The following is a 115,343-nucleotide window of genomic DNA, read 5'->3' on the forward strand; positions in this document are numbered from 1 at the left end:
CTCGCGGCCAAGCACTGCGGCGAGGATGCCGTCGTTTTTTTCGTCCGCTACGGCGGCGGTGTATACGGCTATCTGAATCGCTGCGCGCATGTGCCGATGGAGCTCGATTGGCTGGAAGGTCAGTTCTTCGAATCGTCGGGCTTATACTTGATGTGCGCGACGCACGGTGCGATCTACGAGCCCGAGACGGGGCGGTGCGTCGGCGGGCCGTGCCGCGGTGCAAGGCTGCGCCGCGTCGCCGTCGAGGAGCGCGAGACGCCCGAGGGCCGCGCCGTCTTCTGGTTGCCGGACGAGGCGCTGGGGCCGGCCTAGCGACCGTGAGCCGGGGCATCCATCGATGCCCCGGCGGACGATATTCGCCGGCGGGCGGGCGCTCCAGTCGCGCTTCATTCAATGACCTTTCATACGCGATTCCATCGACTCAATGTCCGACTATCCGACTCCCGACCCCCGCGACGACGCCGGTTCGCGCTCAGCGCCACGGCCTTCCGCTTCCGCCGGCGGCGAAGCGAACTGGGAGCGGGCGGCGCTCGAGCGCATCGCGCTTGCCGCCATCAAGGAACAGCGCGCCGCGCGCCGCTGGCGCATTTTCTTTCGTTTCGCGTTCCTCATTGTCTTGCTCTTAATCGTCTTCCGCGTTTTCCACGCATCGAGCGACAAGGTGACCGCGGCGGGGCGGCACACTGCGCTCGTGACGCTCGACGGCGAAATCGCACCTGACACGAACGCGAATGCCGACGATATCGACACCGCGTTGCGCCGCGCGTTCGAGGATAGCGACACGGCCGGCATCGTCCTGAAGATCGACAGCCCCGGCGGCAGCCCGGTGCAGGCCAGCATGATCAACGCGGAGATTCGCAGGCTGCGAGCCCGATATCCGTCGAAGCCGCTTTATGTCGTGGTCGGCGATATGTGCGCGTCCGGCGGTTACTACATCGCCGTCGCCGCCGACAAGATCTACGTCAACAAAGCCAGTATCGTCGGGTCGATCGGCGTGCTGATGGACGGCTTCGGCTTCACGGGGCTCATGGACAAGCTCGGGATTCAGCGCCGTTTGCATACGTCGGGCGTGAACAAGGGCTACTACGATCCGTTCTCGCCCGAAACGCCCGCGATGGACGCGCACGCGCAGCAACTGCTCGACGACATCCACCAGCAGTTCATCTCGGCCGTGCGCGAAGGGCGAGGCAAGCGGCTGCACGAGACGCCCGATATCTTCTCGGGACTCTTCTGGACCGGCGAAAAGAGCGTCGAGCTAGGGCTAGCCGACGGCTTCGGCGATACGCGCTACGTCGCGCGCGAAGTGATCAAGGCGCCGCGCATCGTCGACTACACCGTCAAGGAAAGCCTCTCGGACCGGCTCGCCCGCAAGTTCGGCACGGCCGTGGGCAGCGCCGCCGTCAAGTCGCTCGTTTTCGACGGACTCAGGCTGCACTGACCGACCGGCTGGCCGACCGAACGGCCGCTCGTGTGGCAAAAGGCGGCCGGACGGTCCGTCGCCGGACTCGTCGAACTCCGTTTTCAGCTCGCGAGCATCAGGAAAATTGCCGGGCGCTTGTGCAAATCGAGCGCGCCGGCGTTCTTTTTCCAGCCCGAGACGGGCCGGCTCACGATGGTTTCCGTCTCGAGCGTGAGGTCGACCGCGACGGCGACGAGCGTCGACGGCGACAGCGCGGTCAATAGCGCATCGAGCAGCGCGCGATTGCGGTAGGGGGTCTCGATGAAGACCTGCGTCTCCTTGGCTTTGCGCGAGTGCTGTTCGAGTTCGCGGAGCTGCTTAGCACGCTCGGCGGCATCGACGGGCAAATAGCCGTGAAACGCAAAGCGCTGGCCGTCGAGTCCCGACGCCATCAAGGCGAGCAGAATCGAGCTCGGACCGACCAGCGGCACGACCTTCACGCCGCGCTCGTGCGCGCGCCGAACGAGCAGTGCGCCCGGATCGGCCACGGCCGGACAGCCGGCTTCGGAGACGAGCCCGGCATCGGTGCCGGCCAGCACCGGCGCGAGCAGCCCATCGATTTCGGCGGCCGGCGTCTTGACGTTCAATTCGCGAATCTCGATTTCCTGGATCGGTCGCGCCGGGCCGACCCTTTTCAGGAACGCGCGCGTCGATTTCGCGTTTTCGCCGATGAAGTAGGAAAGCGCCGCCGCGCGCGCGAGCACGCTGGCGGGCAGCACGGTGGCGAGCGCATTGGCGTCGCCGTCGCCAAGTGCGTTCGGAATCAGGTAGAGGGTGCCGCTCATTTCATGGATCGCAAAAGTGGGTAGCCCGCGTCCCGGAGCATACGCGTGAGGGCAATCAGCGGAAGGCCGATGAGGGCCGTGGGATCGTCGGAATCGATCGCTTCGAGGAGCGCGATGCCGAGCCCTTCGGCCTTCGCGCTGCCCGCGACATCGTAGGGTGTCTCCGCGCGCAAGTAGGCGTCGAGCTCCGCGTCGGACAGATCGCGAAAGCGCACGCGTGTGACGACATCTTCGGTTCGCGCGATGTCGCGTGCACTGTCGAAGAGGCACAACGCGCTATGGAACTCGACGACGCGCCCGCGCATCGCCTGCAATTGCGCGAGCGCCTTGTCGTGCGTGCCGGGCTTGCCGATCTGGCATCCGTCGAGCGTGGCGACCTGATCGGAGCCGATCACGAGCGTTGGCGTGCCCGGAAGCCGCGACGCACCGGCCTCTCCGCATTCACGCGCGGCGACGGCGCGCGCTTTGGCCTCGGCGAGCCTCAGCGCCGTGGCGGCCGGGGCTTCGCCCGGGTGGGGCGTTTCGTCGACCGAGGGCACGGCGACGTCGAACGCGATGCGCAGCCGTTCGAGCAGCGCGCGGCGATACGGCGAGCTGGAGGCGAGAATCAGGCGCGGCCTCGGATCATCTGCTGAAATCGGCATGAAATATCGGAGTCGTTGGATTTGTGGGTATCGGAACGGTGTGGCCGCGATGGAAACGGCGATGATCGCCCGCTTGCACCGGCTGGTCGGCGGCCTCGCGGCTCATGCCTTAAGTGCTTGACTCAAAACGGTAAAGCAGCTACCCTCTCGGGTTTCTCGCGGTTTGCCGTGGAGTGGAGGCACCCATGAGTCGACATCCGGGCAAGGCTGCCGGTTCCATCGATCCGCACGAGCTCGACATCTTCGAATTTGCGCGCAGTGCGCGCCAGGCGGCGGGTTCGGTGCGGGTCTCGCAGTTGCCGCGCATGTTAAACGAAGTTCCGGCCGAGGCGCCAGAGCGCGACACCGCGTTCACCTGGCAGGCGGAGGGCTCGACGCAGCCCGAGCTGCAGGATGACGGCAGCGAGGCGCAGCAACCTTATTTGCGGCTTGCGGTGCATGGCTTGGCATGGCTCGAGTGCCAGCGGTGCCTCACGCCCTACGAGCAGTCGTTCGATATCGATGCCACCTACCGGCTAGTTGAGACGGATGAGGAGGCCGACGAATACCCGCTCGACGACGATGACCTCGACGTGATCGTAGGCTCGCGCCAGTTCGATCTCATCGATCTGATCGAAGAGGAACTGCTGCTTTCCCTGCCGCTCGTGCCGAAGCACGAGGTCTGTCCGCAGGTGCACGAGAGCCTGAGTTCGGGCGCCGCCGGCCGCGCGGAAGAGGATAACGGCGAGGCGGCCGAGGAAAATGAAAACGGCGAGTCCGGCGAGTCGGGCAAGCCAAATCCGTTCGCGGCGCTGGAAGCGCTCAAGCGCGGCGCGGGCGGAAAAGACGGCGGCGGCAAAAAGCACTGAAAAGCCGCTCGACGAGCAAATGGCAGCGCGACGCGGCACCCCTCGCTTGGCCTTTCGGCCATGGCGTTTCGCCGATCGGGCTGTGTTAGAATCCCGGAAATTTTTAGGAGTTATCATGGCAGTCCAGCAAAACAAGAAGTCGCCGTCGAAGCGCGGCATGCACCGCTCGCACGATTTCCTGACGGGCGCGCCGCTCGCGGTCGAGCCGAGCACGGGCGAAGTGCATCTGCGTCATCACATCAGCCCGAACGGCTATTACCGCGGCAAGAAAGTCGTCAAGACGAAGAACGACTGAAACTGATCGCGTTTTTGCGATGCTTGCCGAGCCCGGCCGTGGCCTGCGCGGCGAGCGGCTTGCCTGGCAGCTTGCTTGGAGGTTCCCGGGCTCCCCGAAGAGAGCGCCCGATCGAGGGGCTCTCTGAGGAAGTACGCTCGGGGTACTCAACGAAAAGGCGGCATTCGATTGCCGCTTTTTTGTGCCTGAAATTCGTCGCGGTTCATGACCACTAAGCTCACGATAGACTGCATGGGAGGCGACCACGGCCCGTCCGTGACGGTTCCCGCGGCAGTCAGCTTCGTACGTTCGCATCCCGATGCGCATCTCGTGCTCGTCGGTCTCGAAGCGCCGATTCGAGCTCAACTGAAAAAAGCGAAGGCGCTCGATCTGCCGGCGCTCAGCGTCGTGCCGGCTTCGGAAGTCGTCGCCATGGACGACCCGGTCGAAGTCGCGCTGCGCAGGAAGAAGGACTCGTCGATGCGCGTGGCGCTCGGCCTCGTCAAGGACGAGTCGGCGCAGGCTTGCATATCCGCGGGCAACACGGGTGCGCTGATGGCCGTCTCGCGCTACGTGCTGAAGACGCTTCCCGGCATCGAGCGCCCCGCGATCGCGTCGGCGCTGCCGAATTCGCGCGGCTATACGATGATGCTCGACCTCGGCGCGAACGTCGATTGCGAGCCGCAGCATCTCGTTCAATTCGCCGAGATGGGGCACGCGCTCGTCTCCGCGCTCGAAGGCAAGGACCGGCCGACGATCGGTTTGCTCAACATCGGCGAAGAAGTCATCAAAGGCAACGAAACGATCAAGCGCGCGGGTGAGCTGTTGCGCGCGAGCACGCTGAACTTTCGCGGCAACGTCGAAGGCAACGACATCTACAAGGGCACGACGGACGTGATCGTCTGCGACGGTTTCGTCGGCAACGTCGCCTTGAAGACGTCGGAGGGTCTCGCGCAGATGCTCTCGGAGATCATCCGCGAAGAGTTCGGGCGCTCGCTGCTCACGAAGCTGATGGCGCTTCTCGCGTTGCCCGTCCTCATGCGCTTCAAGAAGCGCGTCGATCATCGCCAATACAACGGCGCCGCGCTGCTCGGGCTGCGCGGACTCGTCATCAAGAGCCATGGCTCGGCGGACGCGTACGCGTTTGAGTGGGCCATCAAACGCGGGTATGATGCAGTCAAAAATGGCGTCCTCGAGCGCCTCGCGCGGGCGATGGAGGAGAATGCCTATCCGCTCGAGCAGGCCACGCGCGCCTCGGGCGGCGCCGGCTCCGCCAATCCCGCCGGCCGCCCGGCCGAGCCTTACGCCGCGGTATCTTCGAAAGCATAATGGCCCAATCCAAAATCTATTCCCGCGTGCTTGGCACGGGCAGCTGTCTGCCGTCCAACCGCGTCACCAATCAGGAGCTGGCGGATCGTCTTGCCAAGCGCGGTGTGGAAACGAGCGACGAGTGGATCGTTGCGCGCACGGGCATCCACGCCCGCCACTTTGCCGATCCCGACCAGGCGACGAGCGATCTCGCGCTTGTCGCTTCGCAGCGGGCCATCGAGGCCGCCGGCATCGATCCGCAGTCGATCGACCTCATCGTCGTCGCCACGTCGACGCCCGATTTCGTCTTTCCGAGCACGGCCTGCCTGTTGCAGAACAAGCTCGAAATCAAGAACAACGGAGCCGCGTTCGACGTGCAGGCCGTCTGCTCGGGCTTCGCTTACGCAATCGCGACCGTCGACGCGCTCATTCGCAGCGGTCAGCATCGGACGGCGCTCGTGGTCGGCGCCGAGACGTTCTCGCGCATTCTCGACTTCGATGACCGCACGACTTGCGTGCTGTTCGGCGACGGCGCCGGCGCCGTCATCCTGTCGGCTTCCGAGGAGCCGGGCGTGCTCGCGAGCGCGCTGCACGCCGATGGCAGCCATGCGGACATTCTTTGCACGCCGGGGCATGTGAACGGTGGCGTCGTCGCCGGCAGCGCATTCCTTCATATGGATGGGCAGGCCGTCTTCAAGCTCGCCGTCAACGTTCTCGAGAAGGTCGCCGTCGAGGCGCTCGACAAGGCGCATCTGTCGCCCGGCCAGGTCGATTGGCTAATACCGCACCAGGCCAATATCCGTATCATGACGAGCACCTGTCGCAAGCTGGGTCTGCCGACGGAGCGCATGGTCGTGACGGTTGGCGAGCACGGCAATACGTCGGCGGCGTCGATTCCGCTCGCGCTCGATGTCGCCGTGCGCGACGGGCGCATCAAACGCGGTCAGCATGTGCTGATCGAAGGTGTCGGCGGCGGCTTCACGTGGGGAGCGTCCGTCATTCGCTATTGATGATCGGCGCTTGGCGTCGGCTGTCGGGCGGTGCTCTCCGGGCATGCGTGAGCGTACCGCCGCGCGCGGCTTCGCCTGCAGTGGGCGGCCGCGGCACTCGATGCTCGCACCAACTTCCATAAAAGAACTTCTGCAATCGAGGAAGAGATGAAATTCGCGTTCGTATTTCCTGGGCAAGGCTCGCAATCGGTCGGCATGCTGGACGCGTTCGCCGATAATGCGGCCGTGCGTGAAACGCTTCAGGAGGCGTCCGATGCGCTCGGGCAGGATCTCGGCAAGCTGATCGCCGAAGGTCCGGCCGACGAGTTGAACCTCACGACGAACACGCAGCCCGTCATGCTCACCGCGGCGTATGCGCTCTATCGCGCGTGGCGCGCGGCGGGCGGTCCCGCGCCGTCGGTGGTGGCCGGGCACAGCCTCGGCGAATACACGGCGCTCGTCGCGGCCGGCGCGCTTGCTTTTCGCGATGCGCTGCCGCTCGTGCGCTTTCGCGCCCAGGCGATGCAAACGGCGGTTCCGGTCGGTGTCGGCGGCATGGCCGCGATCCTCGGTCTCGACGACGACACGGTGCGCACGGTGTGCGCCGACGCCGCGAGCGAAGGCGCGGGCGTCGTGGAAGCGGTGAACTTCAATGCGCCGTCGCAAGTCGTGATCGCCGGTCACAAGGCGGCCGTCGAAAAGGCCTGCGAGCTCGCGAAGAGCAAGGGCGCCAAGCGCGCGCTGCCGCTGCCGGTCTCGGCGCCGTTTCACTCGTCGCTTCTGAAGCCGGCTTCGGACCGCCTGCGCGAGTACCTGGCGAGCGTCGAGGTGAACGTGCCGCAGATTCCCGTCGTCAACAATGTCGACGTGGCGACGACCATGGAGCCGGCCGCGATCAAGGACGCACTCGTGCGCCAGGCCGCGGGTGCCGTTCGGTGGGTCGAATGCGTGCAGTCGATCGCGAAGAGCGGCGTGACGCACGTGATCGAATGCGGTCCCGGCAAGGTGCTCGCCGGACTCACGAAGCGCATCGACGCGAATCTCGTCGGCGGCGCAATCACGGACCCGGCCTCGCTCGAAGACATGCTGAAGGCCGTCGCGGCCGGGTGAAACCGGCAGGGCTCGCCATCGGCGCCCGGCAATGAAGTCAACGGTAAGCGCAAAAGGGATCAATCGGACGGATCATGGAAAAGGCTCTCGATAAACAGGTCGCCCTCGTGACAGGCGCTTCGCGTGGCATCGGCCGCGCCATCGCGCTCGAGCTCGCGCGCCAAGGCGCGACCGTCATCGGCACCGCGACGAGCGAGGCCGGTGCGCAAAGCATCGGCGAGGCGCTCGCGGCACAGGGCGGAGCGGGTCGCGGCGCGGTGCTCGACGTGAACGACGGCGCTGCCGTCGAAGCCCTCATCGAGAGCACGGTCAAGGAGTTCGGCGCGCTCAACGTGCTCGTCAACAATGCCGGCATCACGCAAGATCAGCTCGCGATGCGGATGAAGGACGACGATTGGGATGCCGTCGTCGATACGAACCTGAAAGCCGTGTTCCGTCTCTCGCGCGCGGTGCTGCGCCCGATGATGAAGGCGCGCGGCGGACGCATCATCAACATCACGTCGGTCGTCGGATCGACGGGCAATCCGGGACAGGTCAATTACGCGGCGGCCAAGGCCGGGGTCGCGGGCATGACGCGTGCGCTGGCACGGGAGATCGGCAGCCGCGGCATCACCGTCAACTGTATCGCGCCCGGGTTCATCGACACCGACATGACGAAGGTGCTGCCCGAGGAGCAGCAGGCGGCGCTCAAGGCGCAGATTCCGCTGGGCCGGCTCGGTTCGCCCGACGACATCGCGCATGCCGTCGCGTTCCTCGCGTCGCCGTTCGCCGGGTATATCACCGGCACGACGCTGCATGTCAACGGCGGCATGTTCATGTCGTAACCGAAATCGGGTAACATCCGCGCCTTGGCGTATTTCCCCCTTTCGGGGAGCGCCGTTGCGACGGGTTTTGCCCTACCTTGCGCGTGCTTTTTCGCAGAACCAAACCTGATAAAATGCGCGCACTTGCATTTTTGAACTTCTTTCCCTCGGAGGGGTAATGGACAACATCGAACAGCGCGTCAAGAAGATCGTCGCGGAACAACTGGGCGTCGCCGAAGCTGAAATCAAAAACGAGGCCTCGTTCGTGAACGATCTCGGTGCGGACTCGCTCGACACCGTCGAACTCGTCATGGCGCTCGAAGATGAGTTCGGCATGGAAATTCCCGACGAAGAGGCCGAAAAGATCACGACGGTTCAACAAGCGATCGATTACGCTCGCGCGAACGTCAAGGCCTGACGCTCGTCGGACCTTTCGCTCGTTTTCGAGCTGGCCACGTCGCGTTCGTCAAGCGCTCGTCAAACGCGCGTCACGCCAATGCCAGGTACGGGCTGATGCTGAATTCATAGCCACGGGGCATGCAGGGCCGTTCCCTGCGGCCGCTGTGGCTTTTGCTTTTGTCATTCTATGGAAAAGAGGTTACCGTGAGCCGTCGTCGTGTTGTCGTTACAGGCTTGGGGCTCGTCTCGCCTGTTGGCAATGATGTTGCCGACGGATGGGCCAATCTGGTGGCCGGGAAGTCCGGCATTGCCAACATCACGAAGTTCGACGCGACGAACTTCTCGACGCGCTTCGCAGGCGAGGTGAAGGGCTTCAACGTCGAGGATTATCTCGAGGCGAAAGAAGCCCGCAAGATGGATACGTTCATCCATTACGGCCTCGCCGCCGGCATTCAGGCGATCAAGGATAGCGGCCTCGAAGTGACGGAAGCGGATGCCGAGCGCATCGGCGTCGTGGTGGGCTCGGGCATCGGCGGCCTGCCGATGATCGAAGCCACGCAAATGGAGCTGCACAACCGTGGCCCGCGGCGGATTTCCCCGTTTTTCGTGCCCGCATCGATCATCAACATGATCTCCGGTCATCTGTCGATGATGTACGGTCTGAAGGGGCCGAATCTCGCGATCGTGACGGCCTGCACGACGGGTCTGCACTGCATCGGCGAAGCGTCGCGGCTCATCGAGTACGGCGATGCCGACGTGATGGTCGCGGGCGGCGCCGAGTCGACGGTCTCGCCGCTCGGCATCGGCGGCTTCGCGGCGGCGCGTGCCCTCTCGCAGCGCAATGACGATCCCGCAACGGCGAGCCGCCCGTGGGACACGGGCCGCGATGGCTTCGTGCTCGGCGAGGGCGCGGGCGTCATGGTGCTCGAGGAGTACGAGCACGCGAAGGCGCGCGGCGCGAAGATCTACGCGGAGATCGCCGGCTATGGCATGAGCGCCGATGCTTACCATATGACGGCGCCGCTCGAGGATGGCGACGGTGCGCGCCGCTGCATGCAGGCGGCGTTGCGCAACGCGGGCATCAATGCCGAAGAGGTGAACTACGTCAACGCGCATGGCACGTCGACGCCGCTCGGCGATCTCGCCGAGACGATCGGCATCAAGCGTGCGCTCGGCGAACAGGCCAAGCGCGTCGTCGTCAATTCGACGAAGTCGATGACGGGCCACCTGCTCGGCGGCTCGGGCGGACTCGAGTCGGTGTTCACGGTGCTCGCCGTCCACCATCAGATGTCGCCACCGACGATCAACATCTTCGAGCAGGATCCCGAATGCGATCTCGACTACTGCGCCAACACGGCGCGGGAAATGAAGATCGACGTCGCGCTGAAGAACTCGTTCGGGTTCGGCGGCACGAACGGGACGCTGGTTTTCAAGCGCATCTGAGTCGCTTGCCTGGCGGACCCGAACGTTTCTGGGCGCAGCGCGTGCCGCAAGGCATCGCGCTGTCGCGCTCGGTTGCTGTTCGGGCGAGTCTCTTCATTTTCACCCTGCTCGCGGCGCTTGCGGTACGGAGCGTCGTCATGCCGCGAGGCGGCGACCTGGCTGCCTTCGCGCTCGCCGCGGCCACCTTCGGGGCCCTCGCGCTTGCCGCGTTGGGCCATGAACGCCGGCAACCCGCGGCGCTTTCACTCGAGGCCGACGGCATCGCGGCCTATGACCGCTCGGGGCGCTTGCTCGTGCGGGGCCGCATCGCCGGCTGCGCCCAATGGGCGAGCCTGCTTCTCGTCATCGCGGTCATGCCGCATGGCGGATCGCGCCTGTCGAGGCTGCTCGTCACGGCCGATGCGCTTCCCGCCGAAGCCTTTCGCGAACTGGCCGTGCGGGCGAGGCATGCGGCGATGTAACGACGGTAACCAACGTTACAGCCCATCCGGCATCAGGCGTTGAAGGGGGCGCTACAATAGCGGTCCGCAACGCGCCCCCCAAAAGTAAACGGACCATCAGGTGAGCGAAAAAGAGATTGACCAGGTACTGGTCGAACGCGTGCAAAAAGGCGACAAAGCCGCGTTCGAGCTCCTGGTCTCCAAGTACCATCGGAAGATCATCCGGCTGATCTCGCGCCTCGTGCGCGACCCGGCGGAGGTCGAGGATGTCGCTCAGGATGCATTCATCAAGGCGTATCGCGCACTGCCGCAGTTTCGCGGCGAGTCGGCGTTCTACACGTGGCTATACCGGATCGCGGTCAATACGGCCAAGAACTATCTCGCCACGCAGAGCCGTCGAGCCCCGACTTCGACCGAAGCCGATGCGGAGGAAGCTGAAACTTTCTCGGACGCCGATCAACTAAGGGATATCAACACGCCCGAGTCGGTGTTGATGAGCAAGCAGATTGCGCAGACGGTCAATGCCGCGATGGCGTTGCTGCCGGAAGAGTTGCGCGTCGCCATTACGCTTCGAGAAATCGAAGGCCTCAGCTACGAGGAAATCGCCGAGATGATGGGGTGCCCGATCGGCACCGTGCGGTCTCGTATTTTTCGCGCGCGCGAGGCAATTGCGGCAAAATTGCGTCCGTTGCTCGATACGCCGGAGGGCAAGCGCTGGTAGCGGCTGCCTAGTGGCGGCTAAGAGTGCGCCCTGCGGGTGCGACGGGCTACGGGCGGTGCTGCACGGGCGCGCGGAGCGGTTTGATTACGGGTGTTTGCAAGAATTGGGGAGCGTCATGGGGTCGGTATCGAAGGTTTCGCAGGGCTCGCGAGGCGAGCGTTTATCCGCCTTTGTAGACGGTGAGTGGTTCGATGGAGCGGAACAAGCCGATGCCGTCCTTTCGGGGTTGAGCGGCGCCGATCGGGCCGCCTGGTCCGACTATCACCTGATCGGTGATGCTTTGCGCTCGGATGATCTGGCGGTTCATCCCGCGGCGAGCAGCGCATTCCTGCGCGGATTCGCCGCGCGGCTCGAAGCCGAGCCGCACGTGCTTGCGCCGGCTGCCTCCGCGGCACCGGCCGCGCGCCGCGACGGCCGCGGCCTCTCGTTCGTCGGCCGGCGGTTCGCGCCGAGTCTCGCGGCTGCCGCGGCCGCGGCCGTGCTGACCTGGATCGTTGTTCCGCAAGTCCAGCATGCCGGCGGGCAGCAGGCGGCGCTGCAAACGGCGGCCGTTCAGGCCCGGCATGATCCGGTGCAAACAGTCGCGATGGCGGGCGGCCGCGATTCGTCGAATGCGGGCGAGCTCAACATCATTCGCGACGCCCGGCTCGACGAGTACCTCGAAGCACACCAGCAGTTCGCTCAGCAACCCGTGGTGCCGGGCTCCGCACCGTTCATCCGCGCGGCGGCGCTGACTTCCCAAGGCCAATAAGCTGATGCCGATATCGGGGGTTAGGCGCATCGCCGCAAAGAGTCGGCTGCCGGTCTGGTTGCTCTTCGTGGCCGCGTTGCTGTCGGTTGCACCGCAGGCTTTCGCGCAGGCGGGCCGCACCGCCGATTCGTCGGTCGAGGCCGCGAACCGGCTCGATCGGATTCCGCGCGCCGCGCAGCAGGAGAACTACGAGGGCGTTTTCGTCTATCAGCGCGGCACGTTCGTTCAATCTTCGCGGATCTCCCATTACGCGGTGCACGGCAGCGAGTACGAAGCGCTCGAAACGCTCGACGGCAAGCCGCGCAAGCTGCTGAGGCACGATGACGACCTCTTCACGTTCGTACCCGAGCGCCATCTTTGCGTCGTCGAGAAGCGGCAGAACCGCGACGCGTTTCCCGCGCTCTTGAGCGAAAGCGGGCGCGACGTCCTTGCCGTCTACGATTCGAAGATGCTGCCTCCCGATCGCGTGGCCGGCATCGACGCGCAGGTGATCGAGCTCGATCCGAAGGATGCCTATCGCTTTTCGTACAAGTTGTGGACCGATTCGAAGACGGGGCTTTTGCTGCGCGCGCAGACGCTGGACGCGAGCGGCCAGGTGCTCGAGCAGATCTCGTTCACCCAGTTGCGGATCGGCGTGCCGGCCCAAAAGGCGCCTATCGCGGCCGGGATTCGTAACACGGCCGGCTGGACGCTCGTCCATCCGCCCGTCGAGCCCGTCGACATGGAAGCCCAGGGCTGGTCGCTGAACCCCGACGTGCCGGGCTTTCGCAAGATTCGCGAGGTGCGGCGGCCCATGGCGGCCCGCGATGCCGGCGATCCGCCGATTCCCGTCGATCAGGCCGTCTTTTCCGACGGGCTCTCCACGGTTTCCGTCTTCGTCGAGCCCACCGAAAAAAACTCACGCAAGGAAGGCGCGGGCGCGAGCGGCGCGACGCACGTGCTCGTCACGCGGCACGGCGATTATTGGATCACCTTGCTTGGCGAGGTTCCTCAAGGCACACTGCAACTATTCGCCGCTGCCATAAAATACAAGGCTGCGAAATAAGCTTTCGATCCCTTTGAGTATTCAGCCGTTCCAGCGCTTCGAGTCCTTTTGCGTCATTCGAAGCGTCGGGCGGCGTGGCGGCAGCCTTTCGGTCAACGTTTCGGTCCAATCCCCCTTATGAATCACTCGGTGCGCAAATTCTTCGCGGCCGCCGCGCTGCTGGCTTGCCTGCCTTTCATGCCCGAGCTCGCCGCCGCGATGCCGGCCGCCAGCCTGCCCGATTTCACCGACCTCGTCGACAAAGTCGGGCCGGCCGTAGTCAACATTCGGACGACGACGCATGTCTCGAGCGGGGGCCCGCAGCGCGCGCTTCCGCCGGGCACGGACGAAGGCGACATGTCGGAGTTCTTCCGGCGCTTTTTCGGCATTCCGCTGCCGCAGGCGCCGAATGGCCAAAACGGCCAGAACGGTCAAAACGGGCAGAACACGCCGCGCGGCGGCCAGAACGACGGTGGCAACGGCGGCAACCCGGACGGGCCCGACAGCGACTCCGAGCAAAATGCCGGGGTCGGTTCCGGCTTCATCGTTTCGCAGGACGGCTACGTGATGACGAACGCACACGTGGTCGACGATGCGGACACGATCTATGTCACGCTGACCGACAAGCGCGAGTTCAAGGCGAAGCTGATCGGCTCGGACGACCGCACCGACGTGGCGATCGTCAAGATCAATGCCTCGAATCTGCCTACGGTCACGATCGGCGATTCGAACAAGGTGCGCGTCGGCGAGTGGGTCGTGGCGATCGGTTCGCCGTTCGGCCTCGACAATACGGTGACGGCCGGCATCGTCAGCGCGAAGGGGCGCGATACGGGCGACTATCTGCCGTTCATCCAGACCGACGTGGCGGTGAACCCGGGTAATTCGGGTGGGCCGCTCATCGACATGCAAGGGCAGGTGATCGGCATCAACTCGCAGATCTATAGCCGCACGGGCGGGTTCATGGGCATTTCGTTCGCGATTCCGATCGACGAAGCCATGCGCGTGGCCGAGCAGCTCAAGGCGACGGGGCGCGTCGTGCGAGGTCGCATCGCTGTCGCGATCGGGCAGGTGACGAAGGACGTCGCCGATTCGCTGGGGCTGCCAAAAGCCGAAGGCGCGCTCGTCAGCAATGTCGAATCGGGCGGCCCGGCCGACAAGGCCGGCGTGCAGCCCGGCGACATCATCCTCAAGTTCAACGGCGCGCCCGTCGATACCGATACCGATCTGCCGCGCATGGTCGGCGACACGAAGCCCGGCACGCGGACGACGGTGACCGTCTGGCGCAAGGGGCAGTCGATGGACTTGCCGATCACCGTCGCCGAGACACCGTCGGAAAAGACGGTGAAGACCGGCGATCATGAAGCGCCGTCGGCGAAACCGCAGCCGCGCAATCCGCTAGGCGTGACGGTCAGCGAGATCCCGGCCGATCAGCGCAAGTCGTTGAAGCTGAAGGGCGGTGTGCAAGTGGAGACGGTCGAGGGGCCCGCCGCGCGCGTCGGTCTGCAAAAGGGCGACATCATTCTGCGCATCGGCGATAACGACATCGGCAGCACGAAGGATTTCCAGCAAGCCGTCGCGCATCTCGACCCGCAGAAGACCGTGGCCGTGCTCGTTCGGCGCGGCGAGAACACGCAGTTCGTGCCGATGCGCCCGCGTGTGGCGATGGCGCAGAAATGACGCAGAACTCGCGCGTGCCGACGCCATCCGCGCCGACGCTCGCGCTTTATAGCCGCGCGTGGTGTCACTTGTGCGAGGAGATGCGGGCCGCGCTCGTCCCGCTGGCCGCCGAGTTCGGAGCGAAGGTCGAGGTGATCGACGTCGATGCCGATCCGGCGCTCGTCGCCCGCTATGACGAACTCGTACCCGTCCTGGTCCTGGACGGCGTCGAGCTTTCCCGTTACAGGCTCGACGCCGAGCGCGTGCGTGCGACGCTCGCGGCTCGGCGCATGGGCGTCTGACGACGGGCCCGTGCGATACCCGCCGCAATGCGCCGTCGAGCCCGTCATTTCGGGTAAAATAGGCCGTTTTTCAGTACTCCCGAGGCGTGCTCCGCAGTTCTCCGAGCGCGCCTTTTTCGCTTCGATCGGCACGGCCTGCCTTACGCACTGAATGAATCATATTCGCAACTTCTCGATCATTGCCCATATCGACCACGGCAAGTCGACGCTCGCCGATCGCATCATTCAGATTTGCGGCGGCCTGTCCGACCGCGAAATGGAATCGCAGGTGCTCGATTCGATGGACCTCGAGCGCGAACGCGGCATTACGATCAAGGCGCAGACCGCGGCGCTCAGCTATCGCGCGCGCGACGGCGAGCTCTACAACCTCAACTTGATCGATACGCCGGGACACGTCGATTTCTCCTACGAGGTAAGCCGCTCGCTGTCGGCTTGCGAAGGCGCGCTGCTCGTCGTCGATGCGAGCCAGGGCGTCGAGGCGCAAACGGTGGCCAATTGCTACACGGCGATCGAGCTCGGCGTCGAAGTCGTGCCCGTGCTCAACAAGATCGACCTTCCCGCGGCCAATCCCGAGAACGCGATCGCCGAGATCGAGGACGTCATCGGTATCGATGCGGCCGATGCGGTACGCTGCAGCGCGAAGACCGGTCTCGGCGTCGAAGACGTGCTCGAGGCGCTGATCGCGAAGGTGCCGCCGCCGAAGGGCGACCCGCAGGCGCCGCTGCAGGCGCTCATCATCGATTCGTGGTTCGATAACTACGTTGGCGTCGTCATGCTCGTGCGCATCGTCAACGGCACGCTGCGGCCGAAAGACAAGATCCGGCTCATGGCGACGGGCGCGCAATACGGCGTCGAGCATATCGGCGTCTTCACGCCGAAATCGAAGAATCTCGACGAGCTTTCGGCCGGACAGGTCGGCTTCATCATCGCGGGGATCAAGGAGCTGACGGCGGCGAAAGTCGGCGATACGGTGACGCTCGCCAATCGGCCCGCCGACGAGCCGCTGCCGGGCTTCAAGGAAGTCAAGCCGCAGGTGTTCGCGGGGCTTTATCCCGTCGAAGCAAACCAATACGACGCGCTGCGCGAGTCGCTCGAGAAGCTCAAGCTCAACGACGCTTCGCTGCAGTACGAGCCCGAAGTTTCGCAAGCGCTCGGCTTCGGCTTCCGCTGCGGGTTCCTCGGGCTCCTGCATATGGAGATCGTGCAGGAGCGGCTCGAACGCGAGTTCGACATGGACCTCATCACGACGGCGCCGACCGTCGTCTACGAGGTCGCGCTGCACGACGGCACCACGATCATGGTCGAGAATCCGGCCAAGATGCCCGATCCGTCGAAGACCGAGGAAATTCGCGAGCCGATCGTGACCGTGAACCTGTACATGCCGCAGGACTACGTCGGCTCGGTCATCACACTTTGCACGCAAAAGCGCGGCTCGCAGATCAACATGCAGTACCACGGCCGCCAGGTGCAGCTCACCTACGAAATCCCGATGGCCGAGATCGTGCTCGACTTCTTCGATCGGCTCAAGTCGGTCTCGCGCGGCTATGCGTCGATGGACTACGAGTTCAAGGAGTACCGCGCGTCGGACGTCGTCAAGGTCGACATGCTGATCAACGGCGACAAGGTCGATGCGTTGTCGGTCATCGTCCACCGCTCGCAATCGCAGTATCGCGGGCGCGAGGTGGCGGCGAAGATGCGCGAGATCATTCCGCGCCAGATGTACGATGTCGCGATTCAGGCGGCCATCGGCGCGCACATCATCGCTCGCGAGAACATCAAGGCGTTGCGTAAGAACGTGCTTGCGAAGTGTTATGGCGGCGACATCACACGCAAGAAGAAGCTGCTGGAAAAGCAAAAAGAAGGCAAGAAGCGAATGAAGCAGGTCGGATCCGTCGAGATTCCGCAGGAGGCTTTCCTCGCAATCTTGCGCGTCGAAGACAAATAACGAAGGACCTGACTACATGAACTTCGCGTTGATTCTTTTCGTGCTCGTCGTTTTGACGGGCTTTGCATGGATCGCGGACAAACTCGTTTTCTTGCCGCAGCGGCGCCAGGCCGCTGAAGCCGCCGTCGTGGAGTTCGATCGGCAGCAGGCGCGCGTCGGCGAGCGCTTTGCCGACGAGAACGCTCCCGTCACACGCGCCCGTCTGCGTGACGAGAAGCTGCGCCAGCCGTGGTGGCTCGAATATACGGCGAGTTTCTTCCCCGTGATTCTCATCGTCTTCCTCGTGCGCTCGTTCGTCGTCGAGCCGTTCAAGATTCCGTCGGGCTCGATGGTGCCGACGCTGCTCGTCGGCGATTTCATCCTCGTCAACAAGTTCGAATACGGGCTTCGGCTGCCGATCACGAATACGAAGGTCACGCAGGGCGAGCCGTTGAAGCGCGGCGACGTCGTCGTGTTTCGTTATCCGAAAGACGAATCGGTCGACTACATCAAGCGCGTGATCGGCTTGCCCGGCGACGTCGTCGCGTACGAAGACAAGAAGCTCACGATCAATGGCAAGCCGGTGCCCGAAACGCCGCTGGCCGATTACTTCGACGAAGAGCGCGTCGGCTATGCGAAGCAGTTCGAGGAAGACCTCGGCGACCGCAAGAACGCCATCCTGAACAATCCCGCCGTGCCGCCCTTCATCATCGGTGCCGAAGACTATCCGTATCGCGACAACTGCTCGTACAACAACCGCGGTGTCGTCTGCAAAGTGCCGCCGGGCAACTATTTCATGATGGGCGATAACCGCGACAACAGCGCCGACAGTCGCTATTGGGGCTTCGTGCCCGATGCGAACATCGTGGGACGCGCGTTCTTCATCTGGATGAACTTCAGCAATCTCAAGCGCATCGGCTCGTTCGAGTGAGCGCCAGGCGCGCGAAGCCGCGTCGGCTCGACGCATCACGCTTTCGTGGTTCGCCAGTCGGGGCCTGAGGCGGCCCCGATCCGCTTTTTTCGCGTCCAAGCCCGCCAAGACGACAGGCGAAAGGCGCGCGTTATACTCTGCACATGCCGCTATCTCCGCTGGAAAGCCGGTTGCGCTACGAATTTCGCAATGCGGAATTGTTGCGCCAGGCCCTCACTCACCGCAGTCACAGTGCCTCGCACAATGAACGGCTCGAATTTTTGGGCGATTCCGTTCTAAATTGCGCGGTGGCGGCCTTATTGTTTCAGCGATTCGGCAAGCTGGACGAGGGCGACCTGTCGCGCGTGCGCGCGAACCTCGTCAAGCAGCAGTCGCTTTACGAGATTGCTCAGGCCCTCAATATTGCGGAAGGGCTCCGCCTCGGGGAGGGCGAACTCCGCAGCGGCGGGTTCAGGCGCCCGTCGATTCTCGCGGACGCCTTCGAGGCGATCCTCGGCGCGATCTTTCTCGACGGCGGTTTCGAGGCCGCCCAGACCGTCATCAAGCGCCTTTACGTGCCGATTCTCGATCACATCGATCCTCGCACGCTCGGCAAGGACTCGAAGACGCTGCTGCAGGAGTACTTGCAAGGCCACAAGATCGCGCTGCCGACCTACACCGTCGTTGCCACGCATGGTGCGGCGCACAATCAACAGTTCGAAGTCGAATGCACGGTGCCGAAGCTCGACGTGAAGGTGTCGGGGTCGGGGGCGAGCCGCCGGGCAGCCGAGCAGGCCGCGGCGAAGAAGGCGCTCGAGGAGGTGATGGCGCTGGCGCCGGCGATGGAAGTCAAAGCGAAGCGTTCGCGCGGCTCGCGCGCGGCGAAGCAGGGTGAGCCCGACATCGTGCCGGGCGTCAAGGGCGTGCAGGCGGCGCTCGATTTGCGCGCGCCGGATCGCGGTAAGGCTGAAAAGGACAAGGGTTCGCGTGGCGAGGCCGAGAAGGCCGCACGCGCGAGCGCGGAAGCGAAAGCAGCGCAGCCCGAGGCCGCGGACCGGGCGGTGCCCGCGCCGCCCCCCGCGATGATTCGGGCCGCTCACATCGAGCATAAGCCGGCGCTGCGGGCCGATGCGCCGGCTGCGAAGGCCGAAGCAGGCGCCAGGCCCGAATCGTCGACGCCGCAAAAGGCCGAAGGCCCCGGCAAGAGCGAAGCAGCGGCAAAGGCGGAGGCCGTGGCCGGCAAGTCCGAATCAGCGCCGGCCCAAAAAGCGGAAGGTGGCGGCAAAGGCGAGGTGACGGCCAAGCCGGAAACCGGAGCGGCAAAGGCGGACCCCGCAACGGCCAAACCGGACCCGGCCTCAGGCAAACCGGACCCAGCGGCAGGCAAACCGGACACCGCGGCGGGCAAACCGGACGCGTCGCCATCGTCGCAACATGAACCTGAAGGCGGCGGCAAGCGCGCCTCGGGCGGCGATGCCGAGCTTGTCTCCGATATCGCGGGCGCGGCCCGGCTGCGTGCAGCTGAACCCGACCATTCTTGAGCGATACGGGCCTTCCCCGCGCGAGAAGCGAAGCGGGCGCCTTTGCTCATACCGGCACTAGAACACCATGAACGCCTCCACTACCTCAGGTTTTCGTTGCGGCACCGTTGCGATCGTCGGCCGCCCGAATGTCGGCAAGTCGACGCTGATGAACGCGCTCGTCGGCCAGAAAATCAGCATCACGTCGCGCAAGGCGCAGACGACACGCCACCGGATCACCGGTATCCATACATTCGACGACGCCCAGTACGTCTTCGTCGATACGCCCGGCTTTCAGACGCAGCATAGCGGCGCGCTGAACCGATCGTTGAACCGTGCCGTGACGTCTACGCTGACGTCGGTCGACGCCGTACTGTTCGTCATCGAAGCAGGCCGGTTCGGTGCCGACGATCAAAAGGTGCTCGACCTGATTCCGCCATCGGCGCCGACGCTGCTCGTCGCCAACAAGCTCGACCGCATCGCCGACAAGACGACGCTCTTTCCTTTCCTCAAGGCCACGAGCGAGCTGCGCGAGTTCAAGGAAATCGTGCCGCTTTCGGCCAAGCAGCACGGCGATATCGAGCGGCTTTTGGCGACGATCAAGCCGTATCTGCCCGAGGGCGACCCGATCTATGGCGAGGACGACCTCACCGATCGCAGCGAGCGCTTTCTCGCCGCCGAGATTCTGCGCGAGAAGGTCTTCCGCTGGACGGGCGACGAGCTGCCCTATACGAGCACCGTGCTCATCGACAAGTTCGAGGAGGAAGGGCGCCTGCGCCGCGTCTTCGCGACGATCCTCGTCGATCGCGACTCGCACAAGGCGATGATCATCGGTCAGAAAGGGGCGAAGCTGAAGCAAATCAGCACGGAGGCGCGCCTCGACATGGAGAAGCTCTTCGGCGGCCCGGTCTACCTGGAGACGTTCGTGAAGGTCAAGAGCGGATGGGCCGACAACGAGGCCGGGCTACGCGCCTATGGATACGAATGACGTCTGCATGACCGTCGAAGGCGGCGAAGGCGGCGAAGGCGGTGACGGCGGCGACAGCCGCGACACCGATCGCGATACGGGACGAGCGGCGCTCACGCCGGCCGAGCCCGAGCCGCGCAAAGGCGCCCGGCGCGCGAACGGCGAGCGGCGCTCGTCCGCTCGCGCATCGGAACATCGCGTCACCGGGCAGCCCGCCTTCGTCCTGCACAGCTATCCGTACCGCGAGACGAGCCTCATCGTCGACATCCTGACGCGCGACCATGGCCGGCTCGCGCTCGTCGCGAAGGGCGCGAAGCGTCCGCATTCGGCATTGCGCGGCGTGCTGCAGACGTTTCAGCCGCTTTCGATTGCGTGGTCGGGCAAGTCGGAGATGCGCACCCTGACGGGAGCCGAGTGGGTCGGGGGCATGCTGCCGCTTTCGGGCGATGCGCTGCTGTGCGGTTTTTACGTCAACGAATTGCTCGTCAAGTTTTGCGCGCGCGAGGATCCGCATCCGCAACTCTTTCATCACTATGTCGTCACGCTCACGCGTCTCGGTCACGACGAGCCGGCCGTGCAGGTGCTGCGTTCGTTCGAGCGCGTGCTGCTGCGCGAGACCGGTTATGCGGTGTCGCTCGATCGCACGGCGGCGCGCAAGGCCGTGATCGCGCAAGGGCGTTACGTGTTCGACCCCGAGCGCGGCGTGCGCGAGGCATCGGACGATTTGCCGCGGCATTGGCCCGTCGTATCGGGCCAGACATTGCTCGATATGGAGAACGACGATTACCATCGTGCGCAGACGGTCGCGCAAAGCAAGACGCTGATGCGCTTTTTGCTCAACATCTATCTGGGCGGCGCGCCGCTTGCGACGCGTCAGATTCTGATCGACTTGCAAAACCTATGAGCTTCTTTCTGACGTCTCCCGAGGTCATCCATCTCGGCGTGAATATCGACCATGTCGCCACCCTGCGCAACGCGCGCGGAACGACCTACCCGGACCCCATCCGCGCCGCGCTCGCCGCCGAAGACGCCGGCGCCGATGCGATCACGCTCCATTTGCGCGAAGACCGCCGCCACATCGTCGATACCGACGTGCGCACGCTGCGGCCGCGGTTGAAGACGCGCATGAACCTCGAATGCGCCGTCACGCAGGAGATGCTCGACATCGCCTGCGACGTGCGTCCGCACGACGTTTGCCTCGTGCCTGAGAAGCGCGCGGAGCTGACGACCGAAGGCGGGCTCGACGTGGCCGGCCGGTTCGAAGCCGTGCGCGCGGCCTGCCGCCAGCTTGCCGATGCGGGCTCGCGCGTATCGCTCTTCATCGATGCCGACGAGGCGCAAATCCGCGCCGCGCACGAGGCCGGCGCGCCCGTCATCGAGCTTCACACGGGCCGCTATGCCGATGCGCACGATGAAAGCGAGCAGCGCGGCGAGTACGAGCGGATCGTACGCGGCGTCGAGCTCGGCCTCTCGCTGGGCTTGAAAGTCAACGCGGGTCACGGGCTTCATTACACGAACGTGCAGCAGATCGCCGCGATCGAAGGCATCGAAGAGCTCAACATCGGCCATGCAATCGTGGCGCAGGCGATCTTCACGGGCTGGGAGAGCGCCGTGCGCGAGATGAAGGCGATCATGGTTGCGGCGCGGCTCGCCGCCATGCACTGAGCCGCGCGTATGGGAATCTACGGCATCGGCACCGACGTCGTTCAGGTGAGCCGCGTCAAGGGCGTCATGGAGCGCACGGACGGGCGCTTCGCCGAGAAGGTGCTCGGCCCCGACGAACTGCGCGTTTATCACGCGCGCCGGGCGCGCTCCGAGGCGCGCGGTCTCGCTTATCTCGCGACGCGTTTTTCGGCGAAGGAGGCGTTTTCGAAGGCGATCGGCCTCGGAATGCACTGGCCGATGACGTGGCGAGCCTTGCAAACACTGAACGAGCCGAGCGGCAAGCCCATGATCGTCGCATCGGGCGAGCTCGCGCAATGGCTGGCCGCGCGCGGCATCCGCGCGCAGGTCACGGTCAGCGACGAGCGCGATTACGCCGTCTCGTTTGTCATCGCCGAGACGGACACCCCCTGGAACAATCTCCCGACGGAGCAATGAAAAACACTTTGGGACCGGTCATGCTCGACGTCGAAGGGACGTCGCTCAACGACAACGACAGGCGGCGCCTGTCGCATCCGCTAACAGGCGGCGTGATTCTCTTCGCGCGCCACTTCGAAAACCGGGCGCAACTGGTGGCGCTGAGTGACGAGATTCGCGATGTGCGAGACGATCTCGTCATCGCCGTCGACCACGAGGGCGGACGCGTGCAGCGCTTTCGCACGGACGGTTTCACGGTATTGCCGGCCATGCGCCGCCTGGGCGAGCTGTGGGACAAGGACGTCCTCTTCGCGACGAAGGTGGCGACGGCGACGGGCTTCATTCTGGCCGCCGAGCTGCGCGCTTGCGGCATCGACATGAGCTTCACGCCCGTGCTCGATCTGGACTACGGGCAATCGCAGGTGATCGGCGACCGCGCGTTTCATCGCGACGCTCGCGTTGTGACGCTGCTGGCGAAGAGCCTCAGCCACGGCCTCGCGCTCGCGGGCATGAGCAACTGCGGCAAGCACTTTCCAGGGCACGGCTTCGCGGCGGCCGATTCGCATGTCGCATTGCCTGTCGACGATCGTCCGCTCGAGGCGATCCTGCGCGAGGACGTGGCGCCTTACGACTGGCTCGGCATGACGCTCGCTTCGATCATTCCCGCCCATGTCATCTACTCGCAGGTCGACGACAAGCCGGCCGGATTTTCACGGATCTGGCTGCAGCGGATCCTGCGCGAACGGCTGCGCTTTACCGGGGCGATCTTCAGCGACGATCTTTCGATGGAGGCCGCGCGCGCGGGCGGTACGCTGACGGAAGCTGCCGCCGCGGCGCTCGAGGCCGGCTGCGACATGGTGCTCATCTGCAATCAGCCGAGCGCCGCCGAGATCGTGCTCGAACAGTTGCGATACACGCCCTCGAAAGAATCGGCGCGGCGCCTTCAGCGCTTGCGCGGCCGCGGCAAGGCGCCGGCTTGGCACAAGCTCGTCGCGCACGCCGACTACGGGGAAGCGCAGGCGCTTTTGCGGCGCGCGTTCGGTTAGCCGGACCTCTGCGCGATCACGACATCTTCATTCGCTGCAGCTTGTTGTAGAGGGTCTTCGGACTGATGCCGAGCAAGGTAGCGGCCCGGTGGCGCGTGCCGCCGACGGCGTCGAGCGTCGCCCGGATCAGCAGATCCTCGACGTCCGACAGCGGCGTGCCCACCGTCACCTGCACGCTGCCGCCGTTCAGGCGCCGGCCGCCGACCGTCGTCGTCTCGTCGGCGCGCAGCGTGTCGACGATCTCGTCGGAGATGTTGTAGGCGCGGCGCACGCGCTCGTGCAGCTCGCGAACGTTGCCGGGCCAGTCGTAGGTCAGGCACTCCCGTATCAGATTCGGGCCGATCCGCTTGTGGACATGGGCGAGGCCGCTCGCATTGACGTCGCGATTGAGGTCGTCGACGAGCGCTTCGGCGAGCAGCACGGCATCGTCGTCGCGCTCGCGCAATGGCGGCAGCGCAATCGACGCGGCGTCGAGCCGCAGCCATAGGTCCTCACGCAACGCGCCGTCCGTCACGGCCTCGCGCGGAGACTTGCGCATCGTCGTCACGATCCGGCAATCGACGCTCACCTGACTCGTTCCGCCGACGCGCATGTAAGTCTGCGAATCGAGCGCCTTCGACAACGCCTCTTGTTGCGCAAGGGGCAGCTCCGCGATCTCGTCGAGCAAGAGCGTGCCGCCGCTCGCCTGCTCGAAAAGGCCCGGCTCGCGCCGCTCCGCGCTTGCCCCCAAACCGGGCTCCTGGCCGAACAGCAGGCTGTCGAGCCCGCGCTCGCCGCTGGGCTCGCGGGCGTAGGTGTGGCAATCGAAGACGACGAACGGACCCTTGCGCCGCCGGCTCATCTCGTGCAGCGTGCGTGCCGCCACTTCCTTGCCCGTGCCGGCCTCGCCGCAGATCAGCACGGCCGTCTCGGTCGGCGCGAGGCGCTCGATCGTGTCGTAGACGTGCTGGATCGCGTCGCTGCGCCCGATCATCGGCCCGAACCGGCCGAGCCGCCGCAGCTTCGTGCGCAGCATCTGCACCTCCTCCGTCAACTCATACGGGCGCGGGATGCGAGCGAGCAGGCTGCGCAGACGCGGTATGTTGACGGGCTTCAGCAGGTAGTCCCAAATGCCGTGGCGCAGACCTTCGATGGCGCTCTCGACGGTCGCATTGCCCGTCATGACGATGACGGGCAGCACACCGTCCGGCTGCGCCGGCAAATGCGAGAGCAGGTCGAGACCGCTGCCGTCGGGCAGGTTCAGATCGATCAGCACGACGTCTGGAATGAAACGGCTCAACGCCGCTCGCGCTTCCGCGAGCGAAATGGCCGTATCGACGGAAAATCCGTCGGCTGCGACGATCGCCGATAAACCGGACAGGCTGTTGGGATCGTCTTCGACAATCAGAGCATGTGGCATGACGGAGGCAAGCATTGAAGACCGGACGGCACCGGAATCGGGGCGCCATGCGCAGTCGGAAATCGTTTCATCGGGAAGCAGCTGAATTGTCTGGCAAGCACGTTTCAGGCCATCACGGTTTTTTCTATCAAAACAAGGTGTTGGGCTCGAATGTCATGGTGTCCTGCAGATCCCGCCGGTCCAAACGGTAAAATTCGACCGGTAAAGTTTTCTTAAACCATACACTACTCGTACGAAAAAAAAAGCGCCCTGAAGGGCGCTCGGATAATTCTCAACTCGCTGGCATGGCGCGGTTCGCTCGCGCGCCCACGGCTCGGCGGTTCGGGCAACCGTGCGCCGTCGTTCGCGCACTTTGCTCCGGTTGCCCGTGGAGGGCGGCGCTGCGCTTAGGCGCGGCTGCGGTATTCGTGCGTACGCGTATCGATTTCGATCTTGTCGCCGATGTTGCAAAAGAGCGGAACCTGAAGCTCGAAGCCCGTGGTGATGCGCGCGGCCTTCAACACCTTGCCCGACGACGTATCGCCCTTCACGGCGGGTTCCGTATAGGTGATTTCGCGCACGAGCGTGGTCGGCAGCTCGACCGAGATCGCCTTGTCGTTGTAGAAGACGACTTCGCAGGGCATGCCGTCTTCGAGATAGTGGAGCGCGTCGCCCATCATCTCTTGCTCGACTTCGAATTGGTTGTAGTCGGCATCCATGAAGACGTACATCGGATCCGCGAAGTACGAGTACGTCACTTCCTTGCGCTCGAGCACGACGACGTCGAATTTGTCGTCCGCCTTGTAGACGGATTCGGTGCCGGCACCCGTCAGCAGATTCTTGAGCTTCATCTTGACGACGGCGGCGTTGCGGCCCGATTTGTTGTATTCGGCTTTCTGCACGACCATCGCGTCGTTGCCGATCATCACGACGTTGCCCGTGCGGAGTTCCTGTGCGGTCTTCATAAAAAACACTGTCCTTGAAAAGCGAATGGGTCTTGCGAACGTACTCGGATCCGTACCCGAAGTGCATCGGAACTGCATCCGAAGTGCGTAGCGAGGGAACGCAAGGCCGTTGCAAATAGATAACCGCTTATTTTAACTGGGTTTTTATGAAACGCGCTAGGTTTTCCGCCAGCTCGCCGAGGGTCGCAAGCTCGTCGGTCCAGGCGGCCGCACGCGCTTGGTAAGCGGCGCGGTGCGACCAGAATTCGCCCCAGTCCACTGTTCCGGCCCCGTTCCAGGCATGCCAGAAGCGCTCCATTGCCGCTCGGGCCGCGGGGGGAAGCGGCGCCGCGTAGTGCGCGAGCGCCGCCGCGAGCTTCGGCAGATGCGCGTCGTCGGCCTGCGGATAGATGTGCCAGACGAACGGGCGGCGCGCCCATTGCGCGCGTACGAACGAGTCCTCGCCTCGAACGAAGTTGAGGTGACTCGCCCAAAGCAGCGCGTCGTACCGCGCTTGAGGAACGAACGCGAGCGCGTGCGCGCGCAAGCTGCCGCGCTCGGCATGCGCGCCCGACCCGGCGCCGCCAGGCGCGGCCGCGAACGACGACAGGCCGAAAAAACGGGCGACTGCGCCCGAGATCCGGCCTTCGGGCACGAGCAGGACGATCGGACCGGCGGCGTCGCGCCATTGCTCGAGCAGGCCGTCGACGACCGGGTTTTCATAGGCGAAGAGCGAGATCACCGTGGCTTCTTCGTCGGGCGGCGCCGCGCCCGTCGCCTGACGCCACCAGGCTTCGCGCGCGCCGGGCGAGCGCTCGAACGCTTCGCGCGCGGCGTCGAGCCCACGCTCTTTCAACACACCGCCCGTCCCCGGCCCCAGGCCGGGGAAGAAAAAGGTCTTCGTGAGCGGGTGACGCGGGTGCGGCGACGGCTTCAGATGGAACTCGGCGACCCAGTCCTCGCCGCTCAAATATTCGAGGTTGATCCAGACGGGTGCGCGTGCGCGCCGCGCCATCGCCGCGATATAGGCGGGCGGCAATTCGCAGGCGAAAGCCTCGATGACGACATCGGGCACGGCGATCGTATCGCCCGCGTGCATCGGCTCGCGCCAGCGTTCGATCGTGACGCCCGCGACCGTCTGGCGATCGCGCTCGATAGCGATGGCGGGCGCGAGCCGCGCGAACGTCCGCAGATCGTCGACGACGAGCCTCACCTGCCAGCCGTGCTCGTCGGCGAGCTCGCGCGCGAGGCGCCACGAGACGCCGACATCGCCGAAATTGTCGATGACGGCGCAGAAGATATCGCAGGCGATCGGGGCAGACATGATGCGGGCGGGCGCAAGCGGCGCGGTTATGCGGCGCTTGTCGCATGCGCAAATGTTCTAAACTGGCGATTCTAAAGCACGCTGCCCCGATGCGACGCCCTTCGGCCGCATTGCGCGGCGCACTGTCCGAATCCGCATGACCGAACCGCAAGATCAAGAGACCGTTTTCGAACCGAAGCGGGTGCTCGCCCAGTTGCCGCATCTGCCGGGCGTGTACCGGTACTACGACAAGCTCGGCGAGGTGCTCTACGTCGGCAAGGCGCGCGACCTCAAAAAGCGCGTGTCGAGCTATTTCACGAAGACGCTGCTGTCGCCGCGCATCGCGATGATGGTGACGCGCATCGCGCGTATCGAGACCACGGTGACGCGCTCCGAGGCCGAGGCGCTGCTGCTCGAGAACAATCTCATCAAAGCGCTCGCGCCGCGCTACAACATCCTGTTTCGCGACGACAAGTCGTACCCGTATCTGAAGCTCACGGGTCACGCGTTTCCGCGCATGGCGTACTATCGCGGCGCCGTCGACAAGAAGAACCAGTACTTCGGCCCGTTTCCGAGCGCGTGGGCGGTGCGCGAGAGCATTCAGATCCTGCAGCGCGTCTTCCAACTGCGTACCTGTGAAGACTCGGTCTTCAACAATCGCACGCGGCCGTGCCTGCTCCATCAGATCGGGCGCTGCACGGCGCCTTGCGTCGGCGCGATCGACGCGGCGGACTACGCGCGCGACGTGGAGAACGCCTCGCGTTTCCTGCTCGGCCGGCAAAACGAGGTCATGAATGAACTCGAAGCGAAGATGCATGCGTTCGCGGCCGAGCTCAAGTTCGAGCAGGCCGCCGCCGTCCGCAATCAGATGAGCTCGCTTGCGACAGTGCTCCATCAGCAGGCGATCGAAGTGGGCGGCGACAGCGACGTCGACATCCTCGCGGTCGTCGCGCTCGGCGGGCGTGTTTGCGTCAATCTGGCGATGGTCCGCGGCGGGCGCCATCTCGGCGACAAGGCCTATTTTCCGGCCCACGCCGACAGCGCGATCGCGGCCGTGGAGGCCGAGCTCGACGAGGACGAGAAGGAAGCGGGCGAGGGTGGGGGCGGGGGCGCCGTCGAGCAGCCGGCGCAGGCGCCCGAGACGGCCGCCGAGGCGATACCCGCACCCGGCATCGAGGCCGAAGTGCTCGATGCCTTCATCGCGCAGCACTATCTCGGCAACCGCATTCCGCCCGTGCTCGTGGTGAGCCATGCGCCGGCGAACCGTGAGCTCGTCGAGCTGCTGGCGGCGGAGGCGGGGCACAAGGTCACGCTCGTGCGGCAGCCGCAGGGACAAAAGCGGGTCTGGCTCGGCATGGCCGAGCAAAACGCGCGGCTCGCGCTCGCGCGGCTCCTCTCCGAGCAAGGGTCTCAGCAGGCGCGTACGCGCGCGCTCGCCGAGACGCTCGGTCTCGAATGCGAGGATCTCGCGCGTCTGCGCATCGAATGCTTCGACATCAGCCATACGATGGGCGAAGCGACGCAGGCGTCGTGCGTCGTTTATCGCGATCACAAGATGCAATCGGGCGAGTATCGTCGCTACAACATCACGGGGATCACGCCCGGCGACGACTATGCCGCGATGCGGCAGGTTCTCACGCGTCGCTACGAGAAGCTCGTCGAAGCGGCGGCCGGCAATGCCGACGACCGCGCCGCGGCGTTGCAGATCGACGCGGCGACCGATCCGGAGCGCGCGGCCGACGCCGCCGCACCAGCCGCAGCGGGCGGTGTGCTGCCCAACATCGTGCTCATCGACGGCGGCAAGGGGCAGGTCGAGATCGCGCGGCAGGTATTCGCCGAGCTCGGCATCGATCAGTCGATCATCGTCGGCGTGGCGAAGGGCGAGGGCCGCAAGGTGGGGCTCGAGACGCTCGTTTTCGCCGACGGTCGATCGTCGCTCGAGCTCGGCAAGGAAAGCGCGGCATTGATGCTCGTCGCGCAGATTCGCGACGAAGCGCACCGGTTCGCGATCACGGGGATGCGCGCGAAGCGCGCGAAGGCACGGCAGACCTCACGGCTCGAGGAGCTCGACGGCGTCGGCGCGAAGCGCCGGCAGCGCCTGCTCGCGCGTTTTGGCGGCTTGCGCGGCGTCGTGGCGGCGAGCGTCGACGAGCTCGCGAGCGTCGAAGGCATCTCGCGCCAGCTCGCCGAGCAGATTTATCGACAGCTGCATTAATGTGTCCGCGCGCCGGGAATTCCTGACCCGGGACGCCGGGATGCGATAATCGCGGCATTTACCGATCCCGCTCAAGCGCACCGCCACTCGCTCATGCCGTTCAATTTCCCGATCTTTCTGACATGGCTGCGGATCGTGTTGATTCCGCTCATCGTAGGCGTGTTCTACATGCCCGATACGGCGATGAGCGAGTTCTATCGCAACGTCGCGGCCTGCGCGATCTTCGTGCTGGCCGCGCTCACCGACTGGTTCGACGGCTATCTCGCGCGCAAGTGGAACCAGACGTCGGCGTTCGGCGCCTTTCTCGATCCCGTCGCCGACAAGCTGATGGTCACCGCGGCGCTGCTCGTCCTCGTCCAGCTCGCGCGGATCGAGGCCGCGATCGCACTGGTCATCATCGGCCGTGAGATCGCGATCTCGGCGCTGCGCGAATGGATGGCGCACATCGGCGCGGCGAAGAGCGTCGCAGTCAATCGGCTCGGCAAGTTCAAAACCGTCTGTCAGATGGTCGCGATCCCGATGCTGCTCTATTACGGCCCGTTGCCGCTGGTGCCCGGCCGGTTCGTCATCGATACGCGAGTCTGGGGGATTTGGCTCATCTACGTCGCCGCGATTCTGACCGTTTGGTCGATGCTTTATTACATGAAGCTGGCCTGGCCGGAGATCCGCCAGCGCGGCCGTGCACTCTAAGCATTCATCGTCAAACCGGCCTGAAGCTCGGAACCCGCTGTACTTTGGGGTGGGTCAGTCGGCCCCCGGCCTGAACGCCGGTTAGGGACCATGGCTCGATCGACCTAGGGTGAACCCTGATGTGGTAATCCCTAGGTTCGAGTACGATCTGAGCCTTCGCGTTCATGGCCCGCTTTTGCCGGATCGCCACGAACGGTTGCCCTTTCCTCCCCTCGTCGCCGTGCCTCGAGCACGCCGGCGCGTTTTTTCCCGAGAGCGTCATGTCGTCCAGCGCATCGCCCGCACCGCACGCCGAATCGAAATTCCTCACGGTCTTTCGCGTGGTGAGCGGCAACTTCCTCGAAATGTATGACTTCATGGTCTATGGCTATTACGCTTCGGCGATCGCCAAGACCTATTTTCCGAACGGCAGCGATTTCGTCTCGCTGATGCTGTCGTTGTCCGTGTTCGGCGCGGGCTTCATGATGCGTCCTCTCGGCGCGCTCGTGCTCGGCGCCTACATCGACCATCACGGCCGCCGCAAGGGTCTCATCCTCACGTTGTCGCTCATGGCGATCGGCACGCTCGCCGTCGCGGCCGTTCCCGGCTATGCGACGATCGGCGCGCTCGCGCCGGTGCTCGTGCTGTGCGGCAGACTGCTGCAGGGCTTCTCGGCCGGCGTCGAACTGGGCGGTGTCTCGGTCTATCTTTCCGAGATCGCAACGAAGGGACACAAAGGGTTTTATTGCTCGTGGCAGTCGGGCAGCCAGCAGGTGGCCGTCGTCTTCGCGGCCCTTCTTGGCGTGTTCCTGAATCGTCTGCTGCCGGCCGATCAGATGTCGGCCTGGGGTTGGCGCGTGCCGTTCCTGCTCGGCTGCCTGATCGTGCCGTTCCTGTTCCTCATCCGGCGCTCGCTGAAGGAGACGGACGAGTTCCTCGCGAAACGGCATCGGCCGTCGATCGGCGAGGTCTTCAAGTCGCTCGTGCAGAACTGGGGCGTCGTGCTGGGCGGCATGGGGCTCGTCATCATGACGACGGTCTCGTTCTATATGATCACCGCCTACACGCCGACCTTCGGTAAGGAGGTCCTGAAGCTCTCGTCGATCGACACGCTCGTCGTCACCGTCTGCATCGGGCTTTCGAACCTCGTCTGGCTGCCGGTCATGGGCGCCGCCTCCGATCGGGTCGGGCGTCGTCCCGTGCTGCTCGTCTTCACGATCCTCACGATCCTGACCGCCTATCCGTCGGTGCATTGGCTCGTGGCCGAACCGTCGTTCGCGCGGCTGCTCGCCGTCGAACTTTGGCTTTCGTTCCTGTACGGCAGCTATAACGGTGCCATGGTCGTCGCGCTCACCGAGGTGATGCCGAGCGACGTTCGCACGGCCGGTTTCTCGCTCGCCTACAGCCTGGCCACGACGATCGGCGGTTTCACGCCCGCCATCTCGACCCTGCTGATTCACGAAACGGGCAACAAGGCCGCGCCGGGGCTCTGGATGGGCCTGGCCGCCGTCTGCGGGCTCATTGCCACGTTTGCGCTCTACCGGTCGCCGGAAGCGCGCAATCAATACAAGATGGTTTGACCGGGTGGGATCGCGAGGGAGCGCGTTCGGCGCTTGATTCCATTTGATGGATTCGACGCCCGCCCGCGCGTCAAGCGCGGCCTGGCGTCTCTTCGAGCAGGCGGGCGGCCGTCCGCACCACTTCATCCCATGCTCCCGGCGCGCGTTGCCTGACGAGCCGCGCGCTCGGGTACCACGGGCTTGCGTCGGCGCCGATCTCCCGCAGCACTTCGCTTTGCGGGGCGAACCACCGCCAATCGGCCGCGAAAGGCAGCATCAGCAACAGCGGTTTGCCGAGCGCGCCTGCCAAGTGCGCGATCGACGTATCGATCGAGACGACGGCATCGAGGCCGTCAACGATCGCAGCCGTATCGGCGAAATCGCGAATCCGGTCGTCGAAACGGTGAATCGACGCCGCGCGCGGATGCGCGTCGAGCGCGCGCCGTTCGTCGTCGCTCAGATGGGGCTGCAGGACGATCCATTCGATATCGGCCAGCGCTAAAAGCGGCTCGAGCGAGGAGAGCGGCATCGAGCGCGTTTCATGCCGCTGGATGCGACCCGACCAGGCGAGCCCTACCTTGCGCTTCGTCGGCCCGCCCGGCAGATTGCGCCATCGATCGCGGTACTCGTTCGGCACGCCGACATAGCGGCTCGCGGCCGGCAACGAGTCGGCCGTCGTGCCGAGCGCGAGCGGCAGACTCAGCAACGGGCAGTGCAAATCCGCGTCGACGCGCGCCTCCCCGCGTTCCACGACATCGACGCGCCAAGCCTCGGCGAGCGGCGCGACGAGCGGCAGCAGTTCGCGCTGCACGGCGAAAACGATACGCTCGACGCGCCCGCGCGCGAGCGGAACGAAGCGCATGAATTGCAGCGTGTCGCCGAAGCCTTGCTCGGCGTCGATCAGCAGTCTGCGATCGGCGATTGGCTCGCCTCGCCAGCGCGGCAGCGTATCGGCCCGCTCGTCGAAAGCACGCGTTCGTTCGCTTTCCCCTGCGCCGGCGTCATCGTGCGCAGCTTGCGCGCGTGCCGCGCGGACGAGATCGAGCCGCGCCTCGTAGTCGCGAAGCCCGCGATCGAAGTCGCCGAGCGCGAGCCGCGTCATGGCGCGATTGAGACGCGCCGAGGCCAGCTCGGGACGCAGCCGCAACGCCTGATCGTAAGCACGCAGCGCCGCCTCGTGCGCGGCTGTCGCATGGTGGGCATTGCCGAGGCTCAGCCAGGCGAGGCACAAATGCGGATCGAGTCCGACCGCGCGCTCGAGCGCGGCAATCGCTTCGGCATGTCGGTCGAGCGCGGCCAGTGCGTTGCCGAGCCCGAGCAGCGCGGGCGGAAACCGCGGATGCAGCGCGAGCGCCGCTTCGAACGCCGCCACGGCTTGCCCATGCCGGCCGATCGCGTCGAGCGTGTTGCCCAAGTTGAAATGCGCCGCCGTAAAGCGGGGCTCGGCGGCGAGGGCCCGCTCGAAATGGACGACGGCTGCTTCGGCGCGCCCGAGCGCGGCGAGCGCCATGCCGAGGTTGTTGTGCGCTCCCGCGTGCCCGGGACGCAGCTCGAGCGAGCGCGTGAACGCGTCGATCGCTTCTTCGTGGCGTCCGATCGCGTGCAACGCGTTGCCGAGGTTGTTCCAGATGGAGGCGTCGTCGGGCGAAAGGCGCAGCGCCCGGCGAAACGCGTCGACGGCGTCTTCATGGCGGCCGATTACCGCGTAAGCATTGGCCAGGTTGTAGTGCGCGAGCGCGAATCCGGGGGCGAGCGTGAGCGCGTTGCGAAAACGCTCGATGGCGCCATCGAGGCGGCCGAGCGCCTTCAGTGCGTTGCCGAGATTGAGCTGCAGGCCCGCATCGTCCGGGCGCAGCTCGACGGCGCGGCCGACGAGATCGGCCGCTTCGGCGTGGCGTCCTTGCTGATGCCTCAATACGCCCAGCAGATGCAGAGCATCGGCGTGAGCGGGGTCGGCGTCGAGCGTGGCGCGATAATCGCGTTCGGCTTCGGCGAGCCGACCGTCGCGGTGAGCCGCAAAGGCGCGGGCGAAAAGTGTATCCATTGGCAATGGCAATCGGCGAAGGCGGCATTTTCCCATACCTGTGCCCCGTTGCCGCTCGGATGCATTGCCGCGAGCCTCCGGCCGGGTCGCGGCCAGCGTACACTAGGCGACGTGTCATGTTCGCCGGAGAAGAAGCATGGCCGCCCCTCTCAACGAGCAGCCGGTGTTGATCGTCGGCGCGGGCCCCACTGGGCTTGCCGCCGCGATGAGCCTTGCGCGCGCGCGCATTCCCGTGCGCTTGATCGATCGAGCGCCGCGGCCGGCGCAACACTCGCGTGCGATCGGCATCCAGGCCCGAACGCTCGAGCTTTTCGAACAGCATCGCGTGGTCGAGCCGTTTCTCGAAGCTGGCCACCGGCTGCGCGCGGCTAATCTCTATTCGAACGGCCATCGGCTCGCGCGGCTCGACTTCGATCCGTTGCAGACGCGCTATCCCTATTTGCTCGCGCTCGATCAGACGGTCACGGAACGCATTCTGACGGACCATCTCGCCACGTTCGGGGTCGCGATCGAGCGCGGCGTCGAGCTCGTCAGTCTGACGCAGGGCGCCTCGCGCGTGGAAGTCGGTCTTCGGCAAGCGGACGGCCGCGAGGAAACGGCGCATGTGACGTATGTGGTTGCGGCCGACGGCGCGCACAGCACCGTGCGGCACCTGCTCGGCCTCAACTTCGCGGGCAAGGCGTTCGAGCAGACGTTCATGCTCGCGGACTTGCATGCGGACTCGGATTTGGCCGATGACGAGTTCCATCTCTTTGCGTCGGGCGACGGGCTCGCGGCGATTTTCCCGCTGGGCGGCGGGCGTCATCGATTCATCGCCGACAATCCGCCGGGCGACCCCGACGGCGCGCCGCCGAGACAGGAAGAGGAAGAAGCGAGCCGTGTGCATGCGAAGGGCATGGCCGTGATGGCGGAGGGCGAAGCGCACGAGGTGGCTGCCGCCACCTCCATCGAAGCGCGCGAGCCGCCGGCGCCGCCCATCGAGCGCTTGCGCGCGGCCGCGCAACGACGCATCCACCGACCGCTCGAATTGTCGGCGCTCGAGTGGTCGTCGTATTTCAGGCTCCACAGCCGAATGGTCGAGAAGCTGCGCGTGCAGCGCGCCTTTCTTGCCGGCGATGCCGCGCATGTTCACAGCCCGGCCGGCGCGCAGGGGATGAATACGGGGATACAGGAGGCGTTCAACCTCGGCTGGAAGCTCGCGCGCGTGCTGTCGGGCCACGCGCCCGAATCGTTGCTCGACACTTACCAGACGGAGCGTCATCCGATCGAACGCGATGTGCTGCGGCAAACGAGCTTCATCACGCAACTGGCCGAAGCCGAGCGCGGCCCGCTCAAGCTGCTGCGCGATCGGGCAATGCCGATGCTCGCCGCGTTCGGTCCGCTGCGCGACGCGGCGCGGCTGATGGTGAGCGAGCTGTCGATTCAGTACCGGCGCAGTCCGCTGACGCTCGAGCGCGTGCTCGACGGCGGCCCGCGTGCGGGCGAGCGGGCGCCCGACGCGCTCGTGCAGGTGATCGACGGGCCGCTCGGGCGCGCGCCGGGCACCGGATACATCTACGATCTGCACGACCCCGCGTGCTACACGCTGTTTTTGCTCGTTGCGTTGCCGATCGATGCAAGGACGCGTGTTGACGCGACGGGCGCGCTTCCGCCCGAAGCGGTCGGCGCCGATGGCGATCTCGAGCGCCTCGCGTCGACGATCGACGGCGCCCTATCGGGCGCCGTGCGGATCTGGCGCGTCACCGACGCGTCGACGGGCGGAGGGCCGTCGTTGACGGAGGCCTACGGGCGCACGCGGCCCGCGTTCTACTTGCTGCGGCCCGACGGGTATCTCTGCGCGCGCGGGCGTCCCGCGTCCGACGCGAGCGCGCTCTTGCGGCATTGCGAGACCTGGTTCGCGGCCGCGCGCAAGCAACGATGATTCATGCCGCCTCGCGCGGTGTCAGTTCGCTGCGCGCTTTCACGAGCGCCTCTTTGACGATCGGCAGCAGCGGGGCGCTGGCAGCCGGATCGTCGAGCATGGCGAGAATCGTGCGCCGCATGCGCGGCTCCCAGAACTTGTGAATATGGTCGGCAATGCCGGCGAGCGCCTCGTCGTGAACGGGCATCGATTCGAAGAACTCGCCGATGCGGTTCGCCATGTCGATCAAATGGTGCTGGTTCATGGCGGTCGTCCTCACTTGCCCACGCTCGCGGCGGCGAGCGCCCGCTCACGTTCGCGCAGCAGCGCGAGCTGCGTCTCGGAAAAGCGCGAGTATTGCTGCTGCCATTCCGACGGCTGCTGTACCGGCAGCACCTGCACGGCCGTCACCTTGTACTCGGGGCAGTTCGTCGCCCAGTCGGAGCTGTCCGTCGTGATGACGTTCGCTCCCGACTCGGGGAAGTGGAACGTCGTGTAGACGACGCCCGGCTGCATGCGTTCCGTCACGAGCGCGCGCAGCACCGTGTAGCCGGCACGCGATTCGATGCCGACCCAGTCCCCCGTCTTGATGCCGCGGTCTTCGGCATCGTGCGGATGAATTTCGAGGCGGTCCTCGTCGTGCCAGTGCACGTTCTCGGTTCGCCGTGTCTGCGCGCCCACGTTGTACTGCGAGAGAATGCGCCCCGTCGTCAACAGCAGCGGGAAGCGCTGCGTCACTTTCTCTTTCGAAGGCACGAACTTCGTGATGACGAACTTGCCCTTGCCGCGCACGAACTCGTCGACGTGCATCGTCGGCGTGCCTTGCGGCGCGGCCTCGTTGCACGGCCACTGCACGCTGCCGAGCTCGTCGATGAGATCGTACGAGACGCCGTGGAACGTCGGCGTGAGCCGCGCGATCTCGTCCATGATCTCGGACGGATGCGCGTAGTTCATTTCATAGCCGAGCTCGCAAGCGAGCATTTGCGTGACTTCCCAGTCCGCGTAGATGCCGAGCGGCGTCATCACGCGCCGCACGCGCGAGATGCGCCGCTCGGCGTTCGTGAACGTGCCGTCCTTTTCGAGGAACGACGAGCCCGGCAGGAAGACATGCGCGTACTTGGCGGTCTCGTTGAGGAAGATGTCCTGCACGACGATGCATTCCATCGATGAGAGCGCCGAAGCCACATGCTGGGTGTCGGGGTCGGACTGCACGATGTCCTCGCCCTGACAGTAAAGCCCCTTGAAGCTGCCGTCGAGCGCCGCATCGAACATGTTCGGAATGCGCAGCCCAGGCTCCGGATCGAGCGCGACGTGCCACGCGTGCTCGAACTGTCCCCGCACCTCGTCGCCGCCGATGTGGCGGTAGCCGGGCAGCTCGTGCGGGAACGAGCCCATGTCACACGAGCCCTGCACGTTGTTCTGACCGCGCAGCGGATTGACGCCCACGCCCTCGCGGCCGATATTGCCCGTCGCCATCGCGAGATTGGCGATGCCCATCACCGTCGTCGAGCCTTGCGCGTGCTCGGTGACGCCCAGGCCGTAGTAGATCGCTCCGTTGCCGCCCGTGGCATAAAGGCGCGCGGCCTCGCGTACCTGCCGCGCCGGCACGCCCGTCACGGCTTCCATCGCTTCGGGCGAGTTCTCTTCGTGCGCGACGAAATCGCGCCATTGCGCAAAGGCCAGCGGCTCACAGCGCTCGGCCACGAACTTCTCATCGACGAGCCCTTCGGTCACGATGACGTGCGCCAGCGAATTGACGAGCGCGACGTTCGTGCCGGGGCGCAATTGCAGGTGATAGTCGGCCTTTACGTGCGGACCGTCGACGAGATCGATGCGGCGCGGATCGGCGATGATGAGCTTCGCGCCCTCGCGCAGACGCCGTTTCAGGCGCGAGGCGAAGACCGGGTGGCCGTCGGTCGGGTTCGCGCCGATCACGATGATGACATCGGATTTCGCGACCGAAGCGAACGTCTGCGTGCCGGCCGATTCGCCGATCGTCGTCTTCAGGCCGTAGCCCGTCGGCGAATGGCAGACGCGCGCGCAGGTGTCGACGTTGTTGTTGCCGAATGCCGCGCGCACGAGCTTCTGCACGAGGTAGGTTTCTTCGTTCGTGCAACGCGATGACGTGATGCCGCCGACGGAGCCGCGCCCATACTTGTCCTGGATGCGACGAAACTCGGAGGCCGCATACGAGATCGCCTCCTGCCAGCTCACTTCGCGCCAAGGATCCGTGATCTTCGCGCGGATCATCGGCTTCGTGATGCGGTCCTTGTGGGTCGCGTAACCCCAGGCAAAGCGGCCCTTCACGCAAGCATGACCCTCGTTGGCCTGGCCGTTCCTGTACGGCACCATCCGCACGACTTGACCGCCTTTCATCTCGGCTTTGAGCGAGCAGCCGACGCCGCAGTAGGCGCAGGTCGTCACGACCGAATGCTCGGCCTGGCCGAGCACCGTGACGCTCTTTTCCATCAGCGTCGCGGTGGGGCAAGCGGCCACGCAGGCGCCGCACGAGACGCACTCCGAGTCCATGAACGGCTGGTTTTCGCTCGCGGCCACACGCGACTCGAAACCGCGCGCGGCGATCGTCAGCGCGAACGTGCCCTGCGTTTCCTCGCAGGCACGCACGCAGCGGTTGCAGACGATGCACTTGGACGGATCATACGTGAAGTACGGGTTCGATTCGTCCTTCGCGTCTTTCAGATGGTTATCGCCGTCGAAGCCGTAGCGCACTTCGCGCAAGCCCACGACGCCCGCCATGTCCTGCAGTTCGCAGTTGCCGTTGGCCGGGCAAGTCAGGCAGTCGAGCGGGTGATCGGAGATATAGAGCTCCATCACATTGCGGCGCAGCTCCTGCAGCCGCGGCGTTTGCGTCGAGACGCGCATGCCGGCTTCGACCGGCGTCGTGCACGAGGCCGGATAGCCGCGCTTGCCTTCGATCTCGACGAGGCAGAGGCGACAAGAGCCGAACGGCTCGAGCGAATCGGTCGCGCAGAGCTTCGGCACGTTGATGCCGGCCTCGATCGCGGCGCGCATCACCGAGGTGCCCGCGGCCACCGTCACGGGGCGCCCGTCGATTTCGAGCGTCACGTCGGTGTCGGCGTAGCGGCGCGGCGTGCCGTAGTCGATGTCGTCGAGCGGGTTCAGGTTCAGCGCGGCGCTCTTGCAGGCGCAGTTTCCCGAGCCGCAGCCACCGGTCGCTTTGGGTTGTGCGAATGCGTCGGACATGATGAGTTGCTCCATTCGTCAAGCCGCAGCCGCATTCGGCTGGACTGGGCGAAGACCGAAGTCTTCCGGGAAATGATCGAGTGCCGAAATGACCGGGTAGGGCGTCATGCCGCCCATCGCGCAAAGCGAGCCGGACACCATCGTGTCGCAGAGGTCGCGCAAGAGCGTGACCTGCTTCTCGGACGTGTCGCCATTGCGGATCCGCTGAATGACCTCGGCGCCGCGCGTCGAGCCGATCCGGCAGGGCGTGCACTTGCCGCACGACTCGAGCGCGCAAAAATGCATCGCGTACTGCGCCAGCTCGGCGAGATTCGATGTGTCGTCGTGCACGACGATGCCGCCGTGGCCCACCACCGCGCCGACTGCCGCATAGGCTTCGTAGTCCAGCGGAATATCCCACTGGCTCTCGGGCAGGTAGGTGCCGAGCGGCCCGCCGACCTGCGCCGCGCGCGCGGGACGTCCGCTCGCGGTGCCGCCGCCGTAGTCGAATATGAGTTCGCGCAGCGTGACGCCGAACGCGAGTTCCACGAGCCCGCCTTGCTTGATATTGCCGGCGAGCTGGAACGGCAGCGTGCCGCGCGAGCGGCCCATGCCGAAGTCTTTGTAGAACGCCGCGCCGCGCGCGAAGATGATCGGCACCGTCGCGAGCGTGATGACGTTGTTGATGACGGTCGGCTGGCCGTGCAGGCCCGCGAGCGCCGGGACGGGCGGCTTCGCGCGAACGATGCCGCGCTTGCCTTCGAGCGATTCGAGCAGCGCCGTTTCCTCGCCGCAGACATATGAGCCCGCGCCCTTCGCGACGAAGAGCTCGAACGCGCGATCCGAGCCGAGCACGCTCGCGCCGAGCCAGCCGGCCGCGCGCGCCTTCGCGATCGCCGCCTCGAGCGTCGCGATCGCATGCGGGTATTCGCTGCGCACGTAGATGTAACCCTCGGTCGCGCCCGTGGCGACGCCCGCGATGATCATGCCTTCGATGAGCCCGAACGGGTCGCCTTCCATCGACAGCCTGTCCGAGAACGTGCCCGAGTCCCCTTCGTCCGCGTTGCAGACGATGTACTTCTGCGGGGCCGAGGCCGCTCGCACGGTCCGCCATTTGATGCCGGCCGGAAACGCCGCGCCGCCGCGACCGCGCAGGCCCGACTCGAGCACGAGCTCGCAGGCTGCCTCGCCGCTCATCGCAAGCGCGGCCTTCAGGCCCGCGAGCCCCTCATGGGCCACGTAATCGTCAATCGAGAGCGGATCGGTGATGCCGAGCCGTGCGAACGTGAGGCGCTGCTGGCGCTTCAGATACGGGATCTCCTCGACGAGTCCCACTGAGCGCTCGTGCGCGCCGCCCGAGAGCCATGCATCGACGAGCGAAGGGACGTCCTCGATGCCGACGTTCGCGTAGCCCACGCGCCCATCGGCTGTTTGCAGCTCGATGAGCGGCTCGAGCCAGAGAAGCCCGCGCGAACCGTTGCGGACGATCTCGACGGCCAGGCCGCGCGCCGCGGCAACGCTCGCGATCGCCTGCGCGACTTCGTCGGCGCCCATTGCGAGGGCCGACGAGTCGCGCGGCACGAAAATGCGGTGCGTCGTGGGCGAGTTCATGCGGACTCCTTGGCATTCGCTTCGACGCCCGCGGCCGCGCAGGCCGCGTCGAACAAGGCGTCGAACTTCGGCGGTGTCATCTTCGCGTAGAGCTTGCCGTTGATCGTCATGGCAGGCGAGAGCGCGCATTGCCCGAGGCAGTAGACGGATTCAAGCTCGACGGCTTCGTCATGACCCTGCGCCGCGGCATCGCCGCTGCCGTGCTTCGCATCGAAGCGACAGCCCGTGTGTGCTTCGACGTGCCGCGCGAGCGCCTCGGTGCCCATGCTGCGGCACGATTCCGCGCGGCAAAGGGCGACCGTCACGCGTGCGGGCGGTGTCGTGCGGAAATGATGATAGTAGGTGATGACGCCGTGTACTTCGGCGCGCGAAAGATTCATCGCGCGCGCAAGCGGCGCAACGGCCTCTTTCGGGATGAATCCGACTTCATCCTGGATGGCGTGCAACACTGCAAGCAGCGATGCGCCTGGTTTGACGTGCCGGCGGACGAGCTCGTCCGGCGCGGCGGCGCGGGGATGTTCCACGTGGGGTCTCCTTTCTGTCCCTTGACTCACCACCTGCCTTGCAATATGCACTTGCGGTACATATAGCCTGCAGATATGCTCGGCTTCTTCACTTGTTCTGGAACAATAGGCGCGTGCTTTTCGATATGCAATAGGAAATCGGACCACATAAATGATCGACATCCGGTGCGTCACTGAACTGATCGTGCGCGATAGCGCGGGCCATGAGGCGAGTTTGACCGATATCGCGCCGCTGCTCGCGCTCGTCGACGAGACGGGCAGCATCGCCCAGGCGGCCGAGCAAAGCCGCCTCTCGTACCGCCACGCGTGGGGATTGCTGCGCTTGTTCGAGGCGCGGCTCGGCGGCGACCTGATCTCGAAGGAGCGTGGCAAAGGCTCGGCGCTGTCGGATCTCGGGCACGCCGTCGTCAGGGCGCAGCGCCTCTGCGCGGAGCGGCTTGAAGGACCCATGCAGATGCTCGCGAGCGAAATCGCCGAGGAGCTCAACCGTCAGCTCGGGCGCGGCAGTGCGATCCGCATTCACGCGTCGCACGGCTACGCGGTGGCGGCGCTCGTCGCCGAACTCGGCAGCCGCGGCGTCGTCGCGGTGGACATCAAGTATCGCGAGAGTGCCGAGGCCGTCGCGTCGCTCGCGCGCGGTGAGTGTGATTTCGCCGGTTTTCACCTGCCGGCCGGCCCGTTCCGCGAGCTCTGCGCCGACATTTACCGGCGCTGGCTCGACCCGCGGCGCCACGTGCTCATTCATCTGACGAAGCGCAAGCAAGGCCTTTTCCTCCAGAAGGGCAACCCGAAGGGTGTGCGGGGGCTCGACGATCTCGCCCGCAACGACGTGCGCTTCGTCAATCGGCAACCCGGCTCGGGCACGCGGCTTCTGATCGACCTCGAGTTGCGCCGCGTCGGCGTCGACCCGGAGCGCATCAACGGCTATGCGTCGACGGAGCTGACGCATACGGCGATCGCGGCTTTCGTCGCGAGCGGCATGGCCGACGTCGGCTTCGGCGTGGCGCCGGCCGCGCACCATTTCGGGCTCGACTTCATTCCCGTCGTCGACGAGGACTACTACTTCGCCTGCGAGCGTGGGCGGCTCTCGTCGGCGCCACTGGCCGCCGCCCTCGAGGTGCTCAAGAGCGACGCCTTCCAGGCGAGCGTCTCGCGGCTCGAAGGCTACGACCCGGCCGAGTGCGGCCTGCTCGTAGACGTCGCGAGCGGGTTGCGCGGCGGCGCGCCGGCACGGGCGTCGCGCTAGCGTGGTCGGGGCGGCCTTTCGCCATGTATACGTGCGTAATACGAATCGATGCACAGCCGGCCGGTTCTGCGTTAGGCTTACCAGTCTCTTGGGTCGTCCCCAGCCATGCCAGATGCGCCGACGAGGCGCAGCAAGAACGAACATGAAACAGCTCATCAATGCCTGCGCCGCCGCGATCGCAGCCGGCGCGTTGACAGCCGTCGCAACGCTTGCCTTCGCCCAGAATTCGCCGGGCGTGCCGGGCGGCATTCTGACCGATCAGTTCCGGCTGCAGCAGCATCCTCAGCTGCAATTCGCCGCTTCAGCGCCGACCAAGAAGTATCAGACGCGCCGGTCCGAGCTGCGCAAGAAGGGTGACCTCGGCGACCCGGACGGCTGCAATCTCAAGTGCCCCGAAGATCAATGAGCGGCGCATAACACGGATCGGCGTTTCGGAAGTTCGGGGTTCAGCGCGGACGCCGCCGCAGCTGCCGCGGACTTTCCGATCTTCGCCGACGCCGCAAATCGTCTTTCTCAGTTTTGAGACACCGCCCCCGCGGTTTGCCCCCGCAGGCGGGCGTACGTTCACGTCGAACTCGCCTGTCGACCGTCTGGCGTTGCACGCCTGAAACGTTTATCGGTCGAGCGTGGGCTCCCGATATGGCGCTTCTTCCGCATGGCCGCATCGCTCAGGGCGTGGCGCGATATTTGCGATCACGACGCGCATTACACGCAGGGGATGAGGCGACTCGCCAGCGCCGCCCATCGACCGCGGAAAATCGAGAAGCGGCCGGCTAGCCGGCCGTGGCGCGCAGACGGCGCGCACGCCTCAGCGGCGGCGCGTACGAGCCAGGGATATGGGAAGGGGTGAGCCGTGAGCACAAAGCATCGCTTGTTGATCGCGGAAGATCATCATTTGCTGCGCTGCGGGCTGCGTTCGATGCTCAACGCGCTCGGCGACTATGAGGTCGTCGGGGAGGCCCGGGACGGCAAAGAGGCTTGTCAGCAGGCCATCGCTTTGGCGCCGGACGTGATCCTCACCGATCTCGCGATGCCGGGCATGAACGGCATCGATGCGGTGGCGACGATCAAGCGCCGTTCGCCGCAGATTCGCATCGTGGCGCTTACCGTGCACAAGGCCCAGGAGTACGTGCGCGAAGCATTGCGCGTCGGTGTGGACGGCTATGTGCTCAAGGACGCTTCATTCGACGAACTCGTGGCGGCGCTGCGCGCCGTGATGCAGGGCAAGCGGCACTTGAGCGCCGACGTCTACGGCAACCTCGTTCAGTCGTTCGTGACCGGCCGCGACGCGTCGGCGCCAAAGAGCACGTGGGAGCTTCTCACCGCGCGTGAGCGCAGCGTGCTGAAGCTCGTGGCGGAGGGACGCACGAACCGCCAGGTGGGGCAGTATCTCAATCTCAGCCCGAAGACGATCGAGAAGTATCGCGCGAATCTCATGCACAAGCTCGAGATCTGCAACCTGACCGGGCTCGTGCTGGCCGCCATCGACATGGGCCTGATCGCGCCGATGTCTCACACGCTCCAGATTGCCGAGACCAGCGTGCCGCCCGTTACGCTCGACTGAACGACGAACGTGCCGCCTGCCGCCTCGACGCGATGCTTCATGCCGATCAGGCCGAGACCGCCGTCGAAGTCCGGATCGGTGGCCGTGCAGAGCGTGTCGAAGCCGACGCCGTCGTCTTCGATCGCCAGCGACAGGCCATGTTCCGTGCAGTGCAGCCTCACGTCGATCGTCTTCGCCGAGCCGTGTCTCAGTGCGTTGGTGAGCGCCTCCTGGGCGACGCGGAAAATGTCGGCCCGCAGGTTGCCGGGAACCTCCGCGTCTTGAACGCCGCAATCGAAACGGACGCTGAGATTCTCGACGCGTTCATCGACGCGCGCGCAAAGCGATGCGAGCGAAGCGACGAGCCCGAGGCGCTCGAGCAGCACGGGATTCAGCTCGTTGCATATCTGGCGTACGTCGCCGATCGCTTCGCAAATGCGTATGACCGCGGCGTCGAGCAGTTCACGCGCTTCGAGCGTGCGGCCTCCGCGAAGGCGGATGCGCGCGTCCTCGATCGTCAGCTTGATCAGCGTCAGCGCCTGGCCCAATCCATCGTGCAGTTCGGACGTGATTCGTTTTCGCTCGAGCTCCCGGCCGATGACGACGGCCGCGCCGAAGTCCTTGCGATCGTGCCGAGCCGCGAAGACGCGTCTGCGCACGGCATCCATGACCTCGCGCCACTTCATGTTCCGGAGTCCGCCGGGCGGCAAAGCGATCATGGGGCCTCCGAAAACGGTATGTGCGTGCGAGAGAGCCGCATCAGGTTGTGCGCGGCCGAGCATGCGGGGTAACGCCTGCACGTTGGCCCGCGCGGTCCATCGGGTTCGCCGTTATGTACGCGGGCTAACTGAATTCTTGTGTTTCGCCGGCCCGCGCGCAACGGGTCGCCATCAGGCAACCGCGTAGCGGGGAATTACCCATGCGCGCGGGCGGGCGTTCCTCACTTATTGCACCGTGATGGACAGACAAGAATGGGATCAAGCCCAATAGGGCGCGACGCCGGGGCGGCGAAGGAGGGATCGTGAACATCGATAGGCAGATGATGTCGCGGCTCGCACGATTGCGCGGCGATCGCCGGCACGAAGGCCCGCATCGCCGCATCCGGCACGGTGCCGGCTTCACGCTGCTCGAGCTGCTCGTCGTCATGGTCATCATCGGACTTCTGGCGGGGCTCGTCGCGCCGCAATACTTCAATCAGATCGGCAAGTCGAACGTCAAGATCGCGAAGGCGCAGATCGACTCGCTCGGCAAGGCGCTCGACCAGTATCGGCTCGACGTGGGCCAGTATCCGACGACGGAGGAAGGGCTCGATGCGCTCTTCACGAGGCCGCAGAACGAGCCGCGCTGGAGCGGACCTTACCTGAAGAAGGCGGTGCCGCCCGATCCGTGGAATCGTCCTTACGTTTATCGCTCGCCGGGTGAGCATGGCGAGTACGACCTTTACACGCTCGGACGGACGGGGCAGCCGGGCGGCACGGGCGAGGACGTCGCGATTACGTCGTGGTGAAAACGGGATGGGGCTGCGCGCGGTCCGCGGCGAGAGCGGGCCGGTTGCCGGGGGAGGGGTAAAGTGAAGTACTCGTTGCGCGTCTTCGATGCGGCCGGTTTGGTGCAGACGATCAGCCTCGAAGGAGATACGTCGGATGGCGCCGCCAGCATTGCGCGCTCGCGAGGCCTGCGCGTGATCTCGATTCGAGCCGATGGCGTCGCCCGCCGTCGGCTCGCGCAACGTACGGCGCTCGGCGGCGCGAGGTTCAATGTCGAGCTCTTCGCGCGCGAGCTCGCCGCGCTCATCGATGCAGGCGTCAGCGTCATCGACGCGTTGCGCACGCTCGGCAGCAACGAGCGCCGCGAAGCGTCGGCGCAGGTCTATCGCGATCTGCTGCGCCGGCTCGAGGAAGGTCATTCGTTATCGGCCGCGCTCCACTTCGCGGACGATGTGTTCCCGCCCGTGCTCGTCGCCTGCGTGAAGGCGAGCGAGCAGACGGGCGGCCTCGCCGAAAGCCTCAAGCGCTACTCGCGCAACAGCGCCACGCTGCAGGCGCTGCGCGCGCGCGTGATCTCGGCCTCGGTCTATCCCGCCGTGCTGCTGGCCGTCGGCTCGGTCGTCGTGCTGTTTCTGCTCGCCTTCGTCGTGCCGCGGTTCGCGGGCCTGCTCGAGCACAGCGGACATGAGCTGCCGTTGCTCTCGCAATGGCTCATGGCTTGGGGTTCGCTCGTGCACGCGCATGGCGCCGAGCTCGCGACCGCCCTCGCGATCGCCGTGCTGGGCTCGCTCGTTGCGCTGCGCCGTGCTTCGGTGCGCAACTGGGCAGCCGATCGCGTGCTTGCCTTGCCCGGCATCGGTGAGTATTTCCGCATCTATCGCCAGGCGCAGTTCTTCCGCACGGCGGCCATGCTCGTCGATGGCGGCATTCCCGTCGTTCAAGCATTCGATCTCGCGCAAGCACTCGTCTCGCGCATCGATCGCGCCGCGCTCGTGCTTGCGTTGGAGCGCGTGCGCAACGGCGGCAGGATTTCCGAAGCGTTTCTCGACTGCGGCCTTGCGAGCCCGATCACATTCCGCTTGCTGACCGTCGCCGAAAAGACGGGCGGCCTCGGGCCCGTTCTCGACAAGGTCGCGAGTTTTCAGGAAGCGCACGTCTCACGTGCGATCGATCTGATCTCGCGGCTCATCGAGCCCGCGATGATGATCGTCATCGGCGTCGTGATCGGCGGCATCGTCGTGCTCATGTACATGCCGATCTTCCAGTTGGCGTCGAGCATCGAGTAGGGACGACATGGATACCGATACCGTCTGCGCCAGTGCCGAGCCGAACCGGACGCAGTATCGCGAGGCGCTCGCATTGCTCGTCGAGCGCCATGGGTCGGCCGCCCGCGCGCTCGAGGCGCTGCCGGCGCATGTTGGCGTGGACGGCGAGACGGCACTTGCCGGACTGGCCGAAGCGTTTCGCATGACGCCGATCGGTATGCGCGAGATGCACCGGCTCGAGCCCGACTTTGAAATCATGCCGTTCATCGAGGCGGCGTCGCGCCTCACGATCTGTTTCCGAGACGGCGAGGCCGGCAGCGAGCGGCTGCTGTTCGTGATCGCCGATCCGCTCGATGCACGCACGCGCGGCTGCGTGGATCAGCGCATGCGCGCGCGGCCGCGCGTGCCGTACCGCTGGGCGCTCGCGAGCGTCGGCGATCTGAATGCCTATCTGGCCGCGCGCGAAAAAGACGTGCGCGCGATGGACACGGTCGCGCTGGGGGACACGGCGAAGCGCGCGAGCGACACGGCCGCGCTCGCGCTGACGCTGCAGGGCATCAGCCACGACGACAGCCCCGTCGTCAGGCTGCTGAACTCGACGATCTACGACGCGCTCAAGATGCAGGCGAGCGACATTCACCTCGAATGCCGCGGCAACGGTCTCGTGATCAAGTACCGTATCGACGGTGTGCTCAGCGTGATCAGCCGGATGGAGGGCCGCGAGCTCGCGGACCAGGTTCTGTCCCGGCTCAAAGTAATTTCCGAGCTCGACATCGCCGAGCGGCGCGTGCCGCAAGACGGCCGCTTCAAGGCGCAGTTCGCCGCCCGCGAGATCGACTTTCGCGTCTCGATCATGCCGAACCTCTTCGGCGAGGATGCGGTCTTGCGCATTCTCGATCGTTATCAGCTTTCGCAGGCCGCGGGCGGCCTCACGCTCGAGGCGCTCGGTTTCCAGGCGGCCGACATGGCGTTCATGCGCACGGTCGCCGCGATGCCGTACGGAATGCTGCTCGTCACGGGGCCGACGGGCAGCGGCAAGACGACGACGCTCTATGCGATTCTGACCGAGATCAACGACGGCCTCGAGAAGACCGTGACGATCGAGGATCCCGTCGAGTATCAGCTCGGCGACATCCTGCAGATTCCCGTCAACGAAGCGAAAGGACTCACGTTCGCGCGCGGGTTGCGCTCGATCCTGCGGCACGATCCGGACCGCATCATGGTCGGCGAGATCCGCGACACGGAAACGGCGCAGATCGCGGTACAGGCCGCGCTCACGGGCCACCAGGTCTTCACGACGGTGCATGCGAACAACGTTTTCGATGTGATCGGTCGCTTCACGAACATGGGCGTGGACTCGTACAGCTTCGTGTCCGCGTTGAACGGCGTGATCGCGCAGCGCTTGTTGCGCCAGTGTTGCGGCGAATGCGCCGTGGAAGAGACGATCGCGCCGGAGCTGCTCGCGCGCTCGGGCATCGATCCCGGCACGGCGCATGAGTACCGGTTTCGTCGCGGGATCGGTTGCGCGGCGTGTCGCGGCACGGGCTATCGAGGGCGCCGCGCGATCGCCGAGGCGCTGCGAATGAACGACGAATTGCGCCAGTTGCTGTCGGAGCGTGCGCCGCTCGGTCAGATCAAAAGCGCGGCCCTGCGCTGCGGAATGACGACGCTGCGGCGGGCCGCGTTGAAGCTGCTCGCGGCCGGCGAAACGACGCTCGAGGAGATCAATCGTGTCACGATCGTCGATTGACACACTCGCCATCGGCCTCGGCACCTGCGACGTCGCGGTCGGCCGGCGGCGCCGGACATGGCTGGGGCGGGCGGCGCGCGAAACGGCACCGAGCGCGGTGCGGATCGTCGAAATGGAATCGGCGTCGCGCTACACGGACGCGGGCCTTTTCGATGCGCTCGGGCGCGCGCTGGGCGATGGGAGCACCGATGCGAGCACTGATGCCGAAGGCCGGTCGCCATCGAGCGTCGAGGCGCGCACCGGTCCTCGCCGCGCCGCCATCGTGCTCGACGACTTCTGGGGCCGTCACGCAATCCTGCGCGGCGACTTTCGCAGTCTGCGCGCACGCGATCTGGACGAGGTGGCCGGCGCCTACTTCGCCGATACGTTCGGCGTCGACGGCGAGACGCTGATCGTCCGGTGGCAGGTGCAGCCAGGCGGCCGGACGCTTTTCGCGAGCGCATTGCCGCGCGCGCTCATCGAGGGAATTCGCGAGAAAAGCGCCGAGGCGCGCGTCGATGTCGCGAGCATCGTGCTTGCGCTGCCTCGGACATTGAACCGCGTCCGCGCCGCAATCGGGGGCGGCGACGGGTGGCTGCTCGTCGCGACGGACACGCTGCTGCACGCGGTGACGATCGGCAAGGGCGGCTGGTCCGCCTACGACACCGAACGCGTTTTTCGCGACGGCGCTGAGGAAGGCGACGCGGGCGCGCATGCCGTTGCCGATGCCGCGCGGCAAATCTTCGAGCGGTCGGCGGCGGCGCGCGGGGCCGAATGCGGGGTTTATCTTTGCGGCCTTGCGCTCGATCCCGAGCCGTTCGAGCGGAGCTTCGCGCGCTTCACCGCGCTGCACGCCCACATGAGCAGCGCGCCGCCGGCGCTCGGGCTGATGGAGCTCGCGTTATGAACGACCCCCACGCTCACATTCGTTCGCTGCCCCCCGAGGGGGCCGATGCCTCCCTTGGGGCGGCCCGGCGGGAGGCATCATGAACGACCCCCACGCTATCGTTCGCTGCTGGCGGGAGGCATCATGATGCCGCTTCTCACGCTCGATTTCGCACGACGCGGCGCGCGCAATCCGCGGGCCGGCATTGCGCTCGCGGTCTTCGCCGTGCTTGCGGCGCTCGTTGCGGGCGATGCGCTATGGCATGCGTACCGCGCCAACGAACGGGCACACGACACACTCGCCGCTTTCGTGCATCTTCATGCGCCGGCCCCGTCGCGCCACGACAGCGCGGCTTCGACGCCCGCCGCGCGCCAACGGGCGAAGGAGATCAATGCAGTCTTCAGCGAGATCACGGTGCCGTGGCAGGACTTGCTCGCCATCGTCGAAGGGTACCGTGAGCACGATGTCGCGCTGATCGGCATCGATCAGAGCCCGGCGCAAGGGCAAATTCGCATCACGGCCGAAGCGAAGGATTTCGACGCAATGGTCCGGTATCTGAAGTACCTGCAGGGCAGTGCGTTGCTGCGCGAAGCCGTCCTCAATACGCATCTCGTCGAGACCACGACGCCTGGCGTGCCGGTGCGCTTTCAGATCACCGCGATATGGAGAAAGCCATGAGAGTGACTGGGCTCAGCGACCTGACGCGGACCGCGCGATTCGAATTGCGGCGTGCGTTCGGCTGGCCCGGCCTCGCCGGTGCCGCGGTGCTTGCCGTGGCGGCTGCGGCGTCGAGCACGGTGCCGGCTTTGAACGCCGATACGCGAAGCGTTCGCGAGCGCATCGTGCTTGAGCATGCGGCAAAGGCTGTGCATCCCGAGCATCGAAGGCATGCCGACGACCCGGCTCTGGTGCTTGCCGCATTGCCCGAGCTGTTCCCTTCGTTTGCTCAAAACGGCGACGACGTCGCGACGATCCTCGCGCAAGCCCATGCCGCGAATCTGACGCTGGGCTCGGCGCAATATCAGGTCGGCGGCGATCGATCCGGGCCGTTCACCACCTACCAGGTGCTCTTGCCCGTCAAGGATCGCTACGTCTCGATCCGGCGCTTCGTCGCGCTCGTGCTCGACAGCGTCCCCAACGCGGCGCTGCAGGAGATTCACGTCGAGCGGCCCGCCGTGAACGGAGACGTGCTCGAAGCGAGGATCCGCTTCAACCTCATTTATCGCGCGAGCCGATCATGAAGCCGCTATCCGCCGCCCTGTTGGCCGCCGGTGCGGCAATGCTCGCCTGGCTCGGCGCGCGCTATCTGAGCGTGACCGATGCATTCGGCGCGCTCGCCTCGCGCGAGAGCGTGTTGAGCACCGGTGCGGCCCGGCTGCGTGGCGCGGCGGGGCTCGCGCCACGTGCGGCTGCGCGTCCCCCAACGACGGCGACGGCTTCGAGCGCGCCTGCCGATGGTGGGGCGATTCGTGGCGCATCGTCACCGCAAGCGCAAGCGCAAGCGAAAGCTTCCGATGACGATGCCCTCGCGCGGACGGCGCGTCAGAAGCTCGCTGCGCTGCGCGCGCCGCTTTCCCCGGAAGCGCAAAACGATCCGTTCAACGTGCAGTCCTGGCTGCCGCCGCCGCCACCGCCGCCCGCGCCGGTGGCCGAAGCGGTGCAGGCGCCGCCGCCCGTGGCGCCGCCGCTGCCGTTCACCTATGTAGGAATGTCGAATGCGAATCAGGCGAAGCCGCAGGTTTTCCTGGCGAACGGCGATCAGCTGCTGATCGTCTCGCCGGGCGACGTGATCGACGGCCGTTACCGCTTCGAATCGATCGCGGCCACGGGGGCCGTGTTTACGTATCTGCCGCTGCAAGAGAAGCAGGTCATGACTATCGAGGGCGAGGGGAACTAAATGAAACCGTCATCGAGACGGGGTGTTGCGCGCGAAGCGGACCGTCGCCACCTGCCCCGGGATATGAAGTTCGCGCCGCTTGCCTGCGGCGTTGCTTGGGCCGTCGTCTTGTCGCTCGTCGGTGGATGCGCGACCAATATCGACGATTTGCGCACCGCGAGCAAACGCGAGCCGACGAACGCGAAGGCGCAGCTCAAGTATCTCGACGAGCGCGACCATGAGGTCACGACGCTGCTCGACGAGGCGGACCAGCTCCGGACCCGGCACGACTACGGTGCGGCGATCCAGAAGCTGCAAGCGGCCTGGAAGCTCGATCCGACGAGCGAGCGCGGCAAGCGAATCGGCTCGGCGATCGAGCTCGATCGGCGCGACGACTTCATCTTGAGCGAAGTCGACCGGATGATGAAGCGCGGCTCGCTTGATAACGCCGCGCAGCGGCTCGATCAGGTGCTTGCGGAAAACCCGAATAACGTCGCGGCCCTGCAGCTCTATCGCGAGCTTGCCGAGAAGCGCCGCCAGGTTCGGCTTGCGGCCGACGAGCAAAACGCATCGTCGTCCATCATGAAAAAGCCCGTATCGCTGCAGTTTCGCGACGCCAATGTGCGGATGGTGTTCGAAGCGCTCTCGCGCACGACGGGCCTCAATGTCATTTTCGACCGCGACGTGCGTGCCGATCTGAAGACGACGATATTCGTTTCGAACGCCTCGCTCGACGATACGGTCGACATGATCCTCATGCAGAACCAGCTCGAGAAGAAGGTACTCAACGCCAACACCGTGTTCATCTATCCGGCGACGCCGGCGAAAGAGCAGGAGTACGAAGATCTCAAAGTCCGCACGTTCCAGCTCTCGAACACGGATGCGAAACAGATTCAGACGCTCTTGAAGAGCCTTCTGAAAATCAAGGAGGTCGTCGTCGACGAGCGCGCGAACACCGTCACGATTCGCGCGACGCCCGAGACGATCCGCGTGGCCGAGCGGATGATCGCCGCGCAGGATATTCCAGACCCCGAAGTGATGCTCGAGGTGAAGGTGCTCGAAGTGTCGCGAGATCGGCTGACCGATCTCGGCATCGACTGGCCCAACAGTTTCAGCGCGTCGACGCCGAACTCGGTCCAGACGTGGGCCGACCTCCATCATTTGCCGATCAATGCGCTCGCCGTGAGCGGGCTGTCGGCCACCGCCAACTTCAAGTTGACCGACACCGATGCGAACCTGCTGGCAAGCCCGCGCATTCGCACGCGCAACAAGGAGAAGGCGAAGATCCTCATCGGCGACAAGGTGCCGGTGATCTCGAGCTCCAGCGTGCCGAGCACGAGCGGCCCGGCCTATTCGCAATCGATCCAATACCTCGACGTGGGCATCAAGCTCGAAGTCGAGCCGCAGGTCTACCGTGACAACGACGTCGGCATGAAGCTCAACCTCGAGGTCAGCAACATCACGAACACGATCTCGAGCAGCAACTCGCAAAGCGGGCTCAGCTCGCTCGCTTATCAGATCGGCACACGCAGCGCGTCGACGAGCTTGAGGATGAAGGACGGCGAGACGCAGATCCTCGGCGGCTTGATTCAGGACGAAGACCGCGACGCGGCCGACAAGGTGCCGGGGCTCGGCCAACTGCCGGTGCTCGGCCGGCTCTTCTCGAATCACAACGGCGACCACAAGAAGACCGAGATCGTGCTGATGATCACGCCGCACATCATCCGGCCGCAGCTCGCGGCCGATGCCGACACGCGCGAGATGTGGTCGGGCACCGACGAGAAAGTCCGTACCGAGCAGCTGCGGCTCGATCCGCCGAGCGTGGACACGGCTTCCGCGTTGCCCGCGCTTCCCGCTCCTGCTCCCGCGACGGCTTCCGGCGCGACGTCGGTCGCTGCCGTCGCGCCTGCCGCGGTCGTTGCCGTGACGCCTGGCCATGTGGGGGGCGGCAACGCTTCGCCGGGCGCGGACAAAGCGGGCGCGGCGACGAGCGGCGCCGCGACGGTTCCCGTAACGGGCGCGCTCGGCGTTCCGCCTGCGACGCCGCGTACGACGGCGCCGCCCACGATGTTCGGCGGCCGGTTCATGACGTCGGTGCCGCTACCGGCAACCGCGGTCGGCGGCGGCGTGGGGAGCGCAGGAGCGGCGGCGGGCGGTGCCGCGGCGGGCGGCACGGCGACGGGCGGTGCGGCGGCAATCGGGGCGGCCGCCGATCATGCCGAGGCGGCGGGCGCGGGAGGAGCGGGCGGTTCGGCGCCCACGGCCGACACCGCTGCCGGACACGAGCCGACGGGAGCGGCGACGGCGGGACAGCAAAGCTCGACGGCGCCCGCGCCTCAAGCGGCTGCGGCTGCGGCGACGGCTCCGTCTCCGCCACCGATCATGCCGGCTTCGCCGAGCGACATGGCGAGCGACAACCCATTGCACGCCATTCCCGTCGACTCGAACTGAGCCATGATGCTACGCGCTGCGCACCCGTGCCCTCGCGGACCTCGCGCGATCGGACGCGCTCGCGGCTTCACGCTCATCGAGCTCGTGATGACGCTTGCGCTCGTGGGGATCGTCGCACTCGCGATCGTCCCCTTCGCGGAGCTGAACGTTCAGCGCGACAAGGAGCAGGAGCTGCGTGTGTCCCTGCGCGAGATCCGCACGGCGATCGACGCCTACAAGGACGCGAGCGATTCCGGCTCGATCGAGCACCCGCCGGGTGCGTCAGGCTATCCGCCGTCGCTCACGGTGCTCGTCGATGGCGTGAAGGACGCGAAGGATCCGAACGGGGGGCTGCTGACGTTTATGCGCCATGTGCCGCGCGACCCGTTCTTCGCGGGCGACCCGACGACGCCCGCCGAGGAAACGTGGAATACGCGCGCCTACGGCGTCCCGCCCGAAGGCGCGCAGGGCGGCGACAGCCCGAGCTCGAGCGTGAGCGACGACGACATCTTCGACGTCAGCTCGAAGTCGGACGGCGTCGGGCTCAACGGCATCCCGTACAAAGAATGGTGAGGCCGCTCATGAAGCGCTCGAGCAAACATGTAGTCTGTCTTCGAGGGTTCACGCTGATCGAGCTCGTGGTCGTCATGGCGATCATCGGGCTGCTGCTGACGATCGCATTGCCGCAATACTTTCACAGCATCGAGCGCGGCAAGAGTCAGGTGCAGCAGCAGAACATCTCGGTGATTCGCGACGCCATCGACAAGTATTACGGGGACAATGGTCAATACCCGGATACGCTCGACGAACTCGTCGCAAAGCACTATCTGCGCAGTATTCCCGTGGATCCGGTGAGCGGCGGCACGGCCTGGACGGTCATCGCTTCTCCCGACACGTCGAAGAGCGGTGTCTACGACGTGGGGCCCGCAAGCGAAGTGCGCGCCGCCGCGCCGGCACCCTCATCGGCGGCGGCAGCGGCAGCGGCGAAATGAAGGCGGGCTTGGCAATCGGCGTGCACGTTCGCGCGAGCGCTTGCACCTCTCGCGGAATCGCTGCTGCGCGCCGAGCCAACGGAACACTCGGCCGGCCCCGACCTCGCGGGCTCGTGATGCTCGCGCTTCTGATCGCGCTTGCGCTCGCATCGATCGCGCTGCTCGCGGGCCTCGACGTCTGGGCGCTCGAAAAGCAGCGGCGCCAGGAGGAGGAGCTGCTGTTCGTGGGCAACCAATACCGGCTCGCGATCCAGCGTTACTACCTCGCGGGCCGGACCTTGCCGGCGACGATCGACGATCTTCTCGAAGACAAGCGCTTTCCCGTTCCGCTTCATCATTTGCGGCGAGCGTATCCCGACCCGATGACCGGCAAGACCGACTGGCAGTTCATGCGCGACGGCAACGGCATCTATGGGGTCTACAGCAGCTCCGACCGCGTACCGATCAAGCACGCGAATTTCCCGCGGCTCTTCGCGTTCTTCGATAAGGCACAAACCTATTCGGACTGGAAGTTCTTCTATCCGCCGCCCGGATGGCGCGGCAATACCGCGGCCGGCGTGCCTTCGGCGCCGTGGTCGCCGTCTTCGTCGACGCCGTTCATCCGCCCACCGGGTAGTCCCCGCCGCTGACTCTGGCTTGCCCTACCTCCGCTGTAGGAGCTTCACCCATGCCGCCTTCAGCGTGCGCTAAGCACAATAAAACATGCCGGGGATGAGCGTGATGACAGCACGGTCGCCGAGCGGGACGGAACGATGATCCCGCAGCGGATCGCGCGGAGATGACCAGATTCCAGGAGGTCATATGTTCGCTACTTGCGTGGCGCGCGGCGGGATCGCGATGCTGATGTTGCTGCTGTTCGCGTTGCCCGTTCGCGCGCAATCGTTTCGCGTGCAATGTCCATTTGCCACGATCACCCATCCCGATCCGACCGACGCGTCGCATGGCGGGATCAAGTGCCAGCAGATTTCGGGCGGTGACGGCTACTCGACGATGGGCGACGGCGTGCAGACGTACATGTTTTCGTTCGGCCCGCTTTCGGGGTTGGCGGACATTCGTAACGGTTTGCCCGGCACTGAGCCGCCCTCGATCTTCAACATGCCGGGCGATCCGTACAAAGACGCGACGTTCAACGGCGCGGTCGGCCTGACGGCGGATGGCGCCGCTGTCGATCCAACGTCGCCGCCCAACGAGCAGCTGATCTCCGGCCATGTCGATCCTCGGCCGATCATGGACATCGGCGTGATGAACGGCAACATCCCCGCGCCGACGATGGCCATCGACGAGGACGACGAGTTCTTCCTCACGCTCACGAACGTCGGCATGATCATGCGGCCCGACTTGTTCGAGCGGCACACCGTCCACTTCCACGGCTATCCGAACGCCTCTTCGTTCTATGACGGTGTGCCCGATGCGTCGGTTGCGATCAACATCGGGGCGAGCTTCACCTACTACTACCTTGCACCCGATGCCGGTACCTACTTCTGGCACTGCCACATCACGCCTCCCGAGCACTTGCAAATGGGCATGGTCGGCCAGATCTTCGTGCGGCCGAGACAGAATCGCGTGCCGGCAGGGGCTTCGCTTTACCAGGGCTTGGTCGCTCAGCAGCTCGATCCACGTACCGCCTGCGGCGCGGACATCCACAATCCGCAGCGCGGCGCCGGCACGGACATTCTCTGCTCGACGCCATTGCCGGCGGCGAACAGCGTGCTGCATGCGCTCAACAAGAGCGGCGCGCCGACCCTTTACGCCTACAACGACGGTGATGGCTCAACGGCCTATGACGTGGAGTACCCGATCCAGATTCACGGCTTCGACCCGAACTTCCACTTCATCGGGATGACGTTCAATCCTGAGCCGTTCACCGACATGAAGGATAAGTACTTCCTTTTGAACGGACGCGGCTATCCGGACACCGTCAATCCGAACCCACTGACGACGCAAGTCGCCGACGGCACATCGCATTACTCGCAGCCGCTGCCGACGCTCATCAATATCCCGGCTGGCGGCAGGGCGCTGCTGCGCATTTCGGATCTCGACGTCACCGAGTACCAGACGCTCGCGTCGCTCGGCATCCCGATGCACGTGATCGGGATCAACGCGAGGTTGTTGCGCGACATGGCCGGCAACGACATGACGTACTTCACGAACTCGATCACTTTAGGGGGCGGGGAGTCGCTCGATCTCATTCTCGACGCGAGCGACACGACGAAGTATCCGGCGGGATCGACGTTCTACCTCTACACGCCGAATCTCGATCACCTCGCGAACGACGCCGAGAACTTCGGCGGCCTGATGACCGAGGTCCATATCTGCAACGCCGTCGACCCCACGACGAAGAAGTGCTCTTAGGAGGACTGCCGTGAGCCACATTACATGGAAGACATGGAACGCGAGGCTCGCACGATTCGTCGCGATCTTCGTCGTCATGCTGTTTTCGATGGCCGTGCGCGCCGCCGTTCCCGGCGTCGCCGGCCCGACGTTCGATCTGACAGCGGAACCGAATCGCGTGAATCAGCCCGACGGGCAAAGCATTTACTCGTGGGGCTACGGTTGCAATCCGCGCACGACGGTGAGCTTCTTGCCGAGCGCGAATCCGCTCGATGGTGCCAACTGCCAGAGCATGCAGGTTCCGGGGCCGACGCTGATCGTGAAACAAGGCGACGTCGTGACGATCACGCTGACGAACGATCTGCCCGCAGCCGCCGGAAATACGTCGATGCTGTTCCCGGGCTTTCAGGTGTGCGCCGCGAAGCTGAATCCGGACGGTACGTGTCCGGCTGCGCTGACCGGGGTGCCAGGGCTGCTCACGCGCGAGGCAGTGCATGGCGGAACCGTGACATACAGCTTCGTCGCCACGACGGCGGGCACGCACGCGTATTACAGCGGCACGCAGGGCGATCTGCAAGTCGAGATGGGATTGTATGGTGCGCTCGTCGTGCTGCCGGCAAGCGGTGGAACGGCTATCGTGCCCGCCGGATGCCGGGCCGTGAGCGCCACGCTGGCTGACGGGCAGCCTGACTACCGTGACGCGGCGGCGGCCTACAACCATAGCGAAACCTGCTACGACCGTGAGTACCTCTTCCAGTTCTCGGAGATCGACCCGCGCATTCATCTGCAGGCCGAACAGCAAGCCAACGTCGCCTGCACGCAGCCGACAGGCTGCATGAACATCCAGACCGAGCCCTATCACCCTGCGTACTTCATGATCAACGGCCGCTCGATGCCGGACGACATGGATGCGAACTACGCGCCGGCGTATCCGCACCAGCCCTATAACGGAAACCCGCACATGCATCCGGGCGAACTCGTCTTGTTGCGGATCATCGGCACCGGGCGATGGCAGCACCCGTTCCACGAGCATGGCAATCACGTACGCATCCTCGCGCGCGACGGCAATCTGCTGCTCGCCGCGACCGATCCGACGAAGCTTGCCGGGCCACTGCTCTTCACGACGACGACGACGCCGGGCATCGCGATGGACGGCATCTTCTACTGGACCGGCAAGGGCCTGAACTGGGACGTCTACGGCAATACGACGTCGGGCCCCGGCAGCGTCTACAACGTCCGTCCCACGGATACGCTGCATACGAGCTACAACGGCAAGAGCGTCGTCTGTACTCCCGATGCGAACGGCTATTACACAGCCGATCCTCTCGCGCCGAATTACTTCGAGTGGTGCGCCGATCACGACAAGCCGCTGGAAGCGCATCCGTTCGGCACCGTCGCGAGCGGAGGTCCCGTGACGTTGCCCGATCCGAACATCTTCGCTAACGGCGCCTGGTATTCCGGCAGCGCCTACCTCGGGCCCGACGCGCTGATTCGCGCGGTGGGTGCGACGGGCACGACGCCGCCGAGCGGGCTGATCGTGAATCCGCCGACGACGGAAGCGGGCTTCGCCTACATGTGGCATTCGCACAATGAGCGCGAGATCACGACCAACAACATCTTCCCAGGCGGAATGATGATGATGATGCTCGTCGATCCGCAAGCTTTCACGATCAATGAGTCGAACTAGAGAGAGACAAGGGGAACCGCAATGAGAACCGATGTGCTTAAAGCACCGATCATGGGTCTCGCCAGGACGGCGGCAGTAGCGGCTTCTATACTCGCGTTCACGAGTGGGATGGCGCTTGCGCAAAGCGTCAATTTGACGGTGAAGGCCTCGACGGCCAATCTTCCCGACGGTCAGAGCGTGCCGATGTGGGGCTACGTTTGCGGCACCGTGACGGCACCCGCTACTTGCGCGGCGTCGAACGCCAATGCCGGGACTGGATGGTCGCCCGTCGTCATTACCGTCCCGCCCGGCCCGTTGACGATCAATCTCACCAACAGCCTGCCCGGGCAGGTGCCGACGTCACTCTCGATCATCGGTCAACTCGGCGGCGGACTCGGAGCGACCGCCACGTCGACGCCGAGCCCCGCGCATCCGCCGCAGGTCGCGACCTGGCCGATCGCAGGCAGCGCGACGAGCGCCACGGCCGCGAAATTCACACCGCCGGCGCAAGGGCCGCGCGTGCAGTCGTTTTCGACCGAAGTGTCGAACGGTTCGACGACCGCGCTGACATGGAACAACCTGCGGCCCGGCACTTATCTGATCGAATCGGGCACGCATCCGTCAATCCAAGGGCCGATGGGACTCTATGGCGTGCTCGTCGTTCGCACGCCCGCCAATGGAACGACGCAGGCGCAGGCTTATCCCGGCGTCAACTATGACGCTGATGTCCCCTTGCTCTTGAGCGAAATCGACCCGGTGCAAAACGCGGCGGTCGCGAAGGCCGTGGTCACGAGCGGCTTCAGCGAGACGAAGGTATGGTCCGGTCAGCCGGGGCAGTGCGGCGATCCGACATCGACCACGTACGGCACCTGCTATCCGCCCGTCGTCAACTACGACCCGCGCTACTACCTGATCAACGGCGTGTCATTCGACCGGACCAATGCGGTCCGCTCGCAGTTTTCGGCAGCGGCCCCCGCGGGAACCGGGCAAGTGATGCTGCGCTTCGTCAATGCCGGGTTGCGCATGCATGTACCGTCCGTCGTTGGTGCGCAGACCGTGGCGGGTTTGCCGGCGGGCAGCGCGCCGACCCCGGGTTTTGCGTTGATCGCCGAAGACGGCAACGTGCTTCCCGGCCTTCCGAAGATTCAGAACGAAGTGTTCCTGCCTGCCGGCAAGACCTACGACGTGATGATGAACGCACCGGTCACGGGCGCGGCGGCATTGCCTGTCTTCGACCGTGAGCTGAGCCTGTCGACGAACAATCAGCGCGACGGCGGAATGCAGGCCTATGTCAGCGTCAACGGTGGCGCTGTACCGACCGCGACGACGGGCGGCGATACGGCCGTCGCGAAGGCCGGTCACTACTATTTCGACGTGAATACGACGCTGACGGTCTCGGATCCGACGAAAGGCGTCATCGGGAGCAACACCGGCATCTACGGCGTCACGTTGCTGACGCAAGCGAAGGGCGGCACGGTGACGCTGAATTCCGATGGGACGTTCACCTACGTGCCGAATGCGGGCACGACGTCGGACAGCTTCGTCTACGAGGCGAACGGCAACGCCGCGATCACGGCCACCGTCACGCTGACAGCCTGCACGACTGCCAACGGCTGCCTCGGCCGCCCGCCGCGCGCAAGCGAGCAAAGTTATACGAGCAGCATCGCTTCGACGTTCCATCTCTCATCGCCGGGCGTGCTTGCCTATTCGACCGATCCTTTGGGCTTGCCGATGAGGGCCGTCATGTCCGGTACGGCGCAGGGCGGTACCGTGACGTTGAATGCGGACGGTTCGTTCACCGCGATACCCACCACCGTGCCGACGGGGACCTCGACGTCGACGGTGCGGTTCCAATACAAGGCCGTCAATTCGCAGAATACGGCGAGCGAGGCCGAGACCGTTACAGTGACGTTCCATGCGGGCAGCGGCTTGCAGGTGGCCGTGCAAGATGCGAACACGGGCACGCCGATCACCGACTACCGCTGGATCATCGAAGAGGATCGCACGTTCTATATCGACCCGGCCTGCCAGGTCAATAGCCGGAACCGGCCGGCAACCTGCCCGCCGTTGCCGGTGCCGAGCCTCGGCACGAACTTCCACACGAGTTATATGCCGGTCGTGGCGTCGGGATGTGTCGGCCAGTATGCGTGCGAGTATGGACAGACAGTCTTCGATCCGACGAGCAACGCGCACGTGCCCGCGGTCTGTGACATAGGCGACGGTGTATGCCGCACGACGGCGGCGCAGCAGACGCCGGCGAACCCGAGTCAGGTCGTGCTGGACCCGAGGAAGCGCTACTACATCTCGATCTTGCCCGGCGACGCCGGCAATCCGTTCGCGTCAGGCGCCGGTGCGCCGGTACCCGTCGACCCGAACAATCCGAGCGGACCGACGCGGCAATTCAGCATCGCCCTCGATTGCCCCTCTGGGCCAAGCGGTGCCGATTTCGCTCCGGGCACCGGCAAGTGCGGCCATGGGATGGGCGGCGCGCCGATCGCGGCGGGGCAGAAGGGCGTCAGCGTCGTACTGCAGCAGACGCCGTTCCAGACGGCCAAAGTCTCAGTGTTCGTATTCGAGGACGATTCGCCGCTCAACGGTGAAGTCGACGTTCACGGCGGCAGTGACAACTTTGGCACCGCTCGCGAGCCCGGCCTGGGCGGCTTCGAAATCAAATTGTGGGACGACGCGGGCGGCACGGGCGACGCGACCGGGCAGATGACCTACGACATGTTCAACATGCCGTTGTCGAACTCGCTGCAGGGCACGATCGATCCGACGACGGGGCTCAACGCATGTCCGATCTCGGCCGCGAGCGACGGCATCGTCGGCATGATCCCGACCTGCCCGAACTACGAGTCCGACGGCAAGACTCCGTCGCCGCTCGCAGGCCAGGCGGTGATCGCGAACCTGATGCCTGGGCGCTACGGCATCGTCGCGACACCGGCCGCGGATCGCATCGCGCGCGGCGAGCAGTGGCTGCAGACGAACACGCTCGACGGTCAGAAGGCGCACGACTCATTCATCAAGATCGGCGGTCCCGCCTACTTCCAGGAGTTTGGCCCCGCAGGCTTCCACGTTTCGATCGGCTTTGCGAATCCGAAGATCATCAACGATCGACTGCCCGGCGTATGCGCGGGCACGACTTGCACGAGCGGCGTGACGGGACGCGTCACGAATCTTCACTACAGCCGGCCGCCCAACGAGAACCTCTACGGCAGCCAATCGCGCAAGCCACTCAGCTTTACGCAGTGCTATGTGAGTCTCGGCTCAACTGACGGCGACGACATCGCTTTCACGAAGTGCAACGAGGACGGCACGTTCAGCTTCAGCGGGCTGCCTGCGGGGACGTGGCGAGTCACGGTCTTCGATCAATGGAACGATCAGATTGTGGATGGGCTCGCGAGCGCATTCACGCTGCAGCCGGGACAGACGCTCAACGTCGGCGACATCGCGGTGCTGCAGTGGCAAACGAACCTTTACACGAGGACATTCCTCGACCTGGCCGGAGACGGCGTCTCGCACGATTCCGATCCGGGCCTGGCGATGGTGCCGATGAACATTCGGTTCCGCGATGGCAGCTACTCGAACCTGGGCGTCACCGACATGAACGGCTACATGTCGTTCAACGAGGTATTCCCGCTCTTCAACTGGTATGTCGCCGAGACTGATACGACACGCTACAAGCAGACCGGCGTGCATGTCGTCTACGACGCCGGTGGGCCACCCGACGGCACGCCCGGCGGCGGCACATCGACGATCGCCGCGAATCTTGCGAATACTAAGGAATCGTCGACGGCTCATTTGCCGACCAACCTGCGGGTGCCCGGCGCCGTCTACTGCGACAACGCCGATTGCAACGGCTTCTCGATCGCCAACGGTCCCGGCAGCAGCACGTCGAACCCCTCGACGGGACGCATCGATCCGCCCTGGGTGACGACGGAGGGCTGGCAGGGATTCTCGGGTCAGGCCGGCTTCATCGAGTTCGGCAAGAAGCCGTTCGCGGCCGGAGAGAACGGCGGCATTCGCGGCGAGGTGGTCTACGCGTCGACGCGCGCGTTCGACGACCCGACGCTGACGGTCCACGCAAAGTGGATACCGAATATCCCGCACGTGACGGTCAATCTGTATCAGGAGGGCACAGCCGAGGATGGCACCGCGAGCCTGAAGCTCGTGGATACGACGCAGAGCTCGAGCTGGGACGATTGGGCGCAGGGCTTTCGGTTGAACGGCGTGCCGAACATGAACTGCCCGGGTCAGGAGACGAACGATCCGTTCTTCTTCACGTTGAAGAACTCGCCGACGACGCTCAATCCGAATCATCCGTTACCGTACAACGCGCAGTTCAAGTGCTATGACGGCATGCACGTGTTCAACCAGCTGCAGCCGGCGCCGTACGACGGGATGTACCAGTTCCCGAGCGTGACGGCACGCAATCCTTCGACCGGCCTGCCGATCGGCACGAACTGCAAGATTTGCGTCAGGAATCCGACCGGCGACGGGACCTGGATGCTGCCGGCCGGAAAGTACGTGGTGGAGGTGATCGTACCGCCCGGCTACGAGCTGATGAAAGAGGAGGACAAGAACATCCTCATCGGCGACAACTTCATCGCCCCGGTGACGCAGGAGTTCGCTGCCTTGTCGAACATTTTCATCCTGCCCGACCAAGCCGCGGTGAACAGCGCCTACAACAAGAACAACGCACAGAACCCGACGACCAATCTCGGATCGGTGACGTACCCACGCGAAGAAGGCGATACGGGCACGACCGAAACGTATTGGCCTTGCGTCGGCGAGCTGCGCATCGTTCCCGACTACCTGAGCCTCTTCCCCGAGGCGCAGGAAGTCTCCCCGTTCGCGGGCGCGTCGCGCCACCTCTGCGATCGCAAGGAGATCACGCTGACCGATCAGATAACGGCCGAGGCGAAGTTCTATCTGTTCAGCTCGACGCACGTCTCCTCGCATTACACGGGTTTCATGCTCGACGACTTCTCGTCCGAGTTCGATCCGTACTCGCCGCAGTTCGGCGAGAAATTTGCGGTGCCGAACGTTCCGGTCTCGATCAAGGATTTCGCGGGCAACGAGATCGAGCGCGTCTATTCCGATCAATGGGGCATCTTCAACGGACTCACTTATTCGACGTGGGAGGTCAACCCGCCGAATCCGACGGGCTATGCGCCGACGATGATGGTGGCCTGCATGAACGATCCCGATATGCCTGATCCGGCCCATCCGGGCAAGACAATTCGCGATCCGCTTTACAACCCCGGATACAGCCAGTTCTGCTACGAGATCCCGTTCATGCCCGGGCAAACGCAATACATGGACACGCCCGTCGTCCCCGTGCAGGCCTTCGCGGATGGCTACAATCCGCCCGATTGCGCCTATCCCGACGCCACGCCGGCCGTATCGACGGTGACGGGAGACAGCCTGCCCGGCGGAGGGAGCGGACCGTGGGTGAGCGCTGCCGGCAATACGGTGACGATCAATGCGCTCGGCGATCAGCAGGTGCCCAACAACGGCTACACCGGGCCGCAGGCGACGGCGGCGCCGTTCAACGAGAAGTTCATCAAACGGCACTATGGCTTCGGCACTCGCGGAACCGGCAGCAAAGTGACGATCGGCGGACAGGCAGCGACGATCGTGTCGTGGAGCGATACGCAGATCAAGGTGCAGGTGCCCGCGCTCACGGCGGCCCAATCGAGCTGCACCGTGCCGCAGCTCGGGTTGCCCGCGGGCACGCCGCAGGCACTTTGCGGGGAGCTCGTCATCACGGCGGCGAACGGCAAGCAGTCTATCGACGCGGTGACGGTCACCATCGGCGGCAAAACGCCGACCTACGTGAACGGGGAGAACGCGACGAACAACGCGATCCAAGCCGCGCTCGACAACGCGAGCCCCGGCGACATGGTCATCGTCGGTCCCGGCAACTATCAGGAGATGCTGCTGATGTGGAAGCCTGTGCGGCTGCAGGGTGTCGGTGCGCCTTCCGTCGTCGTGAATGCGAACACGCACCCGTCGGGCAAGATGGATCCGTGGCGCAGGCAGACGGCGTGCCTCTTCGGTGTCGCACTCAACGGCGCGATGATCTCTTCGACGAATCCGTACGACCCGAGCGGCGCCTATAGCTGCCCGGCGGCGATGCAGCGCCAGGTCGATCCGATTCCGTTCGAGCCGATCGTCGGCTGGGATTCGACGTTGAATGGTGACCTCGCCGAGTTGCTGATGGAGCCGACGTTGATGGGCGCCTACGAAGGGGCCGGCATCACGGTGCTCGCGAAGGGGGTGCGCGACGTGCCTGTCAACGGCGCGCTGCAACCCGATCCGAACTGCACGGCGAACGGCATCTGCACGCCGCTCACGAATAGCGCGGCCGACTGCAGCACCTACCCGAGCAACTTCCTTTGCAATCCTTCGAGCATCGACGGCATGACGTTTTCGAACAGCTCGCAGGGCGGCGGCGGGATCTTCCTGCACGGATGGAACCACAACATGCAAGTCGCCAACAACCGCGTGCAGGCCAACGCGGGGACGCTCACCGGCGGCATCACGATCGGCCAAGTCGAGGTGCCCGACGCGACGATTGCCGCGGACGGCGTGACGGAGGTTCCATTCGGCTACAACCAGAACGTCAATGTCCATCACAACTCGGTCACGTCGAACGCTGCGTATGGCGACGAGATCAATTCGACCACGCCGGCATCGGCGGGCGGCGTGACGTTCTGCACGGGCGCCGACTACTACCACTTCAACTACAACTGGGTCTGCGGCAACATCAGCAGCGGCGACGGTGGAGGTCTCGCGCACTTCGGCTTCAGCTACAACGGCGACATTTCGCACAACTGGGTGCTCTTCAACCAGAGCAACAACCCGACCTTGCCGACATACGGGGGCGGGATCGTCGCGATGGGCGTGCCGCCGGACGGGACCTTCTGCGAGAACTCGACCGTCGACGTCGACTGCGCGCCGCAGCTCACCGATGGCGCCGGGCCGGGGCTCGTCATCGACAGCAACCTGCTGATCGGCAATACGGCTGAAAGCGGCAAGGGCGGCGGGCTGAGGCTGCAGTTGATCAACGGCACCGACGTGCAGCGCAGCCCAAGCGATCCGAGCAAGTGGTACTCGGTCAAGGTGACGAACAACATCATCGGCGACAACGTCGCGGGTTGGGCTGGCGGTGGCGTGTCGCTGCAAGATGCCGTGAACGTTTCGTTCATCAACAACACGGTCGTCTCGAACGATGCCACGGCCTCCTCGGGTGTGCTGTTCAACACCGATGGCGCGACCCAGGCCAACGTCGGGCCGCCGAACTGCACCACCGTCGGTGGCGAAACGACGTGCCAGCCGATCACGACGTCGACGAACCAGCCCGCGGGACTGGAGACGGCGCCCCACACGGCGAATCTCGTCACGGCCTTCGCCGGTGCGAGCGGAGCGTGCCCGGCGGGCGTGTCGAATTGCACGCAGGTCTCGAGCCCAGTGATCGCGAACAACATCTTCTGGCAAAACCGTACGTTCCATATCACCGTGGGAGGACTCAACGCCGGTATCCAAGGCTTGCAGAACATCGTGACGCTGAACCCGACGCTGAACCAGGCCGGGCATCCGACGGGCTACTGCCCGGCGGGCGCGGTGTACTGGGACATCGGCGTGGCCGGCGACACGGCGGCAAGCAATCACGGCTCGGGCTTCACGCTGAGTCCGACGTACTCGATCCTGACAGACGCGAACGACTACACGGGCCAGAACAACCTCGGCGGCAATCCCGCGGTCGTCAGTCAATACTGCAACGGTTCGCGCATGCCGCCGGAGGCGGGCGGGAACGGCATCCAGGTGCCGCCGGGCATCGCCGATGCCGTGCTGCCGAACCCGCTATTCAGCCTGCAGCCGTCGGCCACGCCCGATGAAGGCAACAACTGGATCAATCTGCAGTACGGGCCTATCTCGCTTTTCAACGAGGCGCTCGTGGCAGGCCGGCCGGGGTACAACGTGCCGCTCGGCAACTATGCGATCCAGTCGAATTCGCCTGCGATCGGCAGCGCTACGGTGCAAGGTGCTCCGGCCTATGACTTCTTCGGCAATCCGCGCACGCCGCGGAAAAACGGGCAGATCGACATCGGAGCGGTCGAGTACGTCAGCACGCCGACGCTGGGTGGTCTGCTCGCCGGCACGCCGTTCCTGCCGCTTCCGGTCGGCGGTAGCCAGAACGGCACGATCGGGCTCGCCCGTTCGCACGGCGTGAGCTTCACGGGGACGGCGCCATGAGATCGGCCTGGCAAACGGAAGCAGGCTCCGGCGGCGGTAGGGGCGAGCGCCGCCGGAGGTCGATGCGTGAGGGTGCCGATTTCGCGGCTGTCGCCGTGATTTGGGGATTCGCCGCGTTCTGTGTGGCAAGCGGGGGCGCGAAGGCGGCAGCGCCGTCGAGCGCTTCGATATCGGCGAAGAAGGAGTCTCCCTATTTCCCGGCAAAAGCGACCGCCCGTGCACTGGAGTTCTACGCAGCGTCCGGCGGTATCGCCGAGCCGCACGTGCAGCTGACGGCATCGGGCAATCTGATTCGCTTCAGCTATCGGGTGGTGGACACATCGGCGGCGAAACTGCTCGTCGATCGACACGCTACGCCGTATTTGTTCGCGCCGCGCTCTCACGCGCTGCTGCATGTGCCGGAAATGGAGCAAATCGGCCCGTTGCGGCAGACGGGCGAGGCCGAGGTCGGCAAGGCCTACTGGATGGTGTTTTCGAATAAAGGCAATCTCGTGAAGGCCGGAGATCGCGTAAGTGTGATCGTCGGCACATATCACATCGACGGCTTGATGGTCCAATGAGCGTTCGAGCGCGAGCAGTCGGTTCGGACGAGAAGCAGGTCAAGCATGGAGGGGGATGCGATCATGACGCGATTACTATGGCTTGAGATCGGGCTCGCGGGCTGTCTCGCGGCCGCGACGCTTTCGGCTACGACAGCGACGGCGGCTGCGGCGACATCGACGACGGCGGTCGGGAAGGTGGCGAAGGCCGCGAAGGCGGTGAAGCCTGCGGCCGCGGATAAATCCGGACAGGCGATCTCGTTGCCTTCGCTCGGCGCGGAGCAGATCGTCGAGCGAAGCATCGCCGCAAGCGGCGGATTGCAGGCCTGGCGCGCGGCCAACACGATGGTGATGTCCGGGCAAATCGAGGTCGGCGGCAAGCGTAACGTGGCATTGCCGTTCACGATGACGATGAAGCGGCCGAAGAAGAGCCGCTTCGAGGTGCGCTTCGACGGCCAGACTGCGTTTCAAGTCTATGACGGTGCCGAAGGATGGAAGGTGCGGCCCTTCCTTGGCCGCGATGAAGTCGATCCTTACACGCCGGCCGAGGCCAAGCAGGCGGCGGAAGCCTCGGAGCTCGACGGCTTGCTCGTCGACCACGCGCAAAAAGGCACCAAGATCGCGCTCGCGGGCGCCGAGAAAGTCGAAGGCCATGGTGCGTACAAGCTCAAGCTCACGTTGAAGGACGGTACGCAGCGAATGATGTGGGTCGATGCGACGAGCTTCCTGCAGCTGAAGGTCGAGGGCGATCCACGCAAGCTCGACGGCAGAATGCATCCCGTCTTCGTCTTCCTGCGCGATTACCGGAGCGAAGGAGGCCTCAAGGTGCCGCATGTGATCGAGACAGCGGTGCAGGGCGTCAAGCAAACGCACAAGATGACGATCGAGCATGTCGCGGTGAATACGGCCGTCGACGACGCCCTCTTCGCCAAGCCCACGCTGGCGATGGCGAAGGCCGCCGCGCAAACGCACTAGTGCGGGGAGCGCGATCATGAAACGAATCGCACTCTTGGGGGTGGCGCTCGCCTTGTCGGTGACGATGGCGGCGTGTGCGGGTTCCGACGAAGGTGGCTCGGCGAGCCTCGGCGTAGAGCAGATCGTCGCAAAGAATGCGGCGGCGCGCGGCGGCGCGGATGCGTGGCGCAAGATCGATACGATGGTCTGGATCGGGCGCGTGGACACGAGCAACGGCGGCATGCCGGCTCGGTTCGTGCTCGCCATGAAGCGGCCCAACAAGACACGCTTCGAAATCGTGTCGATGAACCGGATGGCGCTGCGCGTGTTCGACGGCACTCACGGATGGAAGCTGCGGCCGATGCGGCGCGGCGAAGAGGGCAGCATGCAGCCCTACGATGCGCAGGAACTCCGGTTCGCGCACGACGAGCAGGTCATCGACGGGCCGCTCATCGACCACGCGGACAAGGGCATTCAAGTGAAGCTCGGCGGCGTAGACGAGATCGAAGGGCACAAGGCTTATCGGCTCGAGCTGCGCCTACCTTCCGGCGCGACGCCGCGCGTCTGGGTCGACGCGAGCTCGTTTCTCGAGGTCAAGTCCGAGCACGAGAGCCACACACCGCTCGGATCCGGCTCGCCCGTTGATGTCTACTACCGGGAGTACCGCACCGTCGAGGGCGTGAAGCTTCCTGTCGTGATCGAAAGCGGCCCCGCTTCCGCGCCGCCGGCGGACCGACTGACGATTGAAAAGGTCGAAGTCAATCCGATGATTGACGACAAGATGTTCGCGCGTCCGCTCGTTGCTTCACCGCGCAACCATTCGATCGAATTGCCCCCTGTCGGTGCTGTTCCTGCGCTGCCGGGCAGCGCGCCGGGCCGCTAGTCAAATGGAGACCGAGCGGCTCGCACGCGCGGCGCATGCCTCGATTGGCTTCATCGCGTCGATGGCCATCGCGCTGCTGCCGCTCATGGGAATCGCGGCCAGTGCGTCAGGCATGGCGGACAAGGACGGCGCGTTCTCCATCATGCGGGCACGGCCGATAGAAGATCCAGGAGAAGCCATATTCCGCGAAGGCCGACTCCCTTCAGGCGCGCCGCTCAAAGCGGTACGCGAAGGCGGCATGCACGTCGAAGGCGCTGCGGCGGCATGCATGAATTGCCATCGACGCAGCGGATTCGGTTCGAAGTCGGGGCTTACATCGATTCCGCCGATCACGGGCCGATACCTGTTGCATCCGCGGGCGCAAACGGTCCAAGACCTCGACATTCCTTTCGTCGAGACGATGCGATTCGACCGCGATCCGTACACCGATGCGACCATCGCGCGGGCGGTTCGCGACGGAATCGATTCGCAAGGACACGCATTGAGTTATCTGATGCCGCGCTTCGATCTGAACGACGCCGATATGGCGTCGCTCATTGGCTATCTAAAGCGGCTCGACCATCATCGCGTGCCCGGCGTCGAGGACACGGTCCTCCATTTCGCGACGATCGTGACGCCCGACGCCGACCCGGTGAAGCGTGACGGGATGCTCGACGTCATGAAGCATTACTTCGAGGACAAGAACGCGTTTCCGTTGGGTGCCACGCCGCCGCTGCGCACGTCGCGCAAGATGATGTTCATGGTCAACCGGCGCTGGGCGCTACATATCTGGACGCTGACAGGACCCGCTTCGACTTGGAAGGCTCAACTTGAGCAGCACATGGTGGCCGAGCCCGTGTTCGCGATCGTATCAGGCATCGGCGGAAAGAACTGGGCGCCAGTGCAGGCGTTCTGCGAGGAAGCCGAGGTGCCGTGCCTGTTTCCGAACGTCGAGGCACCTGTCGATAGCGGGGCGAATTTCTATCCGATCTTCTTTTCACGCGGCGTTCGGCTCGAGGCCGACCTCATGGCGAAGCGGATCGCCGGCGCGCAGCGTGGCCATCGGTTCGAACGCGTCGTCCAGCTTTATCGCGCCGGAGACAACGGCGAAGCGGGTGCACAAGCGCTCGCGACGGCGTTGCGGCGCGAAGGCATCGACGTGACGAGCCGCGCGCTCGGGCCCGCCGAGCCCGTTGCAGCGGCGCTGCGAGCAATCGCAAGCGACGACGCGCTCGTGCTCTGGCTGCGTCCCGCCGATATCGCGCGGCTCGGCGACCGCGCGAGTGCGCGTACCGTCTTCATGTCGGGCCTCATGGCCGGGCTCGAGAATGCGCCTTTGCCCGCCGGCTGGAGATCGGTGACGGAAATGGCTTATCCGTTCGATCTGCCGGAAAAGCGCCGCTGGCGACTCGATTTCGCGCTCGGCTGGTTCTCGATACGGCATATTCCCGTCGTCGATCTGCAGGTGCAAGCGGACACGTACCTGGCGTGCGGGATCCTCGCCGAGACGTTGAGCCACATGACCGATGCATTCGTGCGCGACTACCTCGTCGAGCGGATCGAGGACATGCTCGAGCATCGCCTCGTGACGGGTTACTACCCGAGGCTGACCCTTGCGCCGGGGCAGCGGTTCGCATCGAAGGGCGGATATTTCGTGCGATTTGCGGACCCGCGCGGAACGCGCATCGTCGCCGACGGCAACTGGCTCGTGCCTTAGCGCATGCCGCGGGGCGTCACGATCGGTCAGCCGCGGCCGCAGCCGAGTACCGTTCCAACCCGCCATCGTTTGCGATGGTCGATCCCATGCATCGATGGGGAAGGTACCCCATGCCGCGCCGACGCGCACCCGCCGACAATGAAAGGGTGGGTCGGTGTCGACGAACTTCAGGACTCCCGACGAACGATCGGAGTCCTGACCGGCCGCTTGGCGAGCTATTCAGGAGTCCGAACCATGAACACGTTCCAAAAGGTGGCGGCCCATGCGGCCGTCGTGGCCGCCGCCGCCGCGGCTTGCGCGGCCATTCCCTTGGCCTGGGCGCACGAAGACGCCGACGGCCAGATGACGCACATGCATCATGAAATGACGCGCGACGTGAAAACGTCGAGCGTCGCTTACAACGTGCCGCCGATCACGCTCGTGCGTGCCGACGGCCGACCGATCGACTTGAAGAGCGAGCTCGACGACGGTCGTGCAGTCGTCATGACGTTCATTTACACCACTTGCACCTCGATCTGCCCCGTCATCTCGCAAACGTTCGAGCAATTGCAGGACAAGCTCGGACCTCAGCTTTCCCACGTTCATCTCGTCTCGATCACGATCGATCCCGAGAACGACACGCCGGCGCGCCTGCGCGAATATGCGGCGAAGTTCGGCGCGGGGCCCGAGTGGCAGTACTACACGGGCACCGTCGATGCCACGATCGCGGCGCAGAAGGCCTTCAACGTCTATCGAGACGACAAGATGGACCACAATCCGGTCGTCTTCGTGCGCGCGGCGCCGGGCCAGCCGTGGTTGCGCGTCGACGGCTTCGCAACGGCTGACGAGCTGCTGCACTCGTATCGGCAACTCGTCGCGTCGAATTGACATCGAGGCCGATCGGCGGCAATGCGAGGCGCGAGATGTTCTTGCCGACCGCAAGCGCCGGAGCCGTCGCGTCGCTGGTCGTTTCGCTCGCCTGGCCGGGCTCCTCGTGCGCGCAGGTGTTTGGCGCCGTCCGGCCAAGCGGGCTCGTGGTGCTGACGAACATCCCCAAGGAAACGAGCGAAACGGGCTTGAAGGTCATCGTCGCCGGTCCGCCCGGCGTGCAGGATGGCAATGCCGCCGTGGCATCGGGGCCAGCACCGGGAGAGGGCGGCGGGAACGATGACGTCGATACGTCGCGATTCGCCGAAATCATCGCGGAAGCCGGACGCAGGTGGAACGTGCGTCCCGAGTTGCTGCGGGCCGTCATCGCCGTCGAATCGAAGTTCAATCCGCTCGCGGTTTCCAAGCGCGGCGCGCGCGGCCTGATGCAGCTGATGCCGGAGACGGCGAAGCGCTTCGCGGCAGGCAATCTCTTCGATCCGCGCGTCAATGTCCTGGCGGGCGCGCAGTACCTTCGCGCATTGCTCGATCTGTTCGACGACAATGTCGAGCTCGCCGTCGCCGCCTACAACGCTGGCGAACAGTCCGTCATCAAAGCCGGCTATCGAATCCCGACGAACCCCGAGACGAAAGCATACGTGCCCGCGGTCATGGCGCGCTATCGGCGCTTGATCGCGGGCCTTTGATGGACCCGATGCCGCTTCAGCGGGAGGACGCTATCGGCGCGAGCGAGATCGCCGCGATAGCGGCTGCTGGCCGCAAGCGCCCGCAACGACGGCACGGCAATGCCGGCCGTCAGTATAAAAAGAGCGCCCGCCGGGGGACGAGGCGCCGAGAAACCGGTGAATTCGAGGTAGACGTACATGGCAGAGTGAGGTTGAGCCGCTCATTGCGCCGCGGCTGATTTTGCTTCCTGCGTCGGCGCGACGCCATCCGCTGGAAACGCCTCGACGAAGGCGGCCACGGCCCGCATGTCATCGTCGGACATGTTTGCGCATACCGCTTTCATGAGCTCGCCGCGCGGCCTGTCTGTCGTGCGTTGAAAGACTCGCAATTGCTTTATCACGTAGTCGGCATGCTGCCCGCCGAGCCGGGGAAATTTGTCCAGGCCTTCGCCGTGCTGGCCATGACACGCGACGCATGCCGCGACGCCCTTCGCGGGCAGTCCCGACAGATAAATCTCCCGGCCCGCATTCATGAGCGCCGGGTCGACGGACTCGCCGACGACAGCCGGTTGACTCGAGAAATAGGTGGCGATGTCACCGATCTGCGCATCGGTCAAATGCGTGAAGCCCCACATGAATCGCTTCGCGTTCGGGTCCGAGCGAGCATGCGTCTTGAAGTCCGTCAGTTGCGCGACGAGGTATTCGCGCGGCTGGCCGGCCAGCTTCGGAAAAGCGGGCGAGACCGAAATGCCCTTCAGGCCATGGCAGTTCGAGCAGACCTGCAACGCGATCGTCTTGCCGGGGACGGACGCGTCGCCGACATCGCGCGAGCGCTCGAGATCATGACAGCCCGAGCCGCCGATCAGCATCGCCAACGATATGACTTGCGCCCACGCTTTCATCTCATCGACTCCCCGACGCATTGCGCGTCGCGCTTGCATTCGACGCTTCCGTTCTCGCCAGCATTCGTTCGTGGCGCGAGAGCGTCGGCACATCCGATCACGGCACTCGACGGGCATCGTCGTCGCCTGATCACCAAATAGCGGCCCATAGATAGAAAAACAGCGTGTCGTTGTCTGACGCGTTGCGCCCGGTGCCGTCGTAATTCGCCTTCGATCCAAGGTATTTCGTGAAATGCGTGTACTGCACACCGATCCGCACGTATTGATAAGGAATCCAGAATATCTCCGGCATCCAGCCTTGAGTGTTCGGGTGGAAGTTCGCGCTGCTTCCATAGGCCACGCTGTCGGCGCTGCCGGTCACGTTGAAGAAGGACAGGCTCACGCCATACTTCGCCTGGTAGATGTAGGAGGCCTTGAGGCGCAACGAGCCGAGATTGGCCGACTGACTATCGCCGAACACGAAGTTCTGCGCGTCGCCGACGTTCTCCTTGATGTACCGCGCCTGCGCGGTGATCGTATGCGGCTCGAGCAGGTACTGATACTGCGCGTCTACCCCGACGTCGCGATAGCGCGTGACGCCTTGCGCGAAGATCGGGATCGAGTCGGCGTCGTTCGGGTAGACGTTGGCGATGAGGCCAAACGTGCCGAACATGATGTTGTGCGGGCCCCATTCATGGGTCAAGGCGAGACGCCAGTACGGGTTGTAGCCGCGCAGGTAAGTCTGCGGGTGGTTCGGATCGCCCGGCTTGTTGCCTTTGCTGAGGAACGACCAGATGCCGTCCGCTGTGCTGTATGCGGTCAGCTCCGCGTAGAGCAGCTTGTTCCAGTAAAGATAGGCGCCGGTGCCCACCACTTGCTGCGCGAGCGCGCCCTCGATCAGCGGAAGGAACTGCGGAGAGGCGACGTTGCTGACCGGCGACGAAAGATACGGGTAGCTCCACGCGGGCGCTGTGTTCCAGACATCCTGCACGGTCGGATTGTTGTGCACGGTCAGGCCGAGGATGACGTCGTTCGCTGCGCCGATGAACCGGTCAGCGAACCGGAAGTCGGTATTGTCCGAACCCCAATGTCCGATCCACTTGCCGTCGCCATTCTGGTGATCGTAGTTGGTGTACGTGTATTGGGCGAACGCACCGATCTTGTCGGTGATCTTGCCGCCGAGAAAGATGCTGGCGGCGTCCCAGACGAAATTTCCGTCCTTGGGCGAGATCGGATTCCCATTGACGTCTTTGTTGTTGCGCGTTTTGGTAAAGTCCGCCGTTCCCATGAACGCAAGTGGAATCGTGCGCTCGCCAGCCGTGTAGCCCGTCAGCTTGAACATGCGGCCGTACGGCGTGAGCTCGGGGAACTGGCCGCCCGCGTGGCAGGCGAGGCAGTTTTGTCCGGTCTGGCGCGCGAAGATCGGCAGCGCGTGGGCGGGAATGGCCTGCCAGAGGCACAGCATCGCGAGACTGGCGAGCGTCACGTAGCGCATCAGACGATGAAACACGTGCGAGCCCGCGAAGACCGTGGCCATGACCCACCCCCTTTCAACGTCGGGATCCGCTCGTTGCGATCATCCCTGCAACGCCATCACGCCGCGTTCTTCTGTTGCATCCGAAGACGATGAGCGCGAACGAAGCGATGCTCGCCGGAAGTTAGAACGGGCGAGACATCGCCGTTATTCCGATCGATGCTCGATTGCTCTCGTCTTGCTCGTATTGTGCTGATGCGGTGGAAGCGAGGGCATGGGGCAGGGTCCTACTGGTCGAGTAGGAAAGATGCTCGAAAGTCCCGGTATGTGGACCGGTGGTGGCGACCCTGAGAACCGCGTGCCGCCTTCGAGCACGGGTCGGACCAATCAGGGTCCCACCAATTAAAAGCCGCGTGGCGTGACGAGATCGGCAGCTCGAAGATGCGATCGGGTGTCGAATGGGATCTTCAGCCAGGCGAACACGCTCATGTCTTGATAGCCCGGCGACGCCCGATAGCCTACGCCACCCCCGACGATGAGATTCGGCGCGACGAGCATGGCGATCGTCGTCGTATCTTCGCCGAACGCGCCCGAAGCGCGGCCCGAGAAGAGCTCGCGCGTGGCGTAGCCGATACGGCCGCCCGTTTTGAAAAGGAATCGATGGTCTTCGGCGGTTTGGGCGTTGAAAACGAGCCCGGCTTCGCGATTCGATTTGGGACTCCAATAGCCCGCATAGGGCCCGTCGAATCGATTCGCGTCGTATCGGTATGAGCTGAGCCGGATTTCCGGTCCGGCGTTGAGCCAGCTCCATCCTTTTACGGAGAAGTCTCGCGTGAGCGCGAGACTTGCCGCGTAGAACGGGTTGAATGCGGTATTCGTCGCCGTGACCGTACCGCCTCCCAGCGTTTCGCCGACGTACCATGCCGTCCGACCGATCGGTTCCCTCGCGGCCACTTCGAGCGAAGACGAGACGGCCGGGCCGGATCCCGACAGGCTGCCTTCGTATGCGCGCAGCGAATCGTAGATGCTCTCGCGCATGGCGGTGATGCGCACGAACGATTGCTCGTTCTCAGCGACTCGCTGGTATTGAATCTTGCCGAGTATCTGAGTCGGGCCGCGGCCCGGCATCTCGATCGCCGCGCCGGCGACGAGCTCGCCTTCGTTCCAGTCGGTCCGCGCCGCGGCGGCGAAGAGCTTGCCCCAAGCACGGCGTTCGCCATCATCGAGTCGCATGACCGTGGCGTCGAGTCGCAATGAGAGCGAAGGGGTCGGCAAAAGCATCGCGGACAACTGCGGGATCGTCCAGACGGTCAGCTTGTCCTGCCCCGGTGTCCCGGATTTTCGGTCCAGCGAGAAAAGCGACTGCATCGCCGCTTCGTGCCCCTCGATGGAATGTCCCGCGAGCGAGCGCGCTCGAGCATCGAGACCGAGGCGCTCGTCGTGCTCGGCAAGCAGCTGGCGGGCGGCGTCCGGCGTGCGCGAACCGTTTTCGGCGACGAGCGCATCGAGCGCCGCATAGTCGTGGGCGGCGGCGGACGAGAATGCCAAGCCTTGCGTGTACTCGTCGTTCTTGGGCGCTTCGCGGTGAAGCGTGCGGAAAATGTCCTCGGCCTGAGTCGGGCGTTTGCTCGCCAACATGGCCCAGCCGATCATCGAGCGCGTCGCGGCATCGCGTGCCCCGCCCGTTTCGTCGATGAGTTTCAGCGCGGCATCGACCTCGGCCGGATCGCCCGACGCTTTTGCACGCTCGAGTGCGATTTCCGCGTGCAGGCGCCGGCCCTGCGGTGTCGTCAAGCCGCGCGATTCGGCTTCCGCTTCTTCGAGTCGGCCTTGATGCATCAACGCCAGAGCGAGGCCGAACTGCGCCGGTGCGGGGTCCTTCGAGCCTTTCAGCGCCTCGCGGAAAAGGCGCTCGGCGGTTGCGTCGTCGTGTGCTTTTTCCTCGAGCCAACCGGATGTCTCGAGCGCGGCGGCGTCGAGCGTGACGGAGGGATCGGCTCGCAGCGCGCGCGAGTAGCCGAGGGCGTCTTCGTAGCGGCCTGCCGTATTTGCTGCATACATGCGCTGCAGTTCGATGTCGGTGCGGATCTTGTGCAATGCCGGCCTCTCGAACGCGGGGTCGGCGAGCAGGCGGTCGACGTAGGCCGCCGGCAGCGCGTTGGCCGCTTTCCATGCAGTGCCCTCGAGCTCGGGCCCGAGGGGGCAGGTATGCAGGAGCTGGAGGTAGCTCGCGTAAGCCTGCTCGGGATGGCCCGTCGCGGCCAATCGCTCCGCTCGATTCCACTTCGCGGGCAGGCTCGTGCAGCCGGGCGATTCGGCCGTCGGTGCCACGTAGGCGCGCGTCCGACCCGTCGTCGTTGCCTTGCGCTTGTGATCGACATTACCGTGCGTCCCGACGCCGGCGGCGGGCTCCGCGAGCCTGACGGAATTCTGCGCTGCTGGCGCGTCGCCCCACGCGCCTTGGGCCGATACCGATTGGCGCGACGCCTGCGGCGCCCGAGGCGACGCAGGTGACGATTGCTCCCTCGCGGCGTTTTGCGCGGAAAGGAAAGCGCCGAAAGCGGCGAGTGCGAGCAAGTGCTTCATGGTTCTCGCCCGGACCGGGAATCGGGGAAGGGGGGCTTGCCTGCTGCCGCGAGCCGCTCGGCGACCTGGGCTTTCAACGCCGCATTGAGAAAGACGAAGCTGGCGAAAAGCAGTGCCGTCAGAATCGACCAGAAGACCACCGGATCGGCGAGGAAAAGCCGGACCTCCGCAATGGGCGAGCGCCGCGCGAGCGCGAGCGGGACGGCCGAGTCGGCACGCGTATCGAAGAGCGTGGCGCGTTGCATGAAGAGCGACCAAGCGGCCGGCCGGCGCAGCATGTCGACCGCGCGGCTCACGGCGGCATCCGAGATCCCGAGCAGCGCGATGCGCGGTGCCGGGCCGTTGCGGCCGGGAACCGACACAACCTGACCGGGTTGCAGTGGCGGATAGGCGGGCAACTCGCGACGTAGCCGCGGCGAGAGCGCGGAGTCTTGACCGAAGAAATAGTTTGCCTGGCTCGCGTCGGCGGAGAAATCGATCGCGACGTCGGCGATGGCGCCCGTTGCGCGCGCATGCAGCGCGGCGAAATTGAGCGCTGCTCGCATCAGCGCGGGATCGGCCTCGGCCAGCGTGATCGCCATGCGCGTTGCCGGCGTTTGAACGGCCGTCGCGCTATCGATTGTCATCGCGGAACGAGCGGCAAGCGTTGCGCTCGTATCCGCGAACGCCTGCGCCGCTCGAAGACAGTCGGCGTCCGTGTTCCCGGAAAGAACGACGATGACTGCCTTGCCGGCGCGAGCCGGATAGATCCCGATGAACGGGCCGCTGACAGTGCGCGCGACCGATTCGGGCAGCAGGTCGGACAGTGCGCTGCGCGTGCCGACGAGCAGCATGTCCGCCCCGTCCTCGTCTTCTTGCTCGAGGCCCCACGAAGCCGAGTCGCGAGGCCAGTCGAGGAGCTTCCTGTCGCTGCGATACTGTACGTCGACATCGACCTCTCGCATACGCGCTGCGATGCCTTCGACGGCGAGTGCGGCCGCCCCCAGTCGCTCAGGCGATATCGCGCCCCGCCCCAGATCGACCGTGACGGTGCGAGGCAGCCACGAGCGTGCGTCGAATGCGAGCGGCAGCTGCGCCAGCGTCGGCGCGGCATTGGGGCGAAGGCCGGCGAAATCGAGCGTAATCGAGGATCGGACGTCGTTCATCAGAGCCGCGTGCGTGCTCGCATCGCCGCCGGTTACCTGCGCCGTGCGCGGCACGAGGGCCACCTGGATGCTATTGATCCCGGGGACGAAGGCTTGCGGCGGGAGGGCGAGCGTCGTGTCGGTCGCGCCGGCATCGGGCGCGCCATCGGCATCGGCGGAACGAACGCCGTTGATCCAAACGACGTACTTCGAATCCGCGGGCGGCGGATGGGCCGGCACCAAGTGGACGCGCACGCCGCTCAGCGCCTCGCGGGGCGCGAGTTCGACGATGAGCGCATGGGCGGCGGCAGCGGCGCCGCCGGTGGCGCGAAGCGCCGAGAATGGCCGCGTCGCCGTCTGTCCGCGGGCGAACGCCGCGACCGCGCACAGCAAGCACGCGGCGGCGGCGCGGGCCCATCGTTTAGCCATGGAAGACCTTTCGGCCAACATGCCGAGCATGCGCATGGGCGCCCTTCACGGAGAGGGCAAGCATGCCGATGAAGGACCTGAGAAAGTTCGCCGGCGCCTCGCGCTCCTTCCACTGGCGCAACCATCGTTCGCTGTCGCCGTAGGCCAGCACGACGGCGGCGCGCTCCTCCTCGGCCGATTGCGGCGTATAGAGGCCGACGTACTCTCCTCGCGCGCTATCGACGGTGCTGATGACGCGCACGTTGAGCAGTCGGTCGCCGAACTTGAGCGCGAAGCGCTCAAGCGATAACGGCTCGTGCAGGCGTATGCGCAGTCCGAGTTCGTTGGCATCAACGAGCACCGCTTCTCGTTCGCCGAACGGACCGACGAGCGTCACGGGGTCTCCCATGACGATGCGCGGTCGTACGCGACGCTGCGCTTTTTCGAAGAGGGCGCCGAGCGCGCCGAAGCTCAGAAAGAGGTTGAAGCCGATCCATGCGACGGCTGCCACGAGGAGAGCGCGCGATTCCGGTTCGAGCGCGAGGCGAACGCCGCCCCATATCAGGCCGAGCAGCGAGCCGGCGAAGATGGCATAGAACGGCAATCGGAGCTCGCTGATGAAGTCGACGTCGCTTTTTTCTCCTTTCGGCGTGACGTGAAATATCGGCGAGTTGGGTCGCAAGAGCGCCGAGACCAGGGCGGGAAGGACGTAAAACGCTTGTATCGTCTCGTACAGTTCGGACGAGAAGATGCGCCTGAAGCGGCCGTTCAATCGCTCGGCGGTCAAGACGGCCGCGACGAGATAGGGCAGCGTATAGCCGACGAGATTGTTCGCTCCGCCCGGATACGTCTGCAGCTTGAAGACGATGCTCACGATGGGTACGGCGAAAGTGACGAGGCGCGCGAACGGGAAGAACCAGAAAAGACCGACGGAGGAGTAGGCGACCCGCTGGGTCAGCGAGAGGCCGCGGATGAACCACGGATTTTGCTTCATCAGGATCTGCATCATCCCGACGCCCCAGCGGATGCGCTGAACGAGGAAGCCGGAGATCGTCTCCGGCTGCAGACCCGCCACCATCGGTCGACTCAAGTAGGCGGAATGCCATCCGCGCTGATGCAGCTTGACGGAGGTCGAGGCGTCTTCCGTGATCGACTCTGTCGAGAATCCGCCGATTTCCTCCATGGCGGCACGCCGTACCACAGCGCCGGAGCCGCAGCAAAACGACGCATTCCACGTATCCAGGCCCTTTTGCACCACCCGATAAAAGAGGTCGTTCTCGGCTGGCGTTTGACTGAAGAGGCCGAGATTTTTTTCGACCGGATCCGGGTTCGTGAAGAAGTGAGGTGTTTGCACGAGGGCGATTTTCGGATCGGCGAGAAAAAAGCCGACGGTAGCCCGAAGGAAGTCGCGGGTCGGCACGTGATCGGCATCGAGGATCGCGATCAGATCGCCCGACGTGGTGCGCATCGCCGCATTGAGATTGCCGCTTTTCGCGTGCGCGTTCGATTCGCGGGTCAAGTAGACGGCGCCGTGACGTGCCGAGAGTGCTTTCAGCCGCTCGGCGCGCTCGGCGAGTTCCCGTCTTTGCTCTGCGCGTTGCGCTGTCATGGAGCGCGGAAAGCCGTCGTCGAGCACGAAGACGCGAAATCGTTCCTTGGGATAGTCGATTTCCACGGCGCCGCAGACGGTCGGCGCGACGACGGATAGCGGTTCGGAATAGGTGGGGATGTAGATGTCGACAAAGGGCAGCGCCAGCGGATCGTCAGGCAGCGGGAGCGGCCGCCGCTCGAGCGGCCGAGCGCTCACGAAATAGCTGAGCAAAGAAACCCCCATGCAATAGAGCTCCGCCGCGAGCAGCGCCGCCGCGACGAGTTCGGTCGGCAAGCCGCCGCCGATCGGAAAGGATGCGAAGCGCCAGGCGATGTAGCGCGTGATGAGAAAACCGGTGAACGCGAGCACCAAGGGCCGCGTGAGCGGCGTCTGCACCGGAATCAGGATCGCGAAGAGAGCAAGGAACCCACATGCGTTCGCGATCGGGTGTGGCAAACCGACTGAGAGGACGGCGAGCGCGGCAAGTCCCGCCAGCGAAAGCACGGCCGTCAGCTTGTAGACGTTCGGTAGCATTTGCGACTTCCGGGCCTATTGATCTTAACCGGTAGGCAATTCATACGAGCATAGTAAGAAAATCGCGGCAATGCTATGTCTGTCGGCGGCGGTGGCCGTCCGCGTTGCGACCAGGGGCGCGGCGCGACGCGACCGGTCCGGCTTGCGAGTTAGCGATTCATGGTTATACTAAAAAATCGGACGAAACCGACCCTGATTCAACCCCGAAGACCGAATGCCGGAAGCAGTCAGGCGTCATTCGACAGACATAACGAGAGAGGGCGTGCATGGCGACACCGAACGAGCAACGCGAGGCGCTGACGTTGATGCATCAAATGGGGCTCAGCGATGGCGCCATCGAGCGACGCAAGAAGATCGTCGGTCTCGACTCGACCGACGTCACGCGGATTGCCGCGATCAGGGACCCGGTGCTCCACCGGCTCGACGAATATGCGGGCATCTTCTTCGATCATCTCTCGGGTCTCGACGAAGCCCGCCCGCTGCTTCAGAACCAGGCGCTTGCCGATAAAGCGAAGCGCCTCAAGAAAGACCACTTGCGTGCGATGGTATCGGGCGATTATGGCTCGGGGTATGTCGAGCAGCGCATCGAACTCGGCCTGCTCTATGCGGTGGCCGGTCTCGACACCCGGCTTTTTCTCGGCGCCTTCCACCATCTGTTGCGCAACATCGGCGTAGACATCGTGAAGCATGCCGGGCATGCGGCCTACGATGCATTCGAGAGCTACATGTCGCTGAAGAAGGTGGCCTTTTTCGATATCGGCCTCATCGTCGACGTCCTCGTCTTCGAGCGTGAGCGCGTCATTCGCCAGCAGCAGGAGGCAATACGCGAGCTCTCTACGCCGGTGTTGCAGTTGCGCGAGCGCCTGCTGCTTTTGCCGATCATCGGCGTCATCGATACCTATCGCGCGCGGCTCATCACCGAAAGCCTGCTGCAGGAAATCCGGTCCGCCCGCGCCCGCGTCGTCGTCATGGATATCACGGGCGTCGCGACGATCGATTCGCGCGTCGCCAATCACATCATGCAAACGGTCGCCGCGGCGCGCCTCATGGGGGCGCAGGTCATCGTGACCGGTATCAGCGCCCCCGTGGCTCAGTCGCTCGTCGCGCTCGGCATCGAGCTCGGCACGCTCGACACCGTCGGCGATCTCCAAGGCGGCATCGAGCGCGCCGAACACACGCTCGGCTATCGTTTGATGCAGGCGGGCGCGCCGGAGCTCGTCGACGGCCGTTTGAACGGGGCGAGCTAAGGCCGTGTCCGTTCCCATCCTCAAACAAGGCGATGTGCTCATCGCGTCGATTCAATCCGCGCTGTCGGATCAGGATCTCATCGACCTTCGCGACGGGTTCGCGGAGCGGATAGGGCACTTGCGGATCAAAGGTGTCCTCATCGACGTGACGGCACTCGACGTGCTCGATTCGTTCGCGACGCGCACGCTGCGCGCGATCGCCTATGTCGCGAAGCTGCGCGGCGCCGCGACGGTCGTCGTCGGCATTCAGCCCGACGTGGCGTTCGCGATGGTCCAACTCGGGCTTTCGCTCGACGGCGTCATCACCGCGCTCGATCTCGAAGAGGGGCTCGCGCATCTCGGCGGACAAGCGAGAGAGGGCCGCCGCCATGACGGGTGAGGTGCGGGTGCCGATCGAGCGCGAAGCCGATATCGTCACGGCTCGCCAGAAAGGTCGCGAGCTAGCCGCCGAGACGGGATTTTCGACGACTGACCAGACGATCATCGCGCTCGCGATCTCGGAGATGGCCCGAAACATCGTCTCCTATGCGAAGAGCGGCGAGATCGTCCTGTGCCGCCTCGACGACGGCGCGCGCAAGGGCATTCAGATCGTCGCTCGGGACGAAGGGCCGGGCATTCCCGACATCGAGCTCGCCATGCGTGACGGGTACTCGACGGGGAGGAGCCTTGGCGTCGGCCTGCCCGGCACGAAGCGCGTCATGGACGAATTCGAGTTGACGTCGGCGCTCGGCAAGGGCACGACGATCAAGATGAAGCGATGGCTGAGATGATTTACCCTACGCCCCCGTCCGGAGGCCCCGTCGTCGAATGGGGCTGGGCGGGTCGTGCGCTCGACGGGCCGTCGGGCGATCTTCACGTCGTCGTCCCGTTCGATGGCGGCACGCTCGTCGCATTGCTCGATGGGCTTGGACATGGCGACGCGGCGGCGGCCGCCTCGCAGGCTGCCGTCCCCGTGCTCGAAGCGCATGCGTCCGAGCCGGTCGCGCGCCTGGTGCAGCGATGCCACGAGGCGCTGCGCGGGACGCGTGGCGCCGTCATGACCCTGGCCTCGTTCGACGCGCGCGATGCCTCGCTGACGTGGACCGGGGTAGGTAACGTCGACGGTATTCTCTGCCGCGTTCGCGATGGCCGGCAGCGGCGCGACGAAGCGATTTCCACGCGCGGCGGCGTCGTCGGCTATCGGCTTCCGCCGCTGAAGGCCGATCGATTGCCGTTGTCGCGAGGCGACACGCTCGTCATGGCGACAGACGGCATTCGAAGCAATTTCTCCGCTGGCGTGACGATGGAGTACAGCCCCCAGGAAATCGCCGAGTCGATCCTCGTCCGCTACGGGAAGGATTCCGACGACGCGCATGTCGTCGTGGCGCGCTATCTCGGAGCCGCCTCATGACCGCGCGGCTCGACGCGCTCGTCGACGAATACGTCTCGAGTCTCGAGGCGTATCTCGGGCAGCGCGACGAGGCCGCACGGACACGCGCCTACGAATTGGGCCGGCGTGCGATGGTCGAGGGCTTGGGCGTGCTCGAGATGGCCGCGCTGCATCGCGCCGCGTTGGATACGCTCGTGTTGCCGGCTGCCGCCGATCGACAGCAACGCCTCGATGCTTCGACGGAGTTTTTCAACGAACTGCTCGCGCCGTTCGAGATGTCGCTGCACGGCTATCGCGCCGCGCTGGCGGCGAGCGAGGAGCGGTTTCAACTTGCCGTGAGCGGCGCGACGGCCGGACTGTGGGACTGGAATCCGCAGAGCGGAGAAGTCTATTTCTCGCCCCATTTCAAGGGGATCATGGGCTATGCGGATCACGAGCTGCCCAATGAGAGCCGTGCCCATCTCGATGCGATCCACCCCGACGATATCGGCCGCGTGAAGCAACGGCTGAACATGCATCTGCGCGAGCGCCGCCCGTACGATGTCGAGTATCGGCTGCTCACGAAATCGGGCGGATTCCGATGGGTTCAATCGCGCGGGCAGGCGTTATGGGACGATGCCGGGGAGCCCTATCGGATGGTGGGGTGGATCATGGACATCACGGATCGCAAGCGCGACGAGGAAGCGCTGCGCGTTTCGCGCGAAGAGCTGCGGCGCCTGTCCGCGCATATCCAGCGGATTCGTGAAGAGGAGAAGGCCCGGATCGCGCGCGAGCTGCACGATGACCTGGGGCAGCAACTGACCGCGCTGAAGATGGCCGCGACGCTCGCCGAGCACAAGAGCGCGAACCGCGCGGCACCGTCGCTATCGCAGGGCGACCTGCGCGGCATGTACGCGATGATCGATCAACTCATCGATTCAGTGCGGCGGATCGCGGCGGATCTGCGTCCGGTCATGCTCGACGATCTCGGGCTGATTCCGGCGATCGAATGGCTCGCCAGCGACTTTTCCGCACGCTATCAGGTGAAGGTGATCCGGCATATCGATGTCGACGCGATGGAGTTCAATCGCGAATGCAGGATCGAGGTGTTTCGCATGGTGCAGGAGGCGCTGACGAACGTTGCGCGCCATTCCGGCGCGACCGAGGTGGTGCTCGACATCGTCCGGCGCGATCCGCATTGCATCGTGCGCGTCGTCGACAACGGGCGCGGCGCCGCCGCGCGAGACTCCCGCTCCGGCCGGCACTCGTTCGGCCTGATCGGTATGCGAGAGCGCGCGGCGTTGCTCGGCGGCGAAATCCAAATCCGCACGGCGCCGGGCTCGGGCTTCGAGCTGACCGCCATTTTGCCGCTCGCGGCCGTCGAAGCGCGCGAAGAGAAATGATTCGGCGTGGGGTGAATCGGTTCCCGCCGTTGGCGTCGCGCGCGTGGCCGCGCGTTTGCTTCAGAGCGGTTTGTCCCAACCCCAATCGATTGCGTCGTTCCACTGCTTGAGCGTCACTGTCACGCCTGCGCCAACGACCGAATCGATCTCGAACTCGTCGACGAGACGCCGTGCGCCGGCGAGCCCCAGGCCCAGCCCATCGCCGGTCGAATAGCCATCCTGCATCGCCTGCGCGACATCCGCGATGCCCGGCCCCCAGTCCCGAGCGAGGACGGCAACGCCACGGCGTCCGCCGTCCGTGAGGGTGCCGAACGAGATATCCCCCTTTCCGGCGTGCACGAGGATATTGCGCGCGATCTCGGTGATGGCGGTTTCCAGCGCCGCGATCTTGGGCGGTGGGAGCGCTTCCTGCGCACCCAACTCGCGAACGCGGCGCCGCGCAACCGCGACGTCGGAATCGTCGCGGATCGCGAGACGGTCACCGGGTCCCGGCGTACGGTGCTCCGTCATGATGTGAGCCTGCCGGAGGACGCGAAGACTTTCCCGGATCCGTGATGCGCGGGGCGCGATGGCACACCGATGAGCCGACTCATGGCTCCTCCTGCGGAGCATGCGAGATTGCCCAATAAGATAAGCGAAGGCCCGGTTGCAAGCCAATGTTTTGTTACCGGAGTAATCTGTCCGACACGCGCGAGTGCGGCAGGCAAGATCGTTCGCTCGCGCGATCTGCTCTTTCGTTCGATCGCAGTTGCAGTTCCTCTTGCGCACGCCGGGCGTTTCATCCGCCGCCGCGCGCGCCCGCAATCGTCAAACGAATCCAACGAGAGTCTTCATGAAAGCATCCGATCTGTTCGTCAAGTCGCTCGAGGCCGAAGGCGTCGAATACGTATTCGGCATTCCGGGCGAGGAAAATCTCGACCTGCTGGAGTCGCTGCGCCGCTCGAAAATCAAGCTGGTGCTGACGCGCCATGAGCAGGCGGCCGGTTTCATGGCGGCGACGTACGGGCGGTTGACGGGTCGCACGGGCGTCTGCCTGTCCACGCTCGGCCCCGGCGCCACCAACTTCGTCACGGCCGCGGCCTACGCTCAGCTCGGTGGCATGCCGATGCTGATGGTGACGGGCCAAAAGCCGATCAAGACGAGCAAGCAGGGGCACTTTCAGATCGTCGACGTCGTGCGCATGATGGAGCCGCTCACGAAGTACTCGCGGCAAATCGTGTCGATCGGCAATATCCCGGCGTTGGTGCGCGAGGCGTTTCGCCGTGCCGAGGAGGAGCGGCCGGGTGCCACGCATCTCGAGCTGCCGGAAGACGTCGCGCACGAAGAGGGCGACGGCAAGCCGATTCCGAAGAGCTACAGCCGACGTCCCGTCGCCGAGGAAAAGGCCGTCGCGCATGCCGTCAGTGCGATCGGCGGGGCGAGGCATCCGCTTCTGATGATCGGCGCCGGCGGCAACCGCAAGACGACGCGCAAGGTGCTGCGCGAATTCGTCGACCAGACCGGCATCCCGTTCTTTACGACGCAGATGGGCAAGGGCGTGATCGACGAATCGCACCCTCTGTGGCTCGGAAACGCGACACTTTCGGACGGCGATTTCGTGCACCGCGCGATCGATCACGCGGACTGCATCATCAACGTCGGGCACGATGTGATCGAGAAGCCGCCGTTCTTCATGCGCGGCGCCGACGCGGGCGAGAAGACGGTCATCCACGTGAATTTCCTCGGTGCCGAAGTCGATCCTGTCTATTTCCCTCAGATCGAAGTCGTCGGCGACATCGCGAACGCGGTATGGCAGTTGAAGGAGAGCCTGAAAACGTGCGAGAAGCGGTGGGATTTCACGCGCTTTACCGAAATCAAGGAGCACTTCGAGGCGCACCTCGTGAAGGGGCAGCATGACGATCGGTTCCCGATGTACCCGGTACGGATCGTCAACGACGTCTACGAGACCATGCCCGAGGACGGCATCATCTGCCTCGACAACGGCATGTACAAGATCTGGTTCGCGCGCTACTACCGCGCGCACGAGCCGAACTCGCTGCTGCTCGATAACGCGCTCGCGTCGATGGGCGCGGGCTTGCCGTCCGCGATCGCGACGAAGATCGTGCATCCCGATCGCAAGGTCATCGCCGTCTGCGGCGACGGCGGCTTCATGATGAACTCGCAGGAGCTCGAAACGGCCGTACGGCTCAAGCTCGATCTCGTCGTGCTGATCTTGCGCGACGATGCATTCGGCATGATCCGCTGGAAGCAGGAGAACATGAACTTTCCGGACTACGGGATGACGCTTGCGAATCCCGATTTCGTCGACTATGCGAAGAGCTATGGCGCGCAGGGTCACCGCGTCACGTCGGCTGCCGAGTTCGCGCCGCTCGTGCGCGATTGCTTCGCGACGCCGGGGGTGCATGTGATCGACGTCCCCATCGACTATTCGGACAACGAGCGCGTGCTCAATCGCGAGATCAAACGGCTGTCGGCGCGGATCTGAGAGGAGAGAAGGGGGATTGATTTTCCTAAGCGAACGAATCGCACCCAGGAGAACATGACATGTTGAAACCGACCTATCCGTATTACCTTGCGAACGAACCGGTTGCGGCGAACACCGATCTCGAGGTCACCGACAAATACAGCGGCGAAGTCGCGACGCGTGTCGCGCTTGCCGACGCACAGGCCATCGACAAGGCGATCTCGGCCGCCGTCGACGCGATGCCGGCGTTGCGCGCCTACCCGCCGTTCAAGCGGCAGCTGGTGCTCGAGCATTGCGTGAAGCGCTTTCGCGAGCGCTACGACGAGCTCGCGATGGCGCTTTGCATAGAAGCCGGCAAGCCGATCAACGATTCGCGCGGCGAGGTCACGAGGCTCATCGATACATTCAAGGTCGCGGCCGAAGAGTCTGTCCGCATCGACGGCGAGGTCATCAACCTCGAAATATCGCAGCGGGCGAAGGGTTACCACGGCTATGTGAAGCGTGTGCCGATCGGACCGTGCTCCTTCATTTCGCCGTTCAATTTCCCGCTCAACCTTGCCGCGCACAAAGTGGCGCCGGCGCTCGCGGCGGGAGTGTCGTTCGTGATGAAGCCGGCGAGCCGCACGCCTATAGGTGCGCTCATCATTGCCGAGGTACTGGCCGAGACGGATTTGCCGAAAGGCGCCTTCTCCGTGCTGCCCGCTCATCGCGATGGCGCGGACTTGTTTACGACCGACGAGCGATTCAAGCTGCTTTCGTTCACAGGGTCGCCGGCCGTCGGCTGGGAACTCAAGAAAAAGGCGGGGAAGAAGAAGGTCATCCTCGAACTGGGCGGCAATGCTGCCGCGATCGTCGACGGCGACCAGGGCGGCAAGCTCGACTACGTGGTGGACCGGCTTGCCTTTGGGGCGTTCTATCAATCAGGGCAAAGCTGCATCGGCGTTCAGCGGATACTCATCCATGCGTCGCTATACGACGCGCTGCGGGAGAAGCTGATCGCGAAGACGAAGTCCCTGAAAATGGGCGATCCAAAGGACGAGAAGACCTTCGTCGGCCCCATGATCTCCGAATCGGAGTCGCGGCGCCTTGCCGGCTGGATGGAGGGTGCGGTGCAGGCGGGGGCGAAGATCATCGCGGGCGGGAACGTGGACGGCGCGATGTTCGAAGCGACGCTGCTCGAAGGTGTCAAGCGCGACACCGATCTCTATCGGCGGGAGGCATTCGGGCCCGTGGCGATCCTCGAGCGCTTCGATGATTTCGAGCAGGCGCTCGCGGTCGTCAACGACAGCGACTTCGGGCTGCAGGCAGGGATCTTCACCGATTCGCTTGCGCATGCGCACCGCGCGTGGGACGCGCTCGAGGTGGGCGGCGTCGTCATCAACGACGTGCCGTCGTTTCGCGTCGACAACATGCCGTACGGCGGCGTGAAGGATTCGGGGCTTGGACGCGAGGGTATTCGCTATGCGATCGAGGACATGACCGAACTGCGGCTGATGGTCGTGCGCGAGACGTGGTGAGCGCGGCGGAGGAGCTAAGCGCTGGCTGCAATCGGAACGGCGTGCGGCTCCTCCCGGTCATGGGCTTATCCGAATGGGCGATTTCGAGCCCGGTTTACGGCAGAAGGATCGATGAGGGTTTTGAGACGGATATGCTTCTGGCAACCATCGCCGAACGCCGCGACGCCGATCTCTTGAAATTGAATTGTTCCAGCAATGACTGCACCGACGAAAGAAGATTTCGAGCTACACCTGCGCCACTTGGACGATAGGCTCGAGGCGACCGCGAAGCTATTCGACGAAAGGCTCGACTCGCATAGAAAACTGTTCGATGAGCGCGTCAGTAGCGAGCGCGCCCTGCTGGCGCAATGGCGCGAGGCGCAACAAAAGTTGTTGGATGAACGGGATGTGCGTTTCGGGACAGTTCTCGAGGAATTTCGGAGCGAGGTGGCTGCCGCTCGATCCGAGTCGAGGTCCATTCGGTCCGAGATGGCGGAGTATGCTCGGAGCCTCAAGATTTTCATGGTGACGACCGCGATCGCGACCGTGGGTAGCATTGCGACTTTCAATGCCACCGTGCTGTCGAACATGGTTGCATCGTTCGACTCCGGCAGAACCTTGGCAGCCTCGCTCGCTGAAACCGCCAGTGAGTTGAAGCAGATCCAAAACGATGTAACAAAGACTCGGCAGGAAGTGCAGGAGCTGGTGGAGAGCCTCAGAGGACATCCCCGATCCAATGAGCCGTAGCCAGGACGCGGTGGTAGTCGGCACGCCGCTTGGTACGCACGGCACGGACAGGCTCTATCGCGGCGGATCGACGGACGCGATCAGCGAGTATCTGGGCTCCCAGCTCGAACGAAGCTTCGCGCATGACGGCGAGGGATGTCGAATGACCGCGGAAAGCAAAAGCCCCGCGGCTTATCAGTCACGGGGCTTTCATGGAAGAGGACGAATGCTGCGATGATGTTTGGTGGAGCCGGCGGGAATCGAACCCGCGTCCGCAAATAGTCCACAGCCAGTTCTACATACTTAGTTCTGTCATTTGATTTAACCGCACCGACGCGGACGAACACGCTTCGTTACGGCGAGTCGCTAGGTTTTCGGCTCCGGCCTCGCGACGCTGCCGGAGATTAGCTGACGTGAATGACCTCGCTGGTCTTGCGACCCTAGCCCGTCAGCGAGCCAGTGCGAGGTTGGCGGGGTTTAAGCCGCCAATGCGTACGTTTCGTCGTTCGCAGTTACTTAAGTTCCCATTGATTTACGAGGTGACGGGTCCTCGGTATGCCCTGCACTGCTTCGTTATCCACGTCGAAACCAGGTCGGCCCCGGTCGAAGGATGAATTATCCCACAGAACGCAAGATGGTGCGCCCCCTCGGGAATTCAAGAGCCCAACTGGGAACCGAGGGCCCTCAATCGCCGGCGCATTCGGTTCAGGCGCGGCAGTTGAGCCCGGCGAGCAGTCGCCGCAATTGAACCGGCGAGTCGACGATATGCTGCGCGTGCCACATCGCCGGCGGCAGGTCGGTGCCGCAATAGCCGTAGGCCGCAGCGACTGTCACCATGCCGGCGGCGAAGCCCGCCTGGACATCGCGCAGGTCGTCGCCTACATAGGCGACGATGTCGGGCCGCATCGCCAGCACCTGAGCCGCGTGAAGGAGCGGGGCGGGATGAGGCTTCGCGTGAGGCGTCGTGTCGCCGGCAACGACGCAATGCGCCCGGCTTGCAAGCCCCAGTCGTTCGACGAGCGGCATCGTCAGCCGACCGACCTTGTTCGTCACGATCCCCCAGCGGAGATCGCGCGCGTCGAGCTCGTCGAGCAGTTCCGCGATGCCCGGAAAGAGCGTCGTCTCGATGCAGAGATCAGTCTCGTAATTGGCGAGAAACTCTTCGCGCATCGCCGGGAATTCTCGATGCTCGGGTCCGATCCCGAACGCGCCGCCGATGAGCCCGCGCGCACCGGCCGAGGCGAGCGGTCGCAACTGCTCGAGCGGCACCGTCTCGAGTCCGCGATCCGCGCGCATTTTATTCGCGGCGGCCGCGAGATCGGGCGCGGTGTCGGCCAGCGTGCCGTCAAGATCAAAGAGAACGGCCCGGCAAAGATCGATCGAGCCGACGCCAAGGCGCGGATCGGGTTGGGGAATCGGTTGATTCATGGGAAGGAGGGCGTGAAAAGCGGGATGGCGAAGGCCGCCGGCTCGAGCCTGCGGCCACGCTTGTGCCTCAACCGTCGCGGCGGCAGGCAAACATATAGTTGACGCTCGTATCGTCCGAGAGCCCGAAGCGCTTGCCGAGCGGCCGGTACGTGATGCCCTTCAGGTCGGCAGCGGTGAGCCCCGCGGCTCGAGCGAAGGCCGCCAGCTCCGACGGGCGGATGAAACGCGCATAGTCGTGCGTGCCTTTCGGCAGCATCTGGGCGATGTATTCGGCCCCGATGACCGCGAAAAGGTACGACTTGACGTTCCGGTTCAGCGTCGAGAAGAAGACCCACCCGCCCGGCTTGACGAGCGTGGCGGTGGCTTTCACGATCGCGGCCGGATCGGGCACGTGCTCGAGCATTTCCATGCACGTGACGACGTCGTAGCTCGCCGGCTCTCGCGCCGCGAGTGCCTCGGCCGAGATCTCCTCGTACTCGACGGAAACTCCGCTTTCGAGACTGTGGAGATCGGCCACGCCAAGCGCTTCCGACGAAAGATCGATCCCTTTGACTTGCGCGCCGAGCCCCGCCATCGATTCGGACAGGATGCCGCCGCCGCAGCCGATATCGAGCACACGCTTGGCCGGAAGATGCGCATGGGCGTCGATCCACCCTAGCCGAACGGGATTCAGGTCGTGCAGCGGCTTGAACTCCGCATTCGGATCCCACCAGCGATGAGCGAGATCGCTGAATTTCTGTAGCTCATGGGGATCGGCGTTCGTCATAGGTTCGAAGGAGGTCAAAGCCTGCGGTCAGTTCCGAGTATATCGAGGCTCGTGCGCTGACAAAAGCAAACCGGCGCCAACTGACGGCGCAACGGCGCCCGCGCACGGAGATGATCGGGGGATGCCGGGCCCCGGCGACGGCGGCCGGCAGAAAAAAACCCCGCCGAGGCGGGGTTTTGCCGCAAGACGCCCGCAAAGGCGCCGTTGCTTCTATTATTACTGACCTTGCTGCACTTGCTTCGTGCCGACGACTTCGACTTCCACGCGGCGGTTCGGCTGCAGGCAGGCCTTCAGAGCGGCCGTGACCTTCTTGCCCGCGCATTCCTTGACCGGGTTGCGCTTGCCCTTGCCTTCCGTGTAGATCTTGTTCGCCGGGATACCCTTGCTGACCAGGTACGCCTTCACAGCTTGCGCACGGCGCAGCGACAGACGGTCGTTGTACTTGTCCGAACCGATGCGGTCCGTGTAACCCGTGGCGACGACCACTTCGAGGTTCGTGTTTTGCAGCTGGCTCGCCAGATCGTCGAGCTTGGCCTTGCCTTCGGGCTTCAGGACAGCCTTGTCGAAGTCGAACAGCGTGTCAGCCGAGAACGTGACCTTTTGGCTCGTGATGGCCGGCGGCGCGGGCGGCGGAGCGACCGGCGGCGTCGGGGCTTGCGCGACGAGAGCGCCGTCGCACTTGGCGTTCGCCGTTGCCGGCGTCCAGAAAGCATCGCGCCAGCAAAGCTCGTTCGTGCCGTTCATCCACACGTATTCGCCGGTGCCGTTGACCCAGTTGTCATTCGTGGCTTGTCGCGACGCCGGCACCGACTGTGCCGAAGCGGATGCAGCCATGACTGCGGTAGCTGCAATGAACGCGAGCTTTGAAAGTTTATTCATATTTCTCCTCTCGAAATTGAGATTACCGCAGGTTTACTGCGAGCTTTGATGACAAAGACTAGTCATACATTGCTCGAAGTATAACATCGGTGCAGCGCAGAAACGGGCGGCCATGCAGACACTTCGAGCAGCGTCTAGCCGAGTGCGTTGGCATTTTGCCATATCGTTCCCTTCTTACGAAAAAAAAGTTCCCCGAGCTCGGGCCGTCTCATTCGAATGTGGTGCATCAGCAACAGCGAAGCAGGACGGGCGTTTGCGGCCGATGGGCCGGGGCACGGTCCGTGCCAGCACAGAAGAAAATTCGACTCGCGGCGCGCGCGCCAGCTGAGTCAAATCTTCCGACGGACCTGCTGCACGCCGCACTCGCCGCGGCTCGCGAAATGCCTCGAGAACGCCTTCGCGAGCTTCCCCAATGGGGGATACGTACCTGCGGCGGGCGGGCGTCTGCCGCATGTTAGAATCGCGTGATGCCCGGCGCTCGCTTGGGCCGTGCGGGAACGAACCGGATGATCGAGGCGACTCGAGCGGTCGGACAAAGGTCGGAGCAGCGTGCCGGCCGTCGTCGAAACGCCTGTCCGGGCTCGTCCTCGCCTGAACAAGACACGGATAATGGATCAATTCGCCAAAGAGACTCTGCCCATCTCCCTCGAGGAGGAAATGCGCCGCTCGTACATCGAGTACGCGATGAGCGTCATCGTGGGGCGCGCGCTTCCCGACGTCCGAGACGGCCTGAAGCCCGTGCACCGGCGCGTCCTTTACGCGATGCACGAGCTCAACAACGACTGGAATCGCGCCTATAAAAAGTCGGCGCGTATCGTCGGCGACGTCATCGGTAAGTACCATCCGCACGGCGATCAGGCGGTCTACGACACGATCGTGCGCATGGCGCAGCACTTCTCGCTGCGCTACATGCTCGTCGACGGGCAGGGCAATTTCGGTTCGGTCGACGGCGATAACGCCGCGGCGATGCGCTACACCGAAATCCGCATGGCGAAGATCGGCCACGAGCTGCTCGCCGATATCGACAAGGAAACGGTCGACTTCGGACCGAACTACGACGGCAGCGAGAACGAGCCGCTGATTCTGCCCGCTCGCATTCCGAACCTGCTGATCAATGGCTCGTCGGGCATCGCGGTCGGGATGGCGACGAACATTCCGCCGCACAATCTCGGCGAGGTCGTCGACGCCTGCCAGCATCTTCTGAAGAATCCGGCCGCGGGCATCGACGAGCTGCTGGAAATCATTCCGGCGCCCGATTTCCCGACGGGCGGCATCATCTACGGCCTCGCCGGCGTGCGCGAGGGCTACCGCACGGGCCGCGGGCGCGTCGTGATGCGCGCGAAGACGCATTTCGAGGAGATCGACCGCGGCCAGCGCATGGCGATCATCGTCGACGAGCTCCCCTATCAGGTCAACAAGCGCTCGCTGCTCGAGCGCATCGCCGAGCTCGTCAACGAGAAGAAGCTCGAGGGTATTTCCGATATTCGCGACGAGTCGGACAAGAGCGGCATGCGTGTCGTGATCGAGCTCAAGCGCGGCGAGGTGCCCGAAGTCGTCCTCAACAATTTGTACAAGGCGACGCAGCTCCAGGATACGTTCGGCATCAATCTCGTCGCGCTCGTCGACAACCAGCCGAAGCTCCTCAATCTGCGGGAGATGCTCGAGGCGTTCCTCGCGCACCGGCGCGAGGTGCTCACGCGGCGCACCGTCTACGAATTGCGCAAGGCGCGCGAGCGCGGCCACGTGCTCGAGGGCCTTGCGGTCGCGCTCGCGAACATCGACGAATTCATCGCCATCATCAAGGCGGCGCCGACGCCACCGATCGCGAAGCAGGAGCTGATGGCGCGCGCCTGGGATTCGTCGCTCGTGCGCGAGATGCTGACGCGCGCCGAAAGCGACAATGCGGCGGCGGGCGGGCGCGAAGCCTACCGGCCCGAAGGGCTGAACCCGGCGTTCGGCATGCAGGGCGACGGGCTCTACAAGCTTTCCGATACGCAGGCGCAGGAAATTCTGCAGATGCGCCTACAACGCCTCACGGGCCTCGAGCAGGACAAGATCATCGGCGAGTATCGCGAGGTGATGGCGCAGATCGCCGATCTGCTCGACATTCTCGCGCGCCCCGAGCGGATCACGACGATCATCGGCGACGAGCTCGCCGCGGTGAAGGCCGAGTTCGGCGATGCGCGCCGCTCGACGATCGAGCTCAACGCGACCGAGCTCAACACCGAGGATCTGATTACACCGCAGGACATGGTCGTCACGATGTCGCACGCGGGCTACGTGAAGTCCCAGCCGCTGTCCGAATACCGTGCGCAAAAGCGCGGCGGGCGCGGCAAGCAGGCCACGCAGATGAAGGAAGACGACTGGATCGACACGCTCTTCATCGCCAACACGCACGACCACATTCTCTGCTTCTCGAACCGCGGACGCGTCTATTGGGTGAAGGTCTACGAGGTGCCGCAAGGCTCGCGCAATTCGCGCGGGCGGCCGATCGTCAATATGTTCCCGCTGCAGGAAGGCGAAAAGATCAACGTCGTCTTGCCGGTCAAGGAATTTTCGGCCGACAAGTTCGTTTTCATGACGACGTCGCTCGGCACCGTGAAGAAGACGCCGCTGGAGGCTTTCAGCAGACCATTGCGCAAAGGTATCATTGCGGTCGGGCTCGACGAGGGCGATTATCTGATCGGCGCCGCGATCACGGACGGTCAGCACGATGTGATGCTGTTCTCCGACGCCGGCAAGGCGGTGCGCTTCGACGAGAACGACGTTCGCCCGATGGGCCGCGAGGCGCGCGGCGTGCGCGGCATGCAGCTCGAGGAGGGGCAGCAGGTCATCGCGATGCTCGTGGCGGGCAGCGAGACGCAGTCGGTGCTGACGGCAACCGAGAACGGCTACGGCAAGCGCACGCCGATTGCCGAGTACACGCGGCACGGCCGCGGCACGAAGGGGATGATCGCGATCCAGACGTCGGAGCGCAACGGCAAGGTGGTCGCGGCGACGCTCGTCGACGCCGAGGACGAAATCATGCTGATCACGACCACGGGTGTGCTGATCCGCACGCGCGTCTCGGAGATCCGCGAGATGGGCCGCGCGACGCAGGGTGTTACACTCATCAGCCTTGACGAAGGCACGAAACTCTCCGGTCTTCAGAAGATCGCCGAAGCGGACGCGGATGGCGAAGTCGCCGAGGACGGCAACGGCGAGGGCGGCGAAGCCTGATCACACATGGATGGACGCTTCGCCGAACGGCGTTTTACGGTCGGCGGACAGCACTCGGCCATGACGCGCGAATGGCGGGGGAGAGGGCCGCGCAGCGTAAGCTGCGAGCCACGCGCGCGAGATAATCGACTTATTTTTTAGAGGGAGTGAAGATGCAACGACGTTTCAAGCAATGGATGCTGCTGGCCGCCTTCGTGCCGACCTTCGCGATGGCGCAAGCGCTCCAGTCGCAGCAGTCGGCTCCGGCGGCGCCGGCACCGGCCGCCGATGCGAACGATCCGGCCAAGCAAGGCGCGATCAAGGAACTGCTTGCCGCGATCGACGCGCAAAAACTCGTCAGCGCGATCGGCAACAGCGCGCAGATGCAGGCGAAGCAGCTCGTTCCGGCGATTCTGTCGGACGCGTTGACCGAGAACAAGTCGATGACGGATAAGCAGAAGCAGGCCGCCGTGCCTACTCTGCAGAAGAACGCGGTGCCGAAGCTCGTCGACTCGGCGGGCCAGGTTTTCGCGAGCGACCAGTTCCGCCAGGACGCGATGCAGGCCCAATATGAAGCCTACGCGAAGTACTACACGACGCAGGAAATCAAGGACCTGACGACGTTCTACAAGAGCCCGACCGGCCGCAAGTTCATCGAGGTGCAAGACCAGGTGGGCCGCGACGTCGTCAACGGCCTCATGCAGAAGTACATGCCGCAATCGATCAAGGCGACGCGCGACCAGGCCGACAAGGAAGTCGCGGGAGTCAAGCCGGCGGCCAAGTAAGTTCGGCGGCGAGCCGCATCGGCCGCTCTCGGGCGGCCATGGCCGCGGCGGCAGTTGGGGCTGCGGCTCGCTGCCCGGCGTGCCTGAGGCCTTCCGAACAGAGGCTTGGGCGCCGGGCATCACGCGCGTTCCGTCGTCGTTTATACGGCACTGCGATAAAATGGTCGTTTGCGCGATATGCGCGGACGGCCATTTTTCTTTTTTCGACTGGGTCGGACTCTCGCAGCCGGCCCTGTCGCCGCCAGGCCGTTCGCTTTCGCCGCAGCGCTTCACCATCGATCTCGGGGGTTTTTCAAGATGCGCGTCTTCAACTTCGCTGCCGGCCCGGCCGCCATGCCGGAGGAGGTGCTGCGCCAAGCGGCCGAAGAAATGCTCGATTGGCGCGGCAGCGGCATGAGCGTGATGGAGATGAGCCATCGCGGGCGCGAGTTCATGTCGATCCACGAAGAGGCGCTGGTCGATCTGCGCGAGCTGCTCGAAGTGCCCGCGAGCCATCACATTCTTTTCATGCAGGGCGGCGGACTGGCCGAGAACGCGATCGTTCCGATGAACATGCTCGGCTCGCGCAAGACGGCCGATTTCGTCTTAACGGGCTCGTGGTCGAACAAATCGTTCAAGGAGGCGGCGAAGTACTGCACGCCGCACCTCGCCGCGAGCGGCGAGACGTCCGACGGCTTCACGCGCGCGCCGCGGCGCGCCGAATGGCAGCTGTCCGACGATCCGGCGTACGTCCATCTCTGCACGAACGAGACGATCCACGGCGTCGAGACGTTCGACATCCCCGATCTCGGCGACATACCGCTCGTCGCCGACGTCTCCTCGCACGTGCTGTCGCGCCCGCTCGATGTCGCCAAGTTCGGCGTGCTGTTCGGCGGCGCGCAGAAGAACATCGGGATGGCGGGCGTGACGCTCGTCGTCGTGCGCGAGGACCTGCTCGAGCGGGCGCTGGCGATCTGCCCGTCGGCGTTCGAGTGGAAGACCGTCGCCGCGCACAACTCGATGTACAACACGCCGCCCACCTACGCGATCTACATCGCCGGGCTCGTCTTCAAGTGGCTGAAGCGCCAGGGCGGTGTGCGGGCGATCGAAGCGCGCAACGTCGAGAAGTCGAAACATCTTTACGACACGATCGACGCGAGCGACTTTTATATCAACAAGGTTGAACGCGCTTCGCGTTCGCGGATGAACGTGCCGTTCTTTCTCGCGGACGAGTCGCGCAATGAAGATTTCCTTGCCGGCGCGAAAGCGCGCGGGCTGATGCAGCTGAAGGGCCACAAGTCCGTCGGCGGCATGCGGGCGTCGATCTACAACGCGGTGCCGCTCGAAGGCGTCAAGGCGCTCGTCGAGTATATGAAGGAATTCGAAAAGGACCGCGCATGACGCGCGAAACCGGGCGCGCGCCGGCTCCATCGCGTGTCGATCCGCCGGATGGCGATCGACGCGAGGGCACCGGCCGCTTGCCGACTTTCGACATGGCCGTTTCACGCATGGACGACGAACTGAATTCAAGATTGAAGCCGCTGCGCGACCGCATCGATGCGATCGACGAGCAGTTGATTGCGCTGCTCAACCAGCGCGCGGCGATCGCGCTCGAAGTGGGCGAGGTCAAGAAGGACTACAACGCACCCGTGTTTCGGCCCGAGCGCGAGCAGCAGGTCATCGCGCGGCTGCAACAGATGAGCGGCGGGCCGCTCGCCGATGATCACATCGGCGCCATCTGGCGCGAGATCATGGCGGCGAGCCGCGCGCTCGAGCGGCCGATTACCGCGGCGTTTCTCGGTCCGCTCGGCACCTATAGCGAAGAAGCGGTGCACGAGTATTTCGGGCATTCGATCGAGGGCGTGCCGTGCCTCACGATCGACGAGGTGTTTCGCGCCGTCGAAGCCGGAAGCGCGGAATACGGCGTCGTGCCCGTCGAGAACTCGAGCGAGGGAGCCGTCGCGCGTACGCTCGATCTGCTCTTGCAGACGCAGCTCCTGATCGGCGGCGAAATCGTGCTGCCGATCCGCCACAATCTGCTCACGCAAAGCGGCACGGTGACCGACATCACACGCGTGTGCGCGCATGCGCAGTCGCTCGCGCAGTGTCAGCGCTGGCTCGCCGCGAATCTGCCGCATGTCGAGCGCCAGGCCGTGTCGAGCAACGCGGAAGGGGCGCGGCTGGCTGCGGAAGATCCCGGTGTCGCCGCCATCGCCGGCGAGCGCGCCGCCTCGCGTTATGGGCTGCAGATCGTCCATGCGGCGATTCAGGACGATCCGCACAACCGCACGCGCTTCGTCGTCATCGGCCGCGCGCCGGCCGGCGTGAGCGGCTACGATCTGACTTCGCTGATCGTCTCGGTCAAAAACGAGCCGGGTGCCGTCTTCAAGCTGCTCGAGCCCCTCGCGAAGCACGGCGTCTCGATGACGCGCTTCGAATCGCGGCCCGCGCGCATGGGGACGTGGGAGTACTACTTCTATATCGATGTCGAGGGCCATCGCGACGATGCGTCGGTGGCGGCGGCCCTCGCCGAGCTCGGGACAAAGGCGGCGTTCCTCAAGATTCTCGGCTCGTATCCGCGCTCGCGCTAAAGCGCGAGCCGCCGCCATCCACGATCCATTCCGTACTCAGTCGAGAGAGACGTTCGCCCTGGAGACATATATGACCATCCAATACGGCCCTTCCTACGTGCGCCAGATCGCGCCCTACATCGCCGGCAAGCCGATCTCCGAAGTCGCGCGCGAGTTCGGGCTCGACGAGGCGCGCATCGTCAAGCTCGCGTCGAACGAGAATCCGCTCGGCATGCCCGACTCGGCGAAGGCCGCAATGGCGGCGGCCGTGGCGGAGCTGGGCCGTTATCCCGATTCGAACGCGTTCGAGCTGAAGGGCGCGCTCGCCAAGCGATACGAAGTGCCGGCCGAGTGGATCACGCTCGGTAACGGCAGCAACGACATCCTCGAGCTCGCCGCGCATGCGTTCGTCGAAAAAGGGCAATCGATCGTCTACGCGCAGTACTCGTTCGCCGTTTATGCGCTTGCGACACAAGGGCTCGGCGCACGAGCGATCGTGACGCCGGCCGTCCAGTACGGTCATGACCTCGATGCGATGCTGCGCGCGATCGAACCCGATACGCGCCTCGTCTTCATCGCGAATCCGAACAACCCGACCGGCACGTTCATCGAAGGGCCCGCGCTCGAGGCGTTTCTCGAGAAGGTGCCAAAGAATGTCGTCGTCGTGCTCGACGAGGCCTACACCGAGTACCTGCCCGTCGAGAAGCGCTACGACTCGATCGCCTGGGTGCGCCGCTATTCGAACCTGCTCGTCTCGCGGACGTTCTCGAAGGCCTACGGCCTGGCCGGGCTGCGCGTCGGCTTCGCGATCGCGCAGCCCGAGCTGACCGATTTGCTGAACCGTCTGCGCCAGCCGTTCAACGTCAATACGATCGCGCAGGCCGCGGCCGTCGCCGCGCTCGGCGATCGCGCATTTCTCGAAAAAAGCGCCGCGCTGAACGCGGCCGGCTATCGGCGCTTGACCGAGGCGTTCGACAAGCTGGGCCTCGAGTATGTGCCGTCGTTCGGCAACTTCGTGCTCGTGCGCGTCGGCAATGACGACGGCGCGGGCGCGCGCGTCAATCTCGCGCTGCTGAAGGCGGGCGTGATCGTGCGGCCCGTCGGCAACTACGGGTTGCCGCAGTGGCTGCGCGTGACCATCGGCCTGCCCGAGGAAAACGAGGCGTTCATCGCGGCGCTCGAGCAGGCACTCGCGGTGGGCTGAGCCGTCGTGACTTCTTTCACTTTCGAGAAACTCGTCATTTTCGGCGTCGGCCTGATCGGCGGCTCGCTCGCGCGCGCGTTGCGCGAAGGCGGGCGGGCAGCGGCGGGCGGCATCGTCGTCGGCGTCGGCCGCTCGCTCGCCACAGCCGAGCGGGCGAAGGCGCTCGGCGTCGTCGACGAGGTCGCCGCGCTCGACGACGACGACGCTTTGCGCCGCGCGCTTGGCGGGGCCGACCTGGTTCTCATCGCGGCGCCCGTCGCGCAGACCGAGCCGCTGCTCGCGCGGATCGCGCCGTTTCTCGGCGAGGCGACGCTCGTCACCGATGCCGGCAGCACCAAAACGGACGTCGTGGCGGCCGCGCGCGCGGCCCTCGGCGCGTCGATCGGGCAATTCATACCGGGTCATCCGATCGCGGGCCGCGAGTCGAGCGGCGTCGAGGCGGCGCTGCCCGATCTTTATGTCGGGCGCAACGTCGTCCTGTGCCCGCTCGCCGAGAACCGGGCCGCCGACGTGGCGCGCATCGAGGCGCTCTGGCGGGCCGCCGGCGCCGAGGTGCGGACGATGGAAGCCGGGCAGCACGACCGCGTGTTCGCGTCGGTCAGCCATCTGCCGCACCTGCTCTCGTTCGCGCTGGTCGAGCAGATTCTCGGGGAGCCCGACGCGGCGTTGAAGTTCTCGTTTGCCGCGGGGGGCTTTCGCGACTTTACGCGGATCGCGGCTTCGAGCCCCGAAATGTGGCGCGACGTTTGCTTGGCGAACCGGACTGCGCTGCTGGCCGAGCTCGACGGCTACGCGGCGGTGCTCGCGCGGCTGCGCGCCGCGATCGTGGCGGGCGACGGCGCGACGCTCGAAACCGTCTTCACCCGTTCCCGCGAGGCACGCGCCGCGTGGCAGGAGCGCGGCGCTCAGGCTGCCGGCCCCGCCGGCGATCTCGCCGCCAAATGAATCGATCCGGAGCGATCCGGAGCAGACCCGAACAGGACCCGACAGATATGGACTTTCTCGACCTCGGACCGTATTCCCATGCCGAGGGCACCATCAGGCTGCCCGGCTCCAAGAGCATCTCGAACCGCGTGCTGCTGCTTGCCGCGCTCGCCGAGGGCGAAACGACGATCTCGAACCTGCTCGATTCCGACGATACGCGCGTCATGCTGGACGCGCTTGCGAAGCTCGGCGTTCGATTCGTGCGCGAAGGCGACACCTGTGCCGTAACGGGCACGCGCGGCGCATTCACGGCGAAGTCGGCCGATCTTTTTCTCGGCAACGCCGGTACCGCAGTGCGGCCGCTGACGGCCGCGCTCGCCGTCAATGGCGGCAACTATCGCGTATTCGGCGTGCCGCGCATGCACGAGCGGCCGATCGGCGACCTCGTCGATGGTCTGCGGCAGATCGGCGCGCGCATCGACTACGAAGAAAACGAAGGCTTTCCGCCGCTTCGGATCCGCCCGGCGGAGATAGCGGTCGACGGCCCGATCCGCGTGCGCGGCGACGTGTCGAGCCAGTTCCTGACGGCACTCTTGATGACGCTGCCGCTCGTGCGCCTGAAGCGGCCGGCGGGCGATGTTCGCGGCGCGCCCGAGGCTGCTTCAGGCGCAGGAGCGGGCGTCGGCGAGCGGGTCGACATGATCACGATCGAAGTCGACGGCGAGCTAATCTCGAAGCCCTATGTCGAGATCACGATGCGTTTGATGGAACGCTTCGGCGTGATCGTCGAGCGTGACGGGTGGCGGTGTTTCCGCGTGCCGGCCGGCGTGCGCTACAAGTCGCCGGGCTCGATCATGGTCGAAGGCGATGCATCGTCGGCTTCGTACTTTCTCGCGGCCGGCGCGCTCGGCGGCGGCCCTGTCCGTGTCGAAGGCGTCGGGCGCGCGAGCATCCAGGGCGACGTCGAGTTCGCCGAGGCGCTTTCGCAAATGGGCGCCAACGTCTCGATGGGCGACGACTGGATCGAGGTGCGCGGCGTCGGCCACGACGACGGCCGGCTCCAGCCCGTCGACATGGACTGCAATCTGATTCCCGATGCGGCGATGACGCTCGCCGTTGCGGCGCTCTCCGCACGCGGCATCACGCGCTTGCGCAACATCGGCAGCTGGCGCGTGAAGGAGACGGACCGCATCGCGGCGATGGCGAACGAGTTGCGCAAGGTCGGCGCCACGATCGAGGAGGGGCCCGATTACATTGCCGTCAGGCCGCCCGCGGCACTCACGCCCAATGCGGCGATCGACACCTACGACGATCACCGGATGGCGATGTGCTTTTCGCTCGTGAGCCTCCTCGGCGTGCCGGTGCGCATCAACGATCCGAAGTGCGTCGCGAAGACGTTCCCCGACTACTTCGACCGCTTCAAGACGCTCGTCGCACCGTGACCGCCCGATGAAATCGACCCGTCCCTACCACCAGACTCCCGTCATCACGATCGACGGGCCGACCGCCTCGGGCAAAGGCACGGTCGCCGCGCTCGTGGCGGCTCGGCTCGGCTTCCACCTGCTCGACAGCGGCGCGCTGTACCGGCTCGCCGCGCTCGCGAGCTTGCGCTATGACGTGGCGCCCGATGCGGCCGATGCCCTCGTCGCGCTCGTCGACGATCTCCATATCACGTTTCGGGAGGGGCTGGCCCAGCTCGACGGCGTCGACGTATCGGACGAAATCCGCGCCGAGGCCATCGGCAACCGCGCGTCGGCGATCGCCGTGCACCAGCCGGTGCGGGCGGCGCTCGTGGCGCGCCAGCGCGCGTTTCGCAAGGAGCCGGGGCTCGTCGCCGACGGCCGCGACATGGGCACGGTGATCTTTCCCGACGCGGCGCTGAAGGTGTTCCTGACGGCGAGTGTCGAGGCACGCGCGGAGCGGCGGTATAAGCAATTGATCCAAAAAGGCTTTTCTGCTAATATGGATGACTTGCTCCGGGATTTGCGTGAGCGCGACGCACGCGATACGAACCGCGCCGCCGCGCCGCTCAAGCCCGCTGCAGATGCGAAGCTGCTCGATACCTCCGCGCTTTCGATCGACGAAGCCGTCGATCAGGTGGTGCAGTGGTATGGAGCACCGTAGGTGTTTCGCGAGCGCGTCCGAAGTTGCCGGGAAGTCGATGCGGATGATGGCGGCCGAGGGTGCGAAAGCGTGAAACGTGGTGTTAACCCTTAACCCCGTATGGCGTTCGCCGTTGTGCGCGCCCCGGTTCGGTGCCCGCTCGTGATCGATTCGAGCGCGAGGCCGGATCCAGGCGCTCGGCGCGAAGCCATGCAAATACGATTTTTATGTCCGACCTGCAAACCTCCAACCCGAATACCGAATCTTTCGCGGCTCTGTTCGAAGAGTCGCTGACCAAGCAAGACATGCGCGCGGGCGAAGTGATCTCCGCCGAAGTCGTGCGCGTGGACCACAACTTCGTGGTCGTCAACGCGGGTCTCAAGTCCGAAGCCTACATTCCGATCGAGGAATTCCTGAACGATCAGGGCGAGGTGGAAGTGCAGGCGGGCGACTTCGTCTCGGTCGCGATCGACGCGCTCGAGAACGGCTATGGCGACACGATCCTGTCGCGCGACAAGGCGAAGCGCCTTGCTTCGTGGCTGTCGCTGGAAAAGGCGCTCGACAACAACGAGCTCGTCACCGGCACGATCACGGGCAAGGTGAAGGGCGGCATGACCGTCATGGTCAACGGCATCCGCGCGTTCCTGCCGGGCTCGCTCGTCGACACGCGCCCCGTCAAGGATACGACTCCTTACGAAGGCAAGACGCTCGAATTCCGCGTCATCAAGCTCGATCGCAAGCGTAACAACGTCGTGCTTTCGCGCCGTGCCGTGATCGAGGCGACGCAAGGCGAAGAGCGCGCGAAGCTGCTCGAGACGCTGAAGGAAGGCGCGATCGTCAACGGCGTCGTCAAGAACATCACCGATTACGGCGCGTTCGTCGACCTCGGCGGGATCGACGGCCTGCTGCACATCACCGACATCGCATGGCGCCGCGTGCGTCACCCGAGCGAAGTGCTGTCCGTCGGCCAGGAAGTCACGGCGAAGATCCTCAAGTTCGATCAGGAAAAGAACCGCGTCTCGCTCGGCATCAAGCAGCTCGGCGACGATCCGTGGGAAGGCATCTCGCGCCGCTACCCGTCGGGCACGCGTCTTTTCGGCAAGGTCACGAACATCACTGACTACGGTGCGTTCGTCGAAGTCGAGTCGGGCATCGAAGGTCTCGTCCACGTTTCCGAAATGGACTGGACGAACAAGAACGTGGCGCCTTCGAAGGTCGTTCAGCTCGGCGACGAAGTCGAAGTCATGGTGCTCGAGATCGACGAAGACCGTCGTCGTATCAGCCTCGGCATGAAGCAGTGCAAGCCGAATCCTTGGGACGACTTCAGCCGCAACTTCAAGAAGGGCGACCGGATCAGCGGCGCGATCAAGTCGATCACCGATTTCGGCGTCTTCATCGGCCTGCCCGGCGGCATCGACGGTCTCGTCCACCTGTCGGATCTCTCGTGGAGCGAGTCGGGCGAGGAAGCCGTCCGCAAGTACAAGAAGGGCGACGAAGTGGAAGCGGTCGTGCTCGGCATCGACGTCGAGAAAGAGCGCATTTCGCTCGGCATCAAGCAGCTCGAAGGCGACCCGTTCAGCAACTTCGTTGCGATGAACGACAAGGGCTCGATCGTCGACGGCACGGTCAAGTCGGTCGATGCCAAGGGCGCGGTGATCACGCTCACGGCTGACGTCGAAGGCTATCTGCGCGCGTCGGAAATCGCGCAGGACCGCGTCGAGGATGCCCGCAACGCGCTCAAGGACGGCGACAAGATCAACGCGATGATCATCAACATCGATCGCAAGTCGCGCAGCATCAACCTGTCGATCAAGGCCAAGGATTCGGCCGAGCAGCAAGAGGCGATGCGCGGTCTGCAAGCCGATACGAGCGCGGCGGCTTCGGGTACGACGAACCTCGGCGCGCTGTTGAAGGCCAAGCTCGACGGCCAGAATCAGTGAGCTCTTGAGAGGTCTGCCGCAGTATGACCAAATCCGAATTGGTCGCCCAGCTGGCAGCGCGATTTCCGCAACTCGTCTTGAAGGATGCGGATTTCGCGGTGAAAACGATGCTCGATGCGATGTCCGAGGCACTCGCCAAGGGTCATCGCATCGAAATTCGCGGCTTCGGCAGTTTCGGCCTCAATCGTCGTCCGTCCCGTGTGGGACGCAATCCGAAGTCGGGGGAGAAGGTGCTCGTGCCGGAAAAGCACGTGCCGCATTTCAAGCCCGGCAAGGAATTGCGGGAGCGGGTGGACCGTCGCGCAGGTGAGCCGCTGAAGGTCGCCGACGACGCCGACGATGCGTGAGCGCGCTGCGCAAGCAGGATCGTCCGGCCGTAGTCGACTGCCGGCAACCGATCGAATGCCGATCGATGGCAATGAAAAAAGCGCCCCAGGGCGCTTTTTTCATGGGCGACGGATACCGCGGCGAGGCAGCCGTCAGCCTTTCGCCGGCACGCATCACGCCCGACGAATGGGGCCTTTCCATTACAATACGGGGCGTTTCGCCAGGGCGGCGGCGCGCCCTGGGGCCGTCGCATTCCGAAGCTGCTCAGTCGGCTGCCTACCGCTGCGTCGATGGCCGTTCCGCGCGGCGCCGCCCTCGATTGAGCCTACCCTCAAGAGTGACCTATGAAAGTCATCGTCTGGTTGATCCGTGCGCTGGTCTTCGTGCTGCTGCTCGTGCTCGCGCTCGCGAACACACAGAGCGCTACCTTGAATTTCCTCGCCGGATACGCCTGGCAGGCGCCGTTGATCCTGATCGGCCTCGCGTTTTTCGGCGTCGGTCTGCTTGCCGGGCTCGTTTCCGCGCTGCCGGCCGTCGTGCGGCTCCGGTTCGAGAACGGGCGGCTCAAGCGCGAACTGCGCACGGCGCGTGAAACGCCGGCTGCCGTCAGCGAGCCGCCGCTACCGCCCGTGGTCTAACTTTCGGCGGCCGCAAGACCCCAGTCGTCCACCTTTCCCCTATCGTTTAACCGGCCAACGTCCACCCACGCATGGATCTCGATTTCTGGTGGCTGCTCATCATCCCGGTGGCGTTCGCGCTCGGCTGGATGGCGGCGCGCTACGACCTGAAAGCGCTGCTGTCCGAGAGCGCCAATCTGCCGCGGTCCTATTTTCGCGGCCTCAATTTTCTGCTCAACGAGCAGCCGGACCAGGCCATCGATGCATTCATCGAAGTCGTCAAGCTCGACCCCGAAACGATCGAGCTTCACTTCGCGCTCGGCAACCTGTTCCGGCGGCGCGGCGAAACCGACCGCGCGATCCGCATTCATCAGAACCTGTTGAGCCGCGCCGACTTGCCCGCCAACGAGCACAGTCATGCGCTGATCGAGCTCGGCCAGGACTTTCTGAAGGCTGGCCTGCTCGATCGCGCGGAAGAGACGTTCGCGCGGCTCGACAGCGGCGAGCATGCGCTCGCCGCGCAACGGGCGCTGTTGACGATCTACGAAATCGAAAAGGAATGGCGCAAGGCCATCGAAACCGCCGCCAAGCTCGAGGCCATGGGCGCCCCATCGCTCGCCAAGGAGGTTGCCCAGTTTCATTGCGAGCTGGCGCAGGAGGCGCTCAATCGGAAGAACGGCGCGCAAGCGGCGGACGAGCTTGCGTTGGCGCTCGAGGCCAACCCGCAGAACGTTCGGGCGACGATATTGGCTGGTGACGTGGCGGCGGCCGCCGGTGAGCATGAGGCTGCGATCGCGGCCTGGCGCCGTGTCGAAGAGCAGAACCCCACCTACTTGCCGCTCGTGGCCGAGAAACTGATGAAGGGCTACGCGGCGCTTTCGAGAGCGGACGAGGGCGCCGAGTTGCTGACGGAATACGTCAAGCGCTATGGATCGAACGACTTGCTCGATATCGCTTATCCGCACGTCGCGGCGTTGCGCGGCGACGACGTCGCCCATACGTTGGCCCGCGAGCAGATGCGCGCATCGCCGAATCTCGCCGGCATGACGCGGCTCATCGAGGCACAAATGGCGGCGGCCGAAGAGCCGCGCCGCAGCGAGCTCGAGCTGATTCGCATGCTGATCAAGCAGCGCACCAAAAATCTGCCACGATACACGTGCCAAAATTGCGGTTTCCGGGCGAGGCTTTTCTATTGGCAGTGCCCCGGCTGCAGCGGCTGGGAAACCTATGCGCCGCGCCGGGTCGAGCCGATCGCGACGCCGCAATGAAGTTGCTCGCCGGCTGCTGCCAGCGGCCGGCCCCAACCAGTGAACGTTTGAACGCTCATGAAAATCACCATCATCGGTACGGGTTATGTCGGTCTTGTCACGGGTGCCTGTCTTTCGGAAATCGGCAACGACGTCTTCTGTCTCGACGTCGATCCGCGCAAGATCGACATTCTCAATAACGGCGGCGTGCCGATCCACGAGCCGGGGCTTCGGGAAATCATCGCGCGCACGCGCGCGCACGGGCGCATCACGTTTTCGACGGACGTGAAAGCGAGCGTCGAGCATGGCGAGATTCAGTTCATCGCCGTCGGAACGCCGCCCGACGAGGACGGTTCGGCCGATCTTCAATATGTGCTCGAGGCGGCACGCAATATCGGCCGCTATATGAACGGCTTCAAGGTGATCGTCGACAAATCGACGGTGCCCGTCGGCACGGCCGAGCGCGTGCGTTCCGTCGTCATGGCTGAGCTCGACGCGCGCGGCGTCGGCGGCAGCGACGCTCACGCGTTCTCGGTCGTCTCGAATCCCGAGTTTCTCAAGGAAGGCGCGGCGGTCGAGGACTTCATGCGGCCGGACCGCATCGTGATCGGCATCGACGACGATGAGCGGGGCCGGCTCGCGCGCGAGAAGATGAAGCGCCTTTATGCGCCTTTCAACCGCAATCATGAGCGCACGCTCTACATGGACGTTCGCTCGGCCGAGTTCACGAAGTATGCGGCCAACGCCATGCTGGCCACGCGTATCTCATTCATGAACGAGATGTCGAATCTGGCCGACCGCGTCGGAGCGGACATCGAGGCCGTGCGACGCGGCATCGGCTCCGATCCGCGCATCGGCTATCACTTTCTCTATGCGGGCGTCGGCTACGGCGGCTCGTGTTTTCCGAAAGACGTGCAGGCGCTCGTGCGCACCGCGGGCGAGAATGGGCAGCGGCTGCGCATTCTCCAAGCGGTCGAGGACGTGAACCATGAGCAAAAGGAAGTGCTTGTGCAGAAGATCGAGAACGTGCTCGGCCGCGATTTGACGGGGCGCACATTCGCCGTCTGGGGGTTGTCGTTCAAGCCGAACACCGATGACATGCGCGAGGCGCCGAGCCGGCGCGTGATTGCCGCGCTGCTCGCGCGCGGCGCTCGCGTGCGCGCCTACGATCCCGTTGCGCTCGATGAGGCGCGGCGCGTGTTCGCGCTCGATCTGGCCCATGAACCCGATGCGCTCGCGCGGCTCTCGCTCGTGAGCTCGCAGGAAGAAGCGCTGCCGGATGCCGACGCGCTCGTCATTCTGACCGAATGGAAGGAGTTCAAGAGCCCCGACTTCATGCACATGACATCGGTGCTGAAAACCTCCGTCATTTTCGACGGCCGCAATCTCTACGAACCGGAAGCGATGGCCGAGCTCGGCATCGACTACTACGCGATCGGGCGCCCTCATGTCCAAATCGACACCGCAATCCACTCCTCGACCGATCACGGCGCCTGACGCGGACATGCGCGTTCAGGCCGTGCAGACGGCTCGTCAGGCGACATCGCCGATTCCCGCCGCCGGACCGGCGCCGGTGCCCGTCGTGCCGCGCGAGCGGCTCGCGGCGGCGCGCGTGCTCGTCGTCGGCGACGTCATGCTGGATCGCTATTGGTTCGGCGATGTCAACCGCATCTCGCCCGAGGCGCCGGTGCCCGTCGTTCACGTGCAGCGGCAGGAAGATCGGCTCGGCGGCGCCGCCAACGTCGCGCGCAATGCGGCCGCCCTCGGCGCGCAGGCGGGGCTGCTTTGCGTCGTCGGGCGGGACGAACCGGGCGAGCGGATCGTCGAGCTCTTGAAGGTGAGCGGCGTCGCGCCGCACCTGGAACGCGACCCGGCGCTTTCCACGACGATCAAGTTGCGCGTGCTTTCCCGTCAGCAGCAATTGTTGCGGATGGATTTCGAAAACATGCCGACGCACGAAGCGTTGCTCGCGGGACTGGCGCGTTTCGACGCGCTGCTCTCGTCGCAAGATGTCGTCTTGCTGTCCGATTACGCGAAGGGCGGTCTTACGCACGTCACGCGGATGATCGAGAAGGCGCGCGCGGCCGGCAAGCCCGTGCTCGTCGACCCGAAAGGCGACGACTGGGAGCGCTATCGCGGCGCGACGCTGATCACGCCGAACCGGGCCGAGCTACGCGAGGTCGTCGGACAGTGGAAGTCCGAGGAAGACCTGCGTGCGCGCGTCACGGCGCTGCGGACATCGCTCGAGCTCGAGGGCTTGCTGCTCACGCGCTCGGAAGAGGGGATGACGCTTTTCACGGCCGACGGCGAGCTTCACGTGCCGGCCGTCGCGCGCGAAGTGTACGATGTGTCGGGTGCGGGCGATACTGTCATCGCCACGCTGGCCGTCATGCTCGGCGCGCGCCTGTCGCTCGTCGAAGCGATCACGCTCGCGAATCGTGCAGCGGGGATCGTCGTCGGCAAGCTCGGCACGGCCACCGTCGACTACGAGGAACTGTTCGCGCCGGCCGGTTGAATCGGCTGAGCGGAAACGCGAAGGGCGCGCCGCCCGGTTCCGTTTCCCGCGCGCTTTTGCGTTTTTCAGCTTTCGCGTTTTTCTTTTTCTTAGCCCTACCATCATGACCATCATCGTCACCGGAGCCGCGGGGTTCGTCGGCAGCAATATCGTCAAGGCGCTCAATGACCGCGGTGAAGCACGCATCATCGCTGTCGACAATCTCACGCGCGCCGACAAGTTCAGGAATCTGGTCGACTGCGAAATCGACGATTACCTCGACAAGAACGATTTCGTCGAGCGGTTCGCTCGCGGCGAGTTCGGCAAGGTACGTGCCGTGTTTCACGAAGGCGCCTGCTCGGACACGATGGAGACCGACGGCCGCTATATGATGGAGAACAACTTCCGCTATAGCCGCGCCGTGCTCGACGCATGCCTCGCGCAAGGGACGCAGTTTCTCTACGCGTCGTCGGCGGCGATTTACGGCGGCTCGACGCGGTTCGTCGAAGAACGCGAGGTCGAAGCGCCGCTCAACGTCTACGGCTATTCGAAATTCCTGTTCGATCAGGTGATCCGTCGCGAGCTGCCGAGCGCGAAAAGCCAGATCGTCGGGTTCCGTTACTTCAACGTCTACGGGCCGCTCGAAGCGCACAAGGGCCGCATGGCGTCGGTCGCGTTTCACAACTTCAATCAGTTCCGAGCCGAGGGCAAGGTCAAGCTCTTCGGTGAGTACAACGGCTATGCCGCGGGTGAGCAGACGCGCGATTTCGTTTCGGTCGAGGACGTCGCGAAGGTCAATCTCTTCTTCTTCGATCATCCCGAGAAGTCAGGCATCTTCAACCTCGGCACCGGCCGTGCCCAGCCGTTCAACGATATTGCTTCGACCGTCGTCAATACGCTGCGTGCGCTCGAGAATCAACCGGCGCTCTCGCTCGCCGAGCTCGTGCAGCGCGGGCTCATCGAATACGTTCCGTTCCCGGACGCGCTGCGCGGCAAGTATCAGTGCTTCACGCAAGCGGATCTCTCGCGCTTGCGCGCCGCCGGCTACGATGCGCCGTTCCTGACGGTGCAAGAGGGCGTCGATCGCTACGTGCGTTGGCTGTTCGGCCAACTGTAAGACGCGCTTCGTTATCCCTACACTGGGGTCTCGCGGTTGGCCTTCCAGGGCTGGCCAGCCGCCACGTTCAACGGAGATTCCATGTCCAGACGATTTCTACACTGGTTTGCCGCCGCCGCGCTCGTCGCGGCCCACGGCCACGCATTCGCGGCTGTGGATGTCAATGCTGCCGACGAGGCAGCGCTCATCAGCATCAAGGGTATCGGGCCCGCGAAGGCACGCGCGATTCTCGACGAGCGCGCGGCCGGCGGCCCGTTCCGCGATGCGGCCGATCTGGCGCAGCGGGTCAAGGGGTTCGGCGGTCGTGCACTCGAGCGGCTGCAGGCCGAGGGCCTCGAGATCGGGCCCGCCATCGAACATGCCCCCACCAGCGGGGCGTTCGCCGCGCGCAGTCTCGCGCGTGCGCAGGCGCGTCCCGCCGCCATGGCGATAGGGCAGTAGCCGACGTTTCGCGGCCCCATCGTGCGCACCGTGCGCGAGCGGCCCGATTGATTGCCTCGGAATTTCATCTCCTTCACCGTCAGAGAGATGACGGCTTCCCGCGGCCGCACCGCGGGTTTTTTGCGTTGGCTCGCGGCATGGCGAATCCGGGCTCCGGCGCGTCCTCGCCCGGTGTTCTACAATCGCAGTCGTTTATTCACGTTTCCAGCCTACATACCCAAGCGCGCAACCTCATGCCTTACAAGACCATCGAAGACACGATAGGCAACACGCCACTCGTTCAACTCGTGCGCTTGCCGGACGACGAGATCCGCAGCCGCAACAACGTTATCCTCGCCAAACTCGAAGGCAACAATCCCGCGGGCTCTGTGAAAGACCGGCCGGCCCTGTCGATGATCAAGCATGCCGAGGCGCGCGGGCGCATCAAGCCCGGCGACACGTTGATCGAAGCGACGAGCGGCAACACGGGCATCGCGCTCGCCATGGCGGCGGCGATTCGCGGCTACAAGATGGTGCTCGTGATGCCCGAGGACCTGTCCGCCGAGCGCCGTCAAAGCATGGCCGCGTACGGCGCCGAAATCCTGCTTACCCCCGTCAAGGGCGGGATGGAATACGCGCGCGATCTCGCCGAAGAGATGCAACACGAAGGCAAGGGCGTAATCCTCGATCAATTCGCGAACCCTGACAATCCGCTTGCGCACTATGAAGCGACGGGTCCCGAGATCTGGCGCGACACCGAGGGGCGCATCACGCACTTCGTCTCGTCGATGGGAACGACGGGCACGATCATGGGCGTCTCGCGGTTTCTGAAGGAAAAGAACGGCGAGATCGAGGTCATCGGCGCGCAGCCCGAAGATGGCTCGCGCATTCCGGGGATCCGCAAATGGCCTGAGGCGTATATGCCGAAGATCTTCGATCGGAGCCGCGTCGATCGCACCGAGAACGTCTCGCAGGCGGCGGCCGAGGCGACGGCGCGGCGCATGGCGGCCGTCGAAGGGATCTTCTGCGGGATTTCGTCGGGCGGCGCGTGCGAAGTGGCGCTGCGCGTCGCTCGCCAGGTCGAGAATTCGACGATCGTCTTTATCGTCTGCGATCGCGGCGACCGTTATTTGTCGACAGGCGTATTTCCGGCCTGAAGCATGCGAGCCTTGACGGTTTCGCCAAGCTCGTAGACGGCGAGCGCGTAGAAGAAGCTGCGGTTGTAGGTCGTGAGGACAGAGAAGTTGTTCAGGCCGAGCATGTAATCGGTCGGTTCGCCGGGAGTCGGTAAATCGATGACGAGCACGGCCGTGCTCGCTTCAGTCGTCGTATCGAGTCCCGGCTCGTCGAGCACCATGCCCGCGCGCAGCATTTGCGAGAGCGGCCAATGCGGCTCGGGCCGCCCGTCGGCCGCCGCCTGCGCGATGCCGAGACTGCCCGCATCGTGCGAAATCTTCCACACGACGGGGCGCCCCGTGCTCCAGCCGTTTTCATTCAGATAGTGAGCCACGCTGCCGATCGCGTCGGCGACGCTCGTGCGCAAGTCGATGTGGCTCGTTCCGTCGAAGTCGACCGCGTACTTGAGCACGCTGCTCGGCAGGAACTGCGGAATGCCGATGGCGCCCGTGTATGAGCCGCGCACGCTCGTCGGATCGAGTCCAGCGTTACGCGTCCAGACGAGGTAGTCCTCGAGGTTCTTGCGGAACGTCATTTCGCGCTCGGCGCGGTTCGGCGTGTTCGGATAGTCGAACGCGAGCGTCGTGAGCGAGTCGAGCACGCGGAAGTTGCCCATATAGCGGCCGTACATCGTTTCGACGCCGATGATGCCGACGACGATCTCGGGCGGCACGCCGTACTGTTCGTAGGCGCGTTGCAACGTTGCCTGGTTCTCGCGCCAGAACTTGACGCCCGCATCGATCCGGATCGGATCGAGAAAGCGCGACTGATAGGCGGCCCAGTTCTTGATGCCCGGCGTAGGCGCGGGCGTCACGAGCTTCACGATCGTCGGCGAATAGTTCGCGCTCGCGAAAAGCGCGTGCAAGGCTTCGGGGTCGAAGTCATAGCGCGCGACCATGTCGTCGACGAACGAGTTGACGTCTTGATTGTTCGCGTAGCGCTGCGGCTCGATCGGCTCCTCGCTCGTGCCGTTGCTCGGCCCCTGCGGCGGCTGATTGTTGGACGCGAGTGTGACGCGCTTCTTGGCGAGCGTGTGGGCGGCGGCGATCTGAGGCGCGCTGCCGCAAGCCAGGGCGGCGGCAGCGATCAGGAGCGCGGCGGCTCGATGCAACCTCTTGGTGGGGCTCGTTGCGATGTCGACGGTCATGTTCTGTTCGGGAAAAGCGGCTCGGCGCAGTATAGCGAACGGGCGTGGCGCGCGAAACCGCGATTTGGCGTGCGCAATCGCCTCTGATCGCCGCCATGTGCGGTGTGGTAACGTAGTTGCTGAGCCGATACAGGAGACATGCCGTACGCGGCAGGCAAACGAACATGGCGACAGCTGTCTACTCACATCCCGACTGCGCCTGGCACATGATGGGCCGGGGGCACCCCGAGTGCCCGGAGCGGCTGCAGGCGATCGAAGACCAGTTGATTGCGAGCGGCATCGCGCCGCTGATCGTGCACGAGGACGCACCGCTCGCGCAGATAGAGGATCTCGCGCGCGTGCACAGTGCCGAGCACATCGCTTACATCGAAGGCTGCGCGCCGAGCGAAGGGTACGCCTGGATCGACCCGGATACGGCGATGAATCCGCACAGTTGGAAAGCGGCGCTGCGTGCCGCGGGCGCGGCGGTCGCGGCGACCGACGCGGTCATCGAGGGGCGCTACGACAATGCGTTTTGCTCGGTTCGGCCGCCGGGCCACCACGCGGAGCCCGCGCGCGCGATGGGATTTTGCTTTTTCAACAACGTCGCGATCGCGGCGCGCCGCGCGCTCGACGTGCACGGTCTCGAGCGCGTCGCCATCGTCGATTTCGACGTTCATCACGGCAACGGCACCGAGGCGGCATTTGCAGGAGACGAGCGCGTGCTGATGTGCAGCTTTTTTCAGCACCCCTTCTACCCCTTTTCAGGCGCCGAGAACCCGGCGCCGAACATGCTCAATCTGCCGATGCCGGCGCGAACGAAGGGCGACGTCGTCAGAAGCGCGATTGAGACGACCTGGCTGCCGCGTCTTGCGGCGTTCAAGCCGGAAATGATTTTCGTCTCGGCCGGATTCGACGCGCATCGCGAGGACGACCTCGGCAATATGGGGCTCGTCGAAGACGACTACGCGTGGATCACCGAGCAGATTCGGCTCGTCGCCGAGCGTGACGCGCGCGGACGGATCGTGAGCTGCCTCGAGGGCGGCTACAACCTGTCGGCACTCGGGCGAAGCGCCGTCGCGCACGTGCGCGCACTGGCGGGCATTTGATGAAAGATGCCGTGCCCGAGCCGGCGTGACCGACGATCGGGAGCACGGGCGCGGTTGCGAAGGGAAGTCGGCGGGGAAACGCCAACACGCAACGGACGAGACGCAAAGGAGCCGCTATGGATGCGAACCAACCGCTACCGTCATCTTCATCGCCGTCGACACCGACAAGCGGAGCGGGCGTGCTCATCGTCGAGCATGGCGCGTACGGCCTGCCGGGTGTCGTGCGTCTCACGCTCAATCGCCCCGACGCGTTCAACGCGCTGTCGGAGCAGCTGATCGCCGAATTGCACACGGCGCTCCGGACGATCGAGAAGTCCGATGCGCGCGTCGTCGTGATCGCGGCCGCGGGCCGTGCTTTCTGTGCGGGGCACGACCTCAAGGAGATGCGCGCGGCGCCGTCGCTCGAGTACTATCGAGCGCTTTTCGCACGCTGCTCGGAACTGATGATGACGATCCAGCGCATGCCGCAACCTGTCATCGCGCGCGTGCACGGCATGGCGACGGCGGCCGGGTGTCAGCTTGTGGCCATGTGCGATCTTGCCGTGGCGGCCGACACCGCGCGCTTTGCCGTTTCCGGCATCA

The 115,343-nt window shown here is 64.9% G+C and carries 99 protein-coding genes and 1 other RNA gene (2 of these 100 cut by a window edge); 78 read left to right on the forward strand and 22 right to left on the reverse strand.

Annotated features, from left to right (window positions below; translation table 11 throughout):
* Positions 1-312: the 3' portion of a Rieske (2Fe-2S) protein gene (locus tag C9I57_RS22615; RefSeq protein WP_107152867.1), read on the forward strand. It extends 87 nt beyond the left edge of the window; only the last 312 of its 399 coding nucleotides appear in the window; its start codon lies beyond the left edge, outside the window; the stop codon is at positions 310-312.
* Positions 313-424: 112 nt separating this feature from the next.
* Positions 425-1,438, forward strand: a complete 1,014-nt coding sequence (locus C9I57_RS22620) for a S49 family peptidase (protein WP_107152868.1) — start codon at positions 425-427, stop codon at positions 1,436-1,438.
* An 83-nt stretch (positions 1,439-1,521) separates the two neighbouring features.
* Here C9I57_RS22620 and C9I57_RS22625 read toward each other — a convergent pair whose 3' ends face one another.
* Entirely contained in the window at positions 1,522-2,244 is a 723-nt protein-coding gene (locus tag C9I57_RS22625) for an SAM-dependent methyltransferase (RefSeq protein ID WP_107152869.1), read from the reverse strand.
* A complete protein-coding gene (locus C9I57_RS22630; protein WP_107152870.1) occupies positions 2,241-2,888 on the reverse strand; it encodes a Maf-like protein in 648 nt (215 codons plus the stop codon). The genes C9I57_RS22625 and C9I57_RS22630 overlap by 4 nt, the downstream gene beginning before the upstream one ends.
* Positions 2,889-3,073: 185 nt before the next feature.
* Between C9I57_RS22630 and C9I57_RS22635 the strand changes: the two genes are divergently transcribed.
* From C9I57_RS22635 to nagZ, 22 genes are all read left to right on the forward strand, one after another.
* On the forward strand, positions 3,074-3,736 hold the full coding sequence (locus tag C9I57_RS22635; protein WP_107152871.1) for a YceD family protein: 663 nt from the start codon (positions 3,074-3,076) through the stop codon (positions 3,734-3,736).
* A 115-nt stretch (positions 3,737-3,851) separates the two neighbouring features.
* A complete protein-coding gene (rpmF, locus tag C9I57_RS22640) occupies positions 3,852-4,031 on the forward strand; it encodes a 50S ribosomal protein L32 (protein ID WP_018441573.1) in 180 nt (59 codons plus the stop codon).
* A 204-nt stretch (positions 4,032-4,235) separates the two neighbouring features.
* Positions 4,236-5,339 (forward strand): phosphate acyltransferase PlsX, encoded by a 1,104-nt coding sequence (plsX, locus tag C9I57_RS22645; protein WP_107152872.1) that lies wholly within the window; start codon positions 4,236-4,238, stop codon positions 5,337-5,339.
* Complete coding sequence (locus C9I57_RS22650; protein WP_107152873.1) at positions 5,339-6,328, forward strand: beta-ketoacyl-ACP synthase III; 990 nt, start codon at positions 5,339-5,341, stop codon at positions 6,326-6,328. Before plsX ends, C9I57_RS22650 begins: the two co-directional genes overlap by 1 nt.
* A 147-nt stretch (positions 6,329-6,475) precedes the next feature.
* Positions 6,476-7,417 carry an ACP S-malonyltransferase gene (fabD, locus tag C9I57_RS22655; protein ID WP_107152874.1) on the forward strand — a complete coding sequence of 314 codons (942 nt, stop codon included), beginning with the start codon at positions 6,476-6,478 and terminating at the stop codon, positions 7,415-7,417.
* Positions 7,418-7,491: 74 nt separating this feature from the next.
* Positions 7,492-8,241 (forward strand): 3-oxoacyl-ACP reductase FabG, encoded by a 750-nt coding sequence (fabG, locus tag C9I57_RS22660; protein WP_107152875.1) that lies wholly within the window; start codon positions 7,492-7,494, stop codon positions 8,239-8,241.
* 157 nt (positions 8,242-8,398) lie between these two features.
* Entirely contained in the window at positions 8,399-8,638 is a 240-nt protein-coding gene (gene acpP, locus C9I57_RS22665) for an acyl carrier protein (RefSeq protein ID WP_004197638.1), read from the forward strand.
* Positions 8,639-8,823: 185 nt separating this feature from the next.
* Positions 8,824-10,062, forward strand: a complete 1,239-nt coding sequence (gene fabF / locus C9I57_RS22670) for a beta-ketoacyl-ACP synthase II (RefSeq protein WP_107152876.1) — start codon at positions 8,824-8,826, stop codon at positions 10,060-10,062.
* Positions 10,063-10,103: 41 nt separating this feature from the next.
* Positions 10,104-10,523: a hypothetical protein gene (locus C9I57_RS22675; RefSeq protein ID WP_146166251.1), complete on the forward strand. Its 420-nt coding sequence runs from the start codon at positions 10,104-10,106 to the stop codon at positions 10,521-10,523.
* 100 nt (positions 10,524-10,623) lie between these two features.
* Positions 10,624-11,223, forward strand: coding sequence for an RNA polymerase sigma factor RpoE (gene rpoE / locus C9I57_RS22680; RefSeq protein WP_018441580.1), 600 nt, complete (start codon positions 10,624-10,626; stop codon positions 11,221-11,223).
* Positions 11,224-11,338: 115 nt separating this feature from the next.
* Positions 11,339-11,974 carry a sigma-E factor negative regulatory protein gene (locus tag C9I57_RS22685; protein WP_107152878.1) on the forward strand — a complete coding sequence of 212 codons (636 nt, stop codon included), beginning with the start codon at positions 11,339-11,341 and terminating at the stop codon, positions 11,972-11,974.
* A gap of 4 nt (positions 11,975-11,978) precedes the next feature.
* The gene (locus C9I57_RS22690) at positions 11,979-13,019 is read left to right on the forward strand and encodes a MucB/RseB C-terminal domain-containing protein (protein WP_107152879.1); all 1,041 of its coding nucleotides are present in this window, start codon (positions 11,979-11,981) and stop codon (positions 13,017-13,019) included.
* Positions 13,020-13,136: 117 nt separating this feature from the next.
* Positions 13,137-14,675, forward strand: coding sequence for a DegQ family serine endoprotease (locus tag C9I57_RS22695; protein WP_107152880.1), 1,539 nt, complete (start codon positions 13,137-13,139; stop codon positions 14,673-14,675).
* The gene (locus C9I57_RS22700; RefSeq protein ID WP_107152881.1) at positions 14,672-14,956 is read left to right on the forward strand and encodes a glutaredoxin family protein; all 285 of its coding nucleotides are present in this window, start codon (positions 14,672-14,674) and stop codon (positions 14,954-14,956) included. The genes C9I57_RS22695 and C9I57_RS22700 overlap by 4 nt, the downstream gene beginning before the upstream one ends.
* Positions 14,957-15,107: 151 nt before the next feature.
* Complete coding sequence (lepA, locus tag C9I57_RS22705) at positions 15,108-16,901, forward strand: translation elongation factor 4 (RefSeq protein WP_107152882.1); 1,794 nt, start codon at positions 15,108-15,110, stop codon at positions 16,899-16,901.
* Positions 16,902-16,917: 16 nt separating this feature from the next.
* Positions 16,918-17,811: a signal peptidase I gene (gene lepB, locus C9I57_RS22710; RefSeq protein ID WP_107152883.1), complete on the forward strand. Its 894-nt coding sequence runs from the start codon at positions 16,918-16,920 to the stop codon at positions 17,809-17,811.
* A 143-nt stretch (positions 17,812-17,954) separates the two neighbouring features.
* Entirely contained in the window at positions 17,955-19,331 is a 1,377-nt protein-coding gene (gene rnc, locus C9I57_RS22715) for a ribonuclease III (protein ID WP_107152884.1), read from the forward strand.
* A gap of 67 nt (positions 19,332-19,398) precedes the next feature.
* The gene (gene era, locus C9I57_RS22720) at positions 19,399-20,298 is read left to right on the forward strand and encodes a GTPase Era (protein ID WP_107152885.1); all 900 of its coding nucleotides are present in this window, start codon (positions 19,399-19,401) and stop codon (positions 20,296-20,298) included.
* Entirely contained in the window at positions 20,285-21,181 is an 897-nt protein-coding gene (recO, locus tag C9I57_RS22725; protein WP_107152886.1) for a DNA repair protein RecO, read from the forward strand. Before era ends, recO begins: the two co-directional genes overlap by 14 nt.
* The gene (pdxJ, locus tag C9I57_RS22730) at positions 21,178-21,942 is read left to right on the forward strand and encodes a pyridoxine 5'-phosphate synthase (RefSeq protein ID WP_107152887.1); all 765 of its coding nucleotides are present in this window, start codon (positions 21,178-21,180) and stop codon (positions 21,940-21,942) included. The genes recO and pdxJ overlap by 4 nt, the downstream gene beginning before the upstream one ends.
* A 9-nt stretch (positions 21,943-21,951) precedes the next feature.
* Entirely contained in the window at positions 21,952-22,377 is a 426-nt protein-coding gene (gene acpS / locus C9I57_RS22735; RefSeq protein ID WP_107152888.1) for a holo-ACP synthase, read from the forward strand.
* Positions 22,374-23,402 carry a beta-N-acetylhexosaminidase gene (gene nagZ / locus C9I57_RS22740; protein WP_107152889.1) on the forward strand — a complete coding sequence of 343 codons (1,029 nt, stop codon included), beginning with the start codon at positions 22,374-22,376 and terminating at the stop codon, positions 23,400-23,402. The genes acpS and nagZ overlap by 4 nt, the downstream gene beginning before the upstream one ends.
* 16 nt (positions 23,403-23,418) lie before the next feature.
* Here nagZ and C9I57_RS22745 read toward each other — a convergent pair whose 3' ends face one another.
* From C9I57_RS22745 to earP, 3 genes are all read right to left on the reverse strand, one after another.
* Positions 23,419-24,801, reverse strand: a complete 1,383-nt coding sequence (locus tag C9I57_RS22745; protein ID WP_107152995.1) for a sigma-54-dependent transcriptional regulator — start codon at positions 24,799-24,801, stop codon at positions 23,419-23,421.
* A gap of 386 nt (positions 24,802-25,187) precedes the next feature.
* Positions 25,188-25,745, reverse strand: a complete 558-nt coding sequence (efp, locus tag C9I57_RS22750; RefSeq protein ID WP_107152890.1) for an elongation factor P — start codon at positions 25,743-25,745, stop codon at positions 25,188-25,190.
* A gap of 127 nt (positions 25,746-25,872) precedes the next feature.
* On the reverse strand, positions 25,873-27,048 hold the full coding sequence (earP, locus tag C9I57_RS22755; RefSeq protein ID WP_107152891.1) for an elongation factor P maturation arginine rhamnosyltransferase EarP: 1,176 nt from the start codon (positions 27,046-27,048) through the stop codon (positions 25,873-25,875).
* Between the two features lie 136 nt (positions 27,049-27,184).
* Between earP and uvrC the strand changes: the two genes are divergently transcribed.
* The 3 genes from uvrC (at position 27,185) to C9I57_RS22770 (ending at position 31,491) form a co-directional block, all read left to right on the forward strand.
* The gene (uvrC, locus tag C9I57_RS22760; RefSeq protein ID WP_107152892.1) at positions 27,185-29,242 is read left to right on the forward strand and encodes an excinuclease ABC subunit UvrC; all 2,058 of its coding nucleotides are present in this window, start codon (positions 27,185-27,187) and stop codon (positions 29,240-29,242) included.
* A gap of 93 nt (positions 29,243-29,335) precedes the next feature.
* Positions 29,336-29,932: a CDP-diacylglycerol--glycerol-3-phosphate 3-phosphatidyltransferase gene (pgsA, locus tag C9I57_RS22765; protein WP_107152893.1), complete on the forward strand. Its 597-nt coding sequence runs from the start codon at positions 29,336-29,338 to the stop codon at positions 29,930-29,932.
* Positions 29,933-30,192: 260 nt separating this feature from the next.
* Positions 30,193-31,491 carry an MFS transporter gene (locus C9I57_RS22770; RefSeq protein ID WP_107152996.1) on the forward strand — a complete coding sequence of 433 codons (1,299 nt, stop codon included), beginning with the start codon at positions 30,193-30,195 and terminating at the stop codon, positions 31,489-31,491.
* A 70-nt stretch (positions 31,492-31,561) separates the two neighbouring features.
* On the opposite strand, the gene C9I57_RS22775 is transcribed toward C9I57_RS22770, so the two are convergent.
* A complete protein-coding gene (locus tag C9I57_RS22775) occupies positions 31,562-33,514 on the reverse strand; it encodes a tetratricopeptide repeat protein (protein WP_107152894.1) in 1,953 nt (650 codons plus the stop codon).
* 136 nt (positions 33,515-33,650) lie between these two features.
* Between C9I57_RS22775 and C9I57_RS22780 the strand changes: the two genes are divergently transcribed.
* Complete coding sequence (locus C9I57_RS22780) at positions 33,651-35,435, forward strand: FAD-dependent monooxygenase (RefSeq protein ID WP_107152895.1); 1,785 nt, start codon at positions 33,651-33,653, stop codon at positions 35,433-35,435.
* A gap of 1 nt (position 35,436) precedes the next feature.
* On the opposite strand, the gene C9I57_RS22785 is transcribed toward C9I57_RS22780, so the two are convergent.
* The 4 genes from C9I57_RS22785 to C9I57_RS22800 are packed head-to-tail and all read right to left on the reverse strand — an operon-like array spanning position 35,437 to position 40,753.
* Entirely contained in the window at positions 35,437-35,679 is a 243-nt protein-coding gene (locus C9I57_RS22785; RefSeq protein ID WP_107152896.1) for a formate dehydrogenase subunit delta, read from the reverse strand.
* Positions 35,680-35,690: 11 nt separating this feature from the next.
* Positions 35,691-38,639: a formate dehydrogenase subunit alpha gene (gene fdhF / locus C9I57_RS22790; protein ID WP_107152997.1), complete on the reverse strand. Its 2,949-nt coding sequence runs from the start codon at positions 38,637-38,639 to the stop codon at positions 35,691-35,693.
* Positions 38,640-38,657: 18 nt separating this feature from the next.
* The gene (locus tag C9I57_RS22795) at positions 38,658-40,229 is read right to left on the reverse strand and encodes a formate dehydrogenase beta subunit (RefSeq protein ID WP_107152897.1); all 1,572 of its coding nucleotides are present in this window, start codon (positions 40,227-40,229) and stop codon (positions 38,658-38,660) included.
* Complete coding sequence (locus C9I57_RS22800) at positions 40,226-40,753, reverse strand: NAD(P)H-dependent oxidoreductase subunit E (RefSeq protein WP_107152898.1); 528 nt, start codon at positions 40,751-40,753, stop codon at positions 40,226-40,228. Before C9I57_RS22800 ends, C9I57_RS22795 begins: the two co-directional genes overlap by 4 nt.
* 151 nt (positions 40,754-40,904) lie before the next feature.
* On the opposite strand from C9I57_RS22800, the gene C9I57_RS22805 reads away from it, so the two are divergent.
* The 3 genes from C9I57_RS22805 (at position 40,905) to C9I57_RS22815 (ending at position 43,563) form a co-directional block, all read left to right on the forward strand.
* Complete coding sequence (locus C9I57_RS22805; RefSeq protein ID WP_107152899.1) at positions 40,905-41,999, forward strand: substrate-binding domain-containing protein; 1,095 nt, start codon at positions 40,905-40,907, stop codon at positions 41,997-41,999.
* A gap of 142 nt (positions 42,000-42,141) precedes the next feature.
* Positions 42,142-42,405 carry a hypothetical protein gene (locus tag C9I57_RS22810; RefSeq protein WP_107152900.1) on the forward strand — a complete coding sequence of 88 codons (264 nt, stop codon included), beginning with the start codon at positions 42,142-42,144 and terminating at the stop codon, positions 42,403-42,405.
* Positions 42,406-42,852: 447 nt separating this feature from the next.
* A complete protein-coding gene (locus C9I57_RS22815) occupies positions 42,853-43,563 on the forward strand; it encodes a response regulator (protein ID WP_107152901.1) in 711 nt (236 codons plus the stop codon).
* Here C9I57_RS22815 and C9I57_RS22820 read toward each other — a convergent pair.
* Positions 43,512-44,261: a sensor histidine kinase gene (locus C9I57_RS22820; RefSeq protein ID WP_258187783.1), complete on the reverse strand. Its 750-nt coding sequence runs from the start codon at positions 44,259-44,261 to the stop codon at positions 43,512-43,514. The two genes, C9I57_RS22815 and C9I57_RS22820, sit on opposite strands and share 52 nt — an antisense overlap.
* A gap of 320 nt (positions 44,262-44,581) precedes the next feature.
* On the opposite strand from C9I57_RS22820, the gene gspG reads away from it, so the two are divergent.
* The 20 genes from gspG (at position 44,582) to C9I57_RS22920 (ending at position 72,091) form a co-directional block, all read left to right on the forward strand.
* Positions 44,582-45,049 carry a type II secretion system major pseudopilin GspG gene (gspG, locus tag C9I57_RS22825; protein ID WP_107152903.1) on the forward strand — a complete coding sequence of 156 codons (468 nt, stop codon included), beginning with the start codon at positions 44,582-44,584 and terminating at the stop codon, positions 45,047-45,049.
* 63 nt (positions 45,050-45,112) lie between these two features.
* The gene (locus tag C9I57_RS22830; RefSeq protein ID WP_107152904.1) at positions 45,113-46,315 is read left to right on the forward strand and encodes a type II secretion system F family protein; all 1,203 of its coding nucleotides are present in this window, start codon (positions 45,113-45,115) and stop codon (positions 46,313-46,315) included.
* A gap of 7 nt (positions 46,316-46,322) precedes the next feature.
* Complete coding sequence (locus C9I57_RS22835) at positions 46,323-48,044, forward strand: GspE/PulE family protein (protein ID WP_107152905.1); 1,722 nt, start codon at positions 46,323-46,325, stop codon at positions 48,042-48,044.
* A complete protein-coding gene (locus tag C9I57_RS22840; RefSeq protein WP_107152906.1) occupies positions 48,025-48,930 on the forward strand; it encodes a hypothetical protein in 906 nt (301 codons plus the stop codon). Before C9I57_RS22835 ends, C9I57_RS22840 begins: the two co-directional genes overlap by 20 nt.
* Before the next feature lie 123 nt (positions 48,931-49,053).
* On the forward strand, positions 49,054-49,587 hold the full coding sequence (locus C9I57_RS22845) for a PilN domain-containing protein (protein WP_107152907.1): 534 nt from the start codon (positions 49,054-49,056) through the stop codon (positions 49,585-49,587).
* Positions 49,584-50,150, forward strand: coding sequence for a hypothetical protein (locus C9I57_RS22850; protein WP_107152908.1), 567 nt, complete (start codon positions 49,584-49,586; stop codon positions 50,148-50,150). Before C9I57_RS22845 ends, C9I57_RS22850 begins: the two co-directional genes overlap by 4 nt.
* The gene (locus tag C9I57_RS22855; RefSeq protein ID WP_107152909.1) at positions 50,147-50,806 is read left to right on the forward strand and encodes a secretion system X translation initiation factor; all 660 of its coding nucleotides are present in this window, start codon (positions 50,147-50,149) and stop codon (positions 50,804-50,806) included. The genes C9I57_RS22850 and C9I57_RS22855 overlap by 4 nt, the downstream gene beginning before the upstream one ends.
* Positions 50,807-53,236 (forward strand): type IV pilus secretin PilQ, encoded by a 2,430-nt coding sequence (locus tag C9I57_RS22860; protein ID WP_107152910.1) that lies wholly within the window; start codon positions 50,807-50,809, stop codon positions 53,234-53,236. It abuts the gene before it with no gap.
* A 3-nt stretch (positions 53,237-53,239) separates the two neighbouring features.
* Positions 53,240-53,788 carry a type II secretion system protein gene (locus C9I57_RS22865; protein ID WP_107152911.1) on the forward strand — a complete coding sequence of 183 codons (549 nt, stop codon included), beginning with the start codon at positions 53,240-53,242 and terminating at the stop codon, positions 53,786-53,788.
* 8 nt (positions 53,789-53,796) lie between these two features.
* Positions 53,797-54,207, forward strand: a complete 411-nt coding sequence (locus C9I57_RS22870) for a type IV pilin protein (RefSeq protein ID WP_107152998.1) — start codon at positions 53,797-53,799, stop codon at positions 54,205-54,207.
* A 116-nt stretch (positions 54,208-54,323) separates the two neighbouring features.
* Positions 54,324-54,836, forward strand: a complete 513-nt coding sequence (locus C9I57_RS22875) for a type II secretion system protein (protein ID WP_258187784.1) — start codon at positions 54,324-54,326, stop codon at positions 54,834-54,836.
* Between the two features lie 259 nt (positions 54,837-55,095).
* The gene (locus C9I57_RS22880) at positions 55,096-56,559 is read left to right on the forward strand and encodes a multicopper oxidase domain-containing protein (protein ID WP_440130241.1); all 1,464 of its coding nucleotides are present in this window, start codon (positions 55,096-55,098) and stop codon (positions 56,557-56,559) included.
* Between the two features lie 10 nt (positions 56,560-56,569).
* Positions 56,570-58,225, forward strand: coding sequence for a multicopper oxidase domain-containing protein (locus C9I57_RS22885; RefSeq protein WP_107152913.1), 1,656 nt, complete (start codon positions 56,570-56,572; stop codon positions 58,223-58,225).
* 21 nt (positions 58,226-58,246) lie between these two features.
* Positions 58,247-66,466: a choice-of-anchor Q domain-containing protein gene (locus tag C9I57_RS22890; RefSeq protein ID WP_107152914.1), complete on the forward strand. Its 8,220-nt coding sequence runs from the start codon at positions 58,247-58,249 to the stop codon at positions 66,464-66,466.
* A 62-nt stretch (positions 66,467-66,528) separates the two neighbouring features.
* Positions 66,529-67,026 (forward strand): hypothetical protein, encoded by a 498-nt coding sequence (locus C9I57_RS22895; protein ID WP_107153000.1) that lies wholly within the window; start codon positions 66,529-66,531, stop codon positions 67,024-67,026.
* Positions 67,027-67,089: 63 nt separating this feature from the next.
* A complete protein-coding gene (locus tag C9I57_RS22900) occupies positions 67,090-67,980 on the forward strand; it encodes an outer membrane lipoprotein-sorting protein (RefSeq protein ID WP_258187785.1) in 891 nt (296 codons plus the stop codon).
* Positions 67,981-67,996: 16 nt separating this feature from the next.
* Positions 67,997-68,842 carry a hypothetical protein gene (locus C9I57_RS22905; RefSeq protein ID WP_258187786.1) on the forward strand — a complete coding sequence of 282 codons (846 nt, stop codon included), beginning with the start codon at positions 67,997-67,999 and terminating at the stop codon, positions 68,840-68,842.
* Between the two features lie 112 nt (positions 68,843-68,954).
* Positions 68,955-70,538: a cytochrome C gene (locus C9I57_RS22910; protein WP_181321929.1), complete on the forward strand. Its 1,584-nt coding sequence runs from the start codon at positions 68,955-68,957 to the stop codon at positions 70,536-70,538.
* 234 nt (positions 70,539-70,772) lie between these two features.
* Positions 70,773-71,405: an SCO family protein gene (locus C9I57_RS22915; RefSeq protein WP_107152917.1), complete on the forward strand. Its 633-nt coding sequence runs from the start codon at positions 70,773-70,775 to the stop codon at positions 71,403-71,405.
* 35 nt (positions 71,406-71,440) lie between these two features.
* Positions 71,441-72,091 carry a lytic transglycosylase domain-containing protein gene (locus C9I57_RS22920; protein ID WP_107153002.1) on the forward strand — a complete coding sequence of 217 codons (651 nt, stop codon included), beginning with the start codon at positions 71,441-71,443 and terminating at the stop codon, positions 72,089-72,091.
* 200 nt (positions 72,092-72,291) lie between these two features.
* On the opposite strand, the gene C9I57_RS22930 is transcribed toward C9I57_RS22920, so the two are convergent.
* The 5 genes from C9I57_RS22930 to bcsA all read right to left on the reverse strand — a co-directional run bounded on the left by C9I57_RS22930 (position 72,292) and on the right by bcsA (position 80,668).
* A complete protein-coding gene (locus C9I57_RS22930; protein WP_181321922.1) occupies positions 72,292-72,972 on the reverse strand; it encodes a c-type cytochrome in 681 nt (226 codons plus the stop codon).
* Between the two features lie 130 nt (positions 72,973-73,102).
* A complete protein-coding gene (locus tag C9I57_RS22935; protein WP_107152920.1) occupies positions 73,103-74,488 on the reverse strand; it encodes a cytochrome C in 1,386 nt (461 codons plus the stop codon).
* 339 nt (positions 74,489-74,827) lie between these two features.
* On the reverse strand, positions 74,828-77,011 hold the full coding sequence (locus tag C9I57_RS22940; RefSeq protein ID WP_107152921.1) for a hypothetical protein: 2,184 nt from the start codon (positions 77,009-77,011) through the stop codon (positions 74,828-74,830).
* On the reverse strand, positions 77,008-78,564 hold the full coding sequence (locus C9I57_RS22945) for a cellulose biosynthesis cyclic di-GMP-binding regulatory protein BcsB (protein WP_181321923.1): 1,557 nt from the start codon (positions 78,562-78,564) through the stop codon (positions 77,008-77,010). The genes C9I57_RS22940 and C9I57_RS22945 overlap by 4 nt, the downstream gene beginning before the upstream one ends.
* Positions 78,557-80,668: a UDP-forming cellulose synthase catalytic subunit gene (bcsA, locus tag C9I57_RS22950; protein WP_107152923.1), complete on the reverse strand. Its 2,112-nt coding sequence runs from the start codon at positions 80,666-80,668 to the stop codon at positions 78,557-78,559. Before bcsA ends, C9I57_RS22945 begins: the two co-directional genes overlap by 8 nt.
* Positions 80,669-80,934: 266 nt before the next feature.
* Here bcsA and C9I57_RS33055 point away from each other — a divergent pair, with 266 nt between their 5' ends.
* Genes C9I57_RS33055 through C9I57_RS22975 form a run of 5 tightly spaced genes read left to right on the forward strand, consistent with a single transcriptional unit; the run spans position 80,935 to position 84,666 of the window.
* Positions 80,935-81,915, forward strand: coding sequence for a protoglobin domain-containing protein (locus C9I57_RS33055; RefSeq protein ID WP_107152924.1), 981 nt, complete (start codon positions 80,935-80,937; stop codon positions 81,913-81,915).
* Between the two features lie 4 nt (positions 81,916-81,919).
* Positions 81,920-82,294, forward strand: coding sequence for an STAS domain-containing protein (locus C9I57_RS22960; protein ID WP_107152925.1), 375 nt, complete (start codon positions 81,920-81,922; stop codon positions 82,292-82,294).
* Complete coding sequence (locus C9I57_RS22965) at positions 82,284-82,685, forward strand: anti-sigma regulatory factor (RefSeq protein WP_107152926.1); 402 nt, start codon at positions 82,284-82,286, stop codon at positions 82,683-82,685. Before C9I57_RS22960 ends, C9I57_RS22965 begins: the two co-directional genes overlap by 11 nt.
* On the forward strand, positions 82,673-83,305 hold the full coding sequence (locus C9I57_RS22970; RefSeq protein ID WP_219909903.1) for a SpoIIE family protein phosphatase: 633 nt from the start codon (positions 82,673-82,675) through the stop codon (positions 83,303-83,305). The genes C9I57_RS22965 and C9I57_RS22970 overlap by 13 nt, the downstream gene beginning before the upstream one ends.
* Positions 83,302-84,666, forward strand: a complete 1,365-nt coding sequence (locus C9I57_RS22975; protein ID WP_107152928.1) for a PAS domain-containing protein — start codon at positions 83,302-83,304, stop codon at positions 84,664-84,666. The genes C9I57_RS22970 and C9I57_RS22975 overlap by 4 nt, the downstream gene beginning before the upstream one ends.
* Before the next feature lie 60 nt (positions 84,667-84,726).
* Here C9I57_RS22975 and C9I57_RS22980 read toward each other — a convergent pair whose 3' ends face one another.
* Complete coding sequence (locus C9I57_RS22980; RefSeq protein WP_107152929.1) at positions 84,727-85,176, reverse strand: ATP-binding protein; 450 nt, start codon at positions 85,174-85,176, stop codon at positions 84,727-84,729.
* A gap of 322 nt (positions 85,177-85,498) precedes the next feature.
* Between C9I57_RS22980 and C9I57_RS22985 the strand changes: the two genes are divergently transcribed.
* The 3 genes from C9I57_RS22985 (at position 85,499) to C9I57_RS22995 (ending at position 89,373) form a co-directional block, all read left to right on the forward strand.
* The gene (locus C9I57_RS22985) at positions 85,499-87,151 is read left to right on the forward strand and encodes an acetolactate synthase large subunit (protein WP_107153003.1); all 1,653 of its coding nucleotides are present in this window, start codon (positions 85,499-85,501) and stop codon (positions 87,149-87,151) included.
* A gap of 59 nt (positions 87,152-87,210) precedes the next feature.
* The gene (locus C9I57_RS22990; protein WP_107152930.1) at positions 87,211-88,647 is read left to right on the forward strand and encodes an aldehyde dehydrogenase family protein; all 1,437 of its coding nucleotides are present in this window, start codon (positions 87,211-87,213) and stop codon (positions 88,645-88,647) included.
* A gap of 195 nt (positions 88,648-88,842) precedes the next feature.
* The gene (locus C9I57_RS22995; RefSeq protein WP_107152931.1) at positions 88,843-89,373 is read left to right on the forward strand and encodes a hypothetical protein; all 531 of its coding nucleotides are present in this window, start codon (positions 88,843-88,845) and stop codon (positions 89,371-89,373) included.
* A 221-nt stretch (positions 89,374-89,594) separates the two neighbouring features.
* On the opposite strand, the gene ssrA is transcribed toward C9I57_RS22995, so the two are convergent.
* From ssrA to ompA, 4 genes are all read right to left on the reverse strand, one after another.
* Positions 89,595-89,953, reverse strand: a transfer-messenger RNA (tmRNA) gene (gene ssrA, locus C9I57_RS23005).
* A gap of 104 nt (positions 89,954-90,057) precedes the next feature.
* Positions 90,058-90,780 carry an HAD-IA family hydrolase gene (locus C9I57_RS23010; protein WP_107152933.1) on the reverse strand — a complete coding sequence of 241 codons (723 nt, stop codon included), beginning with the start codon at positions 90,778-90,780 and terminating at the stop codon, positions 90,058-90,060.
* A gap of 67 nt (positions 90,781-90,847) precedes the next feature.
* A complete protein-coding gene (gene ubiG / locus C9I57_RS23015; RefSeq protein WP_107152934.1) occupies positions 90,848-91,546 on the reverse strand; it encodes a bifunctional 2-polyprenyl-6-hydroxyphenol methylase/3-demethylubiquinol 3-O-methyltransferase UbiG in 699 nt (232 codons plus the stop codon).
* A gap of 216 nt (positions 91,547-91,762) precedes the next feature.
* The gene (gene ompA, locus C9I57_RS23020; protein ID WP_107152935.1) at positions 91,763-92,425 is read right to left on the reverse strand and encodes an outer membrane protein OmpA; all 663 of its coding nucleotides are present in this window, start codon (positions 92,423-92,425) and stop codon (positions 91,763-91,765) included.
* A gap of 609 nt (positions 92,426-93,034) precedes the next feature.
* Between ompA and gyrA the strand changes: the two genes are divergently transcribed.
* The 17 genes from gyrA to cysM all read left to right on the forward strand — a co-directional run bounded on the left by gyrA (position 93,035) and on the right by cysM (position 112,507).
* A complete protein-coding gene (gyrA, locus tag C9I57_RS23025) occupies positions 93,035-95,644 on the forward strand; it encodes a DNA gyrase subunit A (protein WP_107152936.1) in 2,610 nt (869 codons plus the stop codon).
* Positions 95,645-95,796: 152 nt separating this feature from the next.
* Positions 95,797-96,408 (forward strand): DUF2059 domain-containing protein, encoded by a 612-nt coding sequence (locus C9I57_RS23030; protein WP_107152937.1) that lies wholly within the window; start codon positions 95,797-95,799, stop codon positions 96,406-96,408.
* Between the two features lie 297 nt (positions 96,409-96,705).
* Positions 96,706-97,788 carry a 3-phosphoserine/phosphohydroxythreonine transaminase gene (serC, locus tag C9I57_RS23035; protein ID WP_107152938.1) on the forward strand — a complete coding sequence of 361 codons (1,083 nt, stop codon included), beginning with the start codon at positions 96,706-96,708 and terminating at the stop codon, positions 97,786-97,788.
* Positions 97,789-97,895: 107 nt separating this feature from the next.
* Complete coding sequence (gene pheA / locus C9I57_RS23040) at positions 97,896-98,978, forward strand: prephenate dehydratase (protein ID WP_107153004.1); 1,083 nt, start codon at positions 97,896-97,898, stop codon at positions 98,976-98,978.
* Between the two features lie 70 nt (positions 98,979-99,048).
* Positions 99,049-100,161 (forward strand): histidinol-phosphate transaminase, encoded by a 1,113-nt coding sequence (gene hisC / locus C9I57_RS23045; RefSeq protein ID WP_107152939.1) that lies wholly within the window; start codon positions 99,049-99,051, stop codon positions 100,159-100,161.
* Between the two features lie 6 nt (positions 100,162-100,167).
* A complete protein-coding gene (locus C9I57_RS23050) occupies positions 100,168-101,106 on the forward strand; it encodes a prephenate dehydrogenase (RefSeq protein WP_107152940.1) in 939 nt (312 codons plus the stop codon).
* A 47-nt stretch (positions 101,107-101,153) separates the two neighbouring features.
* Complete coding sequence (locus C9I57_RS23055) at positions 101,154-102,527, forward strand: 3-phosphoshikimate 1-carboxyvinyltransferase (RefSeq protein WP_107152941.1); 1,374 nt, start codon at positions 101,154-101,156, stop codon at positions 102,525-102,527.
* Positions 102,528-102,534: 7 nt separating this feature from the next.
* Positions 102,535-103,209 carry a (d)CMP kinase gene (cmk, locus tag C9I57_RS23060; protein WP_107152942.1) on the forward strand — a complete coding sequence of 225 codons (675 nt, stop codon included), beginning with the start codon at positions 102,535-102,537 and terminating at the stop codon, positions 103,207-103,209.
* 206 nt (positions 103,210-103,415) lie between these two features.
* Positions 103,416-105,128: a 30S ribosomal protein S1 gene (gene rpsA, locus C9I57_RS23065; protein WP_107152943.1), complete on the forward strand. Its 1,713-nt coding sequence runs from the start codon at positions 103,416-103,418 to the stop codon at positions 105,126-105,128.
* A gap of 23 nt (positions 105,129-105,151) precedes the next feature.
* Complete coding sequence (locus C9I57_RS23070; protein ID WP_018439097.1) at positions 105,152-105,475, forward strand: integration host factor subunit beta; 324 nt, start codon at positions 105,152-105,154, stop codon at positions 105,473-105,475.
* Positions 105,476-105,799: 324 nt separating this feature from the next.
* Complete coding sequence (locus C9I57_RS23075) at positions 105,800-106,093, forward strand: LapA family protein (RefSeq protein ID WP_018439096.1); 294 nt, start codon at positions 105,800-105,802, stop codon at positions 106,091-106,093.
* 71 nt (positions 106,094-106,164) lie between these two features.
* Positions 106,165-107,340 carry a lipopolysaccharide assembly protein LapB gene (gene lapB / locus C9I57_RS23080; RefSeq protein WP_107152944.1) on the forward strand — a complete coding sequence of 392 codons (1,176 nt, stop codon included), beginning with the start codon at positions 106,165-106,167 and terminating at the stop codon, positions 107,338-107,340.
* A 57-nt stretch (positions 107,341-107,397) separates the two neighbouring features.
* Positions 107,398-108,816, forward strand: coding sequence for a UDP-glucose dehydrogenase family protein (locus tag C9I57_RS23085; RefSeq protein WP_107152945.1), 1,419 nt, complete (start codon positions 107,398-107,400; stop codon positions 108,814-108,816).
* 7 nt (positions 108,817-108,823) lie between these two features.
* On the forward strand, positions 108,824-109,834 hold the full coding sequence (gene rfaE1 / locus C9I57_RS23090) for a D-glycero-beta-D-manno-heptose-7-phosphate kinase (RefSeq protein ID WP_440130242.1): 1,011 nt from the start codon (positions 108,824-108,826) through the stop codon (positions 109,832-109,834).
* 103 nt (positions 109,835-109,937) lie between these two features.
* On the forward strand, positions 109,938-110,930 hold the full coding sequence (rfaD, locus tag C9I57_RS23095; protein ID WP_107152946.1) for an ADP-glyceromanno-heptose 6-epimerase: 993 nt from the start codon (positions 109,938-109,940) through the stop codon (positions 110,928-110,930).
* Between the two features lie 81 nt (positions 110,931-111,011).
* The gene (locus tag C9I57_RS23100; protein WP_107152947.1) at positions 111,012-111,371 is read left to right on the forward strand and encodes a ComEA family DNA-binding protein; all 360 of its coding nucleotides are present in this window, start codon (positions 111,012-111,014) and stop codon (positions 111,369-111,371) included.
* A 233-nt stretch (positions 111,372-111,604) separates the two neighbouring features.
* On the forward strand, positions 111,605-112,507 hold the full coding sequence (cysM, locus tag C9I57_RS23105) for a cysteine synthase CysM (RefSeq protein WP_107153006.1): 903 nt from the start codon (positions 111,605-111,607) through the stop codon (positions 112,505-112,507).
* On the opposite strand, the gene mltB is transcribed toward cysM, so the two are convergent.
* Positions 112,477-113,673 carry a lytic murein transglycosylase B gene (gene mltB, locus C9I57_RS23110; RefSeq protein ID WP_107152948.1) on the reverse strand — a complete coding sequence of 399 codons (1,197 nt, stop codon included), beginning with the start codon at positions 113,671-113,673 and terminating at the stop codon, positions 112,477-112,479. The genes cysM and mltB overlap by 31 nt on opposite strands.
* 164 nt (positions 113,674-113,837) lie before the next feature.
* On the opposite strand from mltB, the gene C9I57_RS23115 reads away from it, so the two are divergent.
* Together C9I57_RS23115 and C9I57_RS23120 are read left to right on the forward strand one after the other, a co-directional pair.
* Positions 113,838-114,761 (forward strand): histone deacetylase family protein, encoded by a 924-nt coding sequence (locus C9I57_RS23115; protein WP_107152949.1) that lies wholly within the window; start codon positions 113,838-113,840, stop codon positions 114,759-114,761.
* 116 nt (positions 114,762-114,877) lie between these two features.
* On the forward strand, positions 114,878-115,343 hold the 5' portion of the coding sequence (locus C9I57_RS23120; protein ID WP_181321924.1) for an enoyl-CoA hydratase. 380 nt of this gene lie beyond the right edge of the window; 466 of the gene's 846 nt are visible here — the first part of the coding sequence; the start codon lies at positions 114,878-114,880; its stop codon lies beyond the right edge, outside the window.

This window comes from Trinickia symbiotica, from assembly GCF_003028655.1.
Lineage (GTDB): Bacteria > Pseudomonadota > Gammaproteobacteria > Burkholderiales > Burkholderiaceae > Trinickia > Trinickia symbiotica_A.

What these genes read in the sequence shown, in the direction of transcription:
- rpmF (WP_018441573.1), top strand. Translation starts at nt 3,852, where the DNA reads ATGGCAGTCCAGCAAAACAAGAAGTCGCCGTCGAAGCGCGGCATGCAC.
- C9I57_RS22625 (WP_107152869.1), bottom strand. Translation starts at nt 2,244, where the DNA reads ATGAGCGGCACCCTCTACCTGATTCCGAACGCACTTGGCGACGGCGAC.
- C9I57_RS22995 (WP_107152931.1), top strand. Translation starts at nt 88,843, where the DNA reads ATGACTGCACCGACGAAAGAAGATTTCGAGCTACACCTGCGCCACTTG.
- fdhF (WP_107152997.1), bottom strand. Translation starts at nt 38,639, where the DNA reads ATGTCCGACGCATTCGCACAACCCAAAGCGACCGGTGGCTGCGGCTCG.
- C9I57_RS23115 (WP_107152949.1), top strand. Translation starts at nt 113,838, where the DNA reads ATGGCGACAGCTGTCTACTCACATCCCGACTGCGCCTGGCACATGATG.
- gspG (WP_107152903.1), top strand. Translation starts at nt 44,582, where the DNA reads ATGATGTCGCGGCTCGCACGATTGCGCGGCGATCGCCGGCACGAAGGC.
- nagZ (WP_107152889.1), top strand. Translation starts at nt 22,374, where the DNA reads ATGAAAAACACTTTGGGACCGGTCATGCTCGACGTCGAAGGGACGTCG.
- C9I57_RS22915 (WP_107152917.1), top strand. Translation starts at nt 70,773, where the DNA reads ATGAACACGTTCCAAAAGGTGGCGGCCCATGCGGCCGTCGTGGCCGCC.
- C9I57_RS22835 (WP_107152905.1), top strand. Translation starts at nt 46,323, where the DNA reads ATGGATACCGATACCGTCTGCGCCAGTGCCGAGCCGAACCGGACGCAG.
- lapB (WP_107152944.1), top strand. Translation starts at nt 106,165, where the DNA reads ATGGATCTCGATTTCTGGTGGCTGCTCATCATCCCGGTGGCGTTCGCG.
- efp (WP_107152890.1), bottom strand. Translation starts at nt 25,745, where the DNA reads ATGAAGACCGCACAGGAACTCCGCACGGGCAACGTCGTGATGATCGGC.
- C9I57_RS22965 (WP_107152926.1), top strand. Translation starts at nt 82,284, where the DNA reads ATGACGGGTGAGGTGCGGGTGCCGATCGAGCGCGAAGCCGATATCGTC.
- C9I57_RS22910 (WP_181321929.1), top strand. Translation starts at nt 68,955, where the DNA reads ATGGCGGACAAGGACGGCGCGTTCTCCATCATGCGGGCACGGCCGATA.
- C9I57_RS22850 (WP_107152908.1), top strand. Translation starts at nt 49,584, where the DNA reads ATGAGAGTGACTGGGCTCAGCGACCTGACGCGGACCGCGCGATTCGAA.
- rpsA (WP_107152943.1), top strand. Translation starts at nt 103,416, where the DNA reads ATGTCCGACCTGCAAACCTCCAACCCGAATACCGAATCTTTCGCGGCT.
- C9I57_RS22890 (WP_107152914.1), top strand. Translation starts at nt 58,247, where the DNA reads ATGAGAACCGATGTGCTTAAAGCACCGATCATGGGTCTCGCCAGGACG.
- C9I57_RS23075 (WP_018439096.1), top strand. Translation starts at nt 105,800, where the DNA reads ATGAAAGTCATCGTCTGGTTGATCCGTGCGCTGGTCTTCGTGCTGCTG.
- C9I57_RS23010 (WP_107152933.1), bottom strand. Translation starts at nt 90,780, where the DNA reads ATGAATCAACCGATTCCCCAACCCGATCCGCGCCTTGGCGTCGGCTCG.
- acpS (WP_107152888.1), top strand. Translation starts at nt 21,952, where the DNA reads ATGGGAATCTACGGCATCGGCACCGACGTCGTTCAGGTGAGCCGCGTC.
- fabD (WP_107152874.1), top strand. Translation starts at nt 6,476, where the DNA reads ATGAAATTCGCGTTCGTATTTCCTGGGCAAGGCTCGCAATCGGTCGGC.
- C9I57_RS22980 (WP_107152929.1), bottom strand. Translation starts at nt 85,176, where the DNA reads ATGACGGAGCACCGTACGCCGGGACCCGGTGACCGTCTCGCGATCCGC.
- C9I57_RS22810 (WP_107152900.1), top strand. Translation starts at nt 42,142, where the DNA reads ATGAAACAGCTCATCAATGCCTGCGCCGCCGCGATCGCAGCCGGCGCG.
- C9I57_RS22985 (WP_107153003.1), top strand. Translation starts at nt 85,499, where the DNA reads ATGAAAGCATCCGATCTGTTCGTCAAGTCGCTCGAGGCCGAAGGCGTC.
- gyrA (WP_107152936.1), top strand. Translation starts at nt 93,035, where the DNA reads ATGGATCAATTCGCCAAAGAGACTCTGCCCATCTCCCTCGAGGAGGAA.
- cmk (WP_107152942.1), top strand. Translation starts at nt 102,535, where the DNA reads ATGAAATCGACCCGTCCCTACCACCAGACTCCCGTCATCACGATCGAC.
- plsX (WP_107152872.1), top strand. Translation starts at nt 4,236, where the DNA reads ATGACCACTAAGCTCACGATAGACTGCATGGGAGGCGACCACGGCCCG.
- ubiG (WP_107152934.1), bottom strand. Translation starts at nt 91,546, where the DNA reads ATGACGAACGCCGATCCCCATGAGCTACAGAAATTCAGCGATCTCGCT.
- fabG (WP_107152875.1), top strand. Translation starts at nt 7,492, where the DNA reads ATGGAAAAGGCTCTCGATAAACAGGTCGCCCTCGTGACAGGCGCTTCG.
- lepB (WP_107152883.1), top strand. Translation starts at nt 16,918, where the DNA reads ATGAACTTCGCGTTGATTCTTTTCGTGCTCGTCGTTTTGACGGGCTTT.
- era (WP_107152885.1), top strand. Translation starts at nt 19,399, where the DNA reads ATGAACGCCTCCACTACCTCAGGTTTTCGTTGCGGCACCGTTGCGATC.
- C9I57_RS22630 (WP_107152870.1), bottom strand. Translation starts at nt 2,888, where the DNA reads ATGCCGATTTCAGCAGATGATCCGAGGCCGCGCCTGATTCTCGCCTCC.
- C9I57_RS22860 (WP_107152910.1), top strand. Translation starts at nt 50,807, where the DNA reads ATGAAACCGTCATCGAGACGGGGTGTTGCGCGCGAAGCGGACCGTCGC.
- rfaE1 (WP_440130242.1), top strand. Translation starts at nt 108,824, where the DNA reads ATGCGCGTTCAGGCCGTGCAGACGGCTCGTCAGGCGACATCGCCGATT.
- C9I57_RS22930 (WP_181321922.1), bottom strand. Translation starts at nt 72,972, where the DNA reads ATGAAAGCGTGGGCGCAAGTCATATCGTTGGCGATGCTGATCGGCGGC.
- C9I57_RS22865 (WP_107152911.1), top strand. Translation starts at nt 53,240, where the DNA reads ATGATGCTACGCGCTGCGCACCCGTGCCCTCGCGGACCTCGCGCGATC.
- C9I57_RS22700 (WP_107152881.1), top strand. Translation starts at nt 14,672, where the DNA reads ATGACGCAGAACTCGCGCGTGCCGACGCCATCCGCGCCGACGCTCGCG.
- C9I57_RS22990 (WP_107152930.1), top strand. Translation starts at nt 87,211, where the DNA reads ATGTTGAAACCGACCTATCCGTATTACCTTGCGAACGAACCGGTTGCG.
- cysM (WP_107153006.1), top strand. Translation starts at nt 111,605, where the DNA reads ATGCCTTACAAGACCATCGAAGACACGATAGGCAACACGCCACTCGTT.
- C9I57_RS23085 (WP_107152945.1), top strand. Translation starts at nt 107,398, where the DNA reads ATGAAAATCACCATCATCGGTACGGGTTATGTCGGTCTTGTCACGGGT.
- rnc (WP_107152884.1), top strand. Translation starts at nt 17,955, where the DNA reads ATGCCGCTATCTCCGCTGGAAAGCCGGTTGCGCTACGAATTTCGCAAT.
- C9I57_RS22945 (WP_181321923.1), bottom strand. Translation starts at nt 78,564, where the DNA reads ATGGCTAAACGATGGGCCCGCGCCGCCGCCGCGTGCTTGCTGTGCGCG.
- C9I57_RS22745 (WP_107152995.1), bottom strand. Translation starts at nt 24,801, where the DNA reads ATGCCACATGCTCTGATTGTCGAAGACGATCCCAACAGCCTGTCCGGT.
- C9I57_RS33055 (WP_107152924.1), top strand. Translation starts at nt 80,935, where the DNA reads ATGGCGACACCGAACGAGCAACGCGAGGCGCTGACGTTGATGCATCAA.
- C9I57_RS22820 (WP_258187783.1), bottom strand. Translation starts at nt 44,261, where the DNA reads ATGATCGCTTTGCCGCCCGGCGGACTCCGGAACATGAAGTGGCGCGAG.
- pdxJ (WP_107152887.1), top strand. Translation starts at nt 21,178, where the DNA reads ATGAGCTTCTTTCTGACGTCTCCCGAGGTCATCCATCTCGGCGTGAAT.
- C9I57_RS22780 (WP_107152895.1), top strand. Translation starts at nt 33,651, where the DNA reads ATGGCCGCCCCTCTCAACGAGCAGCCGGTGTTGATCGTCGGCGCGGGC.
- C9I57_RS22805 (WP_107152899.1), top strand. Translation starts at nt 40,905, where the DNA reads ATGATCGACATCCGGTGCGTCACTGAACTGATCGTGCGCGATAGCGCG.
- lepA (WP_107152882.1), top strand. Translation starts at nt 15,108, where the DNA reads ATGAATCATATTCGCAACTTCTCGATCATTGCCCATATCGACCACGGC.
- hisC (WP_107152939.1), top strand. Translation starts at nt 99,049, where the DNA reads ATGACCATCCAATACGGCCCTTCCTACGTGCGCCAGATCGCGCCCTAC.
- C9I57_RS22785 (WP_107152896.1), bottom strand. Translation starts at nt 35,679, where the DNA reads ATGAACCAGCACCATTTGATCGACATGGCGAACCGCATCGGCGAGTTC.
- C9I57_RS22690 (WP_107152879.1), top strand. Translation starts at nt 11,979, where the DNA reads ATGCCGATATCGGGGGTTAGGCGCATCGCCGCAAAGAGTCGGCTGCCG.
- C9I57_RS23100 (WP_107152947.1), top strand. Translation starts at nt 111,012, where the DNA reads ATGTCCAGACGATTTCTACACTGGTTTGCCGCCGCCGCGCTCGTCGCG.
- C9I57_RS22895 (WP_107153000.1), top strand. Translation starts at nt 66,529, where the DNA reads ATGCGTGAGGGTGCCGATTTCGCGGCTGTCGCCGTGATTTGGGGATTC.
- C9I57_RS22875 (WP_258187784.1), top strand. Translation starts at nt 54,324, where the DNA reads ATGCTCGCGCTTCTGATCGCGCTTGCGCTCGCATCGATCGCGCTGCTC.
- C9I57_RS22695 (WP_107152880.1), top strand. Translation starts at nt 13,137, where the DNA reads ATGAATCACTCGGTGCGCAAATTCTTCGCGGCCGCCGCGCTGCTGGCT.
- C9I57_RS22905 (WP_258187786.1), top strand. Translation starts at nt 67,997, where the DNA reads ATGAAACGAATCGCACTCTTGGGGGTGGCGCTCGCCTTGTCGGTGACG.
- earP (WP_107152891.1), bottom strand. Translation starts at nt 27,048, where the DNA reads ATGTCTGCCCCGATCGCCTGCGATATCTTCTGCGCCGTCATCGACAAT.
- bcsA (WP_107152923.1), bottom strand. Translation starts at nt 80,668, where the DNA reads ATGCTACCGAACGTCTACAAGCTGACGGCCGTGCTTTCGCTGGCGGGA.
- serC (WP_107152938.1), top strand. Translation starts at nt 96,706, where the DNA reads ATGCGCGTCTTCAACTTCGCTGCCGGCCCGGCCGCCATGCCGGAGGAG.
- C9I57_RS22970 (WP_219909903.1), top strand. Translation starts at nt 82,673, where the DNA reads ATGGCTGAGATGATTTACCCTACGCCCCCGTCCGGAGGCCCCGTCGTC.
- rfaD (WP_107152946.1), top strand. Translation starts at nt 109,938, where the DNA reads ATGACCATCATCGTCACCGGAGCCGCGGGGTTCGTCGGCAGCAATATC.
- C9I57_RS23030 (WP_107152937.1), top strand. Translation starts at nt 95,797, where the DNA reads ATGCAACGACGTTTCAAGCAATGGATGCTGCTGGCCGCCTTCGTGCCG.
- C9I57_RS22920 (WP_107153002.1), top strand. Translation starts at nt 71,441, where the DNA reads ATGTTCTTGCCGACCGCAAGCGCCGGAGCCGTCGCGTCGCTGGTCGTT.
- acpP (WP_004197638.1), top strand. Translation starts at nt 8,399, where the DNA reads ATGGACAACATCGAACAGCGCGTCAAGAAGATCGTCGCGGAACAACTG.
- C9I57_RS22775 (WP_107152894.1), bottom strand. Translation starts at nt 33,514, where the DNA reads ATGGATACACTTTTCGCCCGCGCCTTTGCGGCTCACCGCGACGGTCGG.
- C9I57_RS22685 (WP_107152878.1), top strand. Translation starts at nt 11,339, where the DNA reads ATGGGGTCGGTATCGAAGGTTTCGCAGGGCTCGCGAGGCGAGCGTTTA.
- C9I57_RS22940 (WP_107152921.1), bottom strand. Translation starts at nt 77,011, where the DNA reads ATGAAGCACTTGCTCGCACTCGCCGCTTTCGGCGCTTTCCTTTCCGCG.
- C9I57_RS22900 (WP_258187785.1), top strand. Translation starts at nt 67,090, where the DNA reads ATGACGCGATTACTATGGCTTGAGATCGGGCTCGCGGGCTGTCTCGCG.
- C9I57_RS22650 (WP_107152873.1), top strand. Translation starts at nt 5,339, where the DNA reads ATGGCCCAATCCAAAATCTATTCCCGCGTGCTTGGCACGGGCAGCTGT.
- ompA (WP_107152935.1), bottom strand. Translation starts at nt 92,425, where the DNA reads ATGAATAAACTTTCAAAGCTCGCGTTCATTGCAGCTACCGCAGTCATG.
- C9I57_RS22935 (WP_107152920.1), bottom strand. Translation starts at nt 74,488, where the DNA reads ATGGCCACGGTCTTCGCGGGCTCGCACGTGTTTCATCGTCTGATGCGC.
- recO (WP_107152886.1), top strand. Translation starts at nt 20,285, where the DNA reads ATGGATACGAATGACGTCTGCATGACCGTCGAAGGCGGCGAAGGCGGC.
- C9I57_RS22635 (WP_107152871.1), top strand. Translation starts at nt 3,074, where the DNA reads ATGAGTCGACATCCGGGCAAGGCTGCCGGTTCCATCGATCCGCACGAG.
- C9I57_RS22770 (WP_107152996.1), top strand. Translation starts at nt 30,193, where the DNA reads ATGTCGTCCAGCGCATCGCCCGCACCGCACGCCGAATCGAAATTCCTC.
- C9I57_RS22845 (WP_107152907.1), top strand. Translation starts at nt 49,054, where the DNA reads ATGATGCCGCTTCTCACGCTCGATTTCGCACGACGCGGCGCGCGCAAT.
- C9I57_RS22855 (WP_107152909.1), top strand. Translation starts at nt 50,147, where the DNA reads ATGAAGCCGCTATCCGCCGCCCTGTTGGCCGCCGGTGCGGCAATGCTC.
- C9I57_RS22870 (WP_107152998.1), top strand. Translation starts at nt 53,797, where the DNA reads ATGAAGCGCTCGAGCAAACATGTAGTCTGTCTTCGAGGGTTCACGCTG.
- C9I57_RS22795 (WP_107152897.1), bottom strand. Translation starts at nt 40,229, where the DNA reads ATGAACTCGCCCACGACGCACCGCATTTTCGTGCCGCGCGACTCGTCG.
- C9I57_RS23070 (WP_018439097.1), top strand. Translation starts at nt 105,152, where the DNA reads ATGACCAAATCCGAATTGGTCGCCCAGCTGGCAGCGCGATTTCCGCAA.
- mltB (WP_107152948.1), bottom strand. Translation starts at nt 113,673, where the DNA reads ATGACCGTCGACATCGCAACGAGCCCCACCAAGAGGTTGCATCGAGCC.
- pheA (WP_107153004.1), top strand. Translation starts at nt 97,896, where the DNA reads ATGGACGACGAACTGAATTCAAGATTGAAGCCGCTGCGCGACCGCATC.
- C9I57_RS22620 (WP_107152868.1), top strand. Translation starts at nt 425, where the DNA reads ATGTCCGACTATCCGACTCCCGACCCCCGCGACGACGCCGGTTCGCGC.
- uvrC (WP_107152892.1), top strand. Translation starts at nt 27,185, where the DNA reads ATGACCGAACCGCAAGATCAAGAGACCGTTTTCGAACCGAAGCGGGTG.
- C9I57_RS23055 (WP_107152941.1), top strand. Translation starts at nt 101,154, where the DNA reads ATGGACTTTCTCGACCTCGGACCGTATTCCCATGCCGAGGGCACCATC.
- C9I57_RS22975 (WP_107152928.1), top strand. Translation starts at nt 83,302, where the DNA reads ATGACCGCGCGGCTCGACGCGCTCGTCGACGAATACGTCTCGAGTCTC.
- pgsA (WP_107152893.1), top strand. Translation starts at nt 29,336, where the DNA reads ATGCCGTTCAATTTCCCGATCTTTCTGACATGGCTGCGGATCGTGTTG.